Origin of the sequence: Streptomyces lasiicapitis (assembly GCF_014646335.1) — a bacterium.
GTDB lineage: Bacteria > Actinomycetota > Actinomycetes > Streptomycetales > Streptomycetaceae > Streptomyces > Streptomyces lasiicapitis.
The window spans coordinates 308979-423274 of record NZ_BMNG01000008.1 but is presented as its reverse complement, the minus strand read 5'-3'; the positions used below and the strand labels follow the sequence as shown (position 1 = coordinate 423274).

The window sequence follows — 114296 nt, the reverse complement described above, 5'->3', positions numbered from 1 at the left end:
GAGCACACGGCGACGGCCGACGGCCGGCACATGTGCGAGGTGTACACGACCGAGCACGCGGCGCGGGCGGCGATGGCGCGGCGGGCGCGGGCCTATCCCGCGACCAGGGCCCGCTGACCACGGCTGTTCGGCGGTCGTTCGCCGATTCGCGGCTCCCGGCGGCTGCTACCGGGGACGGCCCCGGCCGAATTGCCGTACCAGACCGGCGAACGCGGCGCGCTCGTCCGGCGTCAGCTCGACGGACTCCGCGCGTGGCGGCCCGGACTGGACCGGCAGCGAGCGGAGCAACGGGCCGCTCGGCGCGGCGAGTTCGGCCGCGCGGCGGCGCTGCACCCGCAGGAACGTGACGGCCCAGACGGCGGTCACCCCGGCGAGCAGGGCCACGCCTGTCTGCTGAACGATCGAAGCACCCTGGAACATGCGGTCAGTAGACAACAGCGACCAGATCTACAACAGAGGTGTTAATGGGCCTTTGGTCCTGAAGTGACGCATCTCGCACTTTCTCAGTCGCCTCGGGCCCCGTCCCGCTCCCCGGTGAGGAAACCCGCCATCCGGACACAGATGTCGGGCAGTTCGGGTGCCTCGCGTGCCCAGTCCTCCGTGTCGACGCCCGCGAGGACGCAGCTGGCCCACAGGGTGGCGAGCAGCCGGGCGGCGAGGTCGGTGCGCGCGGCACCGGCGCCGGGGGCGTGGCCGCGGATCACCTCGGTGGCGTGCTCGATCAGGTCCGGTTCGAGGATCCAGCGGATGCCCGTGCCGGTCTCGATGAGGAAGCCGGAGTAGACCGCGAGGAAGACGCCCGCCGTGTCGGTGTCCTGCTCCAGACCTGCCCGCGCCTGCTCGGTGAGCCGGCCGACCATGTCGAGCAGGCTGCTGAGGTGACTCTGCTGAAGGTGGCTCACGATGGCCCCCGCAGGTGCTGCTCGTGCCCGGGTTCGGAAACCGCGTACGTATCAGCAGTATGCCCACGGGGTCGGGGTCCGGGAACGGGTGAAGGGCACGCCTGTGCGGGCGGGCCCTTCACACCCCGGGCAAGGGTGGCCTTTTACGCGGCCACCGGCACCCGGGCCTCGTCCGCCGCCCCGGCGGCCAGGCCGCCGTCCCCGGCCGGTCCCGTCGTCTTCCGCGCGCCCTTGAGCAGCACGACCGCGGCCGTCGACACGCAGACACCGGCGGCGATCGCGACCAGGTACAGCAGCGGCTGCCCGATCAGCGGCACCACGAAGACGCCGCCGTGCGGAGCGCGCAGGGTGCAGCCGAACGCCATCGACAGGGCGCCGGTGACCGCGCCGCCCGCCATCGACGCGGGGATGACGCGCAGCGGGTCGGCGGCCGCGAACGGAATCGCGCCCTCCGTGATGAACGAGGCGCCCAGGAACCAGGCCGCCTTGCCGTTCTCGCGCTCGGTCTTGGTGAAGAGCCGTCCTCGTACGGTGGTGGCGAGAGCCATGGCCAGGGGCGGGACCATGCCCGCCGCCATCACCGCGGCCATGACCTTCAGCGAGCCGTCCGTGGGGTGGGTGAGTCCGCCGACGGCGAAGGCGTACGCGACCTTGTTGAGCGGGCCGCCGAGGTCGAAGCACATCATCAGGCCGAGGACGACGCCGAGGATGACCGCGTTGGCGCCGGTCAGGCCCTCCAGCCAGTCGGTCAGCGCGCTCTGCAGCGAGGCGATGGGCTTGCCGACGACGAGGAACATCAGGAAGCCGACGACCGCCGCGGAGATCAGTGGGATCACCACCACCGGCATGATGCCGCGCAGTACGGGCGGGATGCGGACCCGTTGGATCCCGAGGACCACCGCGCCCGCGAGCAGGCCCGCGGCGAGGCCGCCGAGGAAGCCCGCGTCGATGGTGACGGCCACGGAGCCGCCGACGAAGCCGGGGACCAGGCCGGGGCGGTCGGCCATGCCGTACGCGATGTAGCCCGCGAGGACCGGGACCAGGAAGGCGAAGGCGAGGCCGCCGATCTGGAAGAGGAGCGCCGCCCAGCTGGTGTGGTCGGTCCAGATGAAGTGCTCCGCCACGGACGGGGCCTTGTCGATCTTCCAGCCGCCGATGGCGAAGCCGAGCGCGATGAGGAGGCCGCCGGCCGCCACGAAGGGGACCATGTAGCTGACGCCCGACATCAGCCACTTGCGCAGCTTGGTGCCGTAACTGTCGCCGCTGTCCCCCGCGTTGTCGACCGGGGTCGGGCTCGCCGGGGCCGTGACCTCGCCGCGGGCCGCCTTCTCCCTTGCCTCCGCGAGGAGTTCCGCCGGGCGGTTGATGGCCGCTTTCACGCCTACGTCGACGGTGGGCTTGCCCGCGAAGCGGGGCTTGTCCCTCACGGGGACGTCGTGGGCGAACACGACCGCGTCGGCGGCTTCGATGGTCTCTGCGGTGAGGCGGGTGAAGCCCGCGGAGCCCTGGGTTTCCACCGTCAGCTCTACGCCCTCGGCGCGGGCCGCGTTTTCGAGGGACTCGGCTGCCATGTAGGTGTGGGCGATGCCCGTGGGGCAGGAGGTGACGGCCACTATCCGGAAGGGCGGGGCCGGGGCCGCCTTGTCCGCGTGGGAGTCGGGCTCAGCGGAACTGCTGTCCACTGAGGCAGGCGTCGGCGGGTCCTCGCCGCGGATCAGGGCCGCTGCCGACTCCGCGTCGGGGGCGGCCCGAAGTGCGTCCGTGAACTCCGCGTTCATCAACTGGCGGGCCAGGGACGACAGGATCGTCAGGTGGGCGTCGTCCGCACCCGCGGGGGCCGCGATGAGGAAGATCAGGTCGGCCGGGCCGTCAGGGGCGCCGAAGTCGATGCCGGTGGCGGAGCGGCCGAAGGCCAAGGTCGGTTCCGTCACATGGGCACTGCGGCAGTGCGGAATACCGATGCCGCCGTCCAGGCCCGTCGGCATCTGCGCCTCGCGGGCCGCCACGTCGGCGAGGAAGCCGTCGAGGTCGGTCACGCGGCCGAGGGTCACCATGCGGGTGGCGAGCGCGCGGGCCGCGGCTTCCTTGGTGTCGGCGGACCGGTCGAGTTCGAGGTCGACCAGGTCCGCGGTGATCATTTCGCTGCTCATCGCGGGCTCCTTCGCACGCGTATCCCTCGGGGGGCGGGGATGAGGGCGGGGGACGGGGGTTGTAAAAGCGCTGGGTCAGGGGGCGGGTTCCGTCAGGGCGCGGTCCAGGGGGACTTCGGACGTGACCGTGACGGTGTCCGGGGAGAGGTCGGACGGGGTGGGCATGGCGCTGCCGGGGAGCTGGACCGCGGCGGCGCCGTGCGCCACGGCCGAGGCGAGGGCGGCGCGGCCGGTGCCGCCCGCGATCAGGAAGCCGGCCAGGGAGCTGTCGCCCGCGCCGACGTTGCTGCGTACGACGTCCACGCGGGCGTAACCGAAGTACGTACCGGAGTCGTCGACGAGGAGTTGGCCGTCCGCGCCGAGGCTGGCGAGGACGGCGCGGGCGCCCAGCTCCCGCAGTTCCTCGGCGGCCTTGACGGCGTCGCCGACGGTGGCGAGGGGGCGGCCGACGGCTCCGGCGAGCTCCTCTGCGTTGGGCTTGACGACGTCGGGGCGCTCGGCGAGGGCGGCGAGCAGGGCCGGGCCCGAGGTGTCGAGGGCGATCCGGGCGCCGGCGGCGTGGCAGCGGGCGACGAGGTCGGCGTACCAGGAGGGGGCGAGGCCGCGCGGCAGGCTGCCGCAGCAGGCGATCCAGTCGGCGCCCGGCGAGTTCTCCCCGACGGTGGTGAGCAGCGACTCCCGCTCCTCGGGGGTCAGTTCGGGACCCGGCGCGTTGATCTTCGTGAGGGTGCCGTCCGGTTCCGCGACGGAGATGTTCGAGCGGGTCTGGCCGGTCACGCCGACGGGGGCGACCTCGATGCCCTGCTCGTCGAGGAGCTGGGCGACGAGGGCGCCGGGGGCGCCGCCGAGCGGGAGGACGGCGAGGGTGCGGACGCCCGCGGCGGCGACCGCGCGGGAGACGTTCACGCCCTTGCCGCCGGGGTCCATGCGGTCGCCGGTGGCGCGGATGACCTCGCCGCGGTCGAGGGCGGGGACCTCGTAGGTGCGGTCGAGGGAGGGGTTGGGGGTGACGGTGAGGATCATGCGTGCGGTGCCTTCTGCTGCTGCGTTGCGGGCGGTGCCTTCTGCGGCTTCGGGGGCGACCGCTGCCTCGGCGGCGGCTGCTGCGTGGGCTGCTTCCTCGTACGTGGTCATGCGCGTACGACCTCCGGGCCCGCCTTCTCGATGGCGGCGGCGTCGGCCGGGCTCAGGCCGGTGTCCGTGATGAGCAGGTCCACGTCGGCGAGGTCGCCGAAGCGGGCGAAGTGCTCCTGGCCGTGCTTGGCGGAGTCGGCGAGCAGGACGACGCGGCGGGCGGCGGCGACGGCGGCGCGCTTGACGGCGGCTTCCGCCAGGTCCGGGGTGGTCAGGCCGTGCGCGGCGGAGAAGCCGTTGGCGGCGAGGAAGAGGACGTCGGCGCGGATCTCGCCGTAGGCACGCAGGGACCAGGCGTCGACGGCGGCCCGCGTGCGGTGTCTTACGCGGCCGCCGACCAAGTGGAGCTGGATGCCGGGGTGGTCGGCGAGGCGGGCCGCGGTGGGGAGGCTGTGGGTGACGGCCGTCAGCTCGGCGCCCAGCGGCAGTGCGGCGGCGAGGCGGGCCACGGTGGAGCCCGCGTCGAGGATGACGGTGCCATCGGCGGGGAGTTCGGCGAGGGCGGCGCGGGCGATGCGGTCCTTCTCGTCCGCGGCCGTGGTCTCGCGTTCCGCGAGGTCGGGCTCGAAGTCCAGGCTGCCGGCCGGGATGGCGCCGCCGTGCACCCGGCGCAGCAGGCCCGCGCGGTCCAGGGCCTTCAGGTCGCGGCGGATGGTCTCCGCGGTGACCTGGAACTCGGCGGCGAGGGAGAGGACGTCGACGCGGCCTCCCTCGCGGGCGAGACGCAGGATCTCCTGCTGGCGCTCTGGACCGTACATGGCTGGGGGCCTCCTGCTTCTTGCCCGATTGTGTGGGTTCCCTGGGAGCGTACGTCCGTATCCCCGTGAAGTAAACACACTCGGGCATCAGGCAGACATGTTCGGGCTTTGGTCCCTGTGCGGGTGGGCTTTGGTCCCCTGGACATGGGAAACCCCACCCACCCCCGGCCAGCCCCTCGGTTCGGGGTGGGCGGGTGGGTGGGTGGGGTGATCTGCCGCAGAACGGCGGAGGCTCAGGGAGTCAGCGCCGGCTCCCGGGACTTCACCGCGTCCTCGGTCGCGGCGCCCGCCTCCTCGCCGGAGTCCTCCGCGCCCTCGATGTGCTGCTTCGGCCGCTTCGGCAGCGTAAGCATCAGCAGGAAGATGGCGACGAGGACCGCCACGACCCACCACAGGGCGTGCTGGAAGCCGTTGATGAACTCGGCCGGGATGCGGTCCGGGGTCACCTTCTCGTCGATGACGCCGTAGAAGACGACGGACACCAGGCCGAGGCCGAACGCGTTGCCCATCTGCTGGACGGTGTTGAGGAGGCCGGACGCCGAACCGGCGTGCTCACGCGGCACCTCGGAGAGGATCGCGTCCGTCAGGGGCGCCACGATCAGGCCCATGCCGAGGCCCATGACGACCAGCGGAAGCGCCATCTGCCAGGACGCGATGCCGGTGCCGTACCGGTCGGCCTCCCAGATGTAGACGAGGACACCCGCGGCCATGGTCAGCGCACCGGCCTGAAGGACCTTGCGGCCGAAGCGGGGCACGAGCACCTGCACGGAGAGACCGGCCGCGGCGGACACCGCGATGGAGAACGGCACGCCCGTCACACCGGCGCGCAGCGCGCTCCAGCCGAGGCCGATCTGCATGTACATCGTCCAGACCAGGAAGAAGATGCCGAGCGAGACACCGAAGACAGTCTGCACGGCGATGCCGCCGGCGAAGCTCTTCACCTTGAACAGCGACAGCTCGATGAGCGGCGAGCCGTCCTTCTTGGCCTTGTGCTTCTCGTACGCCACGAGGGCGCCGAAGACGACGAGCGCGCCCGCCATCATCACGTACCCCCACACCGGCCAGTCCAGCTCACGCCCGCGCGTCAGCGGGTAGAGCAGCATCAGCGCGCCCGCCGTGACCAGGACGACGCCGACCATGTCCAGCTTGAGCGCCTTCGGCGCCTTGGACTCCTCGATGAACTTGCGGCCGAGGATCAGGCCCGCGATGCCGACCGGCAGGTTGATGAGGAAGATCGGGCGCCATTCGAGGCCGAAGAGGTTCCACTCCGTCAGGAGCGCGCCGAGCAGCGGCCCGGAGACCGCGCCGAGGCCGACGACCATGCCGAACAGGCCGAAGACCTTGCCGCGCTCGTGCGCCGGGAAGGTCGCGTGCACGATCGAGAGGACCTGCGGCACCATCAGCGCGGCCATCGCGCCCTGCAGGATGCGGGACGCCACCAGCATGTCCGGGTTGGCGGCGAAGCCGCAGAGCGCGGACGCGATGGTGAAGCCGGTGATGCCGACGAGGAAGATCTTCTTGCGGCCGTATATGTCGCCGAGCCGCCCGCCGGTGATCAGGCCCGCGCCGAGCGCGAGCGCGTACCCCGCGGTGATCCACTGGATGTGGCTGAACGAGGCTCCCTCGTCCCGCTGGATGGACGGGATCGCGATGTTCACGATCGTCACGTCGACCAGGTCCATGAAGGCGGCCGTCATGACGATCGCGAGGGCGAACCAGCGGCGCCGGTCCGTCGGGGACCCCGCTTTCGTGGGCTGGTGCCCCGGTGACGTGGAGGTGCTGCTGGGAGAAGTCATGCCGTAAGGCTAGGAGCCATATAGGTCAGGTTGCGTCCTAGATGTACGGGATCCTGGGTTCAGGTTCGGCAATGGTTCGGGACCACGGCGTACGGGAGGCCCCTCATGAGTACGGACACACCGGCACGGCTGCTCCAGCTCCTTTCCCTGTTGCAGACCCCGCGCGAGTGGCCGGGCGGTGAGCTCGCCGACCGGCTGAGCGTCAGCCGGCGCACGGTGCGGCGGGACGTCGACCGGCTGCGGGAGCTGGGGTATCCGGTGCAGGCGACGCAGGGCGCGAGCGGGGGCTACCGCCTGGTCGCGGGGAAGGCGATGCCGCCGCTCGTCCTCGACGACGAGGAGGCGGTGGCCATCGCGGTGGGGCTGCGGGCCGGGGCCGGGCACGCCGTGGACGGCGTCGAGGAGGCGTCGGTGCGAGCCCTTGCCAAGCTGGAGCAGGTGCTGCCGTCGCGGCTTCGGCACCGGGTGTCCGCGCTCGGCGCCGCGACGATGTCGCTCGCCACCGGGGACGGTGTGCGGATCGCGCCGGAGACGCTGACGGTGATGGCGTCGGCGACGGCCGCGCACGAGCAGTTGCGGTTCGCGTACGAGGCGAAGGACGGGACCCCGTCGCGGCGCCTGACGGAGCCGCACCGCCTGGTGTCCACGGGGCGGCGCTGGTACCTGGTCGCGTACGACCTGGAGCGGCAGGACTGGCGCACGTTCCGCGTGGACCGGGTGTCGGACCCGTTCGCCACGGGGGTCCGGTTCACCGAGCGCATGCTGCCGGGCGGCAGCGCGGACGCCTATGTGCGGCGCAGTGTCCTCGCCCGGCGCCAGGAGTCCTCGGCGTACGAGGTCGACGTGGAGTTCCACGCCCCCCTGGACAAGGTCGGCGGACGGCTGCCCGCGTCACTGGGCGAACTGGCCGCCATCGCCCCCACCCACTGCCGCCTGCGCGGCACGGTGACCGAGCCGGTGGAGTGGGTGGCGGCCCGCCTCATCTGGGTCGAATGCGATTTCGTCGTGCACGGCCCGGGGGAACTACGCGACCGAGTACGAGAGTTGGGCCGCCGCCTCAGCGCAGCTGCAGGCAACTGACCCAGCTGGCGCAGCCACCATTCCAGCCCGTCCGGCGTTTGAGGACGAGGCGCGAAGCGCCAATATCAGGAACCGACACGACAGCGAACGGAAGGCCAAAACCCGGGGCCCAGGGGGGACGAAGCCCCCCTGCCAGCCCGGCCGGCCTCAGGCCGCCGCATCGAAACCGGTGTCCCTCGCCAGCTTCTTCAGCTCAAGCAGCGCGTGCTTCTCGATCTGCCGGATCCGCTCACGCGTCAGCCCGTGTTCCTTGCCGACCTCCGTCAGCGTCCGCTCCCGGCCGTCCACGATGCCGTACCGCATCTTGATGATGGAGGCCGTGCGCTGGTCGAGGCGGCCGATGAGGTCGTCCAGCTCCTCGCTGCGCAGCAGGGTGAGGACGGACTGCTCCGGCGATACGGCCGAGGTGTCCTCCAGGAGGTCACCGAACTGGGTGTCGCCGTCGTCGTCCACCGACATGTTCAGGGAGACGGGGTCGCGGGCCCAGTCCAGCACGTCCGTCACGCGCTCCGGCGTGGAGGCCAGCTCGGCGGCGATCTCCGCGGGCTCCGGCTCGCGGCCGTGCTCGCGGTTGAACTCGCGCTGCACGCGGCGGATCCGGCCGAGCTCCTCGACCAGGTGCACGGGCAGGCGGATGGTGCGCGACTGGTCGGCTATGGAGCGGGTGATGGCCTGGCGGATCCACCAGGTCGCGTACGTGGAGAACTTGAAGCCCTTGGCGTAGTCGAACTTCTCGACCGCGCGGACCAGGCCCGCGTTGCCCTCCTGGATCAGGTCGAGCAGGGGCAGGCCGGCGCGCGGATAGCGGCGGGCCACCGCCACGACCAGGCGCAGGTTCGAGCGGATGAAGACGTCCTTCGCGCGCTCGCCGTCGGCGACGAGGGCTTCGAGCTCCTCACGCGAGGCGGCCTTGGACTTCGGCTTCGCCTTCGACTCGGACTTGGCCTTGGACTTCGACTTGGAGGATTCTTCGGACGCGGCGGACGCCTCGCGCTCCACCACGCCGTCCAATATCTGCCGGGCATAGACGCCCGCCTCGATGATCTGGGAGAGCTCGACCTCCTTGGCGGCGTCGAGCAGGGGGGTGCGTGCGATCTCGTCCAGGTACATCCCGACCAGGTCGCGGTCGGCGATTTCGCCGCCTACGGCGCGAACACTGCGTGCCGCTTTGGTCTCGCCGGTGTCGGCGGACTTACGACGGGCGACGGCACGGGTTGCCATGCGTGCTCCCTTGCGTGGTTGTCACTGGTCGGTCCGGCGTGGACCTTCTGTGGTGGACGGCACACCTTCCCAGGTGCTCTGCATCCGATGGAAACAACGACTGGAATCCGGACAGAATTCCCAAGCCGCGCGCCCGTTTTCGTGATCATGCAGTACCCTGTGCCGCCACAGAGCGCGGGCCGATGTCGTCGGAACGTACAGAGGTGCAGGTCAGGCCGGGACCCGAGGCCGATCTCGGGCCTCTCGCCGACATCCACAACCACTACGTACGTGAGACCGCCGTCACATGCGGCACAGCTCTTTCTTGCCGGGGTCCCGCCGGGAGGGCGACGCCGTTGGCTGCTCTCCCACCCAGAAGACGGTCCGCGTCGCCCGATGGTTGCCCAGCGGGACAAATCCGGCATTCTTGGGTACGCGACGTACGAGATGCCGCTCGGACAGGGCCTCGGGCCAGGGGACTAGGGCCACAGACCGTTACGGCCGCCCACACCCCCCACCTACCGTGCCGCCATGAACGACACCAGCGGCATCCTCGACGAAGCGCTTCAGCGGCTGCACGCCTCGGGGCCCGAGCGGCTCGGGCGGCTCACCAACCACGGACCGATGACCGTCGAGGCCCTGGTGCACGGCGGCCAGGCGCGCTCCGTGCACCGCTGGCTCGACTACTACCGCGCCAAGCTGGAGGACATGCCGGGACGCGTCGCACCGGTCACGGACGACGACTGGCGCGCGGCCCTCGGCGATCCGCGGCGCGCGGCGGACTGGATCGCCCACTTCGAGCAGCAGCTCGCCGAGCGGCCCTGGCGCGACGTGCTCGCCGCGTGGTGGCCGGTGCTCCTGCCCGGCATCGCGGGCGGCTCCACGCACCCCGTGATCCGCGTCGGCCACGCCGTCCGCACCCTCCTCGGCCCCGGCGGTGACACCGCGCCCCGCGTCGCCGAGCTCGCCCACGGCCTCGGCTACTGGGCCGCCCGCCACACCCCGCTGCCCGCCCGCACCCCGCTCGCCCTGCCCCCGTCGGCCGACGCCGCCGCCGCGCTCGACGCGGTGCGGCACATCCCGGTGCAGGACGGCGGCTTCCCGGACCGCCTCGCCCAGCTCACCTCGGTCCCTGTCTGGCCGCCGAACGGGGACCGCACGGTCACCGACCCCGACACCGCCCGCACCCTCCTCACCGACCTCGTCACCGCCGCCGTCCACCGCTACGCCACCCACGGCCACGGCGAGCCGATCATGCTCGTGCACGCCGCGACCGCCCCCAACGCGGTCCTGCGCATCCTGCCCGCGCTCCCCCGCGAGCTGTGGCCCGCCTCCCTGGAGGCGTCCTGGGCGGCGAGCGCGGCGGTCACCGCGGCGTACGCTCCCGCGGCCCCGGCGGCGTACGAAGGAACGTACAGAAAGGCGGACGAGGAAGCGGCGGGCAGCAGCTTCGACGAGGTCTTCGCGCGGGCCGCCGCGCACGGCGACGATCACACGGTGAAGTTCGCCGACACCGCCCTCGACGTGGGCGACCGTGCGGCGCGGACCGCGGCGCTGCGCGGTGTGGAGCTCAACCCGCCCGCGCTCTGAGGGAGTTCGCGCGCCCCCGGGGCGGCCGGACCGGGGGACACAGGAAGGCCTCGTACAGTGGAATACGTGGAATACATGGACACGGCATCCACCGCGACGGCGGACGGCGAGGGATCGAGGTCGCCGCGCTGGCTCGACGACGAGGAGCAGCGCACCTGGCTGGCGTACGTGCACGCCTCCACGCTCCTTGAGGACTTCCTCGACCGGCAGCTCCAGCGGGACGCGGGCATGCCGCACGTCTACTACGGCCTGCTCGTGCAGCTGTCCGCGGCGCCCCGCCGCCGGCTGCGGATGACCGAGCTGGCGAAGAGCTCGAAGATCACCCGGTCCCGGCTCTCGCACGCGGTCGCGCGCCTGGAGAAGAGCGGCTGGGTGCGGCGCGAGGACTGCGCGACGGACAAGCGCGGGCAGTTCGCGATCCTCACGGACGAGGGCTTCGAGGTGCTGCGGCAGACCGCCCCCGGGCATGTGCACGCGGTGCGGCAGGCGCTCTTCGACCGGCTGAGCCCGGAACAGCAGAAGTCCCTCGGCGAGATCATGAGGATCGTCGCCGAGGGACTTCAGCCGAAGGAGGCGGGGGCGGACCTGCCCTGGCTCCGTTAGGAGCCGTCAGGCTCCCTCAGGGGCTGGGCGAGCAGGTCCGCCCTCTGTTCGTACGTGGCGTCAGTGCGCCACGACGGGGATCTTGATCTCGTCCTCGGCACCGTCGCCCGACGCCACCGGAGTGCCGCTGTCGGCACCGGTGTTGATCAGGACGGCGGCGATCGCCGAGGCCACCACCAGGATGCCGACCGCCCACCAGATGGCGGCCGTGTAGCCCTCCACCATCGACTGGGCCGCGAGCAGCTTCTGCGCCGCCGGGGTGGTGGCGGAGGCCGCGTGGTCGGTGATGTACGCGGTGGTCGCGGAGGCCGCGATGGTGTTCAGCAGGGCCGTGCCGATGGCGCCGCCGACCTGCTGCGAGGTGTTGACCATCGCGGAGGCGACACCGGCGTCACGCGGCTCGACACCGTGGGTGGCGAGCGACATGGCGGGCATGAACGCCGTACCCATGCCGAGGCCCAGCATCAGCTGCGCGGGCAGGATCAGACCGGCGTACGAGGTGTCGACCTCCAGCTGCGTCAGGAGCAGCATGCCGACGGCGGCGAGCAGGAAGCCCGGAGCCATCAGCAGGCGCGGCGCGACGCGGGTCATCAGGCGGGTGCCGATCTGCGTCGAACCCACGATCATGCCGACGATCATCGGCAGGAACGCGAAGCCGGTCTTCACCGGCGAGAAGCCCTTGACGATCTGCAGGTAGTACGTGAGGAACAGGAACAGGCCGAACATCGCGATGATCGCGAGGCCGAGCGAGAGGTAGACGCCACCGCGGTTGCGCTCGGTCAGGACGCGCAGCGGGAGCAGCGGAGCCTTGACCTTGGCCTCGGTGATGATGAACGCGGCGAGCAGCACGACGGACGCGACGAACATCGTCACGGTGACGGCGTCGGACCAGCCGTCGGACTCGGCGCGGGTGAAGCCGTAGACGAGCGCGACCAGACCGAGGGTGGACAGGATCACGCCGGGGATGTCGAGCGAGGAGCGGTTGCGGCCCTCGGCGGGCTCGCGGATCACGAAGTACGCACCGGCGGCGGCGACGATCGCGAACGGGATGTTCACGAAGAACGTCCAGCGCCAGTTCAGGTACTCGGTGAGGAAGCCGCCGAGGATCAGGCCGACGGCGCCACCGCCACCGGCGATCGCACCGTAGATGCCGAACGCCTTGGCGCGCTCCTTGGCCTCGGTGAACATCACCGCGAGCAGGGAGAGGGCGGCGGGCGCGAGCAGCGCGCCGAACACACCCTGGAGCGCGCGGGCGCCGAGCATCATGGCCTCGTTGGCGGCGGCACCGCCGAGCGCGGACGCCGCGGCGAAGCCGATGAGGCCGGTCACGAAGGTGCGCTTACGGCCCCACAGGTCGGAGATGCGGCCGCCGAACAGGAGCAGACCGCCGAAGGCGAGCGCGTAGGCCGTGATGACCCACTGCTTGTTGCCCTCGGATATCCCGAGGTCCTCCTGGGCGGACGGGAGCGCGATGTTCACGATGGTCGCGTCGAGCACCACCATGAGCTGCGCGATGGCGATGAAGGCCAGGGCCTTCCAGCGGTTTGGGTCCTTCGTGTCCGGCGCGAGTGAAGTGACGGGTGACTGAGACATGGGTGGGTCCACCTAGGAAGACAAAGAGGTGAGTACGGGGTAAACAAGACACCTGATGGGCGTGCGTACGCATGGGCCCCTGGTCGCGAGGTCGGGTCCTACTTTTGACCCAGGCCCTCCTCGCTGTAGTCGCTGTTTCGCGGTTGCCGCGGCCGCCGCTCGTCGATGTCGCGGCGCAGCTCTTCCAACGTCGCGGCGTGGCCCGGGAGTTCGGAGCGCGCCGGGGTCATCAGGCCGTCCAGGAACAGCTGCAGATGACGGTGGACGAACTGATCGAAGTCCACCAGGCAGCCGGCTCCGGGCAGTGGCCTGGTCAGCTGGGAGAGAGCGACCATCAGATCTCCGACGGCGATGTCGGTACGCAGCTGTCCGGCGGCTCGGACGCGCGCCATCAGCCCTTCGACGGCGTCTTCGAGCCGGATCCGGCCTGCGTGCAGATCGGGGTGGTCGGGGTCGACGGCCTCGGAAAGGATGGGACACAGGGCGCCGATGCGCTCGTCCACCGCGGTGTGGACGAAGCCCCGCAGCGCCTCGAAGGCGGCACCCGGGTCGGCCTCGGCGGTCGCGATCGCCGTCTCGGCCAGGGCCGAGACGCGGTCGGTGACCGACAGGACGACGTGGTGCACCAACTCCCCGCGGTCGGGGAAGTGGCGGTAGACCGTGGCGTTGCCGACGCCGGCGCGGCGCGCGATCTCGTCCAGCGGGGCCTCGGGGCCCTGCTCGACGAACATCTCGCGGGCGGCCGTGACGATCCGCTCCCGGTTGCGCAGAGCGTCCGCCCGCGGGCGGGTCGTACGGCGCTGCGCGACGGTGGCGGTTTCCACGGTGAACACTCCTCGAAGCGGTCAAAGGCCTCAGAGTCGCAGGGTCCGCGGTGGCGGGTCCAACGAATTTCCCCGCCGGGGCGGCGGGAGCTGAGGTGCGCGATCCGGGGAGTGGATCCCCGTTTCGCGCGGACACCGGTCCAAACGGGGAAACGATCCCCGTTTATTTCCGTACGTTGATGTGACCTGCATCACATGTCGCTCTGGTGGCTGTCACGGCCCCCCGCCAGACTCCGGAGCCCTCCTCGAAGTGCGCTCGACCCGCCCTCGACGCCGCCCCCTGAGCCGCCCCCGAAGCCGCCTCCCGCCTGCGCGGATCCCCGATCGGTCGCGCTCAGCGAGCGCCCGCGCACCCTCCGGCAGAGGGTGATCGAACAGGGTGCAGCCAGGACCGGCGGCTGCCGTGGAGTGGAGGGCCCACGCATGCGCATATCTCGCCCCTGGGCGCACCGCGGAGAGCCGGACCGGGCGGAGCCCGTGGTGCCGCGCACGCCCCGCCCCGCGTCCGGGCCCACGCCCCACTCCCCGTCCGGGCCCACGCCCCACCCCCCGACCCGGCCCACGCCCCGCCCCCCATCTCGGCGCATGTCGCGGCGCACCGCCGCCCTCGCCTCGCTCACCGCTCTCGCGCTCGGCGCCGCCGCCTCCGCGAGCACCGGGCGCCTGATGGACGAGACCCCCTCGGCGGCGGGACCCACCGCGCAGGCCCGGTCGGCCGCGCTCGGCCAGTGCATGATCGGTGGCGGCCTGGGCGTGCAGATGTCGGAGGGCATCCCCACCGGCCCCGGCTACGCCCGCTCCACCGGCACGGTCCGCGCCCTGAACCTGATGGTCGACTTCTCCGACGCGCCGGGCGACGGCCGCGCCCTCGACCGGCTCGGGGAGTTCTTCCCGCAGACCACGGACTGGTTCCGCACCAGTTCGTACGGCCGTGTCGACTACCGTCCCGAGGCGCCCGTCCAGGACTGGCTGCGGATGCCGAAGCCGTTCAAGAAGTACGGGATAGAGCGCGGCGCGCCCTTCGACCCCGGCTACCGGGAGCTGGTCGACGACATCGTGGCGACCGCCGACCCGAACGTGGACTTCGCGGCGTACGACCTCGTGAACATCCTCATCACCCCCAACGCGGGCCCGTCCGCCCTGGACACCGTCCTGTCGGTGACGTTCGCGGGCAACCACGAGGCGCCGGTCGCCGACGGGGTGCCGATCTCCAACGCGTCGTTCGTCTACAGCCGCCAGGACGACGGCTCGGGCAGCTACGACCAGACCGGCTACCGCGTGCTCCCGCACGAGAACGGCCATGTCTTCGGCCTGCCCGACCTGTACACGCAGGACGGCGGGGGCGCGGTCGGCCACTGGGACATCATGAGCGAGGACTGGGGCGCCAACAACGACCTGCTGGCCTGGCACAAGTGGAAGCTGGGCTGGCTCGACGACAGCCAGGTCGACTGCGCGTCGGCCTCCGGCACATCGGAACACCTGCTCACCCCGCTGGCCCGAACCGGCGGCACGAAACTCGCCTTCATCCCCCTCACGAAGAAGACCGGCTACGCAGTGGAGGTACGCACCCGAGCCGGCAACGACGAGGTCGTCTGCCGCCCCGGCGTCCTCATCTACCGCGTGGACGCGGACGTCGACACCGGCCACGGCCCCATCACGGTCTCCGACTCCACCCGAGACAGCGGCGGCTGCACCCGCAGCCCGAACGTCCACGCCGAACTGTCCGACGCCCCCTACACCCCCGGCGAAACCTTCCGGGACCGGGACAGGGGCGTACGCGTGACGGTCGCGGGCGCGGACCTGGACGGAAATTACCGGGTGCACATCACCCGCACGAAGGGCTGAAACTCGCCTGTCTGGCCAATTCACTAGTTTACGCAAGGGAATTGGCGATAGAACGTTAGCCTGAGGCACGGACATGTGCCCTGCCGCTCAGCGATGCGCGGGCGAACGGGTAAGCGAGGGCGCGAGCAGCCAACGGGGGTAGCCATGAGCTCTGAGAACTCCACGGACCAGCGCATGCAACTGGCCCAGACGGATCCGGCGTGGGGCGGTGCCGGGGAGGTGTCACTGGCGAGTTCGGCGACGGACAAGAAGCGGGCCGTCCGGTTCATGGAGAACCGGCTACTGCCGGACACGAAAGCCGCCGGACGCATGGCCGAGGGCGGCGGTCAGGTGCACGCGCCGCTGGCCGGTCCGGGCTCCCCGCAGGGAAGCATGGGAAAGCCCGACACGGGACTCAGTGGCGACCTGTCGAGCTGGGCCACGTACAAGGGACTCGCCGACGCAATGGCGGTGTGGCAGGGCCAGACTTCGGCACTGCTCGGCCGTCTGCACACGGAGATGAACGGCCTGCGCGGCGCGAAGGACGCCCTGCACTCCCCGGACGCCGGCATCGGGTCGCAGGTCGCGGGCATTGGCGTGCTGCGGCGCCCGAACAGCGCGTTCGACGGCATGTGACGTCCCAGGGGGAGTGGACCGTGGCACTGACGTATCAGGACGTGATGACCGCTGATCTTTCGCCGCTGTCGGACGTGTCCGACGCCTGGCGGAAGATGGGCGACCGATTCGGCGAACTCAAGGACGACTACGAGAAGCTGGTGCCGCGGGCGCTGGCCAACGGCAAGTGGGAGGGAGAGGCCTTCCGCGCACACCAGAAAACGGCCACGGCAACCGGGTTCGAGTACGCGGCGGCCAGACAGGAAGCGTTGGCCCTCGCCAGCCTGCTCAAGCAGGCGCACACCAAGCTGACCGGGATGCAGAAGTCCCTGCGGGACCTGGTCGGCGACGCCGAGGCGAAGGACTTCAAGGTCGACAGCTCGGGCAAGGCCACCTACGCCGGCCTCGACAAGCCCTCCGCGGACGGCAGCACCGACAACGATCCCGACTACGCGGCCGCGATGGCCAAGGCCCGTAGCGTGGCGCAGGAGTGGACAGAGCGGATCGCCAACGCGGTACGGGCCGTGGACGACGCCGACCAGAGTGTGCGCCAGGCCCTCACGCGCGCGGCGGGCAGCGCCCCCGCGAAGCGCGGCGGCGCCGTCGGCTTCAACCCATACGCCGACGGGGACTTGGACAAGCCCTGCCTCGCCCCCTCGGGCGACACCTCGTCGGACGGCACGTCGTGGCGGGCCGACGGCAATGTCGAGCTCACAGGCCCCGGCATCGACTACTCCCTCAGCGGGCCGGGATACGGCAGGCAGGGCATGGTCAAGCTGGCGGCCGACGGATTCCACCTGACCGCGGACGGGAAGATCACCGACGGCCACCGGACGTTCTCCGACATCGCCGACGTCTATGGCGGCGTAAGGATCACCGGGGGCGTCGACATGACCGATACCGGCGTCAGCGTCAACGGCGAAGCATCTGCGGGGGTACGGGGCATGGCCGAAGGGCGGGCTGAGGCAGGGAACTTCGGCATCTACGGCCGGGGCACCGGGTTCGCCGGGGGCGAGGCCTCAGGCGAGGCGAAGCTGGACGCCACGGAAGGGTTCATAGTCGGGGGAAAGTTGTTCGCCGGGGCGAAATACGGTGTCGCCGGGGGTGCCGACGTCGGCGGCATCGGCGTGGGCCTCACGTACGAGGACTGGAAGGGGGTCGGCGCGGAGGGAACGCTGATCACCAGAGGCGAGGACGGCAAGTACCAGTTTGGCGCCAAGGGCGGCCTCGGCCTCGGGCCCGCCGGAATCGGCCTGGGCCTGGAGTTCACGGTGGAGCCGGGCAAGGTGGTGGACACCGCCAAGGACGCGGTCGGCGTACTCGGCGACGGCGCTGGCAAGGTCAGGGACATCGCGGGCGGGGTCACGGACGGGCTACGCGGTCTGCGGCCCTGAGCCCGGTCCGATACGGCAGACCCGGACGCACAAGGCAGACCCACGCCTACGGAAGCGAGAACACCATGCCCAGCCCGATGCCCGTGCCCCTTGAGCTCCGGCTCCCGGAGGGCTGGCACGCGGCGTCTCCGGAACGGGTGGGCGTTCCGGATGCCGCCTTCGTCGCGGTCCACGCGCAGCCGGACGAGGGTTTCACCGCCAACGTGACCGTCGACAGCGCCTACCGGCCGGACGCGGCGACCCTGGCCGAGATCGGGGACGAGTCGGTGAGGAACCTGAGCGGGGTCGCCGAGTCGCTGAACCTCACCAGCCGCCACGAGATCGGCTCCGCCGCGGCCCCCGGCCTTACGCAGACACTGACCCTCACCACCGTCGTGCGGGGCGTGCTCCGCGAACTCGCGCAGTCCCAAGTGTGTCTGTCCCTCCTCGACGTCCACGACCCGGACCGCCGCATGGTGGTCCGGCTGATCCTGACCACCACCGCGGCCCAGCACGACGACCTCCTGGAGGACTTCCGGGACATCGTGGCCACGGTTCACCCTGCGAACTAGGTTGCTTTCATGGGTCTCTTCAGCCGCTTCGAACGCGTCACGCATCCGCCCGACGACTTGGCACCGCCCTGCACGCCGGAGGAGGTCATCGAGGCGCTGCTCGACCTCAATGGGCCCGACGCCCCCTGGACCGTGCGCGACGCAGACCCGGAGGAGGGGGCCGACCTGGTGGCGGACTGGCACTGCGCGGACCCTGCCTGGCGCAAGTACTTCCACTCGGCCACAGAGGATTCGGTCCTGCAAACGCGGCTGCGCCTGATGCCGGGCGAGCACCAAGTCCGCTCCCTCGACTACCAATGGCAGCTGCCGGCCACCTCGATGTCGCGCAGCATGTACACCTCGGGCAGAGGGCAGCTCCGCTGGGCGTCCGCCTCCTGGTCGATCGAACGCGGGCCGGACGGGAAGCGCCGCATCAAGAAGACGGTCGAGTACGACACCGCCGACCTGAAGAACCACCTGCGGGACACCGTGCTCGACATGGGGTGGTCCTGGAGGGCCCGCTTCTCGAAGCTGTGAGCAGGCCGCGCGCGCCGTGGTCGTCACGCCGTCGCAGCCCCCGGCACCGTCTCCCGTACCTGGCGCAGGAAGGCCGTGTTGCTCGGGGTCTTGCGGAGGCGGTCGAGGAGGGCCTCGTAGCCCTCGCGGCCGTCTCGTTGGGCCAGGGCGCGGCGCAGGCCGCGTAGCGCGGTCAATTCGGCTGCGGGGACGAGGAGTTCCTCGCGGCGGGTGCCGGACGGGGTGACGTCCACGGCCGGGAAGACGCGGCGGTCGGCGAGGGTGCGGTCGAGGCGGAGCTCCATGTTGCCCGTCGACTTGAGTTCCTCGAAGTAGTAGTCGTCGGCGCGGGAGCCGGTTTCCACGAGGACCGTCGCGAGCATGGTCAGGGAGCCGCCCTCCTCGGCCAGGCGGGCGGCGCCGAAGAGGCGCTTGGGGCCCTGCACGGAGGCCGCGTCCACGCCGCCGCTGAGGGTACGGCCGCTGGAGGACGCGGAGTTGTTGTACGCGCGGCACAGGCGGGTGAGGGAGTCGAAGAGCATGACGACGTCTCGGCCCTCCTCCACCAGTCGCTTGGCTCGTTCTACGGCGAGTTCCGCGAGTGCGACGTGCTCCTTGGGGGCTCGGTCGAAGGTGGAGGACAAGACCTCGCCTCGTACGGAGCGGCGCATCTCGGTGACCTCCTCGGGGCGTTCGTCGAGGAGGACCACCATGAGGTGGCACTCGGGGTGGTTCTCGGCGATCGCGGCGGCGAGTTGCTGGAGCAGCACGGTCTTGCCGGTGCGCGGCGGCGCGACGATCAGGCCGCGCTGGCCCTTGCCCACGGGGGCGACGAGGTCGACGACGCGCGTCGCCACGGAGCCGCCCGCCGTCTCCAGGCGCAGCCGCTCACGCGGGTGCAGCGGGGTCAGGCGGCCGAACTCGGCGCGGGAGCCGGGCTTTTGAGGTGCGTGGCCGTTGACGCGGGCGACCGTCGCGAGCACGCGGGGCTTGTCGCCGCAGGTGCCCTCGACGAAGTCGCCCGTGCGCAGGCCGTGTTGGCGGATCAGGGCGGCCGGGACGAGGAGGTCACCCGGTCCGGGCAGGCAGCCGGCGGCGCGGAGGTGTCCGTTGGGGCTGGAGTTGGAGGCAGAACGGCCACCGCCGGAGTTCGGGCGGGCGATGTCCAGGACGCCGCCGTGGAGGGTCCGGTCCACGCGGGGCCGGCCGCTCAAGGGCTGGATCTGGGGCTGAGTCTGGGTAAGGGTTTGGCTGGTCATGGTGGTGGGTCCTTTCGCGGACATGCGAATGAGAGGCCCGGCGAGGCGGAGAGTTCACGCCTCGCACGGCGGGCGGACCGGCGGGAAACAGAAACGCGGCGGGGTCCGGAACCGAAAACCGAGAACCGGTCACCGCGATCCGAGAGCCGACGGCCGCTGGCAAGCGCCAGTCGCTGGATGGGAACCCGAGGCGGGAAGCTCACACATGACGCGTACGAAATGAGACGCGTGGAAAACGAGAGGCCCGAAACGGGGAGGAGAAGCACGGGCGCCCAGAGGGGGCGTACTCACGTGCTGTTCGCACCGTAGCACACAGGCGGCGCGAACGGCGCAGTGCGCGGGGGATCTTGAGCCCCCGCACGCCTGGTGACGGTGCGTGCATGATCGCGTACGGTCGGTGTTCACGGGGGTCGTGACCGGCGGCTCCGGCAGGCAGGAGGAATGCCCATGCGTCGTTTCGCGCTGACACTCGGCTCCCTGGTCGCGGCGGGAATGCTGGCCCTCGCGGTCCCGGGCTCCGCCGTCGCGGCCCACGGGGTGCTCGTGATCAACGGCACGGCGTACGGAGAACCCAGGGGCTGCTACGAGTCGGACCGCTGGCCCCTGAGCGTCGGCAACCACACGGACTCGCGGGCGTACGTCTTCGACGGGCCCCACTGCAGCGGCTCGGTCATCGAGTACGTCATGCCAGGCACCCAGACGGTCTCCGAGTTCGGCAACAGCGTCTACATCGACTGACGCCCCCAGGCCGCCCCCCGCCCACAGCTGACCGCCCGCTCCGGCTGCGGCCCCCATGGGCAGCCGGACGGGGTGGGCGGGGGTGACGGGAGGGTCGCACGCGGTGGGACGGCGCCGCGTGCGACCCTGACCACCGGGGTCCGCCGCGGACCCCGGCGCACCCACGGACGCGGAGGCCGAACACCGATGACGGAGAGCCGAGTTGTCATAGTCACCGGCGGCGGCACGGGCATCGGCGCCGCCACCGCCCGCCAGTTGCGGGCCACCGGACACCGCGTCGTCGTCTCCGGCCGCCGCCCCGAGCCGCTGCGCAGGATCGCCGAGGAGACCGGCGCCCTCGCCCACCCCTCCGACGCCGCCGACCCGGCCGCCGTCGCCGAACTGGTCGAGGCGACCACACAGGCGTACGGCCGCATCGACGGGCTCGTCCTCAACGCGGGCGTCGGCCGCCCCGGCCCCGTCGGCGACCTCTCCCCCGAGGACTGGGCCACCGTCATGAACACGAACCTCACGGGCCCCTTCCTCCTCCTGCGCGCCGCGCTGCCGCACCTGCTCGAAGCGCGCGGCTCCGTCGTCGCGGTGGCGTCCGTCGCCGCACTGCGCAACGGCATCGGCAACGCGGCGTACGCCACCTCCAAGGCGGCTCTCCTCCAGCTCTGCCGCTCCCTCGCCGTGGACTACGGCGCGCGGGGGCTGCGGTCCAACATCGTGTGCCCGAGCTGGGTGCGTACGGAGATGGCGGACTGGCGGATGGGCAGGTTCGCCGACGCGGCCGGGCTCGGCGACGGCACGGAGGGCGTCGACGCGGCGTACGACGAGGTCACCCGGCTCACGCCGGCGGGCCGCCCCGGCCGCCCCGAGGAGGTCGCCGAGGCCATCGCCTGGCTGCTCTCCCCCGCGGCTTCGTACGTGAACGGCGCGAGCCTCACGGTCGACGGCGGGGTCACCGCGCTCGACCCCGGGACGGCCGCGTTCCAGTTCCACGTGGAACCGCGGGGCTGACACCCCGTCCGGCACTCGGGGCGCACGCATGCGGGACAAAGCGCCCCAAACCCCCCTTCACCGCAAGAGAGTCAACAAGTCAGGCCGACTGACCTGCCGTCACGGCCCCGCACCGCCGTACCGTTCTCCCATGCCCGAACTCCAGCGCCTGCGCCCCGACCACGCCCCGGCCCTGCTCGCCTTCGAGCAGGAGAACCGCGCCTACTTCGCCGCGTCGGTCCCGGATCGCGGTGACGCCTACTTCGACGGGTTCGAGGCGCGGCACGCGGCGCTCCTGGCCGAGCAGGAGACCGGCGCGTGCCACTTCCACGTGCTCGTGGGCGGCGACGGCGAGATCTTCGGCCGGGTCAACCTCGTGGACGTGGCGGACGGTTCGGCCGACCTCGGCTACCGCATCGCGCGCAAGGCCGCCCGGCAGGGCCTCGCCACGTCCGCCGTGGAGAAGGTGTGCCTGCTCGCGGCCTCGGAGTACGGCCTGACGTCCCTGCGCGCCTCGACGACCCAGGACAACCCCGGCTCGCAGGCCGTCCTCGCCCGCACCGGCTTCGTCCCCGCCGGCGACATCGAGCTGGACGGCCGCCCCGGGGTCGCGTACACCCGGGACCTGACCGCCCTGCGCGCCCGCGCGGGGGCGGTGTCCGGCCGACGGTACAGCGCGTAGGTACTCCAACTAGAACGAACGCTCTATCTAGAGGAAGTTGACGTTCTGGGCCAGCGCGAGCCGCCCCGAGTAGTTGACGGTGTTCGTCGCGGACCGCATGTACGCCCGCCACGCGTCGGACCCGGACTCGCGCCCGCCGCCCGTCTCCTTCTCGCCGCCGAACGCGCCGCCGATCTCGGCCCCCGACGTGCCGATGTTGACGTTGGCGATGCCGCAGTCGGAGCCCTCGGCGGACAGGAACAGCTCGGCCTCCGCCTGATCGCGGGTGAAGATGCTGGAGGAGAGCCCCTGCGGCACGTCGTTGTGCAGGGCGATCGCCTCCTCCAGCGTGTCGTACGTCAGCACGTACAGAATCGGCGCGAACGTCTCCTCGCGTACGACACCGGTCTGCGCGCCGACGCGTACGACGACCGGCTCGACGTACGCGGCATCCGGAGCGACGTCCGCGAGCCGCCGGCCGCCGCCCGCGAGCACCTTGCCGCCCTCGGCCTGGGCACGCGCGACCGCCTCCTGCATGCGGTCGAGCGCGGCGGAGGAGATCAGCGGGCCGACGAGCGTGGCCTCGTCGAAGGGGTCGCCGACGGGGAGTCGGGCGTACGCGGCGGTGAGCCGGGCCACGAGCGTGTCCGCGATGTCGCGGTGCGCGATGAGGCGGCGCAGCGTGGTGCACCGCTGGCCCGCGGTGCCCGCCGCGGCGAACACGATGCCGCGCACCGCGAGGTCCAGGTCGGCGGAGGGCGTGACGATCGCGGCGTTGTTGCCGCCGAGTTCGAGCAGGCTCCGCCCGAACCGCGCGGCGACGCGCGGCCCCACCTCGCGCCCCATCCGCGTGGACCCGGTGGCGCTGACGAGCGCGACCCGCGGGTCGTCCACGAGCCGCTCCCCGACGGCGCGGTCCCCGATGAGCAGCCGGTGTACGCCGTCGGGGGCGCCGACGTCCTCGGCGGCCCGCTCCAACAGCCGCGCGCACGCGAGCGAGATCAGCGGCGTCAGCTCGGACGGCTTCCACACGACGGTGTCACCGCAGGCCAGCGCCACGGCGGTGTTCCAGGACCACACGGCACAGGGGAAGTTGAAGGCGGAGATGACGCCCACGACGCCCAGCGGATGCCAGGTCTCGGCGAGCCGGTGGCCGGGCCGTTCGGAGGCGATGGTGCGCCCGTACAACTGCCGCGAGAGCCCGACCGCGAAGTCGCAGATGTCGATCATCTCCTGGACCTCGCCGAGCGCCTCGGAGCGGATCTTGCCCGCTTCGATGGTGACGAGGTCGGCGAGGTCCTCCTGGTGCTCACGCAGCAACTCGCCGAGGCGACGCACGAGTTCGCCGCGCTGGGGCGCCGGGGTGGAGCGCCAGGCGAGGAAGGCCTGGTGGGCGGCGGCGAGGGCTTCTTCGGCGGCGGCCGGGGTGGTGGCGGCCACGGGGAAGAGGTTCTCGCCGGTGAGGGGGGTGCGGGCGTGGAGGACGTCGCCCGCGGGGTCGTCCAAGGTCACGCCGACGTGGTCGAGGGCGGCGCGGGCGCGGGTGCGGAGGTCTTCGGTGGTGGGGAGGGTGCGGGGCATGAGGGCTCCTGGGAGGGGGTCAGTCGGAGGGCGGGGATGTGGGGCCGGGCGGCAGGTCGAGGTGGAGCGCCCGCGCCACGTCCGCCAGGGAGCGGGACTGCTGCTCCTCGTACAGGGCGAAGGGGTCGAGTACGTCTCGCCCGACGGCGCCGGAGAGCCAGTCGCTGTCGTACGCAGCGGCGGCGCCCGAGCCTTCCTCGACGCTCTCCCGAGTACCCGAATCATCCAGGTTCGACTGGAAGATCCCAGCGGCGGACCGGGGAAGGAAGTCCTCGTACACGACGGGATCGGCGCGGACCCAGCCGTCGCGGAGGAGTCCGGGCAGGTCGGGGGGCGGGGTGCGGCCGTCGCGGGGCCGGTCGGCGACGGCGTGATACGTGAAGTGGGCGAGGCCCTGCTCGGCGAGGGCGTGTTCGGTGCGGGGGAAGCGGGTGGGCCAGAGGTCGCGAGCGATGTCGGCGCGGGCGGCCGCTGTGACGGAGGTGGCGGCGCGGGCGGCCTCGGCGGCGGTCGCGTCGACGCGCGAAAGAAGCTCGTCGTACCGCGCGCGCCCCCGCCGAGTGAGGGCGATCCCTCGCGCCTCGACCTCCCCGAACCGCACCCGCAGCGCGCCGGGCACCACGCTCCCGTCCGGCTGCCGCATGGGGCGCGGTTCGTCGAGGGCACGGAAGGAGGTCTGCCGGAGCAGCACGTCCGGGCCGTCCCAGCGCGGCGGCCCCTGGATGGCGTCGATCATCTCGATGCCGCGCCCGGTCATGCGCCGGTACAACTCGTCGATGTCGAGGACCCGGGGTGTGAGGTGATTGATGTGCGTGCTCCGTACGCCCCCGATGTCCGCGGCGACGGCGGAGACCCGCTCCAACGTCTCGTACCAGGCACGGTCGACCGGCTCCCCGGACAACTCGAAGACGCCGACGGCGAGTTGGAGGAATCGCTCGGCGTCACCGCCCCCGAGCCCCTGCTCGGCCTCGGCGCGGTCGGCGAGGGCGAGCAGCTCGGGCGGGAACAGCTCGCGGGCGCCCAGGAAGCCCTCAAGACGACCGCGCAGATCCTCGTCGAAGAAGCGGGGGTCGGCCGGGGTGAGCAGGGAGGTGAACACGCGGAAGGGATTGCGGGCCAGCTCATCGCCCGCCACGGGCCGGAACGCGGTGGACACCACGGGCACGGCGCTGGTGGCGGCCTCGCGCAGGTCGTAGAACCCGACGGGCCGCATCCCCAGGGCCCCGAAGACGCGGCCGACCTGCTGGAGTTCGGCGGGCGTGCCGACCCGGATGGCGCCGTGCCGCTCGGCGGTGACCCGCCCGATCGCCCCGAGCCGCTCGGCGTCGGCGCCGCGCTCGCGCAGCACGTCCTCGTTCACTTCGCGCGAGACCTCGACGAGGGTGGTGTACGCGGGGACCTCACGCCCGTACATGGCGGAGAGGCGGGCGGCGAAGGCGGCGCGGAGCTGCCACGTCTCCCTCCACTGCGCTGACCGATCACCCATCAACTGCCCTTCCTTCTCTACTGCTTGGCTGCTCACACAACATGGACCTCGGGGCGGCCGACTGCCCGGTCGCCGCCTGCGAACCGCTCGGCGCTGAGGGCGGCGACGTCGACGACGGGCTCCCGCCCCAGATACAGATCCCGTACGACTTCGCCCACGGCCGGGGCCTGAAGGAATCCGTGCCCCGAAAACCCGGTGGCGTAAAGGAAGTTGGGGACGGTCCCGCTCCTCCCGATCAGAGCATTCCGATCAGGCGTGACCTCGTACAGACCGGCCCACCCCCCGGCGATCTCCATCTCGGCGAGGTCGGGCGCGCGGCGCCGGACGACGTCCCGGAACAGCCCGAGCCAGCCCTCCGGCCCTCCGGTCCACGTCGTGTCGAACCCTTCCTCCTGCGCCGGGTCGGCGAGGCCGAAGAGCAGCCCGTCGTCGCTGTTGTGGAAGTAGGCGGTCGAGGAGAAGTCGATGGTGAACGGGATGCGGGGCGGCGCGGGCGGGCCGAGGGGCCGGGCGAGGGCGATCTGCCGCCGCAGGGGCCGCACGGGCAGGTGCACCCCGGCCGCGTCTCCGATGCCGGCCGACCAGGCTCCGGCGGCGCACACGAGGGTGGCGCAGCGGATGACGCCCCGGTCGGTGCGGACCGCGGTGACGTGTCCGCCGTCGAGGTCGACCCCGGTGACGGCGGTGTGCGTCAGGATCCGGACCCCGGCACGGGCGGCGGCGCGGGCGTAGCCCTGGATGACGAGGCCGGGCCGCGCGTGCCCGTCGTCCGGCGAGTGGACGGCGGCGACGAGTCCGTCGGTGCGTACGTACGGACACAACTCACGGGCCCGTGCCGGGCTGATGACGCGGCTGGGCACGCCGAGGGCGTTCTGCGTGGCGACGCTCTCGGTGAACGCGGCGACGTCGGCGGCGTCGCTGAGCAGGAACAGATACCCCACCCGCTCGAACCGGATGTCACCGCCGGGCCGCCGCCCGAAGTCCGCGAACGCGCGCAGGCTCCGCAGCCCCAGTTCGATGTTGACCGGATCGGAGAACTGCGCCCGCACGCCGCCGATCGGCTTGCCGGAACTCCCGCTCCCCAGCTCGCCCCGCTCGACGACGACGATGTTCCGTACGCCGGCTTCGGCGAGGTGGAAGGCGATGGAGAGGCCGATGACGCCACCGCCGACGACGACAACGTCCGCACCCGTACTTGTGGTCGTACCCGTACCTGTGGCCGAACGGCTCAAGATCCCGATCCCTCCCAGGCGAAGGAAGCGCTCCAGACGATCCAGGTGATTCAGGTGATTCAGGCGATCTACCGGTCATCGTCCAGCAGGGCGACCATTGACGTCCATGGACAGATCCTGCGCCTGACCGTTGAGGCCTGCTATATGGACGCGCCGTACGGGACGTACGCGGACCGCGAGGGGACCCCGTGAACTGGACCAGCTCTCAACTGCGCTCCCTGACCGAACTGGACCGCCGGGGAACGATCACGGCGGTGGCGGCCGCACTCGGCTACACGCCCGGCGGCGTCTCGCAACAGATCGCGGCGCTGGAGCGGGCCACCGGCAGGAAGCTGCTGCGCAGGGTGGGCCGCCGGGTGGAGCTGACGGAGGCGGGCCGAGCCCTCGCACGGCACGCGGACCGAATCCTGGCCGCCGAGGCAGAGGCCGTGGCGGCGGTGGAGCGTACGCGTACGGAGATCACCGGCGTGCTGCGGGTGGCCCTGTTCGCGACCGCGGCGGCGGAGATCCTGCCGCAGGCCCTGCGCGCGGCCCGCGAGGCGCACCCCGGTCTGGAGGTGCGGAGCAGGGACATGGAGGTGGACGACGTGTACGACGCGGTGGTGTCGGGGGCGGTGGATCTTGCCCTGGGCCTGGACTACCCGGACGTCCCGATCCCCCGGGATCCGGCGCTGCGGATCGTGCCCCTGCATACGGAGCGGTTTGCGTTGGCGGTGCCGCCGGGGACGTTCCCGGAGCACGGGTCGGCTCCGGCGGGGGCTCGGGCAGCCTCGGCCGGCCTGGCCCACCCGGCCCACCCGGCCGACCCGGCCGACCCGGCCGACCCCCGTAAAGGCCTCCCCACGAGCACCCCTCTCCCCCTCGACCTCCGCCGCACCGAACCCCACTCCTGGATCCTCCCGCCCGCCGACACCTACTACGGCCGGGCGGTCCGCACCGCCTGCCGCCGGGCGGGCGTGGAACCCTCCGTACGCCACGAGGTCACGGACACGGCGGCGACGCTGGCGCTGGTGGAGGCGGGGGTCGGCATCAGCACGGTGACCGACCTGATGCTGCGCCTTCGCCCGTCCCACGTGGACGTACTCCCGCTGCGCGAGCCCCTGGAACGCCACATCGTCATGATCTACCGCACCACCGCCGAGTCCCTCCCCACCCTGACCTCCCTGATCCCCCTCCTCCAGTCCCCACCGCTCCCCCGCCCACCCCAACCGAACATCACCCCCGCGCCCCCATCGGCTACCCTGTCCTGAGCCGTCCGCAAGGACGACTCGACGCCTCCGTAGCTCAGGGGATAGAGCACAGCTCTCCTAAAGCTGGTGTCGCAGGTTCGAATCCTGCCGGGGGCACGGACAGCATCTGTACGGGATGCGCTTGGGCAGGGGCCCGCGACCACGTTGGTCGCGGGCCCCTGCGCGTACCGGGAGCCGGTGGCGGAGGGTGACGTCGCCGCTCAGTCAGCCTTGAATGCACGTTGCATGACGAACGCGACGACCGTCCCGCCGTGTCGGCTCGGCCCGGCCCACCACTCGTCGGCGAGCTCGTCGACGAGGAGCAGCCCGCGCCCGTGGGCTTCGGTGGCCTCGGGCGTGCGCAGGCGGACGTGGGCGGGGCAGCCGGGGTTGTGCACCTCGACGCGTAGCGCTTCGCCCGCGCGGTACCAGTGGATGCGTACGCGCCAGGGCTCGTCGGCTTTGCCGTAGAGGATGGCGTTGGTGACCAGCTCCGAGACCATGAGTAAGCAGTCGTCGAGGGAGCAGGCGAGCTGGTGTGGGGCGGTGAACTTCCGGAACCAGCGGCGTGCGTGGCCCACCGACTCCGGGACAGGGTAGAGGACCATGCCGCCGAGCGGTTCGGGGGCGGGGTTGTCGCGGGAGGTGCCGTAGGTGCGCGTCATTGCGCTTCCCCTTCCGGTAAGTGGCCTTAGCCACTTACCGGATAGTGGCATTGGCCACTTCGAGCGGCAAGCGATCCAGCGGAAACTACGCCCATGACTCACCCCAACGGGTAACCCTGCTCGAACGCCCAGCGCCCTGGCGGATACACAGCTTCCGCGAACTCCAGCGGGTGGTCCTGGAGGTCGTACACGACGTGGTGAACGACCAGGACGGCGGCAGGCAGTTCAAGCCTCAGCTCGGCTGCCTCCTCCTCGCTGGCCAGGCGGGCGCAGACCCGGTCCTCGCCGTAGCTGCCACGACGGCCGGTGGCTTCCTCGACGTACATCACCGTGCCTTGGCGGATGCGCTCGGGTTCCAGGAGCTTGGGCGCACGACGACCCAGCTCGGCCGGGAACCAGGAGGTGGACACCTCGACCGGCTGCTCACCGGAGTTGGTCACTCTGCGCCGCTGGATCGCCCGGCGGTCCTTGCCCAGGTCAAGGGCTTCGGCCACGTGGTTCGGGGCGTCGGCGTATCCGGCGGACGCGATGACCGCGTACTCGCCCGGACCGTAGATCCGCCCCGTCTGCCGCGCCCGCCCGTACCGCTCGCGGGCGCGCCGGTGCACCTGCTGATCCCGTACGTACGTCCCCGAGCCCTGCCGCTTCTCCACCAGCCCCTGATGCCGCAACGCTTCCAGTGCGCGGGCCGACGTCGGCCGCGACACACTCCAGTCCGCGGCCAACTGCCTCTCCGATGGCACCTCTTCACCGGGTTGCAGATCGCCCCGCAGGATCTGATCGCGGATGTGCTGCGCGATCTGCAGGTACTTGGGCAGAGCTTCAGCGATCTCGGGCACACGGCATCCCCTCGTCAACTGGCTAATACCACAGGCCACTATAGGTGGGCACGAGCGTAAGGTCCCCCTACGCTGCTCCTGTGAAGCGACTCATCGTGGCGGCCGGAGGCGGCGGCGACGCCGTGGCGGCAGCGATGCTCCACGCCGCCCTGTACGCAGCCGACGACGAACCGGCCCTGATCCTCACCTACTCCTGGGACCGCCTGATCGTCGACCCGGTGCCGGGCCCCCGCTCACCGGCCGACTTCACGGGCCTGCACCAACTCACGCCGCACGTCTGGGCGGTCCCCGGCACCGCAACCCTGAAGCCCCCGCACGCGGCAACCCTCCCGCGCCTGGCCGCCGAACTCCCGCACACCTTCGCCCTCATCGACCCCTACGCCGGCGCGACAGGCATCACCCGCCAACTCGACGAACTCACCACCCACTTCACCCCGGAGACCATCGACCTCCTGGACGTCGGCGGCGACATCCTGGCCCACGGCAACGAACCCACCCTGCGCAGCCCCCTGGCCGACGCCCTCACCCTCGCCGCCTGCACCCGAGCCAAGGCAGCCGCCGACGTCCGCCTCCTGGTCGCAGGCCCAGGCCTCGACGGCGAACTCCCCGCAGATACCCTCCGCCCGCGCCTCGGCCCCCTGGTCACGACCTTCACGCCCGAGCACACCCAAGCCATCACCTCGGTCCTCAACTGGCACCCCTCCGAAGCAACAGCCCTCCTCGCGGCCACAGCCTTGGGTGCCCGAGGCCTCTGCGAGGTCCGCGACGCCGGACTCCCCGTCCCCCTCACCGATGAAGGCCCCACAGTCCACCAGGCCGACCTGACACCGGCGTTCGCAAGCAACCGCCTCGCCCAATCCATCGCCGACACGACCACGCTCGGCGAAGCAGAGGAACGCTGCCGCGCCGTCTCCGGCACCTCCGAGATCGACTACGAACGAGCCAAGGCACAACGACTGAGCCAGCAACAAACGGACCATGCCGACCCGCACGGCTTACTGGATCAGATCAAGGACTTCGAACAAGCTGCCGTCACACGAGGAACCACGTACACAACCGTCCGCCGGCTTACCGAGGCGCTAGGCCTCACCAGTGAGGCACTTCAGCACCTCACTCAATTCAACGCCGCGCGCGCCAGCCATCTCCCTGCATCTGTGTGGAAGCTTCACCACAGGTGAGTTGCAGGACACGCAGGCAGGGCCAACACGGGCCTGACCTGCGCAGAGCCCTTTAATAGGGGCTACCACCCTAGCGAGAAGGACGATAGGCACCCCGTCTGGAAGGCCGAAAAGTAGAACCAATCCTAGTGGGGCAGTGCCTCACACTGCGATCAGCACCGACTGAGCGACCCAACTTCCCAGCGCCCACCAAGGTGGCTCGCTCCGCTCACGCAGCCCGACCCTTGGCCGGGTCTGCGCTCTACGGGCTGCCCGACGTGCTGGAAGCTTACGGGGCCATGATCACTCACGCCAAAGCCGCTCCAGTCCAAATTCGTTCCGTCGACCGCAGTTTGTGAACACTCTGAGGACCATCTCGCCGAAACCCCTCCACTTCTACGGGGTGCGTTTCTCTGGATGGTGAACACACGACGCCAACCGCGCTAGAGCCTTCGCTTTCTTGTCTACCTGTTTCCGTCCCAGCCCCTCCCATCCCACGATGAGTGCATGAGCAGCATTTCGAAGATGCCCAGGGTCCGGAACATCTTGAGGCCACGCATCCGAGATTACGTCAAGGTCCTGATCGCGCACACTCTTCGACTCCAATTCCCAAATGGAATCATGAGAGTTCTCCGACACCTCAGCCAATCCCACTTCGCACTCATCGAGAATACGGCGCACGTAAACAGAAGTTCCGTCATCGTGCGGTTTGAACGCAGCACTGGAAGGACCGAGCTCCTCTTGAGTCACGCTGTCGTAACGCATCATGCAGGGCTGCTTAATGTTCACTCTCCGCCAGAGCAGATCTCCGCCGGGGATCTCCTGCTCCTCACTCATCCCCACCCCTGATGATGCAGAGCTCACCTAGCGGCAAACTCTCGTGACTTGTGCCGAGAAACGAGACAAGATCCTTCGGAAATCCAATAGCTGATCTCGTACGCTCGGGAAGCTGAATTCAACTTCTACCTCTTCCTCGCCGTCAGCTAGCGCACAACCCGATTGACCGTCCCCAGTGACCTCAATCTCGATAGAGCTGCCACCCACGTGCCACTCAGCTTGCAGGCCACCATCCGGCAGCGGAAAGAGTTGTGGCTGCAGACTGCTGCGATCCATCAAAGAAATAAGGATACGCAACATGGAGACAACTGCTTCGGGGGAAATCTGCTTCGCCCTGTAGCTGTCCCAGCCTGCCGGCAAAGCGAGCAGTTTATTTATCTTTTCAACCACTTCGCTCAGATCGGGAACTTCTGCGCCTTCGCCCTGGACAGCGACGGTGATTGGCGGTCCAACCTTCAGGCTCCCCCCACTGCGGCTCGTGAGGCTTTCATCCGGCAGACTGCTCGGCGATGATCCCCTCGTGGTAAGTCCCGTAACAACGGGGCTTAGCGCCTCGACTTCCATTACGGTCATGAGCGTTTCCCCCAGCGTTCATGAGCGGATTCCGTTGTAATTTCTGCGAAGCTTCTCACGAGGTGCCCATGCACCTCCTTTAGCGCGTCAACAGCGCTGTCAATTGAAGTACTGGAGGGTTTCCCCTGAGCTGTCATCGTAAGGAAAGTTCCCGGCGTACCGCTCGCAGCCACTCCCGGCTCAATAGAGACGCGCAGAAAGAATTCACTGCCACTACGGACCGAATCGATCGGGAAGTCAAAAACTATCTGAGAATTTGCAGGCCGACCTAGGTGATGAGTAGCGAAGTCAGGCCAGGTGTGAAAGATGTCTTGCAAGTCCCAGTGATCGACATCGTCAACACGCAAGACGTTGATATAGCTCAGCTCAACATGAAGAAATTCGAGCTTGGTTCGAAAACTACTCTCAGCGAATCTCGCCACCTCTGTTGCTCGCCTAGAGAGGGAGTTGAGAACGTACCCAAAGCGCGGGTATTTAATTCCGCCGCCGCGATCGCGCCAATTGACGATGAGGCGGTCAGGCTGAAGCTGAACTAGATCCCTTCCGTCCTCGCTAAGAAACCAGTATCGAGTCTCTCGGAGAGAAGGAAAGTCAACCCGAATCCTTGGGCCTGAATTATTTGGAGCAGCCTCGACAGACGGCAAGGTCGGCTGCTCTTCAATTACGGGGAGTTCCGACTTCCACATTTCGTAAAGCGGGGCAAGGCGAATTCCGTTTAGCTCAGGGGTCTTGCGAAATTTTACGCCACAAGCCACTTCCACCACCGGCGGCCAAGCGAAGTCCGGCAGTCCTGTCACTACAGCCTCCTTGGCATCCGCGCCAGCGACACGCTTGCCCTGCAGGCATACCTCGCTCCTGCACGGACACCCGCTTCCGTAGGAACGAGAATAAGAGCATGAGGCCTCACTGTCGACGGGAATATGTGACTTGAGTCACTCTTCATAGTGAAGCCGCCCCTTCCTCTCACCCCTGTGCACGCTTCATGCTGCCGTTTGGCCTGCTTCGTTAGTGATCAGCGCGGCAACCGGTGACCCCCGTGCTACACACTCCCTCGGCAACCTGGCCCACAGCCCGATGTCCGCCTACCTGCAACGTCGCCTCCGCGTTTCTGATCCAGGGCTCTAGCTCCTTGGCCCGTGGCATCCACAGCTGACATCAATGGTGGCGACGACAGCGGAGACAGGCCCCCTTGTCTGGTCAGCGCAACGCGGTGCGACGGTGCCAGCGCCTGCGCCAGCGCCAGATCGAAGTCCTAAAACGGTTGCACGCTCTGCTCCGCTCAAGGTGAGGGCAGGAAGCCGACTGAAAGGTCGAGGTGGAGGGGAGGGCCTGAAGCTGTCGAGGTCCAGCCTTCGCTCAGGGCCCGCTCGACGGCTTGGGCAACGTCGGATGGCAGAACCGGCTTCGCTTGCGTCCGATCCAGTTGCTCGAGTGTGGCTGGCTAGTCGTGACCACGAGCGTTGCCCCGGGGCGTCCGCATGCTCGACCGCGAACGTGCATGGTGTCCAGACCAGGCCCAGGAAGTAGGTCGGCCTGCCTCGCAGCCGCCAGCGGTAGGCCCGTGCCGTCGATGACGATGCGCCGTGCGCCCCTACGCCCCAGTGCCATGTCTCCCCCTCAGTGTGGAGAATGCTAACGACATTGGCTCTGTGGCCTGGAGGAAGTACACGTGCCACTCCCATGCCAGATCGTGCAGGGAACGAAGGGGAACGCTGGGTACCAGCTCGGCGAGCGGTCAGACACCGACAGCGCTGCCGTTCAGGTCAGCTGAGCAGCGAGACGTAGATCATCTCAGTTTCCCAGGCTGATGCCTCGCTGTGCGCCCACGCGCGTGGCGGGTAGGTCTCAGGTGAAGCACTGATCAGTTTCCAAACGCCTCAATCGTCGCCGACACGACCAACTCCCGCTCTCCAGCACGTACAGATCCAGTCCGTCCCGCCCCGGGGGCACGGACAGCATCTGTACGGCATGTACGGGGTGCGCTTGGGCGAGGGCCCGCGACCGGGTTGGTCGCGGGCCCTTGTGCGTGCCGGGAGCCGGTGGCGGAGGGGGACGCCGTCGCTCAGTGCCCCATCACTGCGACGGCTCTTCGTCTGCGCGCCGGGCCGCTTTCAGGGACGCCCACTGCGCCGCCGTCCACGCCTTGCGCAGGCGCATGCCTTCGAGGCAGTCCGCCCGGATGTGGCTTCCGGGGCAACGGCGCAGGTGCTCCGTGTAGGCCGCGTAGAGCTTCGTCGCTTGGGCGTCGAGGTCGGACGGGGCGTTCACGGGTCGATCGCCTTCAGGGGCTCGGCGGTCGCGAGGAGCGCGCGCAGATGCGCGACGTCGCATACGTTGCCGGGGTGCTGGGGCCGGACCACCCAGGCCGCGAGCATCGTGACGTCACCGATGCGGGGCACGCCGAGGTAGGTGTCCTTGCCGAGGTATTCCTCCGCGCCGTCCCACTGCGCGCCAGGGCGCACGAGCACGTAGTACGCGCCGTTGCTGTGGCGTGTGTCGCGGATGACGGGGCCGTCAAGCCACTCCGCGAGGGTCGCGGCCACCACGTCCGGGGCGGAGCTGCCGACCGCGGCGTGGACGCGTTCGGTCGGGACGCGGATCGCGTCGAAGCGGCGGCCGAGCGGGAGCAGGGCCACGCCGCGGAAGGCCCACTCGGCGTGAGCCTGTTCCGGCAGGGGATGCGTACGCGCGAGCCAAGTGGTGATCCGTCGCTGTTCCGCGGTTGTCGTCATTCGAATGCCTCCGCCGGAGGGTGAGGTCCGCCCCGCTTCGTGTGGTCCTGTCACGGACCGTACGGACGGGGAGCCGAGGCGCTCCAGAATGTTCTACGAGATTCTGCGGTGATTCACCCGAGGGCGCGCAGTGCGAGCGCGATCACGCTCCGGGCCTCGGCGCCGTAGACGGCGAGCTCGGCCATCTCGGCGAACGTCTCGGCGTACATCGTGACTTCGTGGTGTTGCGTCAGGGTCAGGTAGCCAGACACCAGCTCGACGGCGACCTGCGCCGAGTCGTAGATCCAGAAGCCCTCGACGGGCATGCGGGTCCGGTCGGCGGCCATGGGGACGATGCCGAGGCTGACGTGGGGCAGCGAGCCCACGGTGATCAGTTGCCCCAACTGGCCGGCCATGACCTCCCGTCCACCCATGCCGGATCGCAGTACGGACTCCTCGATGAGGAACGCGAAGGTGCGGCCGCCCTCGTGCAGGATCTGCTGACGCTCCATCCGCGAAGCGACCGCCGCGTCCACGTCGTCCACCGTGACGCGGCGGCGTTGCACGGCCCGCAGCACGGTTTCCGTGTAGGCGCGGCTCTGGATGAGACCGGGCACGAACCATGAGGAGTAGGCCCGGAAGCGGGTCGTGCGTTCGAAGAGCGGTCGTACGGACTCCTGGGCGCGGCGCAGACCGTCGCGCTCCATGCGTCGCCACTCGACGAACATGCCCTCGATGGCGCGGAGTTTCTGGACGAGTTCCGCGGCCTGGTCCTCGGCGTCGCAGGCCGTGCACCAGGCGCGGATGTCGTCGGCGGAGGGTGACGTGGTCGCGTTCTGGATGCGGGACACCTTGGACGGGTACCAGCCGAGCCGCCGGGCGAGCTGGCTTCCCTTCAGCCCGGCGTCCAGGCGGATCTCGCCGAGGCGGTCGGCGAGGTCCTTCCGGGCCCGCTCCGCGTTGGACGATGCGGATGGCGTCATGAACGTGTGCGGTCAGGCGGGCCGGTACTCGTCGTGCGGGACGGCGCGTTGCCAGATGGTCTCGACCGCGTCGGCGCAATGCTTGGCGAGGGCTGGATCGGAGACGTACTCGCGTCCGTCCTCGGCGAGTTGGCCATCCCCGGTGAAGTGGTGGAAGAGCACCGTCTCCTCGTCGAAGACCCACAGGTCGGTGCCGGGGACCAGGAGGTCTTTCGCCTGCCGACGGGGCAGCCAGCGGACCTGTTCGCCCGCGGCGATGTTGGTGAACGTCGTGTCGTACTCGTAACGGACGTAGTCGCTGAGCGGCTCCGACACGATGCGGACGCGTCGGACCACGACGCCCCGGGCAGTGGCCTGGCTGACGGCGTCGTGCCAGCCTCCCCACCACGAGGACCTGTCCGCCGGGTCGGGCCGCTGCCCGTCCTGCCAGGCCAGGAACGCGGGATCATCCAGCATGTAGCTGTCACGCAACTCAAGGTGCACGGCCGATCGTTGGGCTTGCGCCAGGGCACTACGCGCTGGTGGCTGCACTTGCTTCCTCTCCGCTGCGCTCAGGGCGGGGCATGTACTGCAGCATGACTGCGGGCAGCCTAATGATCGTCTCGTGATCCGGCACATCGGTGGAGTGGCCGGGAATGGAACCGATCTCCTGGCACGCGCGGACCTCTTCCTCCGTCGCCTTGTACGACTGGATCAGAAGGTCCCCCGACTCCTCGTCGAGCCAGATGGTGGGGGACTCGTCGGTCGGGGTGTTGGGGATGATGCCGAGAAACCGTAGGGCCATCGCGATCTCCTCTACCGAGCGGATTCCACGCTGTTGCACGCACCTTCGTTGCGGTAGGGCGACGCGTCAATGCCGCGTCACGTTGCGTAACGGCATTCGGTCACGCGTAGGGCGTCGCGAGGAGGCGGCGGCAGGGGCGACCATTACGGATGCCGGCCACGGAAGACTTCCGCCGTCACAGGTCGCCGAGCACTTCCTTGCGAGCTGCCTCCGCCTTGCGGTTGAGGGCGTTCGTCATGCGCACCGCGGTGAGGGTGGAGAGGATGCCGAGGACGAACAGCAGGACCTGGGTGATGACCCCGACGACGGCGCATGAGCTGCTGTCAGTCGGGATGTCCGCGACGTCTGGGAGTCCACCTACCCAGAACTGGCCCCGCACGACGAATGACCCCGCCAGAGGCGCGCAAGCACAGTAGGCGGCTCCCGACCCGGTGAAACACCAGCCCCCATCGGCCCGCCCACCAACATCCGCCCCCCTGGCCAGATCACTCCCTTGCCCGTAACCACCCCCACACATAGCGTCACAACCGCTACCCAACGGTTTCCGCACACCTATGTGGAGGCGAGTTTCGTCATGCCCGAAAAGTCTGAGTACGTCGAGCCCATCGAGCCCTCGGCCGCCGTCGCCGAGGCGAATCGGAAGGTTGCCGAGGCGACCGGCATCGCGGACGAGAAGGGGGGCAAGGACTTCGCCGATGCCAGTCGGTTCCTGATCGCGCCGCCCGACGTGCCCGTCGTCGTGTCCCGTCACGACCCGGAGAAGGTGGTCTGGGACTTCACCGCGTACGAGTTCCTCGCCCCGGAGACGCGTGCGGAGATGCCGTCCGTCAACGGGAGTCTTCACCGGCAGGGCGAACTCACCGCCATCGCCGGGCTGTTCCAGGTCACGTCCTGCCGCGAGTACCGCGTCTACCAGGTCCGCGGCTACGACCTGTCCAACATGACGATCGTCGAGTACGACCAGGGCCTGGTCATCATCGATCCGCTTGCCTGTTACGAGACCGCGCAGGCCGCGCTGAAGCTGTTCCGGGACAAGACCGAGCTCACCAAGGAGATGCGGCCCGTCACTGGGCTCGTCTACACCCACTGTCACGTCGACCACTTCGGCGGCGCCCGTGGCATCTTCCATGAGTTGGGTGACCCGGAGACGCCAGGCGTCCCCGTCGTCGCGCCGGACGGGTTCCTCGAGCACGCCATCAGCGAGAACGTCTACGCGGGGCCGGCCATGGCCCGCCGCGCCCAGTACATGTACGCGGCGCAGCTCGACAAGGGGCCGCAGGGGCAGGTCGGTTCGGGGCTCGGGATGACCGTCTCCACGGGCGAAGTGACCCTCATCCCGCCGAGCATCTACATCGGTGGCCCGGAGCACCAGCCGGTCGGGGAGGCGGACTGGCAGAGTTCGTACGTCATCCCTTGGCGGCCGGAGCTGTATCAACTCAAGCTGGGCGGCGTCCAGTTGGTCTTCCAGCTCACGCCCGGCACCGAGGCCCCGGCCGAGATGAACATCTACTTCCCCGACGCCAGAACGCTCTGCATCGCCGAGAACGCCACCCACACCATGCACAACATCCTCAGCCTGCGCGGCGCGCAGGTGCGGGACGCGCACTCCTGGTCCAAGTACCTCACCGAGGCGATCCAGACCTTCGGCAAGGACACCGACGTCCTCTTCGCCTCCCACCACTGGCCGAAGTGGAGCGAGGAGAGCGGAGAGAGGCAAGGCGAGCCCAGTAATCAGCGCATTCTTGAGTTCCTCGGCAAGCAGCGCGACATGTACGGCTACCTCAACGACCAGGCCCTGCGGATGATCAACGCCGGGTTCACCGGCAGCGAGATCGCCGAGCAGCTCCGGACCCTCCCCGCCGGGCTGAACGACCAGTGGTACGACCAGGGTTACTACGGCTCGATGAGCCACAACCTCAAGGCGGTCTACCAGCGGTACATGGGCTGGTACGACGGCAACCCGGCCCATCTGTGGCAGTTGCCGCCCACGAAGGCCGGCGCGGGCTACGTGGAGGCGATGGGCGGCGCCGAGGCGGTCGTCGACAGGGCGCAGCGGGCGTACGACACCGACACCTCGGACGGCTTCCGCTGGGCCGCCGAACTGCTCGACCGCGTCATCTTCGCGGCCGCCGCCGAAGGCGGAAGCCCGCTCCCCGAACCGCAGGTCACCCGGGCCAAGCAGCTCCAGGCCAAGGTCCTCACCCAGCTCGGCTACGGCAGCGAGAACGGCACCTGGCGCAACGCCTACCTCACCGGCGCCCAGGAGGTGGTGAACGGCCCGCAGCCGCTGATCACCAGCCAGTCCTCCGCCGACCTGATCCGCAGCACGACCCTGGAGCAGTACTTCTCCGCGCTCGCCCGCAGCGTGGACGGGCCGAAGGCCGCCGAGCAGCACACCGCCCCGATCGCGCTCGACTGGGTCTTCACCGACGCCGCCACCGGCGCCGAGACCGGCGAGAAGTGCACCACGACGCTCCGCAACGGCGTCCTCGTCTTCGTGCCGGGCGGCGACCGCTTCGTCACCACACCGCAGGCCACCATCAGGCTGAGCCGCCGGGCCCTCGACGGTCTGGCCGAGACCCCCGGGTACAAGAAGAACTTCAACCAGGCGGTACGCGACAAGAAGATCACCTTGGAGGGCGCGCACGCCCAGGAGGCGACGGACGCCGTCTTCGGGACGCTGACCCTTCCCGACCCGAAGTTCCCGATCGTCACGCCATAGCCCCAAAGCCAACCACCCGGCCTTGACCTCAAGTTTGGTTGAGGATGTTGGGTAGTTGATGGCGGCGGACACGTCGCCCCGGAGCGGAAAGAAGGGCGCGGTCATGACGAACGACATCCTGGTGGTCGGGGACATCTCGGCGGAGACCCGGGCGGCGGTCACGGGCGTGGTGAAGGACCTGGAGAAGGCCTTCAACGCCCACGACCCCCTCGCCCTGAGCGACCAGTTCGGCCAGGCGGCCTCCTGGACCAACGCCGTGGGCACGCGCCTGGACGGCCGCGAGGCCATCGCCGAGTTCAGCGGTCCCGCGATGAAGGGTTTCCTGCGGGATTCGTACGCTCGGTACGACGTCGTCAAGCTGCTTGAGATAACGCCGGAGGTGATCGGGGTGAACGTCCACCAGACACCCACGGACAGCTCCGGCGACCCCGTCGAGGGGCCTCACGGCCTGACGACCTACGTGATCGCGCGGCAGGGCGACGGGGGCGGCTGGAAGATCGTGGTCGGGCAGAACTCGGCTGTCACCGCGCCGGACGCCGGCTGATCGTCCGCCAGAGGGCCAGTGCGCCCAGGGCCAGGCCGGCGGCGATGGCCCACCACACCGTGGGGTTCTCCTCCACCCACATGCGCTGGCCCCTCGGCATGACGAGGGAGCCGACCAGGCGGCCGTTGCGGCCCGGGAACAGCCCCGCAAGGGCCAGGAACGCGATGGTGCCCACCGCTGTCGCGGCTGCGCAGCGTACCCACTGCCGTCGCCTCAGCGCGGCTGCCGCCAAGGCCCAGCCGCACAGGATGCCGGTGCCGCAGAACGCTCCGAACGCGAAGCCCACGCCGGGGCCGAGACCGGCCGCCCAGCGCCACAGGCGATCCCCCAGTACGGCCGAGGCCGCTCCGCCGAGGACTGCCAGCCACGCCAGCTTCACGACATGGCGTTCGGACAATTTGGCTATGACGGACATTCAGGAGAGGTTACGGCATGAGGCACGGGGGCCCCGGACCAGCCTTGCGGTCCGGGGCCCCTGCCTTCGACCCGGCCTGGTCAGCTCGGAGGCGGGGGCGGATCGGATCAGGTCACGTCAGTGGGACTTGCACTTGTTGTCGGAGGCCGGGTTCAGCAGGCCGAGCAGGTCGACCGTGTTGCCGCAGAGGTTCAGGCCGAGGTCGACGGGGATCTGGATCGTGTTTCCGCTCAGGACGCCGGGGGAGTTCGAGGCGTGGCCTTCGGCGTGGGCGCCGTTCGGCTCCGGGTTGGCTGCTGCGGTGCCCGCGGCGCCTAGGACGGCGGTCGCGGCGAGGGCGGCTGCGGCGAAGAACGCGCGCTTGCGCATGGGCTTACCTCCTGGTGAGGGGAAGCTGATGTGGGTCTTGCCCGGTCGAGCCTCAAGGCGGTGCCGACCGAGGGACACCTGGGTGGTCCGCGCGGGGGAAGGGAGCCGCCCGATCAGGGGAACGGCCCTCAGGACCGTACGTGCGAACGACTGTGCGTTTGCGTGACATAAGGTGCTTGAAGGGGTCAGAGGGGCTCAGGGGAATCAGAAGGGCAGTCGTGGGGATTTCTGGTTGGGGTCGGGGCGTTGCCATGGGGGTGGGCGCTGTGATGGTCGTTGGCTCGACGGCCGCTGCCCCCGCTTCCGCGTCCACCGTGGTTCGTCAGGAGTCCATTCCTGTTCGGGGGAACGGGAATTGGGGTGTGGCGGACGCCGAGGCGTTCTGGACCGCCGCACGCATGGAGTCGGCGACGCCTCCGCCGCCCGCCAAGGCGGAGCAGCATGCCAAGGCGGACCAGCCTGCCAAGGCGGACCGGCCAGTGAGCGGTACGGGAGGCATGCGCAGGGCCTCGGCCCCGGCGAACCCCCCGGCCCCAGCGACGTATGCCGCCGTCGCCACCGCCACGGCCACCTCCGCCCCCACCGCCACGTACTACAAAGGCGCCAAGACCATCGGCGTCCTCTACTTCGTGGGCAGGGACCTCGCCGCCCACAGCTGCACGGCCAGTGTCGTGCACAGCCCCAAGGGCAATCTGATCCTCACGGCCGCGCACTGCGGCAACGGCAACAAGTACGCCTTCGTGCCGCAGTACCGCTCCGACAAGTCCGCCGCGAAGCAGCCGTACGGCATCTGGGCCGTCGACCGGGTCTTCAAGGACCCCCGGCACACCGCGCAGGGCCCGGGGTCCGACCTGGACTTCGCCTTCGCGAGCCTCAAGGCCGACCAGCGCGGGCGCCAGATCGAGCAGGTCACCGGCGCCAACAGGCTTGCGCGGACGCCCAGTTACAAGGTCCCGGTCACCGTCGTCGGCTATCCGAAGGCGACGTACGACCCCAAGGACCGCGCGATCAAGTGCAAGGCGAAGACGACACGCCTCACCGGCTACAAGCAACTGCGCATGGCGTGCGGCGGGTTCTACGGCGGCACGTCCGGCAGTCCGTGGCTGATGAACTTCGACGAGCGGACGGGGACCGGCGATGTGGTCGGGAACGTCGGCGGGTGGGGCGGTGGCGGGGCCAGCGCCGACGTCTCGTACGCGCCGTACTACGACGACGAGGTGTTCAAGCTCCACCAGGACGCGGTCGACGGCGTCGCGACGGTGACGCGGCCCCCGCTGCCGTACTCCCCGGGCGCGGGCGAGACCTGGCAGCACGCCAGGCACATGGCCTCCGGCGACTACACCGGTGACGGCAAGGCCGACCTGATCGTGGTGTGGAAGGACGGCGAGGTCACGCTCTACACCGGCGACGGCAAGGGCGGGTTCCGCGGGGAGCGACGGCTCAGGGCCGCCGGCGGGACGTGGAAGCACGCCACGGCCGTCACCGGCGGCGACTTCACCGGGAGCACCAAGCTGTCCGACCTGGTGGTGCGGTGGTCCGACGGGGAGGTCACCCTCTACCCGGACGTGAGCGCCGCAGGGTTCGGCCGGGAGATCAAGCTCGCGCGCGCCAACTCCGTCTGGAAGCACGCCAGTCAGATCACGTCCGGGCGCTTCAGCGGCAACAAGCGCGCCGACGATCTGGTGGTGCGGTGGAGCGACGGGGAGGTCACCCTCCACCGGGACCTGGGCAGCCAGAAGCTGAAGAAGGAGTCCCGGCTGCACAAGCCCAACGCCACCTGGAAGCGGGCCACGCTGCTCGGCGGCGGCGCCTTCACCGGCGGCGCCAACTGGGACCTCGTCGTCCGCCGCGACGACGGCGAACTCACCCTCCACCAGGACGTCAGCACCCGCGGCACCGGCAAGAAGACGCGGCTGCGCGCGCCCGAAGCCCGCTGGAAGAACGTGCGGGCGGCGAGCGTCGGCAGCCACACCGCCAACGGCCGCCCGGATGATCTGCTCGTGCGGCGCGCCGACGGTTCGGTCGCTCTGTACGCGGACACGGGGGCGAAGCTCGGGGCCGAGCGGGGTCTGGTTCCGCCCAAGGCGCGTTAGCGCCGGCGCTAACGCCCGCCCGGATCCCCCGACTTCGTACGATCCGTACGACCAGTACGCCCCGCACGCCCCGTACGCAACGCCCCCACCGTCTTCAACAGCCGGTCCGCCGGTTCCCGCAGCCGCGGATGGGCGAGGACCGTGTTCCGCAGGCCGCGCACCGGTCTGCGCCACAGGCGGTGTGCCGTAGCCACCGGGTGCGGGCGGGTCGCGAACCCCTCGCCCACGCGCAGCTCGCGGGTCTTCAGCCAGTCCTTGTACTCCTTCTCGCCACGCCCCAGGTCCAGGACGCGCAGGCCTTCGCGGCCTGCCGCCTCGGTCATCCTCAGGTGCATGAGCAGGCCGGGCGAGTAGTAGTGCAGCTCGGGGTCGTACGCGGTGAACCAGGCCGCGAAGACGGTGCGGGAGCGTGGCCCGAAGTGTGCGGCGACGGGGCGGTCACCGGCGTACACCACGGACATGACGCCGGTGAAGTGCTCCTCGCGGACCTGGAACAGATGCTCCGTCAGATTCACTATCCAGGGGCGTGCGAAGCGGTCCATGCGGGCCGTCCTGCGGTACTGGGCGGACTTCCAGCGCATGAGCCGGCGCAGCACCTCGGGGTCGCGCTCGTCGAAGACGAAGCGCAGCTCGCCGAGGTCGCGGGCGAGGCGGCGCTCCTTCTTGAGGGTCGTCTTGGCGAGGCCGGGGTATGCCCCGCGCAGCCATTCCGCGTAGCCGTCGCCTCCGCCGGTGGTGGTGCCGGTGCCGTCCTTGAGGTCTATGACCGGTGACGCGAACGTTCCCGTGACGTATCCGGCGAAGGGCTTCTGCTCCTCCACCAGGTGGTCGAACTCGAAGACGGACAGGCCGCAGGCGCGCAGCAGCGCGTGGGTGTCCCAGGTGACTCCGGGGCGGTGCACGAGTGCCTGGCAGTCGGAGAGGCCGAGGCCGATGGCCCGGCCGACGCCGAAGACGTCGCGTTCGTAGGGGAGGAAGCCGACGGGCTTCCCCTGTTCGTGCAGGACGGCCACGCGGGCCCCGCCCCGGCAGGTGCCGACACCGGCGGCGAACTCCGGTGCCAGAAAAGGATTCGCGTAGTCCGGTGACTCTTCCATGGTGCGGTGCCAGGCCCGAACGAGCGGCGCGCTCAGCTCCTCGGCCCTGTGGTTCGTTATGTCCACCTCTGGCCAACCCCCCTGTCGGCACGGGCGGCTGAGACGCCACCCGGCCAGGCTCAAACGTGACGAAAGCCCGCGCACGCTGTCAAGGGCCGGGGGCGGCTCCAGGCCTACGTACGGCCGCCGCGTTCAACATCGACGTACAGCCGCCGCGTTCAACACCGACGTACGGCCACCGCGCTCAACGCCCGCGCACCGCCACCGCGTTCAGCAACGCCGCCCCCCGCTCCGCGTCGTCCACCGACACCGCGAAGTCCTTCCCCCTGGCCCGGATCACCAGGCATTCGCCCGCGCGCAGCATGACCGTGGTGCCGAGGCCGCTGAGGCGGTAGCCCCAGCCGCCGACCTGGGCGGGGGTGCGGTGTTCGGCGTGGGCGGACTCCAAGTCGGCGGGGCGCCAGCGGCGGGCGGGCCAGCCGAGCGGGCCGAAGGACACGCGCAGGCCCTGGTCCGTCACGAGGACTTGCACGGACGCGCAGCCGAAGGTCAGGACGGAGACGAGGGCGAACGGGACGATCAGGGGCCAGAGCGGAGCCTCCACGACCCCGCCCACCGTCAGGACCAGGGCGATCAGCGCGGTCGCTCCGGTGACCGCGGCGAGGGTGTACAGCCAGGGGTTCGACGCGCTCGCCAGCCATACGACGCGCTGGTCCGGCGGGAGTTCCATGGGCGGGGTACCGGAGGGCCGCGCGCCGGGCGGGACGCGGCGGCGCGTCACCAGCGCCGCGGCCACGCCCACCGCCGCCCCCGCGGCCAGCGTGCCCACGACCCAGGGCGTCACCGACTCGGCGTCCTGCCAGCGGTCGTGGTCGAGGTTGGCCCGCACGATCGCCGCCTGCGCGCCCACCAGCGTGACGCCCATCGACAGCAGGACCGTGCCGCCCCACGCCGTGGCGGAGCCCGCCCGCCCGTGCGCGACCGCGACGACGGCGGAGGCGACGGCCCAGATCAGCGCCGGGAACACGGCCGCAGCCCACAGCGGCATCGAGCCGTCGGGGCGCCCCGACGTGCCGGTCCAGTGCGTCGCGACCCGGTCCGGAAGACGCCCCGCCGTCAGCAGCGGCAGCGCGAGCAGCAGCGCCAGGACCCCGGCCACCCAGCCGTACGCGGCCCAACGCGCCACGCCCGCCCCCCTCTTCCCCGCCACATTGCCTGTCACGGCACCACCCTGATCATTTCCATGAGGTCCGACTTCGCGTAGCCGAGGCGCGCCGCCTCCGCGACAAGCTCCCGCACCCGGTCCACCAGGATGGATCGCCGCGCCGCGCCCTGCGCGACCGTCACGCCCCGCCCGCGCCGGAATTCGAGCAGCCCCTCGTCCCGCAGCGAACGCAGCCCTCGCAGCACGGTGTTGGCGTTCACCCCGAGCGCCTGGGACAACTCGCGCGCGGGAGGCAGGCGGTCGCCCGCGGCGCACTCGCCCTCGGCGATGGCCCGGCGGATCGCGGCCGCCACCTGCTCGTGCAGGGGGCGGCTGTCGGCGATGTCCAGTGTCAGCAGCATGGTGCTAGTGACGTTAGCACCACAGGCTCGATTCGTCCCTTCGATTCGTACCTCCGATTCGCACCCCGCGACTGTTACGTGCCGCTGACAGCTACCCGCCCAACCCCCGTCCCCCGCCCCTCGTCTCCCCGATCATGGGGACACATGCGCAGCGCGACGGCGCGCAGAAGACCACGGACCGGCGGCGGCGCCTGCGGCGGCTGGGTGACGTCCCGCGCCGTGGGCGGCGGGGTGCGCGGAAGCTCGTCGGTTCCGCGCGGCGTGGGCGGCGGGGTGTGCGGAGGATCGTCGGCTCGGCGCGCCGGGGGCGGCCGGGCGGGCGGAGGTTCGTCGACTACCCCCGCAGCGGGCGCAAGGGCGTGCGCAGGTGGCTGCCTTCGTGGCGGCAGTGGCTCAGCGCGTGCCTGCTGGGGGGCGGGGGGCTCGCGGGGCTCTTCACGTACGTGTACGTCACCGTGGACATCCCCGACGAGAACGACGCCGCCAGCCGTGAGGCCAACGTCTACTACTGGTCCGACGGCACGCAGATGGTCAGCATCGGGGACGTGAACCGGCAGATCGTCGAGCTGAAGGACGTACCGAAGTCCGTGCGGAACGCCGTCATCGCGGCGGAGAACGCGACCTTCTACAGCGACTCCGGAGTCTCGCCCCAGGGCCTCGGCCGTGCCCTGGTGAACATGGTGAAGGGGCAGGAGACACAAGGGGGTTCCACCATCACGCAGCAGTACGTGAAGAACACCTACCTGTCGCAGGACCAGACCGTCACGCGCAAGGTCAAGGAGTTCGTGATCTCGCTGAAGGTGGACCAGCGCAAGACCAAGGACGAGATCCTCCAGGGGTATCTGAACAGCAGCTGGTTCGGGCGGGGGGCCTACGGGGTGGAGGCCGCCGCCCACGCCTACTACGGGATTCCGGCGCGGGAGCTGAACGCGAGCCAGGGGGCGCTCCTTGCCGCCCTGCTGAAGGGCGCGGAGATGTACGACCCCTCCACCAGCGCCGCCAACCACCGCCGCGCGAAGGCGCGCTGGGCCTGGATCCTGGACCGGCAGGTCGCCGTCGGACGGATGAGCGCGAAGGAGCGGGCGCGGTACAAGGAGTTCCCCGAGCCGCTCAAGGAGTCCCGGTCGACCAGCCTGAGCGGGCACTACGGCCAGACCGGCTACCTCGTCGACGTCGCCACCAAGTACGTGCGCCAGCGCACCGGCCTCACCGACAAGGACCTCGCCCTCGGCGGCTACGAGATCCACACCACCTTCGACAAGCGCCGGGTCCTCCAGCTCGCCCGGTCCGTCAAGGGCGTACTGTCGCGCGATCTCGACCCCAAGAGGCGCGCGCAGGACAAGGGCGTGCAGGTCGGCGCGGCCTCCGTGCGCACCCGGGACGGCGCCGTGCTCGCCCTCTACGGCGGCGCCGACGCCACCCGCCACTTCAGCAACAACGCCGACACCACCGGCGTCCCGGCGGGCTCCACGTTCAAGCCGTTCGTGCTTGCCTCCGCCCTCCAGGACGGCATGCGCCCCGACGAGAAGGGACCTGGCGGGATGACGCCCGTCGAGGCGCTGGTCGAGGGCGGCAACGCCACGTACCAGAAGCTCGGCGCCGAGGTCGGGCAGCGGCGGGTGCGGGACGTCGCCGTGGGCGCGGGGATGCTGGAGCAGAGCATGGCGCGCACCGACAAGTCGTTTCCCCTCGGCACGTCCACGCCGAGCGCCGTCCGGCTCGCGAGCGCGTACGGCACCTTCGCGCGCGACGGCCTCCAGCACGACCCGTACTCGGTGACGTCCGTGACCAAGGACGGCGAGCCCGTCGAGGGCCTGGAGCCGGCCCGCACCCGGCGGGCCCTGGACGCGCGCGTCGCCCACCAGGTCGACGCCGCGCTGCGGGACGTCGCCGTGGACACCGTGGGCCGGGTCGTGTCGAAGACCGGGCGGCCCGTCGCGGCCGGGCGCACGTCCGACCAGGACCGGTTCCGGGCCTCGTGGTTCATCGGGTACACGCCCGAGGTGTCGACCTCCGTCACCCTCTTCCGCATGCGCCCGCGCGACCCGCTGCTTCAGCCGCTGTCCGGCGTCGGCGGGAGCAAGTCCCGGCACGGCAACGCGCTCACCGAGCGGATCTGGCGGGACGCGCTGAGCGGCGTTGACCTTGCCCCTGGGGGAAAGTCCAAGGTCGGCTCACCGAAGGCAGCCGCCCTCGGTGACCGGTGACACTCCGGTCCCGGAGGATGACCCCGTGGACGCACCCGGCAGAGACCCAGAACCTCGCAAGGACCCAGAACTCCTCAGCATCGGCGCCTTCGCCGCCCGCACCAGGCTCTCCGCGAAGGCGCTGCGCCTGTACGACCGGCAGGGCCTGCTGCCCCCGGCGTACGTGGACGACGCGACCGGCTACCGCTACTACCGGCCCGAACAGGTCGAGCGGGCCCGCACCGTCGTGCTGCTTCGCCGGCTCGACATGCCGCTCGCGGACATCGCGGCGGTCGTCGGGCTCGACGGCGAGGGCGCGGCGCGCGCCGTCGGGGAGCACTGGGCCCGGGTCGAGGAGCGGTTCGCCGCCCAGCGCACCCTCGTGGACTACCTCCGGGGCCGCATGTCCGGAAGGAGCCCCACTTTGTACGGCACGTTCGAGATCCGCACCACCGACGTCCCCGAGGCGTTCGTCCTCGTCGAGCGCAGGCACGTGTTCACCGACGAGCTGCCCGCCTGGATCGACGCCTCGCTCGCCCGCCTGGAGCGGGCCGCCATGGAGTCCTGCGGCGGGGTCGCGGCCGCGCCGTTCGTGATCTACCACGCCGAGGTCACCGAGGACAGCGACGGGCCCGCCGAGGTGTGCGTGCCCGTCGCGGACCCGGCGGCCGCGCGCGCCTGGGCCGCGGAGCAGGGGCGCAAGTGGGACGTGCGGGCACGGGTGGAACCGGCCCACCGGCTCGCGTACACCCGCATCACCAAGGCGCAGGTCGTCTACCCGCAGATCATCGGCGCGTACGACGCCGTGGAGGCGTGGCTGGAGCGCGAGGGGCTCACCTCCACGGGGCCCTGCCGCGAGGTGTACTTCGCGGAGTGGGACGCGGCGGGGCCCGGGGACCAGGTCTGCGACGTGGCATACCCGGTGGGCTGACGCTTCATCAAATCCCTGGGTTCTCTTCGCGCCGCCCAGGCGTCAACGCCCCCTCCCCCACCTATTCTGAGGAGACATGGAGGGGGACGGGGGCGGAAGAAGCTCCAACTCGGCTGGGCAGGACCCGAGTTGGGAGGCCGACCCGCGCGCGGAGGGGGCCGCCTCCGAGTCCTCCCTGCCGCCGCTCTTCGTCGCGGGACCGCCCCAGCGCGCCGCCCGCGTCGAGCTGCCGCCGGAGAGCCCCGACCCGACCGTCCTGCCCGAGATCACGCTCCTGGACCGGGCGGTGTCGCGCGGCGACGACCCGGACGCGCTCGCCGGCCTGCCGCTGCCGCCGGACCGGCTGCTCGCCCGGCAGTACCGGGTGGTGCGGCCGCTCGGGTACGGCGGGATGGGCGAGGTGTATCTCGCGCTCGACACGAAGGTCGGGGGCCGGGAGGTCGCGATCAAGATCCTGCGCCCGGAGAACGCGCCGCAGCACGCGGCGAACGGCGGCCGTGAGGACGGCGCCCCGCACCCCGCGCCCGGCTCCCCCGAACACTCCCTCTCCCCCGAACACCCCCTCGCGCGCGAGCGCCAGGAGCTCGTCGAGCTCAACCACGACGACATCATCCGGGTCTTCAACTACGGGCACCATCCGGACGTCGGTGACTTCCTCGTCCTGCAGTACGTCGACGGGCCCACCCTCGAAGAGGTGCGCGCCCGCGCCGAACTGCACCCGGAGGAGTTCGGCGACTCCCGCTTCTACGAGTTCGTGCTCGCGTACGGGGTGCGGTTCCTGGCCGGGCTCGGCTATCTGCACGCGCCCGAACGCGGCAAGGTGTACGGCGACTTGAAGCCGTCCAACGTCATGCACGACGGGTCCACGACGAAGTTCATCGACGTGGGCAGCGTGCGGCGGGCGGGCGCGCCCGGCCTCACCTCCGCGGACTACCGCGCGCCGACGGTCGGTCCGCGCGGCGAGTCCACCGGCGCCGACGACCTGTTCAGCCTCGGCGAGACGCTGCGCCACCTGTGCGGCCTCGACGACCTCGACCAGTTCGCCGACCTCTCCCTGCTGACCTGCCTGGACGCGCCCAGCGCCGAGTCCCCCCTGTCCCGCGCGACCCGCCGCATGACGGTCCCGCAGCCCCCCGAAGCACTCGGCCTCGGCCTCTTCTCCCTCGCCCGCACCCTCCGCCGGGCCACCCGCCCCGACCGCTCCGACCGCTTCGCCACGGCCCGCGAAATGGACGAACAACTACGCGGCGTCTTCCGTGAGTTGCGCTCCCTCCGCCTGCGCACGGAGACCTTCGAGCCGTCCCCGCTGTTCCTCCAGTCCGCGTACGCGTTGGACGGGGGGCTCGGGACGCCGCCGCCGTTGTCGCGGTGGGCGTTGGGGGCCCCAGAACACACCGCACACACGGCACACACGGCGGATGGTGCGGCGGGCCGGGACGGCGCGGTCCCGTACACCGCTCCCGAACCCGCCGACGCAGCCCAGCAGTTGCCCGTCCCCCGGCCCGATCCCGACGACGCCCACCACATCGAGCTGAGCCGGCTCGGGGACGACGACCCGGCCGCGCTGCTCCAGCACACCGCGGAGTGGCGCGCCTCGCCCGAGGTGCATCTGCTGCGCTGCCGCCTGACGCTGCGCACCGCGCTGCGGCCCGGCGCGCAGGTGCCGCCGCGCCTCGACGCCGCCGCCGTCGCGCTGGTCCGCGCCGAGGAGGCCATCGGGCCCGGGGCCGCCCCGTACGACTGGCGGCTCGCCTGGCACCGCGGCCTGCTCGCGCTCGCCGCCGCCGATGTGCGGCGCGCCCGCGTCCACTTCGACCGGGTGTACGCCGCCATCCCCGGCGAGTACGCGCCCAAGCTGGCCCTCGGCCACTGCGCCGAGCGGCTCGGGCGGTGGCGGGAGGCGCTCACGTTCTACGAGGCGGTGCGGGTGCGCAACCCCTCGCTCGGCGGCGCGGCGTTCGGGGCGGCGCGGGCCCGGCTCACCCTCGGCGGGCCGCGGGCCCTCGGGTACGCCGTCGAGGCCCTTGACGCGGTGGCCCAGCACTCCCGGCACCGCACCGCCGCGCGGGTCGCCGCGGTGCGGGTGTGCGTGGACCACGCGCGCGGCGCGGACGACCTCACGGAGGTGGTCCGGCGGCTCGGGCGGCTCTTCTACGCGCACGGGCTCACCGACGAGCAGGCGCGGCTGCGGATGCGGGCCGAGGTGTGGGAGGCGGCGCGGGCCCTGCTCGCCTCGGGCGCGGTGTCCGCCGCCCGCCTCCGCGAGGTCGCCCACGGCGCGGACGTACGCCTCCGCTTCCCCCTCACCGAACGCCAGTTACGCGTAGGCCTCTCCCGCTTCTGCCTGGGCCTCGCCCAACAAGCCACCCGCGACCCCACCGCAGCCGACACCCACCTCGCCGAACTCCTCCTGGACCGCGCTTACGCGACGCGCCCGTTCGGGTTGAGACATCAGAGGGGGGAGGAGCGGTGAGCGGAGGGAGGCCGACGCTGCGCCGGGCGTGGCAGTGGCTGTGGGCCACCGAGTCCAAGCGCACCCGCAACCACGCCTACCTCCGCGACCGGCTCCTCGCGCTTCCCCTCCTCACCGCCCTCACCTTCGCCCCCTTCGCCTGGGCCCACGCCACCCTCCGGGACGACGCCGAGTACCTCCGCACCCAGGCCGCCCCCGCCCTCGTGGACCTCGCCGACGCCCGCGTGTCCCTCCAGATCGCCGACCGCGAAGCGGGCGACAGCCTCCGCGCGGGCCGCGCCGTAGAACTCAGCGGGCTCAGCGAGCGCTACCGCACCCGCACCACCCGGGCCACCCAGCGCCTGAACCAGGTGGCCCGCAGCGGCGCCCTGTCCGCGCCCGAGCGGCAGGACCTCGACGTCGTCGCGGGCCTCCTCGCCGACTACGGCACCTGGACCGCCTGGGCCCAGGCCAACGCCGCCGACCGCGCCCTGCGCGAGGCCGCCCTGGCGTACGCCCGCAGCATCCTGTGCTCCGCGCGGGAACCGGCAAGCGCGAACCGGCCGGACGGCCACCTCGCCTGCCGCCCCGCCACCGGCTCCACCGCCACCGCGGTCGTCGACCGCGTCACCGCCCTCGAACGCGCCCTCCAGGAGCGCCTTTCCGACCGCGCGGAGCCGGGAGCGGGCGTGCTCGTCGCGTTCGGCGTCTCCGGGGTCGCCTTCCTGCTGCTCGTACGCGGCCTCTGGCGCACCCAGCTCTTCCTGCACCACCGTTTCCGGCTGTACGTCAGCCTCCCGCTGCTCGCCGCCGCCCTGCCACTGCTCGCGCTGCCGCTCCTCGCCGTCGACGCCGTACTCGTACAGAGCGCGCAGCGCGACGCCGAGTCGACGGCCCGCGCGCTGTCCGGCGAGACGTCCCCGGGGATCGAGAGCGCCGCGGAGGCCGATCCGTTCGGCACGCCGGACCGGTACGTGATCGCCGCCCTGGAGGACTCCGTCGACGGCGAACTGGCCGAGGGCCGCCTCGCCTTCCTCGACGGCGCCGCCGCCTGGGTGGTCCCCGCGGGCCTCCTGAGCGCCGCGCTCACCGGCGCGACCCTGCACTCCTACCGGCGCGAGTACGTCCGCCTCACCCGCCCGGGAGCCGCCCCATGACCCGACAGCGACCCCGGCGGCGGCGCACCGCCCTCGCCTGCTGCCTGCTCCTCCTCGCCGCCCTCGCCGGCGGCGGCTGCGCCGACCGGAGCCGCGAGACCCTGGTCGTCCTCGGCCCGTGGACCGGCGCGGAGGGCACCGCGTTCGAGGCGATGCTGAAGCGGCTCGAAGACGCTTCCCCAAGCTCTCAACTTCGTTCGAGCAGGGGAGGCCCCACTGGCGTGACGTACACGTACAAAGGCACCCGCTCGCTCCGCGAGACCCTGGTCGCGCAGCTCGAAGCCGGCGACCCGCCGGACGTCGCCGTCCTCAACAGCCTGGGAGAACTGACCGAGTACGCCCGCGACAACCGGCTCGAACCGCTGGACACCCCCGGCCACCCGCCCTGGGCACCCCGCGTCGACGTGAACGGCAGCAGCCGCACCTACTGGGTGCCCCTGAAGGTCGACCTGAAGAGCCTGGTGTGGAGCAAGGAGGGCGGCGAGCGTGACCGTGCCCGGCCCCGGTGGTGTGTGGGGATGGCCTCGCAGGCCACCTCGGGCTGGCCCGGGACGGACTGGATCGAAGATCTGCTGCTGCACCGGTCGGGTCCGGAGGCGTACGCGCGGTGGGCGACGGGGCGGCTGAGCTGGCGGAGTCCCGAGGTGCGCGGAGCCTGGACGGCGTGGGCGCAGCTGCTCGGCGAGCGCTCGAAGAAGTCGGTCGACCTCTCGCTCACCACGTCGTACGAAGGCACCTCCGACCCGAAGGCGGCCCGCCCGGCCCCGAGGGGGCTCCTCAACTCGCCGGAACTCGATTGCACCCATGAACACCAGAGCGCCTTCATTCGCTACTTGTATGCGAATGCGAAGGGTGAAGAGGGTGGAGGGAAGGGGTCCGGCGGGGGCGTGCGGGTCGATCCTTCCGCGCGGTTCCTGCCCGGTCCCGCCGCCCATGACGGCGCGTACGAGGTCGCGGGCGACATGGCGGCCGTGTTCAGCGGCAGCCCGGCCGCGCGCGAACTGGTCGAGCGCCTGTCGGGCGGCGAGGCGCGGCGGCTCTGGCACGAGGAGGCGGAGCCCGAGCTGCGGCCCTTCTTCCCGGGCGCGGGCGATCCGCAGCCCACCGACCCCGGCGGGGGCAAGGCCGCCGCACTGCTCACCGGCAAGGCCGAGACACTCTGCTTCGACGCCTCGGACGCGATGCCGCCCGCGCTGCGCGACGCCTTCCACCGCGCGGTGCTCCGCTACTTCCGCGACCCCTCGGGCGACCGCCTCGACACGCTCCTCGGCCAGCTCGACACCGTGCGCGCCGAGACCGGTCTCCAAGGGCGCGGCACCACGGGCCACAACAGCCTCCCACCCGAGGCCCTGTGCGCACCTCCCACGGACGGGTGACGCGGGCTGACGTGCCCAGGCTGCGAATACGGCCATTCAGCCGCATACTGGTCATGGCCTTGCCCTTGGGGTCGCTGTCTGCCAACCATTCCGCAGCGGTTAGCGTCTACTCCGAAGGAGTTGTCCCCCAGCCAGCCGAACGGACCGCCGACCGTGGCCTCTGCCGAACTGTCCACCCCGTCACTCAGCCGAGCCGACCGGGGCAGTGGCATGCCCGAACCGTGGCACGTGCGTTACCGCATGCCGCTGCTGATCACCGCCGGTGTGCTGCCGCTGTACCTGCTGTGGTGGACGGTGTTCGCGACGGGCGGCGGCGACCTCGCCGCCCAGGAGGCCTGGGCGGGCTTCGCCCGGCGCTACCCGGGCTCGGCGTACAGCCTCTTCTGGTACGGCGGCCTGCACACCGCCAACTACAGCGTCATCTCCCCGTATCTGATGGCCGCGTTCGGCGTGCGGACCGTGGCGGCGGCCTCCGGCATCGCCGCCACCTGGATGGGCGTCGCGATCATCATGCGCAGCGGCATCCGCAAACCGCTGTGGCCCTCGATCATCGTCGGCTTCTCGATGTGGTGCCAGGTCGTGTGCGGCCGGGCGACGTTCATGCTGGGCGTCGCGTTCGGCGTCGGCGCGGTCCTGGCGGTCACCGGTACCGCCAACCGGCGCCGGGTCGCGGCCGCCACGCTCTGCGCGGCCCTTGCGACCATGGGCAGCCCGGTCGCCGGTCTCTTCCTCGTCGTGGTGGGCGGCGCCTATCTGCTCCTTCGCGAGTGGGGCAAGGGGCTCGCCCTGGTCCTGCCGCCGTTCGTCGTCGTCGGCCTGACGACGTGGCTGTTCCCCTTCGAGGGCGAGCAGCCGATGGCCTTCATAAGGATCTTCCCGCCGGTGCTGCTGTGCGGGGTCGTGATCCTTGCGGCGCCGCGCTCCTGGAAGCTGCTGAAGGTGGGCGCCGCGGTGTACGCGGTGGGCGTGGTGCTTACCTGGCTGATCCCCACCCCGATCGGTACGAATGTCGAGCGCTTCGCCGAGATCGCGGCCCCGCCGATACTGCTCGCCGCCGTCCTGAACCGGAAGTTCCCCGCCCTGCGGCTGCTGCGGCCGAGCGGCAAGCCGCGCCACTTCTGGCATCGGACGGTGCTGATCTGCGCCGTCGCCCTCTCCCTCATCTGGGTGTCCATCAAGACGACCTCCGACATAGTGGCGTACACCAAGGTGCCCACCTGGGCCGTCGAGACCGACGGCGTCGTCAAGGCACTCAACCGCCTGGGCGCCGAGCGCACCCGCGTCGAGGTGGTCCCGGCCCGCGACCACCGCGAGGCCGCCGTCCTGTCGCCGTACATCAACATGGCGCGCGGCTGGAACCGGCAGGCCGACGTGGAGCGCGGCCGCCTGTTCTACGAGGGCCGGCCGGTCTCCGAGGTCAAGGAGGGCATCTTCTCGTCGTCCTCGTACCGCGCCTGGCTGAACCACTGGGCGGTCGGCTTCGTCGTGCTCTACAAGGGCGACGGCCGCCCCGACGGCGCCGCCGAGCGCGAGCACGACCTGGTGACCAGCGAGCCCAGCTACCTGGACCAGGTCTGGCACGACGACAACTGGCGCATCTACCGCGTCAAGGACGCCGTCCCCCTCGTCGACAAGCCCGGCTCCGTGGTCACCGCCGACGGCGCCCACCTGACCGTCCGCATGCCGAAGCCCGGCTCGGTCATCGTCCGCGTCGCCTACTCGCCGTGGCTGTGGGCGGAGGGCGGCTGCCTCTACAAGGAGGGCGACTTCACGCGCCTGACGGTGGAGAAGCCGGGGGATGTGCGGATCGCGTCCAACTACGGGGGCCCATCGGGGCCGCAGCCGAAGTGCGAGCCGGCGCCCGACAAGGACTAGCGGCTTACTTCGCACGAAGAAGGCTTGGCGTACGAAGAAGGGGTGGGGCGAACCGTTCGGTTCGCCCCACCCCTTCTTCGTTCTCTTGCTGTTCCTGCCGCTCTAGCCGACGCGCGTCAGCTTCGCTCCGAAGCCCGGCTCCGAGAGGTCCTTCTGGAGGGCCACCGGCACCTTGATGGCGCCGCTCGTGGTGCCGTCGCCGACGGTGAGGCGGCCGACGACCGTGCCCGCCTTGGCGGAGTGCGGCGGGGTCTTGCCGCCGTTGTCCAGCTCCACCTTCGAGGTAAGGCCTGACCAGCCGACGGCGGTGACGTCCTTGGTGGCGACGACCGGCGTCGTACCGCCCAGGCCGTCGTCGACCTCGCCGACGACCTGGCCCTTCTTCACCACGGTCTTCGCCTTGAGGGTGTCCTGCCCGGCCGCGATGAGGTCCTTGGTGACGTTGGTGACCTTGTCGATGTTGGCCACGCCGTCCGTACCGAACTGGGCGAGGGCCGCGCCGATGATCATGTGGGTCTTGCCGCCGGCCTTCTTCTCCGCGGCGAAGAGGATGTTGCCGCCGGCGGCCGTGGTGGTGCCGGTCTTGATGCCGATGGCGACGGTCGGGACGAGGCCGAAGAAGTTCTTCTGCTTGTCGCCGTTGAGGTCCTTGTAGTTGGGCTGGCCCGCGATCTCCTTGAAGATCGGGTTCTCCATGGCGACGCGGCCGAGCTTCACCAGGTCCTCGGCGGTCGACACGGTCGTCTTGTCGAGGCCGCTCGGGTCCGTGTAGTGGGTGTTCTTCATGCCGAGTTCCTTGGCGGTCTTGTTCATCTTGGCGACGAACTTCTCCTCGGAACCCTTGCTGTCCCAGCGGGCGAGCAGCCGGGCCACGTTGTTGGCGGACGGCAGCATCACGGCCTGCAGTGCCTCGTACTGGGTCAGCTCCTGGCCCTCGGTCACCTTGACCACGGACTCGTTGGCGGGCTTGCCCTTCTCGTAGTGCCGCTGCGCCTGGGCGTCGACGGGGATCTTCTCGCCGTTCTCACCCTTCTTGATCGGGTGGTCGCGCAGGATCAGGTACGTCGTCATCACCTTGGCGATGCTGGCGATCGGTACGGGCTTCTGCTCGCCGGAGGTGCCGAAGGTACCGATGCCGTCGACGTCCATGGCCGCCTGGCCCTTGGCCGGCCAGGGGATGGACGGCTTTCCGCCCTCGAAGGAGTACGACGACGCGCTCGTCAGCGTCAGCTTCGGCTCGGGCAGCGGACGCACGGCCTGTGCGACTGCGAACACAATAATCAGGAGCGCGACGAGGGGCGTCCAGACCTTGACCCGCCGCACGATGGTGCGGGTCGGGGTCTCCGGGGGCGGCGGCGTGTTGGTCAGCTCGGCGAGCAGGTCCAGCGGGGGGCGGGGCGGCAGCGGTTGCTGACGCGTGTGCTGGTCCTGCTGCGGCCCCGGCGCGGGCGTCTGTGCGGGGGTGGTCTGCGGGGGTACGGGGCCGGAGGCGGCCTTGGCGTCGGCGCCCGCTGCGGCTCCGGCCCCGGCTGCGGCTCCGGCCGACCCGGGCTTGGCTTCGGTCCCGGCGGCTCCCGTCCCGGCCGCCCACCCGGGTGTGGCTCTCGGGGTGGTGCCCGGCTTGGCGGCCGGGTCCGTCGCGGGCTTCGGGTCGGGCTTGGCGCGGGGCTCGTCGAGCGGCTTCAGCGCGACGAACTTGCTGGTCCGCTCGGACTCGGACTCCGGCTTGGGCTCGGCCTTGGGCTTGGATCCGGCCTTGGATCCGGCCTTGGACTCAGCCTTGGACTCAGCCTTGGACTCAGCCTTCCGCTCGGGCTCGGCCTTCTTCCCGGCTTCGGCCCCGGCCGCGTCGTCCTTGGGCTCGGGCACATCGCCGAGCTTGAGCATGGTGGTCGGCTGGTCCACCCCCGCCGAGGCGGGCCGGAGCGCCTTGAAGACAGCGGTGGCCTGGTCGACGGGCTTGCCCTCGGCGGCACCCTTCAGCGCGTCCTTCGCCACGTCCTTGCCGGACTCGGCGGCACCCTTCGCAGCGTCGCCGCTGGACTCGGGCTCGTCCTTCGACGTGCCCTCACCCGGCTCCGCGGAGCCGTCCGCGTCGTCGCCGGGACGTACCGACTTGAACACGGCGGTGGCCTGGTCGACCGGGCGACTGTCGGATTCGGGCTCCGCCTCGCCCGCGGTTCCCGGCTCGTCGTCGGCCTCAGCAGTGGGCTTCGCGTCGGCTTCGGCCGGCCGGACGGTCTTGAACACGGCCGTGGCCCGGTCGACCCGCGGGTCACGCGGCGCGGACTCGGCATCGGCATCGGCATCGGCATCGGCATCGGCATCGGCATCGGCATCGTCCGCGTCCGCCTTCGCGGAGGGCCGCGCAGCCGTGAACACGGCAGTCGCCATGTCGACCGCGGAACCCGCCGCCCCGGCGCCGTCGGAGTCGGAGTCGGAGTCGGAGTCGTCGGAGTCGGAGTCGGAGTCGGCGGCGTCGGCACCGTCGTCCTCGGCAGCGTCCCCGCCGTCGGCGGAAGCCGCGGCGTCATCGTCCGCCCCGGCACCCGACGCGGCACCGGCGTCAGCCACCTGACCTGCGCTTATGCCGCCTTCAGCGGCGCCGTCAGCAGCCTCCGCCGAGCCCTCGCCCGAAGCCTCCTCTGAAGCACCGGAACCCTCGCCCGCAACCCCGGCGGAGCCGTCCGCGGAGCCGGCCTCGCCCGAGGAGGAACCTTCCCCCTCGGCCTCCGGCGAGGACGCAGAGGACTCATCAGCCCCCGCGACCCACGCGGCAACCGCGGCGCGCAGCCGCGCGTCTCCACCGTTGGCGCCCGGCGTGGAGCCGGCCGAGGAGCCGGACGAAGCGTCGGCCCCACCGTCCGAGGCGCCCCCGCCAGAAACCGTCTTCGACCTGTCGGGGAACTCGCCCGCCACCGATGCCTCCTCGTGCTCGCCACGCCGTTACGTCCGGCCATTACGTACGCCGAAGCGCCGCACCGCCGCAATCACCCGCCCGGACCCGCTGTCCGAAGGTGTCCGAACCATGTACCAGTGTCCTGTGTGAGGGCTTAACCCCCGTGGTAGACGAGAACGACATACCTACTGGTTCCCGTACGTACCGCCCACGCGCTCTCGACAGACCAATGTGAGAGGGGTCACCCTGTCATTCATCCACGCGGGGAGGCATGGATGGGCAGGAGCCGCAGAACAATTCCGGAGGAGCTTCTGCTGCTCGCTTTGGACCCGGCCACGGGTACCACAGCGCAGCCGCAGTCGCTCGACCTCGGTCTGGCCGGAGCACAGCTAGTGGAGCTGGCGCTGGCCGGACGGATAGCCCCTGACGGGGATCGTATCGCCGTGGTGATGCCACGGCCGACCGGAGATCCGACTCTGGACTCCGCACTGGAACTGCTGCGCAGGCGCGGCAGCCCGGTCCGGGCGGTCCACTGGATCGGCGGGCCCCGACTGGGGCTGCGCCAGATCTACCTCTCGCATCTGGAGCGGTGCGGCATGGTGCATGCCGTGGCGGGCCAGATGTGCGGAGTACTGCCGACGACTCGCTACCAAGCGACGGAGACGGCGATCAGCCGGGACATCAGGGCCCGGCTGGATTCAGCGATCCGCACCGGCGTACCGCCGGACCCGCGGACCGCGGCGCTCGCCGCGCTGGCCCACGCGGTCGGACTCGGCAAGCACCTGTATCCGGGCAACGAGGGCCGCTCGTCCCGTTCCCGGCTGCGGGATCTGATCAGGCACGACCCGATGGGCGGCCTCGTGGCGCACGCCGTGATGGACGTCCAGAACGGTGTGGCGGCGCAGCCGCGTCGCAGCCCCGCGACTACCGCGGGACAGAGCGGGCGGCAGCCCGCGCAGGCGGCGAGGACCGCACCGGACCCCGGCAGGGTTCCGATGCAGCCGCACCGGGGTGCGGGAGCCATGGCCCGCGCCGTGGCCCACTGATATCCGGGCCACAGCAGAGAACCCCAGCACCACCGGCACCACCGGGAAAGCCAGCAACCCAAAGCACCGCCAGCACCACCAAGCTCAGGCACCACTCGCGTCACACGCACCGCGTGACGCACCCCGCGTCACACGCACCGCGTGACGCACCCGCACCGCCAGGTGCACCCAGCGCCGCACCGCAGTCCCCCAGACCCGGTTCGGGAGCCGCTGGACCGCGCGGGCAGGGCGCCGGTCCGTCCAGGACGGACGGACCGGCGCCCTGGCCCGTGCGGCCGCAACCGCCTCACGCTGCACGCCCGTTGAGGAACCGCACTCGGCGCGAGCCGCGCCGGCACCCCCACACACCGCTGTTCTGCTGTTTCCCAGCGGCGAGTTGGCCCGTGGTGGCACTCTGCATGGCAGCAGACACGCAAAGTAGAGGCATAGTGCCGGAGGTGCACGTCCCGTGGCGTCCAACGTCAATCCCACCGTCAGGCGACGCCGGCTCGGCCAGGAGCTGCGCCGGCTGCGTGAGCTCAAGGGCATGACGGCCGAGGAGGTGGCGGAGCGCCTGCTCGTCTCGCAGTCGAAGATCAGCCGCCTCGAGAACGGCCGCCGTTCGATCAGTCAGCGTGACGTCCGCGACCTCTGCGGGGTGTACGAGGTGGAGGACCACCGCATCGTCGACTCGCTGATGCAGATGGCCAAGGACTCCCGCCAGTAGGGCTGGTGGCACTCCTTCGGCGACATCCCGTACAGCGTGTACATCGGCCTGGAGACGGACGCCGCCTCCTTGCGGGTGTACGACCCGCAGGTCGTCCCCGGCCTGCTCCAGACCAGGCCGTACGCGGAGGCACTGATCACCGGCGCGCTCCCGGAGACCACCCCGACCGACATCGAGAAACGGGTGCAGGTCAGGATGCGCCGCCAGGAGCGCATCGCGGCGCCGGAGAATCCGCTGCGGCTGTGGACCGTTCTGGACGAATCCGCGCTGCGCCGCGTCGTCGGCACCCGCGCGCTGATGCGCGAACAACTGGAATACCTGGTGGAACAGTCCCAATTGCCGCATGTCACGGTGCAGGTGATCCCGTTCGACATGGGCGCGCATCCGGGGCTCAACGGTCAGTACGCGATTCTGGAGTTCCCGGACGCGTCGGATTCCAGCGTGGTCTACATCGAGGGTGTCACCAGCGACCTGTATCTGGAAAAGGCGAATGACGTCCAGCAGTACAGCGTCATGTACGAGCATTTGCGGGCACAGGCGCTGAACGTGGAGCAGTCCCGGCAGTTGATCGCGGACCTCGCCAAGGAGTACGCCCGCTGAAGGCGCCGCACCGTACACCTTTGGCGCATCGCAGCGGAAGACCCCTCTGGAATATGCCATCCGGTTGAGTGAACGAGCCATCCGCCGATCGATGTTGGCGAGTAGCGTCATTCACGCCAACAGCAAGAACGTTGGCGTATACCGCTCAACAGCGGTAACAGCAATTCACCAACTGGGCAAAACGGAGCGAACATGGCTATCCAGCAGGGCGCGTCGCACGCATGGACCAAGTCTTCCTACTCCACTGGGAACGGCGCGTGCGTCGAGGTCAAGTCCCCCGTCACGCACGCGATTTCCGTGCGCGACTCGAAGATCACTGACGGTCCGGTCATCGCCTTCCCGGCGGAGTCGTGGAATGTCTTCGTGACCGAGGTCCGCGAGGGAGATCACCACCGCGGGTGATACGTGCCACTACCGACTCAACCGCCTGAGAAAAACCGCATAAGCACCATCGCATGAGCCCTCTCGACTGGTCCGCCGTCCTGGCCGAGGGGGCTCGGCCATTGCCCGGCGGAGCTGGTCGGCGTACGCCTGGCGGAGCTGATCGGCGTGCGCCTAGCGGAGCTGGTCGACGTACCGGTCCGTGCCCGGCACCGTCGGGATGAACGGCGCGAGCAACTCCACCCGTCCGAGCCCCGATTCGGCCACTCCCGCCTCGCCGGCGGCGAACAGCCCCTCCCAGCACTCCCGCGGATCGCACTCCAGGAACCACAGCAGCGTCAGCCGCGTGTCGACGCCCTCGACCTGCTTCACGTACGTCATCCGGTCCCCCGGCAGCGGCGTCGGCCGGAAGATCACCGCCATCGCTGCGGGCGAACCGGCGAGCGCGCGCGGCAGCCGCCGCGCCACCAGCCACTCCAGCAACTCGGCGCGCTGCCGCGGACCTTCGGCGTCGACGACTTCGAGGACGAGCCCTTGATACGGGTGGTCGAGCGCGTGGAAGTCGCGCGGCCCGGCCGCACCGTCCCGGTACACGGTGGCCTCGTGGTCCTGGAAGGCGGTGAAGACATGGGTGCGGGCCTGGTGGACGCGGCCGTCGCGGTTGAGGCGCTTGTTGATGCCGACGGTCCACTTCATGTGCTCGTCGTAGCGGCCCTCGGTGATCCAGTACGTCGACAGGTAGCAGCCCGCGGTCACCGGCTCGGCGACCGCCGACTTCTCCGGGCGGCGCAGGAGTTGGAGGTCGCGGGTCGCCACCCAGCGCCGCCCCGCGTACATCCAGGGCATCGCCATGGCGCCCGCGTAGTAGTGGTCGTCCTCGTACCAGCGGTTGTAGGCGAACTCCTGGCCGGGGTGCGGCTCGACCATGGTGATCAGCGCATGGCCGGGGCGCACCCCGTAGGGACCGGCGGCGGCCAGCTCGCCGTACACCTCGGCGCGGGTGTCCTCAGTCACTGGTCTCCCCTTCCTTCCTCCGTTGGACGCCCATACTCTGACGCTCCGTCAGGCAAACTGCCAGAGTCCGGAGGTTCCCCATGTCACTGCTCGACGGCAGGACCGTGATCGTCTCGGGGGTCGGCGCGGGGCTCGGCCATGAGGTCGCCGCCGCCGTGGTGCGCGACGGCGGCAACGCCGTGCTCGGCGCGCGCACCGAGGCGAACCTCGCCAAGTCGGCCACCGAGCTCGACCCCGAGGGCAAGCGCGTCGCGTACCGCGCCACGGACATCACCGACGAGGGCCAGTGCGACGCGCTGGCCGCGCTCGCCGTCGAGCGGTTCGGGCGGATCGACGCACTGGTCCAGGTCGCCGCCTGGGACAGCTACTTCGGCGGCCTTCAGGACGCGGACTTCGTCGCCTGGGACGGCGTCCTGGACGTGAACCTGCTCGGCTCGCTGCGGATGACCCGGGCCTGCCTGCCGCACCTCAAGGAGCGCGGCGGCTCGGTCGTCCTGATCGGTACGCAGTCGTCGGTGGCCGCGCCCTCGCAGGTGCGGCAGGCGGCGTACGCGGCGTCCAAGGGCGCGCTGGTCTCGGCGATGTACTCCCTCGCGCGCGAGCTCGGCCCGCACCGGATCCGCGTGAACACCGTCCAGCCGGGCTGGATGTGGGGGCCTCCGGTCGAGGCGTACGTGAAGTTCACCGCGCACACCGAGGGCGTACCGGAGGACGAGGTGAAGCGGCGGCTCACGGACCGGATGGCGCTGCCGGAACTGGCGACGGACGGAGATGTCGCGGACGCGTGCGTGTTCCTGGCGTCGGACCGGGCGCGGGCGATCACCGGCCAGTCGTTGTTGGTGAACGCGGGCGAGGTGATGCGCTAGGGACCACCCCCGGACGGGGGTCCGGCGTGACCCCCTTCGGGGGCTTTCGTCGCCCCTCTTCAGTCACGTACGTGAACCAAGGTCGTCAACTCGAACGATTTTACTTCCTCTTGACTGTGCGGGCGGTTGTCCGCGCCTTGCCGCCGAACCGACGATGAGCGGGCACTTCGCGGCCGTTCAGGTGTCTCACAGGTGAAGTGGGCGCCGTTTCAGCGGAGTTGACCGAGTTCACAAGGCGGACCCCTGGGAGGGGCAATGAACGGTCTCGACTGGGCCGTGCTCATCGCGTATTTCGGCGTGATGGTCGCGATCGGCGTGTGGTCCCACAAACGCGTCGACAACGTCAGCGACTTCTTCACGGCCGGCGGGAAGATGCCCTGGTGGCTCTCCGGAATCTCGCACCACATGTCCGGATACAGCGCGGTGATGTTCACGGGTTACGCCGGTATCGCCTACACCTACGGTGTCACGTCGTTCATCACCTGGTCGTTCCCCATCGCGCTCGGCATCGCCATCGGCGCCCAGTTGTTCGCGCCCCGCATCAACCGGCTGCGCTCACGCCTGCACGTCGCGTCGCCCCTCGAATATCTCAAGAACCGCTACAACCTGAAGACCCAGCAGGCCCTCGCCTGGTCCGGCATGCTCCTGAAGATCGTGGACGTAGGCGCGAAGTGGGCCGCGATCGCGACCCTCCTCTCCGTCTTCACCGGCGTCTCCCTCAACCAGGGCATCCTCATCACCGGCGTGATCACCGCGATCTACTGCACGATCGGCGGCCTGTGGGCGGACGCCCTCACGGAGCTCGGGCAGTTCATCATCCAACTCCTCGCCGGTGTCGCGATGTTCGTGGCGGTGGTGGCGAAGCTCGGTGAGTACGGCGGGTTCTTCGGGGTGTGGGACCGCCCCGAACTGGACGGGCACGCCAAGCCGCTCGTCGGTCCGTACGGAACCGTCTTCCTCCTCGCCTTCCTCTTCATCAAGCTCTTCGAATACAACGGCGGCATGCTCAACCAGGCGCAGCGCTACATGGCCACCGCCAACGCGCGCGAGGCCACCCGGTCCGCGCGCCTCTCCGCCATCCTGTGGCTGGTGTGGCCGCTGGTCCTGTTCTTCCCCATGTGGATGTCGCCGCTGCTGGTCGACGCGAAGAAGCCGGACGGTTCGGACTCGTACGCCCTCATGACCGAACAACTCCTCCCACACGGCCTGTTGGGCCTGGTCATCGTCGGCTTCTTCTCCCACACCATGGCCATGTGCTCCTCCGACGCCAACGCGATCGCGGCCGTGTTCACGCGGGACGTGGCGCCGGTCCTCTCCAAGAAGGCGCGGGCGTGGAATGACCACGCCGGACTCATCGCCGCCCGCCTCACCACCGTGATCTTCCTCGGCCTCTCCATGGCGGTGGCCACGCAGGTCAACTCCCCCGCCTTCAAGGACATCATCACCGTCGTCATCAAGTGGGTCGCCGGCCTGATGGGCCCGATCGCCATCCCGATGATGCTGGGCCTCCTCCGCCAGTTCCGCCGCTGCGGGCCGACGGCCGCGCTCACCAGTTGGAGCATGGGTCTGCTTGCCTTCTGGCTGGTCAACTACCCCATCCACTGGAACGTCGACGGCGGCGTGCCCCTCCAGTACCAGGTCTCCATCCCCCTCGCCGTGTCCCTGATCCTCTACATCGTGATCGGCTACATCAAGCCGGAGGACACCCCGGAGCGGGACGCGCTCATCGAGCGCATCAACACGGACGACGACTCGTCCGCGGCAGCAATCCCCACCCAACCGGAACCCACCGAACCCAAAACGGTCGCCTGACGCCGCCCTGGGCCTGCACCCCTGAACCCCCGCCGCTCCGCGGCGGGGGTTCTCCCACGCACCCGTGGTGGACTGCACCCCATGCAGACCGCGAGACGCGTGCTACTCGTTGCGTACGACAACGCCCAGATCCTCGACATCGCCTGCCCCAGCGGCGCCCTGGACATAGCCAACCGCCACGGAGCAAGCCCCCCGTACCGCATAGAACTGGGCACAGTGGGCCGCCGCCCGGCCACCACCACGGCAGGCATAGCCCTGGCGGCCGGCCAGCGCCTGGACACGGTGAAGGGCCCCCTGGACACTCTCCTCGTGGTCGGCGGCGCGGGCTACGAGGACGCGGCAGCCGACCCCCACCTGGTCGCCCACGTACGCCGCCTTGCGGCACAGAGCCGCCGCATAGCCTCCGTCTGCACAGGCGCCTACGTCCTGGCCGCCGCGGGCCTGCTTGACCACCGCCGCGCCACCACCCACTGGGGCTACGCGGCCCAACTGGCGGCCCGCCACCCCACAGTGGCGGTGGACGTGGCCCCCCTCTACGTACGCGACGGCAACGTCTACACCTCCGCGGGCGTAACCAGCGCCCTGGACCTCACCCTCTCCCTCATCGAGGACGACCACGGCCCCACCCTGGCCCGCGCGGTGGCCCGCGAACTGGTCTCGTATCTGCACCGCCCGGCCGACCAGGCCCAGATCAGCATGTTCCTGGCCGCGCCCCCGCCGGGCGACCGCCTGGTCCGCGACCTGGTGGGCCACATCGCGGCGCACCTCGCCGAGGACCTGTCCCCCGCCGCCCTCGCGGCCCGCGCGGGCGTGAGCACCCGCCACCTCACCCGCCTGTTCTCGGCGCACCTGGGCACGACGCCGGCCCGCGCGGTCCGGGCGGCCCGCACGGAAGCGGCCGCCCACTTGGTGCGCTCCAGCGAACTGTCCCTCGCCGCCATCGCCCGCCGCTGCGGCTTCGGCTCCGCCCAGACGCTGCGCCAGGCGTTCGTGGACCACTTCGGCATGCCCGGGGACAGGATCCGCAGGATGCCGGACATGCCCCGCCCACGAACGCCCCTCCCTCGGGAGACTCCCGTGGCATGACGCACCCGACACACGCGCAGTCGCCGCGCCCCACGACCCGCCGCACCGTCCTGCGCGGCACCGCCGCCACCGCCGCGCTCGCCACCGCGGGCCTCGCCGCGACCGGCCCCGCGCACGCCACCGACGTACACCCGAAGACCGACAGCGGCAACAGCAGCAGCGGCAGCGACGGCCCCCGCATCGGCATCCTCCTGTACGACGGCTACAGCCTCCTCGACCCCACGGGCCCCGCCGAAGTCCTCTCCCGCGTCCCCGGCGCGAGCGTCACGATGCTCGCCGAGCGGCGCGGCCCCATACGCACCGACACGGGTGACGTGGCCGTCCTGGCCGACCGCTCCCTCGACGAGGCGGGCCGCCTGGACGTACTCCTCGTACCGGGCGCGGGCAACCGCGGCCTGATCGCCGCCATGCAGAACCGGCCCCTCCTCGACTGGATCCGCGAGACGAACCGCCGCACCCGCTTCACCACGTCCGTGTGCACGGGTTCGCTGATCCTGGCGGCGGCCGGGCTCCTGGACGGCCGCCGCGCGACGACGTACTGGGCGTCGGCCCCGTACATGGAGAAGACCTTCGACGTCACTTATGTCCCTGAACGCTATGTGAAGTCGGGGAAGTTCATCACGTCGGCGGGCGTCTCGGCCGGTCTGGACATGTCCCTGTACCTGGCCGCGCGGCTCACCGACGACGACACGGCGAAGGCGATCCAGCTGGCCGTCGAGTACGACCCGAGGCCGCCGTTCGACGCGGGGAACGCGCAGGAGGCGAGCGACGATCTGAAGGCACGGGCGCTGAAGATCCTGGAGGACTCACAGGTGTGAGAGCAGCGGTACGCCGACGTGGCTCAGGCCCGCGGATACCGCGCCAGCCACCCCGGCGCCGCCCCCGCGGGGCTGTGCAGCGCGGGCCCCTGCGTCATCTCCATGGCGAAGTCGTCGGCGAGTTCGAGGATGGTGGCGCGGCCCTCCAGTTCGGTCAGCCAGCCGGGAGGCAGCGCGGTCTCGCCGTGCAGGGCGCCGAGGAGGGCACCGCACAGCGCGCCGGAGGCCGCCGAGGCGCCGCTGTGGTTGACGGCGAGGCGCAGCCCGTGGCGGATGTCCTCGCCGACGAGGGCGCAGTACACGGCGGCGCCGAGCGCGCCCACCGCCCCGCCCTCGCCGATCAGCTCCTCGACGCGGGTGGCCGTGGGCATGCCCTGCCGGACGGCGCCGAGGGCGTGCCGCAGCGCGTCGGTGACGGGCTGGTGGCCTGGCCGGGCGGCGAGCAGCGCGAGGGTGCGCTGGATGGCGCCGTCGAGGGACTCACCGCGGGCGAGGCCGTGTACGAGGATGGTGTGCGCCCCGGCCGCGAGGAACGCCGTCGGATGCCCGTGCGTCTGCACGGCGCACTCCACGGCGAGCTGCAGCACGAGCTGCGGCTCCCAGCCGACGAGCAGCCCGAAGGGCGCGGACCGGGTCGCGGCGTCCGGCCCCTGTTCGCCGGGGTTCTTCGGTACGTCGAGGGTGCCCATGCGGTCGTCGGCGAGCCCGGTGAGGCAGGCGCGGGAGGGGTCGCGGCGCGAGTACAGCCACTCCTCCCGGGCCAGCCACCCGTCTTCCTTGCGGCGCTCGTCGGGCCCCCAGTCGCGCTGGGTCGCCGCCCACCGCCGGTAGGCGCGGTGCAGGTCGGTGGGCGGGTGCCAGGCCCCGGTGTCGCGCCGCACCTGCGCCCGTATCAGCCCGTCGACGCTGAACAGCATCAGCTGGGTCGCGCAGGTCACGGCACCGCGCCTGCCGTGCGCGCCGACGAGTTCGGTGAGGCCCTCGGTGCCGTGCGCCTCGCGGATCGCGCCGAGCCCGAGCCCGTCGACGGGCGCTCCCAGCGCGTCGCCGACGGCGGCCCCGAGCAGCGTGCCGCGCACCCGGCTGCGGAAGTCCTGCTGCTCGGTGCGGCCCCACACACCGGTGGCTGCTGCAGTGCTCACCGAACCCCCTTTCCCGTGCCCTGGCGTCCGACTCCGCAGCACTGTAATCGAACGGGAACGGTGGGTTCAGGGCCCAAGTGGTTTGTACGGAGGTGCCCTTTCTCTGTCTCCCGGAGGGGGTTGTCGCTAACGCCCGGACGGGGTCGGCCGGTGTTCGACGTACTCGATGACGGTGCCGTCGGGGTGGCGGGCGGTGAAGCCCGTGCCCGTGGGAACCCGGTGCGGCGGGACGAGGATCTCGGTGCCTTCCTCCGCGGTCAGCCTGGTCAGGTAGGCCTCGGCGGAGTCGACGAGCAGCGTGCCGTCGGTCGCCCGGAACGGTTCCAGGACCTCCTCCGCGGCCTCCACGAGCAGGAAGCTGCCGACGACGGCCAGGGTGAGTTCCCTGGCCGGATACGTGAAGTACATGTCCCGCTCGGTCCCGAGCAGCCGCTCGTAGAAGGCCGTGACGGAGTCCAGGGTGCCGGGCGGGGTGTAGACGCGGATGAGGGGGCGGGGCTCGGTCAGGTGGGACGAGTCGTTGTGGCGTCGGATGACGACGGGTTCGGTTGTGGTGTCGATGTCGGTCATGAGTGCAGCCTCGCGGCGGGAATGGGGCCCGACCAGGCGGGTGTTCATGGGGTGAGTGGAGGTCACAGGATGACGGCAGCACCCCACGTGGGACAGGACTCGCCCCGCCGCGAGCTCGGCGGCTTCCTCCGCGCCCACCGCGCGCTCCTCGCCCCCGCCGACGTGGGCCTCCCCGCCACCCCCCGCCGCCGCACCGCAGGCCTCCGCCGCGAGGAGGTCGCCGCGCTCTCGGGCGTCTCCGTGGCCTGGTACACGTGGCTGGAGCAGGGCCGCGTGGATACGTCACGCCAGGTCCTGGACGCGGTGGCGCGCACCCTGCGCATGGACGAGGCGGCCCACGCCCACGCCCTGACCCTCGCGGGCTTCACCCCGGCCCACAGCCCGACGCGTACGCCCACGCACCCCACCCACCCCCTGCAACCCATGCTGGACGCCTGGCCCACGAGCCCCGCCCTGCTCCTCACCTCCGCCTTCGACATCCTCGCCTGGAACAAGGCGTACGCGACCCTCTGGCCGGACCCCGCCGACGTACCCCCCGACCGCCGCAACCTGCTCCTGCTCCTCACCACCGACCCCGGCCACCAGTCCACCCTCCCCACCTGGCAGCCCCTGACCCTCGCCCTCTACCGCCACTTCCGCACCCGCGCGGACCGCGAGCCCCCAACGTCCCGCAGCGCCCGCGTGACGGAACTCCTGCGGGACGAATGCCCGGACCTGGCGGCCTGGTGGGGCTGTCGATCGGTGGGCGACTTCACCTCGCACGACATCGAACTCACCACACCCGCAGGCGAGTTGGCTCCGTACGAGGCAACACTGCTGCTCACGTCGGAGCCCCGCGACGGCTGCATCCTGGTCCAGACGCCCGCCCGCTCTCGCCTTCACCCGTCACCGCGGCCGTCCTCCCTCTAACATCTCGCTGAGCGAGAGAAATGCAGGGACGCGAGTCGGGGGGCTTGTGATGCACGAGGCGTTCTTCGAGGCGTACGAGGGGCTGCTCGACCTGTGGGGTGGCGGGGTCGAGCGCGTCGACGTCCCCACTCCGTACGGCACCACTCGCGTCAACTGCGTCGGCCCGCAGGACGCGCCGCCGCTGCTCCTGCTGCCCGGCGGCGGGGACACCTCGGCCGGCTGGTTCCTCAACGCGCCCACGTGGGCCCGTACGCATCGCGTGCTGGCCGCCGACCTCGTCGGCGACGCGGGGCGCAGCCTCCCGGACCGGGGGCGCGTCGGCAGCGTCGCCGGGCTCAACGAGTGGCTCGACACGCTCCTCGACGGCCTCGGCATCGAACGGACCGCCCTCGCCGGGTACTCGTACGGCGCCTGGATCGCGCTCCACTACGCCCTGTCCTCGGACCGGGTCAGTCGCCTCGCCCTGATCGAGCCCACCAACTGCTTCGCCGGATACCGGCCGGAATATCTGCTCCGAGCCCTGCCGATGCTGGTCGCACCGACCCCGGCACGCGTCCGCTCGTTCCTGCGCTGGGAGACCGGCGACGCCTACCTCCATCCGGCGTGGCTGCGCCTTCAGGAAGCGGCGACCGGCTTCATGAAGGCCCGCCCGGTCACGGGCCCGCGCCCGACACCGGCCGCCCTGCGCGCCCTCCGGACACCCGTACTGATCCTGCTCGCCGCCAACAGCCGCCCCCACGACGCCCGCCGGGTCGCGGAGACCGCCGCGGCGCTGCTCCCCCACGTCGAGACCACGATCCTGTCCGGCAGCAGCCACCACGGACTCCTGCACCGGGAGGCGCCTGAACTCAACGAGGCGATAGGCAAGTTCATCTGACGCCCGATTCGGACTCGGACCGGCTGACGCCTCAGCGGGCCGTCTTCGACCACTTCTCGTCCGCCGCCCCGTTGCAGGTCCACTGGATCAGCTGGGATCCCTTGGTCGCCGCGGAGCCGAGGCCGAGGCACTTGCCGGAGTAGACGTTGCGCAGTTCGTGCGTGCCCGGGTCGTGCCACCACTTCTGGTCGACCGCGCCGTTGCACGTGTACTGCACCATGCCCGCCCCGTTGGCGAGGCTGGACGCGGGACCCATGCACTTGCCCGAGTAGGCGTTCTGCAGGGTGTAGGCACGCTTGCCGTCGGAGTCGGTGGTCTCGTCGAACACCCACCGCTCGTCCTGGGCGTTGGTGCAGCCCCACTGGATCACCTTCGAGCCGTTGGTGATCTTGTTGCCCGCACCGGCGCAGAGGGCGCTGTAGTCGTTGCTGAGGTAGACGGCGCCGTCGGCCCGCCTGGGCAGGAGGGAGAAGACGACGCGGTGGCCGGTCTGTTCGTTGCTGCCCCACAGGCGGCCCGAGCTGGGCGAGTAGGACAGGTTCTGGGTCAGGGCCGGTGCGCGGGTCAGCACTGACGCCCGGCCGCCCGGCTTGGCCTGGTAGACGCACGAGTAGCTGAGTGTGTCGCCGGGGCGGGCATCTTCCATGTAGCCCACGGGACACTCGCCGGACAGGTAGTAGTAGCTGCCGTCGGTGGCCACGCCCTGGAGCTGGCGGACGGGGGCGACGTACGCGGAGGTCGCGGTGACGGGCGACGTCCCGCCTTCGCCGATGGAGGCGAGCGGCCAGGAGATCACCCGCGCCGGGCGCGTGTCGATGGGCTTCGGCGGCTTGAGGTAACGCAGTTCGTCGGAGTTGCTGCGGTACTCCCCGGACACCAGGCTTCCGGTGCTGCGGTCCACGCTCAGGGAGCTGAGGCAGGCGATGAGCCCGTCACAGGCCCGCAGTGCCTTCCTGCCGGGGTGCGCCTGCTCCCAGGCGGCTTCCTGGGCCTTGGTCTGGTACCCGTAGCGGGCGACCATGGGCAGCGCCCACTGGTGATGACCGGCCGACGAGACGCCACCCTTGATGCCGACGTCCCCGGAGACCGAGTTCATCTTCCAGAGGTGGTTCAGGTCGTAGATCTGCAGCTCGCCGCCGTTGGCGACGAACAGCCGGTTCCCGTACCACGCCATGCCGTCGGCGTGGACGTTGTCGACCGCCTTGAAGTTGGGCTTGTCCCGGCTGCCCTGGGGCCGGACGAGCAGCACATGCCCGTAACTCCAGTCCTTGCCGGTCGACTCGAGGATGGAGACGCGGGCCTTCTGGTCGCGGACGGTGGACCCGTTGCCGTCGTCGCCGCTGCCGTAGTACCAGGACTGCATGTAGAGGTGGTGGCCGTCCGCCGTGCCGCCCGCGTACGCGTCGTGCGAGGCCGTCATGCCCTGCGGATGCCAGCCTCCGGCCTTGTTGTACGCGCTGGTGTCGTCGTCCGTCTTGTCCCAGCAGAAGCCGTTGTACTTGAAGGTGCCGTTGAGGCCGGTCGAGTGGCAGAGCTTCCGGCCGGTGTGCTGTCGCGACTGGGCGACGCTCAGCGGCGACGCCTTCGCCACGGCCTTCGTCGCCTCCGCACCCTCGATCACCGAACGGGCCGTCTGGTCCCCGAGCTGTCCCGGGTCGACGCCCGGTATCTCGCGCGGATAGAGAACGAACTTGGACGAGTCCACCTTGTCGAAGGTGCCGTCCTCGGGGCCGCCCGCGGCGACGGCCTGCTGCGTGCCCGTCATGACGGCCGCGAGGGATGCCAGGGCGACGAGCGTCGCCGCGAACCGGCCCCTGCGGCGTGTGCGTATGCCAGAGTTGTTTGAGCCGCTTGGGGTACTTGAGTTGCTTGATTCCACGGGGCGAAACGGTAGTCCAGGGGTCTGTCACTCGGGCAGGGCGTACTTCGCCTGGACGGCGTCCCGGGCAGCGATCACCGCCGCCAAGCGGGGTGCCAGCCGGGCGCAGTCGGCGCCCCGCGCGTGGAGCAACTCGCCCAGGCAGTCCGCCAGATCGGCCCATTCGTCCCACTCCATGGTGGGCTCACCCGCGGCGAGGGCGTCCGCGAGGCGCGCGTCAAGCGCTGGAAAGTCGGCGGTGCCTGCGGCGATCACGATGGAGACGTCGTCGCGCCACGGGAGGTCCGGGTCAAAGGCCTGCATCAGTCGTACGGTCCGCTGCCACAGTGGACGGGCTGCCGCCATGCCCTCGGATCCACTCACCACCAGGGCAAGGTCGAACGCACCCCAGTGCTCCCCCTTTTCGCCCACCGCCAGTGCCACCCTGCGCGCCAGGCCCCACTGCCGGGCCATGCGGTAGGCCTTGCACAGCTCCTCGGAGTAATCCTCGACAGGTTCGGCGGCCAGCTCTGCCAGTGCTCGCACCGGATCGCCGAGCCAAAGGTGAACCTCGGCGGTCCTGCGGCGTGCCCAGGCCGCGTCATCGCCGATCTCGGCATAGCGCGCCAAGTCGGCGAGTGCGGGGCCGAGGCGGCCGGTGGCCAGACACACGGAGGCCCGAAGCTGGTTCGCCCAGGCGCCCTCTGGGGCGGCCTCGATGGCCCGGCTCAGGTCCGCGAATGCCTCGTTGTAGCACCCGAGTTCACGGAATGCGGCACCTCGCAGACAGCGCGGCCATTCGTAGGCAGGGTTCAGCTCAAGTGCCCGGTCCGCATCGGCGCGTGCCGCCTCGTACCGGCCCAGGAGATACAGCACGCTGCACCGGTGGGTCAGCGCAAAGACATGGTCCGGGTCCAGGGCGATGGCCCGGTCCAAGTCCACCAGGGACTCCTCGAGCCGGCCGAGGTCATGCAGTGCGGCCCCACGGGCTGCGTACGCCATCGTGTAGTCATCGGCGAGCGCAATCGCCCGATCGTAGTGGGCAAGCGAGTTCTCTTCGCGGCCTGCCGTGTGCAGAACATTGCCCCGGTGCCAGAACAGCAACGCCGCGCCCGCGGCCATCTCGACAGCACGGCCCAGGTCCGCGTCGGCCGACGCATGGTCCCCGCGATCGACATGTACAACTGCCCTGTTCACCAACGCCCACAGGTTGTCCGCGTCGAGTCTCAGCGCACGGTCCAGGGCGGCGAGAGCCTGGGCATGCTGATCCAACCCGAGTCGAGCGGCTCCCAGATCCGTCCACCGGGCCGCGCGCGTCGGATTGAGTTCGGCCGCACACGTCAAGTCGCGCACTGCCTCGTCATAGGCGCCCCTGAAGCGGTGGAGGCTGCCACGTATGCGCAGAACGAATTCGTCGTCGGGCGCGAGTTCGTCGGCACGGTTCAGGTCGACGAGCGCGGCGTCGTCCTCGTCGATCAGATACCGCGTGCAGCCTCTGCCGGCGAGCGCCCGTACCAGGTGGGAGTCGAGCGCGAGCGCCGCGTCGTAATCGGCGAGCGCTAGCGCGTGCTCATCGCTGTCCCGCAGGTAGCGGCCTCGGATCGACAGCGCCAGGGCCCGACCGGGCACATCGAACCCGGCACGGTCGAGCAGCTCCCCCAGGGCCGCGACGATCCCGCCGTCCTCCAACGCATCCGCGAGGCGGCGCCCCCACGCTCCCACATCCCGCGCGTCCGCGTCCCGGCCCGCATCCACCAGAACGTCCGCCCACCGCCGGGCAAGGGCCTCGCCCTCGTTGCACGCCTCAATGGCGTCCCGCAGAACCACGGGCAGCGCAGCCCCGGGCTGCGCGCACAGCAGGTGATAGGACTCCGTGAGCCGCAGCTCCCGCCACGCCTGGTCGGCCCACACCTCCAATTCGGCCCGGCCACCCTCGGCTTCCGCCCGTCGCCGTCCGAACGTCTCCGCCAGTCGCGCGTGAGCCTCCGCCCACCCCTGGGGCGACCGGTACCGCTGCAACCGCAGCATCGGTCCCCGCACCACGTCGTGGTACTGCACCCGATCCTCACGGTCGCCGACGAACGGCAGCCCCCGCAACCAGACGTAGAGCACGGCCACTTCCTCATCGCCGCACACTCCGGCGACCGCCGCCCGGAACACATCCGCGTCCAGCCTGCGCGGCAACGCACACACCAGCGCGACAGCCCGCCGCACGGGATCCTGCTCCCACTTCAGGAACCGTTCCACCGCCGTGGCACACGGATCGCCGACGTCGTCCACTTCACCCGGCCGGTTCTCGGCGAGAGTCGAAACAAGCACCGGCAGGCCGCTGGACAGCCGCAGCACCTCCTCGACGACGGGCTCGGCGACGACCCCCTTCCCGGAGAGGAGCCCTCGTGCCTCCGCCTCCGTGAACACCCCCAGGGGCACGTCCGTCATGAAGTCCTCGTAGCCGTCCCACCGCGCGGTGTCGAAAGGCTGCCACCCGGCCGTCACGACCACGATGTTCGCGGGCAGCCGCCCGTGCCGGTCGGTGGTCATCACGTCGCGGAGCCAGCCGTCGAGGAAGGGGCCGGTCCGTTCGTACGTGTCGAAGAAGAGAACGATCCACGGCACCGCGGCCGCAGCCTCGGCCAGCTCCCTGAGCAGCACCGGCGTCAGCACGCGCTCGGGCGAGATCACGAGCTGTACGTCGTCGTGATTGCGGAAGCGGGCGCCGAGGCCGGCGCGCAGGCGGTCGGTGCCGTGCGCGATCGGGGCCGGGTCGATCGCGCCCGCGAGCGCGCCGACTCCGGGGACCAGCCCGAGCCCGGCAAGTCCCGCGCGGGCGGCCGCCATGCTCCCGGCCGACGGGGGCGGCGGCCCGGCGCCGGCTTCCGGCTCCGGGCCGAGTGTCGCGGCCAGGGCTGCCGATTCCGCCTCGTGGCGCCGTTCGCGATGCGCGGCCAGCAGCCGGTCGAGTTCCTTGAACCGCCGTCCCTCGCGGGCGAACTCGGTGACGACCGCCGCCATGGCCTCCGGCACGCTGCCGACGGACTCGTCGACATACGCCGTCAACGCGCCGTGCTCGCGGGCTACTTGCTCCATCTCCCGCACGAGCGAGGTCTTGCCGACACCGGCGTTGCCGTGGATGTGGAAAAGGAAGCGGTGCCGCTCGTCAGCGGGCGGCACGTCGAAGTTCGCCCGGAATGCGGCGAGTTCACCGCGCCGTCCCACGAATCCGGACCGCCTGCGCCGCCGTATCAGCTCTTGCATGGATGGCTGGTCCGCCGCGCCTGCCGCCATTCGCGCCACCCCCCGACTCCGCTCCACAGGCTACGCGGCGGCGTCCTGGCCCAGGCGCGGAACCACTCGGCAGTCGCGACATCGTCCCGGACGTGGCGCCCGAAAGGCCCGTTCGCAGCCGTCGCAGGTCTGGAGCGGGTCGGGGCGGCCATCGGCCCGAAGTGGGGTCGTGGGCAGGGGTGGTGGCAGGTGTTCCGTGAGCCGGTGGGCGAGGAAGGCCGCCGGGTGGCGGATGGGGGCCTGAGGCAGGCCGGATGTCAAGGCCTGGCGTACGGCGGCTGGGGGGACGCCGCGTTCCAGCCAGCGGGAGACGTCCGGTGCGAGACGGCGTACATCGTGTTGGGTCAGGAGTAGGCGGGCGTCGTGGGCGCGGAGGCCAGCCAGCAGGTCGACCGCGATCGGGTCGCCCGGCGGGGGTTCCGGGGGTTTCGGAGCGACCGGCTTCGGGCTCATCGGCTTCGCGACCGGACGGGCGGCTAGCTGGGGCTTGTTGTACGAGACCGTGCGGGTCACGATCCTGCCCGAGGGGAGCCGTTCCTTGACCCGGGCCAGGTAGCCGTGCGCCTCCAACTCCCGTAACGCGGCGGCGATCCGCATCTCGCCCTCCGGGAAGCGCAGGGCCAGCGACTTGATGCCGATCGGCGATCCGGCGGGCAGCGACTGGATGTGGGTGGCCAGGCCGATCGCCATCAGGGACAGCTCGGAGTGCTGCGCGAGGTGGTTTCCGACCACGGTGAAACGGTCGTGGTGGCGTTCGGTGACGTGGTCGACGCCAGGGCCGGAACGGCCGGACCGGGCACGCGTGGGCGCGCTAGGCTGAAGCGAAGTCATCGGGAAGCGTCTTTCTTCCTCGGTGATCAGGCCCTCGCACTGGGATGCCAGTCCCGGCGAGGGCCGATTCATGTCTGGGGCACATGTCTGCGGTTGTTGGCGCTGACGCTGCACCACCATCTCCCTTCCACGCCAGCCGAGTTCGCGATGTTCACTCTCGCGAGTGAGCGCGAGGTTGGGCGGGGTTGGGTAGGTCCTTTCTTCCGGTTCTTACTTCTTTGGCGTCGGGCCCGACCGGGTCGCGGTTCGCCAGGTCCCGGTACATGGGAGGTGGCACATGGAGGACGAGGAAGCGGCGGCCGTGCTCAAGGCGGTGGGCCGCCAGATCAAGGTGTGGCGGGAGGCCGCGGGGATGCGGCGCCCGGAGTTCGGCGCGGCTATCGGGTACGGCGAGGACATGGTGGCCTCGGTGGAGCGGGGGCGGAGGATCCCCAAGCCCGAGTTCCTGGACAACGCCGATGAGGTGTTGGGGGCGGGCGGGAAGATCTCGTCGATGAAGCGGGATGTGGAGGAGGCGCGGTACCCGAAGAATGTTCGGGACTTGGCGAAGCTGGAGGCCGAGTCGACGGAACTCGGGGGCTACGCCAGCCTTCACATCCACGGTCTCCTACAGACCCCTGACTACGCGCAGGCTCTGTACGCGATGCGACGCCCTTCGTACACCGAGGACGAGATCGAGCGTCACGTCGCCGCACGCATCGCGCGAAAGGCCGTCCTCGAGCGCGTGCCCCGACCGCTGGTCACTTTCGTCCAGGAAGAGGTGACCCTGCGACGACCGGTCGGGGGCAAACTGGTGTTGCGCCAACAGCTCGAACACCTGCTTGAAATCAGCAAGTTGAGGCACGTCGAGATCCAGGTGATGCCCACGGAGCAAGAAGACCACGCAGCCATGATGGGCTCCTTCCGGGTGCTGAAACTCCGGGACGGCAAGACGCTGGGACACACAGAGGGCCAGCTCCACAGCCGCCTGATCACTGACCCTCGGGAAGTCCAAGTCCTGGAAATGCGCTATGGAATGATCCGGGCGCAGGCTCTCACGCCACGGGAGTCCCTCGCCTTCATCGAGAAAGTACTGGGAGAGACATGACCCCCAACACGTCCACCAGGAACACTTCCACGCTGGAGTGGTTCAAGAGCAGCTACAGCGGCAACGACGGCCCCGATTGCGTCGAAGTCGCCATAGCCCCCACCACCGTCCACATACGCGACTCCAAGAACAAGCACGGCGCCCGCCTCGCCGTCGCGGACGCCGCGTGGACCAAGTTCGTGGCGTTCACCGCGACCCGCTAAAGGCCCCCGGCCAGAATCCGTTCCCGCTGCTCGCGGGCCCACCCGTACCCGGGGTCGAGCTCCAGCGCCCGCTCCAGGTCGGCCAGGGCCCGGTCCCGGTCGCCGAGGGCCTCGTGGGCCAGGGCGCGGCTGCCCAGGGCCCAGGCATAGCCGGGGTCAAGGGCGAGCGCCCGGCCGTACGCGGCGATCGCTTCCTCGTGGCGGCCCGCGAAGCGGAGGACATCACCCCGCTCGCCCAGGATCCCGCTGCCGCCCGGCGCGAGCCGCTCCGCTTGGTCGAGGTCGGCGAGGGCGCCCTCCTTGTCGCCGAGGATGGAGCGGATGTGGGCGCGGCGCATGAGGGCCCAGGTGTAGTCGGGCCACAGGGCGATGGCGTGGTCGAAGTCGGCCAGGGCTTCCGAGGGGCGGCCCAGGACGAACTTGACCTGGGCGCGGCTGCCCAGGGTCAACGGCTCGCGCGGGGCGAGGTCGTGGGCCCGGTCCAGCTCGGCGAGGGCGTCCTCGTGGCGGCCCATCCTCCGGTACGTCTCGCCCCGCTCGTGCGCCACCCACTCCGCGCCCGGCGCCAGCTCCGCGCACCGGTCGATGTGGGCCAGCGCCGTCTCGTGGTCGCCCTCCTCGGCCCGCGCCCGCAGGGTGATCGCCAGGCCGTGGTGGCCCCACGGGTCGGCGGGGTCGAGGTCGACGGCCCGCGCGTGGTCGTCCAGGGCCTCCGCGAACATCCCGGCCCCGAAGTGGCACCAGCCGCGGGCGTTGTACGCGGCGACACGGCCCGCGTCGTCGAGGCCGCCGCGTGCCAGGATCAGGTCCAGTACGCGTACGGAGCCGAGGTGTTCGTCCGCCAGTGCCGCCAGGCAGTCCTCGCCCCAGCGCCGCAGCCACTCCTCCCCCGCGTCCTCGCCCGCGTCCGCGAGGACCCGGGCCCAGTCGCGGGCCACCGCGGTGTACCGCGTCTGCGCGTGGCACGCTTCGACGCCCTCCCGCAGCGCCCCGGCGAACGCGTCGCCGGGCCGCGCGCACAGGTCGTGGTAGAGCTCCTCCACCCGCAGCGCCCGCCACGCGGGCCGGGCCCACGGGCGGCCCACCTCGCCCCGGTCGCCCTCCTCCCGCGCCCGCCGCCGGGCCGCGAACGCGCCGGCGAGGCGGACGTGGGCGGAACTCCACGCCCGGGGTGCCGAGTTGAGGCGCAGGCGCAGCATGGGGGCGCGGACCACGTCGTGGTAGCGGGCGCCGCCGTCGGGGCGGTCGGCGACGAAGGGGAGGGTGCGGAGCCAGGCGTACACCTCCGGGGCCGGGAATCCGGCGGACCCGGCCTCGCCCACCGCGGCCGCCACCACCTCCTCGTCGAGCCGCCGCGGCAACGCGCAGTCCAGCGCCGCCGTGCGCCGCCCCGGATCCGGCTCCCACCGCAGGAACCGCTCCACGGCCCCGGCGCTCGGGTCGCTCACCTCGTCCGGACCCTGCGGCCCCGACTCCGCCAGCGTGGAGACGAGGACGGGCAGCCGCCCGGAGAGCCGCAGGACCTCCGCCACGACGGGCTCGTCCGTCACGCCCTTGGCGGCGAGCAGACCGCGCGCCTCGTCCTCGGTGAAGGGGGACAGCGGGACGTCGCACGCGAAGTCACCTGTGTCGTCCCAGAGTTGGGGGTCGAGCGGTCGCTGGCCCGAGAGCACCACGACCGTGTTCGCGGGCAGCTCCCCGTACCGGTCCGTCGTCATCACGTCCCGCAGCCAGCCGTCCAGGAACGGCGCCGTCCGCTCGTACGTGTCGAAGAACAGGACGAGCCACGGGGCCGCGTCCGCCGCCGACGTGAGATCGTCGGTGAGGGCGGGCGTGAGGGCGCGTTCCGCTTCCAGGAGGGGTCCGGCGAGGTCCTCGCCGGTGCCGCGTGGACGACGGGACCCGAAACGCTCCCGCAGCCCGTCGGCGCCGCGCGCGAGCTGTTCGGGGTCCACGGCACCGGCCGCGAAGGGGCCCACCACGGGGACCATGCCGATGCCGACGACTCCGGCGCGGGCCACGAGGCGACTGCCCGCGGACGGCGCACCGGGCGCGCCGGTCGTCCCGGGCGCCCCAGCCGCACCGGCCGCACCAGTCGCGCCGGGATCGACGGCCGCCCCCGCCCCCGCCTCCCGCACCCGCTGCCGGTACCCGGCCAACGCCCGCTCAAGCCCCTTCAACCGCCGCTCCTGCCGGGCGAATTGCGCGGCCACCTCGGCGAGCACCAGCGGCAACGTGTCCGCCGCGTCGTCGACGTACGCGACAAGAGCACCCCGGTCCCGGGCCACCTGCCGCAACTCGTGGACCAGCGACGTCTTGCCCACCCCTGCCGGACCGTGCACGCAGAACAGGAAGCGGTGCCGCTCGTCCTCCGGCGGCTCGTCGAAGTTCTCGCGGAACACCCGGAGTTCTTCCTGCCGCCCCACGAACCCGGCCCGCCGGCGCCGCCGTATCAACTCCTGCATCGACGGCCGCCCCGCACCCGCCCCGCGCGATGCCCACGCCATGCCCACTCCCTCACGCCACAGGTCTCCTCAGCCGCACCAGTCTGACCCCCGGGACGTACAACCGTCGCCCCTCCTCACAGGTCTCCCCTGCGACATCCACCCACGTCACAGGAGGAACAGTGCGCCGCACCCTCATCGCCGCCGCCGCGGCGGCCGCCCTCGCCGCGCCGCTCGTGCTCGCCGCGTCCGGCACCGCGTCCGCCGCGTCCCCCGCGCCCAAGGCCCCGAAGGCGCCCCGCACGCCGGTCACCGACTTCAACAAGGACGGCTACGCCGACCTCGTGATCGGGGCGCCGTACGGCACGGTCGGCGGGAAGGAGAGTGCCGGGTACGTCGCCGTCGTGTACGGGTCCAAGAGCGGGCCCGATCACGCGCATCCGCGGGTCATCGACCGCGGTACGCCGGGGGTGCCCGGTGACGTCGCGGAGTACGACAGCTTCGGGCGGGAGCTCGCCGTCGACGACTTCGACGGGGACGGGTACAGCGATCTCGCCGTCGGGGGCTTCACGGGCAAGGCCTATGTGTTGTGGGGGTCCGGTGACGGGCTGACGGGCGCGACCGCCGAACTGCCGGGGTCCCGCGGGGACCTGGCGTCCGGGGACTTCAACGGCGACGGGCACCGCGACCTGGTGACGGGGGCGTATCCGGCGAATGAGGATGAGATAGGCGGGATGACCGTCTCGTACGGGCCGTTCACGCGGGGTGGGGAGCCCGCGAAGAGAGACGTCGTGACGATCGGGGCCTACCGCGGGCCCAGCCAGTTCGTCGCCGGGGACATGAACGGCGACGGCGTCGACGACCTCGTCACCAGCCACAACTTCGAGGACAAGGCGTACGCCAGCAAGTTCTGGAAGGGCACCAGGAGTGGGATCAGTCGTACGTCCACGGGGCTCAAGTCGTCCGACGGCGGCGTCGTCGCGGACGTGGACGGTGACGGGTACGGCGACTTCGTGACCCGCGACAACGGCGGCAGCAACGACGACAACTCGTACGAGGCGGGCACCGTGCGCGTCGACTACGGCAGCGCCGCCGGGCCCGCCGCCACCCGCACCAAGAAGATCACCCAGGACAGTCCGGGCGTCCCCGGCGTCGGTGAGACGGGCGGGCAGGGCCCCGTCGAGGACACCAGCGGGGACCAGTTCGGCGCCGACCTCAGCGCGGGCGACGTCAACGGCGACGGTCTCGCGGACATCGCCGTCGGCGTGCCCGGCGAGGACGTCAAGGCGGGCGGCAAGGACGTCGAGGACGCGGGGAGTGTTGTTGTGCTCAAGGGTGCCAAGGGCGGCCTGGGCGGGACGGGTGCGCAGGCGTTCACTCAGTCCACGGCGGGCGTGCCCGGTGCCTCCGAGAAGGGCGACGTGTTCGGCGCCCGCGTCCTGCTGTCCGACGTCAACGGCGACAAGAAGGCCGACCTGACCGTCGCGGCGGTCGGGGAGGACGCGACGTACGCGGACTCGGGGGCGGTGTGGGTGTTCCGGGGCGCCGGGTCCGGGGTGACGACGGCCGGGATTGCTTCCTTCGGTCCGGGGGTGCTGGGCGCGCCGGAGAAGGGGGCGCGGTTCGGGACGGAGCTGGGCCGCTGAGGCGGGGCGGTACGCGGCGGTGCGCGGCGGTTCACGTGAGCCATCGCGCTACCGCCCGTGCGAGCCGTCGCGCTCGCGGGCCCGGGCCGGGCTAGCCCCAGGCCCGCTCGCACAGCACCAGCCGGTAGCCGTCCGGGTCCGCGACCGTCACGCCGTACTCGTCCCAGTACGGGTTGTGCGCGGGGACCCGGGTGCCGCCCGCCGCGGTCAGGCGGTCGACCTGTGCTTCGTCCACCGGCTTGCCGAGGTAGACCACGAACAGGTCGTCCACGGTCGGGGTCGGGTCCAGCGGGCGCTCGGGGTCGTGCGTGAGCTCGAAGTGCCAGGCGCCGCCGGGGAGTCCGACCATCACCAGGTCGTGCTCCCCGGAGACGCGTTCGGTGGTGCGCCACAGGACTTCTAGGCCGAGGCCGTCCACGTAGAAGCGTTCGGCGGCGGCGAGGTCGCGCGAGGGGCGGGCCACGCGGACGTGGGTGGTGGAGTCGATCACTTCGCGGCCTCGGCCTTCGCGGCGTCGCCCGTCGCGGCTTCCGACTTCGCCGCCTCCAGCGCGGCGCGCCACACCGGGCTGTCCACGTAGTGGTTGTCGAAGCGCTCGCCCGACTCGGCGATCTCCTTCGGGTCGGCCTCGCCGCGCAGCACCCGGCCGAGCAGCCGCAGGTAGTCGAACCGGTCCATGCCCGGCGTGAAGACGAAGAGGACGTCCGCCTCGCAGCCCGGCGCCGCGGCGAAGGCGTGCGGGGTGTGCGGCGGCACCGCCAGGAAGTCGCCCGCGTTCAGGACGGTGACCTCCTCGCCCACGAGGACCTGGAGCGAGCCGCTGATGACGAAGAACAGCTCCGTCGCCTTGGTGTGGAAGTGGGACGGCGCCCCCACCGCGCCCGTGGCGAAGGTCGACCGGTAGCTCGTGAAGCCCGCGGCGCCGGACGACTCGCCGAGCAGGGTCATCACGCTGCTCGGGTCGGCGCAGGTCTCGGCCTCCGCGCCGCGGGTCAGGACGGCCTGGAGGGGGGTGGTGGTCTGGGAGTTCGTGTTCGCGTCGTTGTTCATGATCATGACTCTACGGTCCGGAGTGACCTGCTGGACAGTTCTTTTCGGCAGCAGAAATGTGGGTCAATTTTCCAGGTCTTGGCGCCCGCCCCCACGTCCGTGCAACCGTCCCCGCCCCTCACAGGTCTCCCCAAGTGCCCCACCCCAGTCACAGCAGGAGGATCAGTGCGACGCTCCCTCAAGGCAGCCCTCGCCGCCGTCGCGGCCACCGCGCTCGCGGCGCCGTTGGCGACAGCCGGCACCGCGACCGCCGCACCCCACGCCCCCAGCGCCCCCACCCCGCCCCGAACCCCCGCCGCCGACTTCAACCACGACGGCTACACCGACCTCGTCGCCGCATCCCCGGGCGGCACCGTCGCCGGGAAGGAGGCCGGGTACGTCTCGGTGGTGTACGGCTCGGCGTCCGGCCCGGACAAGGCGCACGCGCAGACGATCAGCAGGGAGACCGCCGGGGTGCCGGGCGAGCCAGCGGAGTACGGGAACTTCGGGCAGTTCACGTCGGCCGCCGACCTCGACGGCGACGGGTACACGGACCTCGTCGTCGTCTCGTACAACGGCGACAAGCCGCTCGTGCTGTGGGGCGCGAAGGACGGCCTGTCCGGCACCCGCCACGCGGAGCTGGCCGACATCCCGGGCCGCGCCACCACCGGGGACTTCAACGGCGACGGCCACCAGGACCTCGTGTCGGACCGGTTCCCGACGAGCGACGACCCGAACGAGGACCTGGCGGGCATGACGGTGTCGTACGGCCCGTTCACCCGGGCGGGCAAGCCCGCGAGCGAGGACGCCATCGAGACGGGCCGGACCTTCGGGCCCGGCGACCTGATCGCGGGCGACATGACGGGCGACGGCGTCGACGACCTCGTCACCAGCCACGGCTTCGAGGAGATGGCGTACGCGAGCCGGTTCTGGAAGGGCGGCAAGGACGGCCTCGCGCACACCTCCAAGTCCCTCAAGTCCACGCTGGGCGGCGTCATCGCGGACTTCGACGGCGACGGCTACGGCGACCTCGCCGCGCGCGACAACGGCACGAACAACGACGACAACGAATCCGACAAGGGCACCGTCCGCATCGAGTACGGCAGCGCGTCAGGACCCTCCGGGCGGATCACGAAGATCACCCAGGACACGGCGGGCGTCCCCGGAGTCGGCGAGACGGGCGACCAGTTCGGCGCGGTCGTCAGCGCGGGCGACGTGAACGGCGACGGCTACGCGGACTTGGCCGCCGGCATCCCCGGCGAGGCCATCGGCAGCGTCAAGGGCGCGGGCAGCGTGGTGCTCCTCAAGGGCGCCCCGAAGGCGTCGGGCGGCCTCACCGGCAAGGGCGCGCAGGCGTTCACGCAGTCCACGGCCGGGGTCCCGGGCGCCTCGGAGACCCAGGACCGCTTCGGCTCCCAGGTCCTCCTCGGCGACACCAACGGCGACAAGAGGGCCGACCTGACGGTGTCGGCGCCGCAGGAGGACGGGACGTACAAGGACTCCGGCGCGGCCTGGATCCTGCGCGGCGCCAAGACCGGCCTGACCACCACGGCCATCACGTCCTTCGGCCCGGCGGCCGTCAACGCCCCCGAACGCAAGGAAGCCCGCTTCGGCAACCACCTCGGCGACCGCTGACAACACCACCCACCCGCGAAGCCGCTTAGTCGACCAGCGGCAGCAGCTCCGGCAGGTGGCCGTCCGAAGCGGCGGCCGCCTGCTGCCGTTCCTCCGGCACCTCGCCGTACAGCGTCGTGCGCGGCTTCGACGGGCGGCCCGCCGCGTCGGCGATCGCGACGAGGTCCTTCACCGAGCGGTACGAGCCGTAACTGGAGCCCGCCATGCGGGAGATGGTCTCCTCCATCAGGGTGCCGCCGAGGTCGTTCGCGCCGGAGCGCAGCATCTCGGCGGCGCCCTCCGTGCCGAGCTTCACCCAGCTCGTCTGGATGTTGGGGATGTGGGGGTGCAGGAGGAGGCGGGCCATGGCCGTCACCGCGCGGTTGTCGCGAGTGGTGGGGCCGGGGCGGGCGATCCCGGCCAGGTAGACCGGGGCGTTGGTGTGGATGAAGGGCAGCGTCACGAACTCCGTGAAGCCCTCGACGCCCTTCTCCAGGTTGGCCTGCTGCATCCCGGCCAGGGTGCGGAAGTGGCCGAGCCAGTGGCGGGGCTGGTCCACGTGCCCGTACATCATCGTCGAAGACGACCTGAGCCCCAGCTCGTGCGCGGTGGAAACGACCTCGATCCAGGTCGCCGTGGGCAGTTTGCCCTTGGTGAGGATCCAGCGCACCTCGTCGTCGAGGATCTCGGCGGCCGTGCCGGGGATGGAGTCGAGGCCGGACTCCTTGGCCCGCGTGAGCCACTCCCGTATCGAAAGCCCGGTGCGCGTCGTGCCGTTGACGACCTCCATCGGCGAGAAGGCGTGCACGTGCATGCCGGGCACGCGCTCCTTCACGGCGCGCGCGATGTCGAAGTACGCCGTGCCGGGCAGGTCCGGGTGGATGCCGCCCTGCATGCACACCTCGACGGCGCCCACGTCCCAGGCCTGCGCGGCGCGGTCGGCGACCTGGTCCAGGGAGAGCGTGTAGGCGTCGGCGTCCGTGCGGCGCTGCGCGAAGGCGCAGAAACGGCAGCCCGTGTAGCAGACGTTGGTGAAGTTGATGTTGCGCGTGACGATGTACGTGACGTCGTCGCCGACCACGGACTTGCGGACGTCGTCCGCGACCGAGCAGAGGGCGTCGAGGGCGGGCCCGTCGGCGTGCAGCAGGGCGAGGGCCTCGTCGTCGGTGAGCTTCGTCGGGTCGTCGGCGGCCGTCGCCAGCGCCGCGCGCACGTCGCCGTCGATGCGCGAGGGCACCATCCCGGGCGCGGCCTGCTCCCGGAGCGCCTCCCAGTCCCCGTACACCTCGTCGAAGTCGTCGCGCCGGTCGGAGGTGCGGCCCGTCGTGTCGATGGTGTGGTGCAGGTCGGTGCGGCCGGAGGAGGCCACGTACCCTTCGTCGGGCTCCTGCCAGGGCAGGCCGCGGACGGGGGCGTCGGGGTCGGCGAGGCCCGTCTCCGGGTCGGCGAGGGCCCGCACGTGCGGCAGGAGCCGCGGGTCGAGCCACGGCTCGCCGCGCCGTACGAACTCCGGGTACACGCAGAGCCGTTCCCGCAGCTCGAAGCCCTCCGCCTCGGAGTGCGCGGCCAGCTCCTCGATCTGCGGCCAGGGCCGCTCGGGGTTCACGTGGTCGATGGTGAGGGGCGAGACGCCGCCCCAGTCGTCGATCCCGGCGCGGATGAGCCGCCCGTACTCCCCGGCGACGAGGTTGGGCGGAGCCTGGATGCAGCCCGAAGGGCCCATGATGTGCCGCGCCACGGCCACCGTCGCCACCAGGTCGTCGAGGTCGGCGTCCGGCATGCCGCGCATCGCCGTGTCCGGCTTGGCGCGGAAGTTCTGGATGATCAGCTCCTGGACGCCGTGGTAGGACCGGGCCACGCGCCGCAGCGCGAACAGCGAGTCCGCCCGCTCCTCGTACGTCTCCCCGATGCCGATGAGCAGCCCGCTGGTGAACGGCACGGACGAGCGGCCCGCGTCCTCAAGGACCCGCAGCCGCACGGCGGGCTCCTTGTCGGGCGAGCCGTAGTGCGGCCCGCCCGGCTCGCTCCACAGCCGCGTCGCCGTGGTCTCCAGCATCATCCCCATGCTGGGCGCGACGGGCTTGAGCCGCTGGAAGTCGGTCCAGGACATGACGCCGGGGTTGAGGTGCGGCAGCAGACCCGTCTCTTCGAGGATCCGGATCGATATGGCCCGTACGTACGCGATCGTGTCGTCGTACCCCTCCGCCTCCAGCCACTCGCGCGCCTCGGGCCAGCGGTCCTCCGGCTTGTCGCCGAGGGTGATCAGCGCTTCCTTGCAGCCCAGTTCGGCGCCGCGCCGCGCGATGTCCAGGACCTCGTCGGGCGACATGAACATCCCGTGCCCGGCCCGGCGCAGCTTGCCCGGCACGGTCACGAACGTGCAGTAGTGGCACTTGTCCCGGCACAGCCGGGTGAGCGGGATGAACACGCTCTTCGAGTACGTGATGACGTCCGCGCGCCCCTCCGCCTCAAGGCCCGCGTCCCGCACCCGCCCCGCCGAGACGACCAGGTCCTCCAGGTCGTCCCCGCGCGCCTGCAGCAGCACCGCGGCCTCCGCGACATCCAGCGCGACGCCGTCCCTGGCCCGTTTCAGGGCGCGGCGCATGGCGTTGGCGGTGGGACGTCCGGCCTCGGCGGGCTGTGCGCTGTTGGTCATCCCCCGAGCATACGAGCGAGGACATGTGACACCTACAGGCACTTGTGCCCCGGGGGTCGGCCCGTACGGTTTCCGGCCGCGGTGCCGTAGGGGTGGCCATGGCGGGCCGTACAGGTGTCGTCGGCGGACCCTCGTGGCCGACCCGCGCGTTCCCGGACGGAAACCTGCCGATTCCCTTCCCTTACAGGGGAGTTCACGGCTCAATACCAAGGTTGCGGTGAGCACCGCCGTCACGCTGTCACCGTCGGGCACCTTCGCCCACGACCTCTGGGGAGTCACAGCATGTGTGAGGACGAAAGCCACCTGAACAGACGCGCGCTGCTCGTGACGGGGGCGGCGACCGCCCTTACGTTGGGCAGCGTGAGCTTCGCGAGCAGCGCGGGCGCCGCCGAGGAGCGGCGCACCGGGAAAGAGACGAAGACGGTCAAGGGCACGCTGCCCACCGGATCGCCGGACTTCGTGTACCTGCCGGTCGAGATCCCGCGCGGGGTCCAGCAGATCCACGTCTCGTACACCTATGAGAAGCCGCCCGTCCCGGCCGGGACCGTCGGCAACGCCCTCGACATCGGGATCTTCGACGAGCGCGGCACGGCGCTCGGCGGCAAGGGGTTCCGCGGCTGGTCGGGCGGCGCGCGCACGGAGTTCTTCATCCGGGCGGACGACGCGACGCCCGGGTACATCCCGGGTCCCGTGCGCGCCGGGACGTGGAACATCGCGCTCGGCCCCTACACGGTGGCCCCGGAAGGCCTGCCGTACGAGGTGACCATCACCCTCACCTACGGGGCGCCGGGGACCACGCCGAAGCCCAAGTACCCGCCGGAGCGGGCGAAGGGGCGGGGCCGGGCCTGGTACCGGGGCGACTGCCACCTGCACACCTGGTACTCCGACGGCCGCCGCACCCCCGCCGAGATCGGCGCCCTCGCCCGCGCCGCAGGCCTGGACTTCATCAACACCTCCGAGCACAACACCCAATCGGCGCACGCCCACTGGTCCGAGGTAGCCGGTGACGACCTCCTCGTACTCCTGGGTGAAGAGGTCACCACCCGCAACGGCCACGTCCTCGCCATCGGCACCGAGCCCGGCACGTTCGTCGACTGGCGCTACCGCGCCCGCGACAACCGCTTCGGCCACTACGCCCGACACATCCACCGCGCCGGCGGCCTTGTCGTGCCCGCGCACCCGCACGCCACGTGTGTCGGCTGCAACTGGAAGTTCGGCTTCGGCGAGGCGGACGCGGTCGAGGTGTGGAACGGCGCGTTCTCGCCCGAGGACGAGGTGGCGATCTCCGAGTGGGACAACGCGCTCGTCGCCGCCGCGCGCGGGGGCCGGCGCTGGACGCCCGCCATGGGCAACAGCGACGCCCACCGCGACCCCGACCCCGTCGGCCGCCCCCAGACCGTCGTCCTCGCCGACGACCTGACCCGCGAGGCCATCCAGGACGGCATCCGCGCGGGCCGCTCCTACCTCACCGAGTCCAAGGCCATCGAGCTCACCTTCGGCGCGAGCGGCGGCAAGGGCCGCCACGCGGGCATCGGCGAACGCCTCCGCGTCGACTCCGACGACCCGGTGACGGTCCGCCTCGACGTCAAGGGCGTCCCCGGCTGCACGATCCGCTTCATCACCGACCAGGGCGTGCTGTTCACCAGCCCGGTGATCCCGGAGTCGGGGACGGGGTCGGCCCAGTGGCGTACGACGGCTTCGTACGCGGCGTACGTACGGGCCGAGGTGCGGCAGCCTGCGGTGACCCCGCCCCTCCCCGGCCCCATGAAGGCCCTCACGAACCCGATTTTCCTGGGGCGTTGAGGACGTCTGCGGCGGGCTCGGCGGTACGCGAGGCGCGTACCGTACGGGCCGCCCGTGACCGGGGCAGCGTGAGCGTGACGAGCAGGCCCGCCACCATGCCCGCCGCCGTGAGGAGCACCACGAGGAACTCGCCGTCGGCGGTCGCGGTGCGCAGGGCGGCGCCCGTCCTGCCCTCCGTGCCGATGTCGGCGATCACCGTGAACACGGCGAGGCCGATGGCGTTGCCGATGTTGAGGGCCGTGGACGCGATGCCGTTGGCGACACCCTGCTCGTGCGCGGGCGTGCCCGTGGCTGAGGCGATCCACATGGCGGTCCACACGATGCCCTGCCCCACGCCGGAGACCACGAGCCCCGGCACGAGCAGCCCGTAGCCCGCGTCGGCGTCGAAGCCGAGCGCGAGCACGGCGGTGCCGACGACGCCGGTCGCGAAGCCGGTCAGGAGTGTGGCGCGGGTACCGACGCGCGTGGCCATGCGCTCGCCGAGCTGGGTGCCGGCGGCGATGGCGACGGACGGCAGCAGGAAGGCGAGGCCGGTCCGCAGTGCGGAGTACCCGTGCACGCTCTGCATCAGCACCGTCAGGAAGTACGGCAGCACGCCGAAGGTCGCCATGTAGACGAACGTGACGGTCATGCCGACGGTGAGGCTGCGGTTGCGGAAAAGACGGAACGGCATCAGCGGGTCGGCGCTGCGGGCCTCGATCACCGCGAAGGCGGCGAGGAGCACGGCGGCGGCCGCGAAGGCCCCCACCACCAGCGGGTCGCCCCAGCCCAGTTCCGGCCCTTCGACGAGCCCGAAGACCAACAGGGTCGACCCGGCGGTGACGCTCAGCGCCCCCGGCAGGTCGAAGCGGCGGCGCTCGCCGCGTGCCGGGTCGCGCGGGACGACGTACAGCGCGGCGAGGGCGACGAGCCCGGCGAGCGGCACGTTCACGTAGAACACGGCGGGCCAGCCGAAGCGTTCGGTGAGCACACCGCCGAGCAGCGCGCCGAGGGTGAGCCCGCTGGCGCCCGCACCGCCCCACACGGCGAGGGCGCGATTGCGCTTCGGCCCCTCCTCGAAGAGGTTGTTGATGAGGGAGAGCGTCGCGGGCAGCAGCAGCGCGCCCCCGATCCCTTGTACGGCGCGGGCGGTGATGATGACGCCCGCGCTGTTCGCAAGCCCGCCCGCGAGCGACGAGGCGGCGTACAGGGCGAGGGCGAGCACGAACATCCGCCGCCGCCCGAGCAGATCGGCCGCCCGCCCGCCGAGCAGCAGGAACCCGCCCGCGAAGACGACGTAGGCGCTGACCACCAACTGCTGGGTCTGTCCCGGGAAGCCGAGGTCGGCGCCGATTTCCGGGAGGGCGACGAAGACGATGTTGAGGTCGAGCGAGTAGACGGTCTGCGCGAGGGCGAGCAGGACGAGAGTCCAGCCCAGGCGGCGCTTGTCAGACACGGAAGCATCCCTTCGGTACGACAGTACGCGTTTCTACATACGATTGACTGTACGCATCCTTACGTACAATCAAGCGGGGCGGCAAGCGATAGTTCGAATGTCTACGTACGGAGGTACGGTGTCGGGTATGAGCTACCGCCACCCCGAGCGGGACCAGATCCGGGTCGACGGCGTCCTGAGCGCCCTCGGCAACCCGCTGCGGCTGTCCGTCGTCCGGCTCCTCGACGGCGGCGGCGACCACAACTGCACGAGCGTCCTCAACACCCTCGGCGTGACGGCGAAGTCGACCATGACGCACCACTGGCGCGTGCTGCGCGAGAGCGGGGTCATCCGGCAGCGCCCGTCCGGCCGCGAGAACCTGCTCACGCTGCGGCGGGAGGATCTGGACGCGCGCTATCCGGGGTTGCTGGACGCCATCCTGGCCGGGGCCCGGGCGGACGAGTCCTGACGGAAGCCGGGGCGGGCACGGCGGCGGGCGGCTAGGCTCGGGAGCATGACCCGCCGACATTGACCTTCACCGGGCACCGGAAGCCACCGCCGCCTCGCGGCGACGCTGTACGCGTACTCGCTCCTGGACGACTGCGTACTCCTCTACCCCGTGTACGCGCTGCTGTTCAGCGACGCGGGCCTGTCAGTCGCGCAGATCTCATCCCTCTTCGTCCTCTGGTCGCTGACCGGCATCGTCCTGGAGGTCCCCTCCGGCGCCCTGGCCGACGCGGTCTCGCGCCGCCTCCTGCTGTGGACGGGCCCCCTGCTCACCGCCGCGGGCTTCGCCCTCTGGACCGTCGCGCCCTCGTACTGGACGTTCGCCATCGGTTTCGTGCTGTGGGGCGCGAAGGGCGCGTTCGGCTCCGGCGCGCTGGAGGCCCTCGTGTACGAGGAGCTGGCCCACCTGGGAGCCGCCGACCGCTACGCCCACGTCATGGGCCGGGCGCGGGCGGCCGCCCTGGTGGGCGTGATGACGGCGACGGCACTCGCGGGCCCGGTGCTCGGGGCGGGCGGGTACGGGGTGATGGGGGCGGCGAGTGTGGGGGCGTGCGTGCTGACGGCGGTGGTGGCGGGGCGGTTCCCGGAACACCGGGACCGGGAAACGAAGGCCGCCACCGACGCAGTCCCCACCCCCGCCTCCGAAGATTCCTCCCCCGGCTGGGCGGCATCCCTCCGAGCAGGCCTGTCCGAGGCCCGCAGCAACCGGACCGTACGCGAGGCCCTACTGCTAGTACCAGCCGTAACCGCCGTATGGGGAGCCCTGGACGAATACACCCCGCTCCTGGTCCGGGAGGCCGGCGCGACGGACACGGTGGTGCCGTGGTGGCTGCTGCTGATCTGGGTGGGAGCGACGGCGGGAAGCCTGCTGGCGGGTTCGCTACGGGGCCTCGGCACGGCGGGCTTCGCGGCCCTCCTGGCCTGCGCGGGCGCGGCACTGGCCGCAGGCGCGGCACTCCCGGCAGCCGGTCTCCCCCTCCCCGCAGGCGTCGCCCTCGTAGCCCTGGCCTTCTGCGCCTTCCAACTGACCACCGTCCTGGCCGACACCCGCCTCCAGAACAGCATCACGGGCCCGAGCCGAGCAACGGTCACATCCCTGGCAGGCGCGGCAACGGAACTGACGACGGTGACGGTGTACGGAACGTACGGCCTACTGGCATCAACAACCACACACGGCACGACGTTCGCGGTGTTCGCGGCGCCGTATCTGCTGACGGCGCTGATGCTGGCATGCAAACGCCCGGGGCCAGGTGAAGACACCTAGCCCCGGGCCGAGTCCCGCACAGACTGACGTCAGTCGTCGTAATCCGCGAAAAGCTCTTCAGCGGACTTCACCGTGTAGGACAGGTCGACCCAGGCAGCCAAGGTCTCCAGGTCAGCACAGTCCACGATCCGCTTCCGCACGGCCTCGGGCACCTCGATGCCCCGATGCTTCAGAGTGCGCAACACGGATTCCGCGCGCTCCTCGGCACGCCCCTCCGTATGCCCCTCCGCCCGCAGCCGCTGAGACGTCTCCGACCGGAAAAAGGAAAGCTCGACGGTCACCAGTTCCCTCCAAGTCTTGAGAGCCGGGCTGTTGGCCAGGCCCTGTTCAGTGAGTTCGGAGAAGATCTCCGCATTCTCCCTGTCGATGGTCTTCAAGGCCGCTGCCAACGCCTTCAGTATGGCATCGGCGTTCGCGTCCTTACTATGCGTAATCGCGGAAAGGGTCGCGAGCGGGATGTCCTGGGCAGCGGCCCGCACGTCCGTGATGACAGGCACGTTGTGCGGGCCGAGGACCAGTGGGCGGAGCGTGAGCATGGGCCAGTGTGCGGGGCCGACGCTGTAGGGGGCGGCGGCCCAGACCGCCGTCGACTTGTCCTGACAGGTGACGAGCAGGACGGTCGGGAGTTGGTATTTCGCGTGCAGGTAGGACGTGTAATACGCCCAGCTCGCGGGTTTGGCGCGGTCCCTTCTTCCCTGCGCCTCCACCGCCAGCAGAAAACTGCCCTCGTTCTCGGTGTCGAACCGGAGCAGCGTGTCCACCCTGCGCTCCAGCGGCGTCGTCTCGGTCAAGTCGGTGGGCATGATGGACACCGCTGTCGGTTCCGGGAACGGCAGGTCGAGCGCCCGGAACGCCCGGCCGAAGACGCCGGGTTCCTTCTGGAAGATGCGGTGCATCGCTTCGTGGGATGAACTCGCCATGTGCGGAACGCTAGGGCGAGTGTGGCAACTGCCCCTGGAATATGGCGTTGCGTCACTCGTTCGAGCGGTGTGGGACGACCTGGAGTCCGAAGTCGTACGAGCCGAGTGCGCCCGCGATGCCCATGAAGAGGAGCGCGAAGTGTTCCTGGCCGCGGGCGGTTTCGATGGGGCCGAGGTCCATGTGGGCGGACTCGGGCCAGCCGAGGTCGGTGAGGAGGGTGGCGGTCGTCTTCTTGGCCCGGGGGTCGTTGCCCGAGAGGAAGACGGTGGACGGGCCCGTCAGGTCGCCGGGGGCCGTCATGACGATGGCGTCCATCGTGGAGAAGGTTTTGACCACTCGGGTGTCGGGGAACGCCGTCTGGATCTCCTCGCCCAGGGAGATCGTGGGGTGTGACAGGGCCATCCCGTGCGGCTCCTCGGTGAAGCCGACGGCTATGTCGACCAGCACCTTTCCGCGCAGCGCGGCCTCCACCGTGCGCAGGAGCGCCACGGAATCCGTCCCCGGCGTGACGTTCACGATCACCTCGGCCCGCTCGGCCGCCTCGGCGACCGTCACCACCGGCACGCCCACCTCCGCCGCCAGTTCCGCCTTCGCCGCGGGGTCCCGCGAACCGAGGACCACCTCATGGCCCGCCGCCGCCCAGCCCTTGGCCAGCGCACGCCCGACATTTCCGGTTCCGATCAGTGCAAGTTTCATGGTCGGGACGGTAGTTGGGGGCCGGAGGGGGTCGTATCCGTCCTGAGGACCGGGTCGGGACCAGTCCGGTCCTAGGCCGAACGGCCGGGCCTAGGACCAACGCCCGAGCGGGGCGCTACCCCGCCCACACCACCGCCTGCGTCTCGCTGTACGCCCCCAACGCGTACGACCCGCAGTCCCTCCCCACCCCGCTCTGCTTGAACCCGCCGAACGGGGCCTCCATGTTGCGGCCGATGGTGTTCACGCCGACCCCGCCCGCCCGCAGCCGCCGGGCCACCCGGAACGCGCGCGCCACGTCGGCCGACCAGACATAGCTGAGCAGGCCGTAGTCGCTGTCGTTGGCCAGGGCCACCGCCTCCTCCTCGGCCGCCTCGCCCTCGCCGTCGAAGGGGACGACGACCACGACGGGGCCGAAGATCTCCTCCCGGACCACCCGCATCCCGGGCGTGCAGTCCGCCAGGAGGGTGGGGGTGAAGTAGAAGCCTCGGGGCGGCCGGGGAGACATGGGGTCACCGCCCGCCACCAGCCGCGCCCCCTCCTTCCGGCCCAACTCCACGTACGACTCCACCCGTTCGCGATGCGCCGCGGAGATCAGCGGGCCCACCACCGTGTCCCGGCCCCTCGGGTCCCCGACCTTCAGGTAGGAGGCGTAGCGCGTCAGCTTCTCCAACAGCGGCTCGTACAGCCGCCGTTGGACGATGACGCGCGTCGGCGCCGTACAGATCTGGCCGCTGTAGAACGAGAACGTCGTGCCGATGCCCGCCACCGCCGCGTCGAGGTCGGCGTCGTCGAAGACGATTGCCGCGCCCTTGCCGCCCAGCTCCATGAGCTGGCGTTTCATGCCGCGGCCGCAGACCTCGCCGATGCGCTGTCCGACGGGTGTGGAGCCGGTGAAGCTCACCATGTCGACGTCGGGCGAGTCGACGGACGCCTCGCCCACCTCGGGGGACGCGCCGGAGACGACGTTCACCACGCCGGGCGGCGCGCCGGCTTCGGCGAGGGCCGCGGCCATGCGGTACACGGACAGCGGGTCCTGCGGGGCCGGTTTCACGACGACCGTGTTGCCCATCGCCAGGGCGGGGGCGATCTTGCCGGAGGGGTTCGCCCAGGGGTTGTTGTAGGAGGTGATGCAGGTGACGACGCCGACGGGTTGGCGGACGGCCAAGGCGCCGAGCACGCCCGCCTTGCCCATCGGGCCCGCCTCGTTGACCTGCGGCGGGAGTCCCGTCTCCACCGGCTCAAGGGCCCCCCGCGCGTACCGCCGGAAGCGCGCCACCGCCACCGCGACCTGCATCCCGCGCGCGGTCCCGGTGGTCGCCCCGGTCTCGGCACGCGCCAACTCCGCGTGCGCGGCGAAGTCCCGCTGGACGATGTCGGCGGCGCGGTCGAGGACGGCGGCCCGCTCCTGCGGCGACGTACGCGACCACGTCCCGAAAGCGGCCCGCGCCGCCGACGCCGCCTGCCACACCTGCGCCCGGCTCGCCTCGGGAGCCAGGCCCACGACCTCCTCGGTCGCCGGGTCGATCACCTCGTAGTGCCCGCCGTCGGGCTCCACCCACACCCCGTCGACGAACAGCCGCTGCGGCCCGCCCGCGGGCCCGGCGGGAGCGAAGCCCTCCACCTCGACGTCGCTCACCTGGTGCTCACCGTCCTGGTGTCACGGCCCGACCGCAGCACGGTCCCGGGCACCGCCCCGCTCACCACGTCGTCGCGGATCACCTCGACGCCGTTGACCCACACGGCGTTCACACCGATCGCCTTGGAGTCCAGGCGCGGGCTGTCGCCGGGCAGATCGTGTACGAGGGTGGCCTTGCCCGCGTCGATCCGCTCGGGGTCGAAGAGGACGAGGTCCGCGTGGAAGCCCTCGGCGATCCGGCCCCGCTCACGCAGGCCGAAGAGCCGCGCCGGGTCGTCGGTGAGCATCTTCACCGCCTGCTCAAGGCCCATCAGCTTGCGGCCGCGCAGACAGTCCCCGAGGAACCGTGTCGTGTACGGGGCGCCGCACATGCGGTCCAGGTGCGCGCCCGCGTCCGAGCCGCCGAGCATGACGTCCTCGTGGCTCCAGGTCTCGGCGCGCAGCGCCCAGGAGTCCGGGTCGTTGTCGGTCGGCATGGGCCAAAGGACCGTACGCATACCGTCGTTGGCGCAGATCTCGACGATGCACGCGAACGCCTCCTGACCGCGCTCGGCGGCGATGTCCCGCACCACCCGGCCGGTCAGCCCCTCGTTCTCGGCGGAGTACGTGTCTCCGATGACGTACCGCCCGAAGTGCGTGAGGCGCCGGAACACCCCGGCTTCCTTGCTGCCCGCGCGCCGCAGCATCTCCCCCCGCACATCCGGGTCGCGGAGCTTCGCGATGCGCTCCGGAATGGGAAGCCCGAGGATCTCGCCCCACCCGGGAATCAGATTCAGGGCACAGAACGTGCCGAGGGACATGTTCATCGGGGTCAGGATCGGCATCGTCAGGGCGACGACGCGCCCGCCCGCCTTCCGCGCCCGCTCGCTCGCGACGAGCTGGCGGGGCACGCGTTCGGGCACGGCGGCGTCGATCGTCAGGACGTTCCAGTTCAGCGGGCGCCCCGCGGCCGCGCTCATGTCCACGAACAGCTCGATCTCGGCGTCGCTGAACTGATCCAGACAGCCCGCGACGATCGCCTCCAACTGCGTGCCCTCGTGCTCGGCGACCGCTCGCGACAGCGCGAGCAGTTCGGCGGGCCCCGCGTGCCGGGACGCCACCGGCTTGCCGTCGCCGTCGGAGTGCGTGGACGACTGCGTGGTGGAGAGCCCCCAGGCGCCGGCGTCCATAGCCTCATGGAACAGCGCGAGCATCCGCTCCAACTGCTCGCCCGACGGCTGCCCGCCGACCGCGTCCGCCCCCATCACGTACCGCCGCAGCGCGCAATGCCCCACCATGAAGCCCGCGTTGACCGCGATCCGCCCCTCCAGCGCGTCCAGATACTCCCCGAAGGAGTGCCACGACCAGGGCGCGCCCTCCTCCAACGCCACCAGGGACATGCCCTCGACCTTGGACATCATCCGGCGCGTGTAGTCGGCGTCCTCGGGCTGCTCCGGATTCAGCGGCGCCAGCGTGAACCCGCAGTTCCCACCCGCGACGGTGGTCACGCCGTGGTTCAGGGAGGGCGTGGCGTACGGATCCCAGAACAACTGCGCGTCGTAGTGCGTATGCGGGTCGACGAACCCGGGGGCAAGGATCAGCCCATGGGCCTCTTCCTGAGTACGGGCCTCCTCCGTGACGCCGACCGCGACGACGGCCACCCGTCCGTCCCGGATGCCCACGTCGGCGACCCTGGCGGCGGCCCCCGTCCCGTCGACGACGGTCACACCCTTGATGAGGTGGTCGAGCATGACGAGCTACCCCTTCCCATAGGGCTTTTGAGCTCACCGACGTCCGGGGCGAGCACTTTCGGCCCGTCCGGCGTTTGAGGACGAGCGCGCAGCGCGATCGGCGGTCACCCGGTGGCGGCCTGCCGCATACGCGTGGTGCGATGCACCGGATCGGTGTCGATCTTCGGGATGACGTGCTCCCCGATCAGCCGAATAGTGGTCAACGTGTCCTCGGGCGAAATCCCGATGGGCAACCCGAACGACAACTGATCCGCCCCAGCCTGCTCCCACCGCTTGCACTGCCGAGTGACCTCATCCGGATCCCCACAGATCATCAACTCCTCGGCAATGAGCAGCTCGATGATCTCCTCGGTGTAATCCGGCAACACCTCGGGCCACTCAGGAATCCCCTCAGGCCGAGGAAACGTGTCGTGGTACCGAAACACCAGCGACTGCAGGTAATTGAGCCCGCCGTTCACGGCGATCCGAACGGCTTCCTCATGCGTCTCCGCACAAATGGCCGTGGACGTCACCATCACGTTGTCGTTCACGAAGTCCCCGACGGGCTCGGCGTCCCGGATCGCCGTCTTGTACTGCTCAAGCACCCACTCCATGTCGGAGACCTTCTGCACGCTGAACCCAAGGACACCGAGCCCCTTCTTCGCGGCCATGGCGTACGAGGACGGCGACCCGGCGGCGTACCACATGGCGGGGTGCGAGGCGCCGTACGGCTTCGGGAAGACCTTGCGCGGCGGCAACTGCCAGTGCTTGCCCTGGAACCCCTCGTACTCCTCCTGGAGCCACATCTTGGGGAATTCCGCGATGGTCTCTTCCCAGATCTCCTTGGTGTGGTTCATGTCGGTGATGCCCGGCAAAAAGCCGAGGATCTCGTGCGATCCGGCGCCGCGCCCGCTGCCGAACTCGAAGCGGCCCTCCGAGAGATGGTCGAGCATCGCGACCTTCTCGGCGACCTTGACCGGGTGGTTGACCTGGGCCAGGGGATTGAAGATCCCCGACCCCAGATGAATGCGTTCCGTCGCGTGGGCGAGGTAGCCGAGGAATACGTCGCTGGCGGAGAGGTGCGAGTACTCCTCCAGGAAGTGGTGCTCGGACGCCCAGGCGTACTTGAAGCCCGACTTGTCCGCCTGGATGACGTACTCGGTCTCCTCCATCAGCGCCTTGTGCTCGGCGAGCGGGTCGGTCTCGGCCCGCTTGCCCACGTATCCCTGTACAAAGAGCCCGAATTCCAAGGCGGTTCACCGTCCTCGTCAGTTTCTGACGTACCGTCAGATCTACTGAGCCGACTGTTCCATCGCACGCCAGGACCGTCAATAGCTGATACAGCGTCAGATGGCGCGTCAGAGCACGCTCACGCCCGCCAGCCAGCCGCCGTCGACCACGAAGGGCTGCCCGGTGATGTACGCCGAGTCCACCTCGGCGGTGAGGAACAGCGCGAGCCGCGCCACCTCCTCCGCCCTGCCCACGCGGCCGAGCGGCACGAGCTTGCGGTACAGCGCGTCGAGCCCCCGGGAGGCCTTCTCCACGTCCGCCTCGGGGTCGAGCTGCGCGGGGTTGCTCATGGCGGTGTCGATGGCGCCGGGGCAGATCGCGTTGACGCGGATGTGCTTCTTCGCCAGTTCGAGGGCGGCGACGCGGGTGAGGCCGATGATGGCGTGTTTGGTCGCGCTGTACGCGCCGATGTACGCCATGCCCGTCATCCCCGCGTACGAGGCGGTGTTCACGATCGAGCCGCCGCCGGCCGCCGCGATCTCGGGCGCGGTCGTCTTGATGCCGAGGAAGACGCCGACCTGGTTGACCCGCACGATCTGCTCGAACTCTTCGAGGGGCGTGTTCACCAGCTCGTTGAAGCGCAGGATGCCCGCGTTGTTGACCAGGCCGTCCACCGTGCCGAAGGCGTCCTTGGTGGCCGCGACGGCCGCCGCCCAGTCCGCCTCCCGCCCGACATCGAGGTGGACATAGCGCGCGCTGTCCTCCCCCAACTCCTTCGCCAGCGCCTCCCCTTGTTCGTCGAGTACGTCGCCGACGACGACCCGCGCGCCCTCCTCGACGAAGAGCCGCGCCTCCTGCTCGCCCTGCCCGCGCGCGCCACCGGTGACGATGACGACGCGCCCGTCCAGCTTGCCCATTGCCGGCCTCCTGGTTCGGTTCAGTAGAACGAACGCTCTATTTAATGTGCGGAGCTACGTCCGCGCCGAACGCCGCCATCTGGTCGGTGAGTTCCCTCCGGCTGCGGCTGCGGAAGCGCACCTGGATCTGGTGCACGCCCATCTCCGCGTACGCGCGCAGCGACTCCGCGAGGGCGGCGGGCTTCCCGCTGAGCGTGCGCCGCCCGACGGGCCAGGTGGGCTCGCCCACGTACAGCGGCTCGGTGATGGCGCCGATGGTGAGCGGCGCGTCGATGCCCGCTTCCGCGCGCAGCCGCCTGAGCCTGGCGATCTGGTCGGGGAGCCGGTCGCGCGGGTCGCCCTGGGGCAGCCAGCCGTCGCCGCGCACGGCGGCCCGGCGGACGGCCGCGGGCGAGGAGCCGCCGACCCAGATCGGCACCCGCCGCTGTGCGGGCCGCGGCCGCTGCCCGAGCCCTTCGAAGGAGAAGAACTCACCCTCGTACTCAGGAAACTCATCGGGCCCGAGCGCGGCCCGCAGCGCGTCCACGGTGTCGTCGAGCACGCGCCCCCGGCGCGCGAAGTCGGCGCCGAGCGCCTCGAACTCCTCCGCCACGTGCCCGGCGCCGACACCGAGGATGAGCCGTCCGCCGCTGAGGTGGTCGAGCGTCGCGTACTGCTTGGCGCTCAGCAGGGGGTGGCGCAGGCCGACGATCGCGACGTGACTCATGAGCCGGACGTGCTCGGTGACACCGGCGAGGTACGAGAGGGTGGCGACGGGGTCGTACCAGACGGTCCCCATGGCGTCCGCGAGCCGCCGGGGAATCGCCACGTGATCACAACTGGCGAGGTAGGCGAACCCCGCCCGGTCGGCAACGCGGGCGATCTCGACCAGATCCTCGGGCCCGGCCCCGGCCTCCCAGCCCTCGGCGAAGAGCGCGCTCTGCGACTGCACGGGGAGCTGCATCCCATACGCGAGCCGCCCCCACCCGAATTCCTCCGCCATGCCCTCCCCGCCCCTCATCGGGCCCCGGGCCCGGCCCAGAGGCCGTCCTTCGTCAGGCCCAACAGATCGATCGCGTTGCCGCGGACTATCCGCTCCACGACGTCCGGCGCCAGGTGACCCATCTGTTCCTCGCCGACCTGGCGGGATTTCGGCCAGGTGGAGTCGGAGTGCGGGTAGTCGGTCTCGTAGAGGACGTTGCCGACGCCGATGGCGTCGAGGTTGCGCAGGCCGAAGGCGTCGTCGAAGAAGCAGCCGAAGACGTGGTCGGCGAAGAGCTCGGACGGCGGGCGGTGCACCTTGTCGGCGACGCCGCCCCAGCCGCGGTTCTCCTCCCACACGACGTCCGCGCGCTCCAGGATGTAGGGGATCCAGCCGATCTGCCCCTCGGCGTACATGACCTTGAGGTTCGGGAAGCGCTCGAACTTGCCGCTCATCAGCCAGTCGACCATCGAGAAGCAGCAGTTGGCGAAGGTGACGGTGGAGCCGACCGCGGGCGGCGCGTCGGCGGAGGTGGACGGCATCTTGCTGGAGGAGCCGATGTGCATGGCCACGACCGTGCCGGTCTCGTCGCAGGCGGCGAGGAAGGGGTCCCAGTCGTCGGAGTGGATCGACGGGAGTCCGAGATAGGGCGGTATTTCCGAAAAGGCGACGGCCCGCACCCCGCGCGCCGCGTTGCGCCGGACCTCCGCGGCGGCCAGTTCCGGGTCCCAGAGGGGGATGAGGGGTAGCGGTATCAGCCGACCTTGTGCGGCGGGGCCGCACCACTCGTCCACCATCCAGTCGTTGTACGCCCGTACGCAGAGAAGACCCAGGTCGCGGTCCGGCGCCTCGGTGAAGGTCTGGCCGCAGAAGCGCGGGAAGGTGGGGAAGCACAGGGCGGACTGGACGTGGTTGACGTCCATGTCGGCAAGCCGGTCCGGGACGCTGAAGGAGCCGCGCCGCATCTGCTCGTACGTGATCACTTCGAGCTTGATCTCGTCGCGGGCGTAGCCGACGGCGGTGTCGAGGCGGGTCAGCGGGCGGTGCAGATCCTCGTACACCCACCAGTCCCCTATGGGTCCATCATCCCCTTTCTCCCCCATGATCGGGGCGAACTTCCCTCCCAAAAAGGTCATTTCCTTGAGCGGTGCGCGGACGATGCGCGGGCCCCGGTCGCGGTACTCCGCGGGGAGCCGGTCCTGCCAGACCTGCGGGGGCTCCACCGTGTGGTCGTCCACCGAGATGATCCTCGGGAACGGCGGCGCGTCGGGGGCGGCGTCCTGAGTGCTCTCCCTGGTCTCCATACGGCTCACGGTAGCGCGTATCTGACGATCCGTCAGTTGTCCGGATCCGGTCACTGGTGCGGGAACCCTGTGAGAGCCGTCTCCCACGGCTGACGCATCCGCTCCGGACAAGGCAAACTGTGCTCCGCAGCAAGTCTCACGGGCAGGGCAGGCCCGCGGGCGGGCACAAACCAGGCACAGCCGGGCACAGTTGGGCGTATTTGAACAGACTTCAGCAACTGCGTGCGGCAGGGCAGCAGGGGGAGCGATGGACGGACTACCGCGAGTGCCGGACCAGCGGCGTTCGACGGCGGAAAGCGACCCTGGGACAGCGGCGCGACGGGGCGAACCCGTGGCCGCCGGCCGGAAGGACCGGCCTTCGGGGGCGGACGGGCAGGGTGCCCGTTCGGGGGCCGCGGACGGGCACGGGGCCCTGCCGGGACCGGCGGACGGACACGGCGCCGCGCAGGACGCGGATGCCGCGCGGCCCGCTGCCCGCTTCAGCGTGCTCGGACCCGTACGCGCCTGGCTCGACGAGGAACAACTGCCCACCGGTTCCCCGCAGCAGCGCGCCCTGCTCGCCGCCCTCCTGCTGCGCGACGGCCGCACCGCCACCGCCTCCGAGCTGATCGACGCCATCTGGGGCGAGGAGTCGCCGTCGCAGGCCCTGGCCGCGATCCGTACGTACGCTTCCCGGCTGCGCAAGGTGCTCCCGCCCGGTGCCCTGGTGAGCGAGTCCGGCGGCTATGCCGTGCGGGCCGCCGAGGGCGCGCTCGACCTGACCGAGGCCGAGAAGCTGTGGCACACGGCCGAGCGGGCCCGCGGGCTCGGCGACCTGTGCCAGGCCCGTTCGCTGGTCAACAAGGCACTGTCGCTCTGGGACGGCGAGCCCCTCGCCAACGTTCCCGGCCCTTACGCGGACGCGCAGCGCACCCGTCTCGAAGAATGGCGGCTCCAGCTCCTCGAGTCCCGCCTTGACATGGACCTGGAACAGGGCTGCCACGCGGAGTCGGTGTCCGAGCTGACGGCCCTGACGGCCGCGCACCCTCTCCGCGAGCGCCTCCGCGAGCTCCTCATGCTCGCCCTCTACCGCTCCGGGCGGCAGGCCGAGGCCCTCGCTGTGTACGCCGACACGCGCCGGCTCCTCGCCGACGAGCTGGGCGTCGACCCGCGCCCCGGCCTCCAGGAACTCCAGCAGCGCATCCTCCAGGCCGACCCGGCCCTCGCCGAGCCGTCGGCACCCGCCGCCGAGCCGTCCGCCGGAGTCGTACGCCCCGCGCAACTTCCGGCCACCGTCCAGGACTTCACCGGCCGCGTCTCGTTCGTCAAGGAACTCAGCGACATCCTCTCCACCGCCGAGGGCCGCGTCATGGCGGTCTCCGCGCTCGCGGGCATCGGCGGCGTGGGCAAGACGACGCTCGCGGTGCATGTCGCGCACGCGGCGCGCACGCACTTCCCTGACGGGCAGTTGTACGTGGACCTCCAAGGCGCCGGCCCGCGCGCGGCGGAGCCGGAAACGGTCCTGGGCGCCTTCCTGCGCGCCCTCGGCACCGCGGACTCCGCGATCCCCGACTCCCTGGAGGAGCGGGCCGCCCTCTACCGCTCCGTCCTCGACGGCCGCCGCGTCCTGGTCCTCCTGGACAACGCCCGCGACGCCGCGCAGGTGCGGCCGTTGCTGCCCGGGATGGAGGGGTGCGCCGCGCTTGTCACCAGCCGCATGCGGATGGTGGACCTGGCGGGCGCGCACCTGGTCGACCTGGACGTGATGTCACCGGACGAGGCGCTGTCGCTCTTCACAAAGATCGTCGGCGAAGAACGGGTGGCGTCCGAGCGCGAGGCAGCCCTCGACGTCGTCGCGGCCTGCGGCTTCCTCCCCTTGGCCATCCGCATCGCGGCGTCCCGCCTGGCGGCCCGCCGCACCTGGACCGTCTCGACCCTCGCCGCCAAGCTCGCCGACGAGCGGCGCCGCCTCGACGAACTCCAGGCCGGCGACCTCGCGGTCGAGGCCACCTTCGAACTCGGCTACGGCCAGCTCGAGCCGGTCCAGGCCCGCGCCTTCCGCCTCCTCGGCCTGGCGGACGGCCCCGACATCTCGCTCGCCGCGGCGGCCGCGGTCCTGGACCTCCCCCTGGAGGACACCGAGGACCTCCTGGAGTCGCTGGTGGACACGTCCCTGCTGGAATCCGCTGCGCCGGGGCGGTACCGGTACCACGATCTGGTGCGGTTGTACGCGCGTGCGTGCGCGGAACGGGACGAGCTGCCGCCGAGCGAGCGGGAGGCCGCGCTTTCGCGGTTGCTGGACTTTTATCTGGCTTCGGCGGCTCGGGTTTATGCGATTGAGCGTCCTGGGGACAGGACGGTTGACCATCTGGCGGCCACCCGGCACGCGGGGCTGGACTTCAGCGACGACGCCAAGGCGCTGGACTGGTTGCACTCCGAGGCCGCCTGCATCCTGGCCTGCGTGCAGCAGTCGTTGGGCAAGAACACCCTGCGTCGCGCCGTGGACCTGCTCCTGGCGTCCAAGGATCTGGCGGAGTCCGGGGCGAGTTCACTCCGGTACGAGGCGGCGACCTGCGCGGCACGTGACGCGGCGGGCGCCGCGCGGGACGCGTACGGCGAGGGTCGTGCCCGTGTCAGCCTGGCCCAAGTGCTCAGCAAGGTCGGGCGCTTCGAAGAGGCTGCCGAGGAACTGTCGCGTGCCGCGGAGCTGGCGGCCGAGTCCGGGGACCCCTGGACGGGTGGGAACGCACCGAACGAGCACGGGATAGTCGCGTACTGCCTGAACCGCTACGACGCAGCGGAGGCCTTCTTCCGCACGGCGGTCGAGGCATTCCGTGCCGACGGCAACGGCGGCGGCGAGGCGAGCGCCCTCTGCAATCTCTCCCGGGCCCTCCTCGCGATGGGCCGCGTCAGCCAGGCCATCGACCTGGCGCGTCAGGGCGCGGCAGTCTACGACGACCTCGGCCTCACCTTCCGGCTCGCCAACGCCAGGTATGCGCTCGGGATCGCGCTCAGCCACGCCGGCCAGCACACGGACGCGCTCGCCCAACTCACCGGGGCGCTCAAGATATTCGTGGAGAATCGCCAGCGGCTGTGGGAGGGCAATGCCCACTACCGCATCGCCGAGGTCCACTTCTCGGCCCGGCGCCTGTCTCAGGCAGCCCAGCACGCGGAGCAGGCCCTCGCCACCGGTTGCGTCGGCGGTGACTGGATGCGTGCCAACGTGCTGATCCTGCTGGGGCGGTCGCTGGACAGCCTCGGGCAACTCGACCGCGCGCGGGCGTGCTGGCGCGAAGCCCTCGCCATTCACGAGCGGGCAGGGGCTCCGGAGGCCGTCGTCGTACGAGCGCTCCTCCACCCCGTCGCGGTCGCCTGACCCAGGCATCCAAGGCGTTCATCGAACGTTTATGGGCAGCTGTCACTCTCTACTTATCGATCCGTCGCGTCGGGGGGCAGACGGGTCGCGTGGGCCCCACAGCTATGGTGAGCGGCCCTGGACCGCCCGCTCGGCGACCCTCGGGGGAGTTGCCGAGCGGGCGGTCTAGTCCCGGAGCCCCGCAGACGTACAGGAGTTTTAGATCATGAGCGAGCCCAAGAAGAAGAAGGTCCTCAAGCCCATGGGTGACGGCCACGTCCCGGCGCCGCCGCAGGACGGCCCCATCACGCCTCAGGGCGACGGCCACGTCCCGGCCCCGCCGAAGGACGGCATCACCACGAAGGGTGACGGCCACGTCCCGGCCCCGCCGACCAAGGACGCCTGACACTTCCTTCCCGACGGGGGGATCGGCCGCGGCGGCGCGGAGGGGGAGCCGCCGCGGCCGAGGCGTGTCCGGCGCAGGGTAGTCCAACTAACATAAGTTTAGCTCGAATTGTTCGAACATGAGCTGTTATGTGCAGCTAGAGTTGATAGTTGAAAGTCTGCCCCCTCCAAGGAGTTGGAATGACTCGAACCAGAAAAATCCTTGTCACGCTGGCTGTGATGGCCGCCGCCTCAGCGGGAGCCACGGCACCCGCACTCGCCGACGGCCACGCCCCGGCCCCCGCCGGGGACGGACACACTCCGTCGTCACCGGCCGGGGACGGCCAGGTGCCGGTCGGCCCGCTGGGCGACGGCCACGCACCGGCACCTCCCGTTGACGGCCAGATGCCGACAGCACCGCAGCACTGAGGCCCCGGGGCCGAGCCGCCGCTCGGCCCCGGTTCACTGTCCCCGGGCCCTCTGAAAGAGTCGGCGCATGCCAAGAACCGAACCGCGGCGCCGCACCCCGCGCGTCATATCCGTCACCGCCACCGCCCTCCTCGGCGCCGTACTCCTGACCGCCTGCGGCACGGAGCAGCGCGACGACACGGCCCCGCCCCGGGACGCCGAGGTGGCAGCCGGTACGCCGAGTGCGCCGGACGGCACAAGCACCCCGTCCAGCGGCAACTCCCCCTACGTAGACCCCGGCCCCGGCGACCGCGCACCCCACAACGAGGAGAACAACGCCTACCGCCGCCCCGGCGAGATGTCCGCCACCAGCGAGAAGGCCGCCGACGTGCAGGCAAAGCGCGTGCAGGCAGTCCTCAAGCGGCTCTGGACGAAGGGGACTTGGGATCCGGACTCCGTGCGGGCCACCTTGCGCAGGGAGTTGGGGGCGGAAACCGGCGCCAAGGGGAAGAAGCTCACCGTGCAGGGGATGAACGCGCACTCGGAGGGAGACGGGAGCGTCACCCCGGAGGGGGCCATGGTGGGGCTTCGGGTGCGGGACGACGCCTGCGTCACCGCGTACATTCAAGAGTCCAGTTACGGGGCGCAGTCGAACGGCCCGTTCATGGAGACGGGCTGCATCGAGCCACCCACCGGCCACTGAGCCCACCGGGCGGCGAGCCCAAAGCAACGGAGAAGGGCAACTCGGCCCCAAATCCGGTGGACCCAACCCACCCCGCTGCCCGATAGTGCGGCCATGACCACTCTCGTGCGCCACGTGACCTTCGACTGTTCCGACGCCTACGCCCTCGCGACCTTCTGGGCCAAGATCCTGGAGGGCGCCGTGTCCGACGAGGACGCCCCGGGCGACCCGGAGGCCCTGGTGCACACGTCCGAGGGCCCCGACGTGCTCTTCATCAACGTCCCGGAGAAGAAGAGCGTGAAGAACCGCGTGCACTTCGACCTGCAGCCGCAGGAGCGCACGCGCGACGAGGAGGTCGAGCGGGTGACCGCGCTCGGCGCGACCCTCGTGGGCGACCACCGGCTGCCCGACGGCCGCGGCTGGGTGACCCTGGCCGACCCCGAGGGCAACGAATTCTGCGTGGAGCGCAGCGCGGCCGAGCGCGCGGCGACGGGCTGAGCATCCGGGTGCCGGATGCCCTCAGAACTCGATCAAGCCGCGCAGATCGATGTCGACCGGGAAGGGCACCGCCGTGGTCAGCTTGCCGGTGTGAGTGGGCTGTTCGGGGCTGGGGGCGTAGACACCCGCCTCGTGGTGGCGCCAGAACTCGTGCACGACCGGGACATTGTCCTCGCCGCGCTCGACGCGCCAGTAGTAGTCGATGCCCGCCTCCGCGTACATACCCGGCTTGAGGAAACGGTCGTCCTTGCGTGAGCCGGGCGAGACGATCTCGATGGCAAGAACGGCCTTCGCGACGGGAATGCAATCCAGCGTCAGCGCGTCGAGGCCGGTCTTGTCGAAGACGATCACATCGGGCTTGGGGACGTTGCGCTCGTCGAACATGACCCATTGCTCACTCATGACGGCATACGGTGCCCGCCTGGCCAGGGCCAGACTCATGTACAACCGGTCCCGAACCAGCTGATGCCATACCTTCGCCGCCCCACGTACCACGATCTTCCCATCCACGAGATCCCAGTCGAACGGGACGTCCAGCTCCTGAACCTGGTCCCATGTCCAGCCGTCCTCCGGCGGGTACATCCAGTTCTCGGAGTCGGCCGACACCTGCTGGTCGCCGTGTTCGCCGTGTGCCTCTGCGGCCATGACTGCTCCCATGAGGAGATCGTGCAAGAGGGGATGCTGCGTCCTACCTGTATGACGGTATCGCCACTCGTACGAGTGCGCGGGCAACATTCCTCTCGTACGAGTGTACGAGCGACGCCCTCGCGGCGACATCAGCAGCGACGGCTGTCCGCACCCCGGGCCCCGAGGTGCCGCAGCTCCCCCTTCACCACCTTCCCGCTGGCGTTCCGGGGGAGTTCCGGCACGAACTCGACCTCCCGCGGCACCTTGTAGTTGGCCATCTCCCGCCGTGCCCACGCGATCAGGTCGTCCGCGGTGAGGGCGGAGGACGCCGAGCGCCGTACGACGTACGCCTTGCCGACCTCGCCGAGGCGGGCGTCGGGGACGCCGATGACGGCGACGTCGGCCACCTGGGGGTGCAGGCCGAGGAGTTGCTCGATCTCGGCGGGGTAGGCGTTGAAGCCGCCGACGATGAACATGTCCTTGATGCGGTCGGTGATGCGGAGGTTGCCGGTCTCGTCCAGGACGCCTACGTCGCCTGTGTGCAGCCAGCCGTCGGGGGTGAGGACCTTCGCGGTCTCGTGGGGGTCCTCGAAGTAGCCGCTCATGGTGTTGTGGCCGCGGACCAGGACCTCCCCCGGGCTGCCCGGGGGCAAGGGGTCACCGGCGGCCGAGACCACGCGGACCTCCGTGTCGGGGATCGCGCGGCCCGACGTGGCCGCGATGACCTCCGCCGGATCACCCCTGCGGCACATCGTGACGATGCCGCCGGCCTCGGAGAGGCCGTACGCGGTGAGCACGGTGGCAATCCTCAACTCGGTGCGGAGGCGTTCTACGAGGCGCAGGGGGACCACCGCCGCGCCGGTCACGACCAGGCGCAGCGCCGAGAGGTCGTGGGCGTCCCGGGCCGGGTGGTCCAGGAGTGACTGGTGCAGGGTGGGCGGTCCCGGCAGGACCGAGATGCGTTCGGCGGCGATGTTGGCGAGGGCCGTGTCCACGTTGAAGACCGGCTGGGGGATCATCGTGGCGCCCCGCATCAGGCAGGCGATGATGCCGGCCTTGTAGCCGAAGGTGTGGAAGAAGGGGTTCACGATCAGATAGCGGTCGCCCTCGCGCAGCCCGGCGAGCTCGCTCCAGATCGCGTAGCAGCGCAGGGTCTGGGCGTGCGTGATGACGGCGCCCTTGGGGCGGCCCGTGGTGCCGGACGTGAAGTTGATGTCGGAGGGCCAGTCCCCGGAGATGGCCGCCGCCCGCGTCCGTACGGCATCGGCCGTGACGGTGTCGCCGCTCGCCAGGAAGTCCTTCCAGGTGCGGAAGTCCTCGGGGGCGTCGTCGGCGAGGACGACCACCTCCTCCAGGTGGGGCAACCCGGGCAACGGCCCGGCTCCGGGGCCGTCGGCCGCCGCGCGCCGCAGCGACGCCACGTACGAAGTCCCCAGAAACGTACCGGTGATGAACAGCAGCTTCGCCCGTGAGCGCGTGAGGACGTACGCGGCCTCGGCGCCCTTGAAGCGGGTGTTGAGCGGCACGAGGACCGCGCCCGCGCCGACGGCGCCGAGGGCGGAGACGATCCAGTCGAGGGTGTTGGGGGCCCAGACGGCGACGCGGTCGCCGGGGGCGACGCCGCTCGCCATGCAGGCTGCGGTGGCCCGTTCGATCCGGTCGCCGAGTTCGCGGTACGTCACGCGGGTGCGGCCCTCGACGACCGCCTCCCGGTCCGCGTACCGCTCGGCCGCCGCCCGGACCAGTCCCGGCACGCTGCCCCACTCCAGGTCGCCGCGCATCGCTCCCCCTTTGCCGAGCCGCCGTCCACTGACCGGCCGCCACTGCCCCACTACCTGACTATCCGTCAGATTAGCGGTAGCCTGACGCGCTGTCAGCAGCGAGGGCTCGCCACGACGCGACGCGGAGGTGCACGCCATGGCTCCTACCCACATGGCTTCGTCACTCAAGGACGCCACAGCGATAGCGGGGATCGGACAGACCTCCTTCGCCAAGCAACTGCCCGAGAGCGAGAAGACGTTGGCGTGCCGGGCGATCGTCGCTGCGCTCGACGACGCGGGCATCGCGGCGTCCGAGGTGGACGCGTTCGCCTCGTACACGATGGAGGAGACCGACGAGGTCGAGGTGGCCAAGGCGATCGGCGCCGGGGACGTCACCTTCTTCAGCAAGGTCGGGTACGGGGGCGGTGGTTCGTGCGCCACGCTCGCGCACCTGGCCGCCGCGATCGCCACCGGGCAGGCGAGCGTGGGCGTGGCCTGGCGCTCGCGCAAGCGCGGCAGCGGGCCGCGGCCTTGGCGGAACACCGCCGTCCAACTCCCCACGCCCGCCCAGTGGACGCGCCCCTTCGGCCTGCTCCGGCCCGCCGACGAGATCGCGTTGCTGACGCGCCGCTACATGCACGAGTACGGCGCCACCCGCGACCACCTCTTCAACGTCGCCCTCGCCTGCCGCAACCGCGCCAACCAGAATCCCGCCGCGATGATGTACGAACGCCCGCTGACCCGGGACATGTATATGACCTCGCGCTGGATCAGCGAGCCGCTCTGCCTCTTCGACAACTGCCTTGAGACGGACGGGGCATTGGCGTGTGTGCTCGTCTCGGCCGAGCGGGCGCGCGACTGCCGGCAGCGTCCCGTGTACGTCCACTCCGTCGCGCAGGGGCTGCCCGCGCAGCACCACGGCATGGTCAACTACTGGAACGACGACCCGCTGTCGGGCCCCGCCTGGACGGCCGCCCGCCACCTCTGGAAGCAGGCCGACTTCGGCCCCCAGGACGTCGACGTCGCCCAGATCTACGACGCCTTCACCCCTCTCATCCCCCTCTCCCTGGAGGGCTACGGCTTCTGCGGCCGCGGCGAGGGCGGGGCGTTCACGGAGGGCGGCGCACTGGAGATCGGCGGCCGCCTCCCCCTCAACACGGCGGGCGGCGGCCTCAGCGAGGCGTACGTCCACGGCTTCAACCTCATCACCGAGGGCGTGAAGCAACTGCGGGGCACGAGCACGGCACAGGTGCCGGACGCGGCGACGTGTTTGGTGACGGCGGGAGAAGGGGTGCCTACGTCCGCGGTACTGCTACGTGCCCCCTAAGGGGCGCGGGGAACTGCGCGACCAGCCACCAACCGACCCGCAGACGGAAGAGGCGAGCAACATGGCAGACGCGAAACCGGCCCCCCTACTCACCCCAGTCGCGGACGACGACGGCACCCCGTTCTGGGAATACGCCGCCCGAGGCGAACTCCGCATACAGGCATGCGCAAAGCCCGCCTGCGGCGAGCTCCGGTGGCCGCCACGGCCGTGCTGCCCGCACTGCCAGTCCTTCGACACCGAGTGGCGCAAGATGACCGGCAAGGCCCGCATCTGGTCGTACGTCGTGCCCCACCCCCCGCTCCTCCCGGCGTACGCCGAGTTCGCCCCGTACAACGCCGTACTCGTCGAACTCACCGACGCCCCCCGCATCCGCCTGGCCGGAAACCTGGTCACGGCGGCGGGCGCACCGCCGAACTCCGTGCCGCCGGAGCGGCTCCGCATCGGGGCGCGCGTGCAGGCGGTGTTCGCGGAGTGGGGTGGCGTCGTGGTCCCGCAGTGGGTCCTGGAGCGGTCGTGACGGCGGCGAAGCCGGCGGAGGCCGGGCTGCGGGCGGAGCGGGACGCGGCGACCGGCGTGGCCGTGGTGACCCTTGACCGCCCGGAGCGGCACAACGCCGTGACACTGGCCATGGCGGCCGAACTGGCCGCCACGTGGCGGGAGTTCAGGTACGACGACTCGGTGCGGGCGGTCGTGGTGACCGGCGCGGGCGAGCGCGCGTTCTGCACGGGCATCGACCGCGACACCGACGTGCCGCAGCCGTCGTCGCCGTACACGATCGACGATCCGCTCCTCACCCTCGGGCCCAAGGCCAACGATCTGTGGAAGCCGGTGATCGCCGCCGTCAACGGGATGGCGTGCGGCGGTGCCTTCTATCTGATCGGCGAGGCCGAGTTCGTGATCGCGGCGGAGCACGCCACGTTCTTCGATCCGCATACGACGTACGGGATGGTCAGCGCGTACGAGGCCATCTCGATGGCGCAGCGGATGCCGTTCGGGGAGGTCGCGCGGATGTCCCTGATGGGGACGGCCGAACGGGTTTCCGCTCGGCGGGCGTACGAGATCGGGCTCGTGTCGGAGGTGGTGGCGTCCGGGGAGGGGGTCCTTGCCGCGGCGGTTCGGGCCGCCTCGACCATCGCTTCCTTCCCCACGGAGGCCGTGCAGGGCACGGTGCGGGCCGTTTGGTCGGCCAAGGAGGTCGCCCGGGGGCAGGCGATGGGCCATGCGGCGCACCTGATCGCGCTGGGCAACGCGAGCCCGGCCGAGCAGGCGGAACTGTTCGCTTCGCGCGGGCGGGGTGGGGGTTACCGGACGCGGTAAGCCTCCGCGGACCGGGTGGTGCTGCCTCACATGGCGACCGTCACGCGTACGGCGTAGCGTCGAGGCGACGGCCGCCGTACTGAGCCCCTTCCGTGCCGGCACGACGGCCGTCACGCACGGCGGCGGCGCCGGCTACCGGGACGTAGCCGTCCCCCGCTCCGCGTCCAGCGCGTACACGCAGCGGTCCTTGCTGCAGGCGTAGACGATGCCGTCGCGGACGACCGGGGCGCCGGTGATCTCGCCGCCGGTGGCCAGCTTCCAGCGGAGGCGGCCGTCGTCGGCCTTGAGGGTGTAGAGGAGGTGGTCGGTGGCGCCGAAGTGGATGCGGCGGTCGGCCACGACGGGGGAGCCGACGACTTCGCCGCCGGCCTGGAAGCGCCATTTCGGGGTGCCGGTGACGGCGTCGAGGGTGTAGAGCCCCTTGCCGCTGCCCACGTGGACGTGGCCGTCGGCGACGAGGACGGGGTCGACGGAGGACCGGGCCTCGGTGGCGATGCGCCAGCGGTCGCGGCCGTCGGTGGCGTCGAGGGCGTACACGGTGCCGAGGTAGTCGGCGAGGTACACGCCGCCGCCGGTGACGGCGGGGCCGGGGGCGAAGGTGGGCGGGGAGAGGAACGCGGCGGGCGCCTCGAAGTGCCAGCGGACGTGGCCCGCGGCCACGTCTACGGCGAGGACACGGGTGCCTGCGGCGATGTACACGTATCCGTCGGGCGCCTGCGTGACGCGGACGGGCACGCCGCCGCAGGACGCGGCGTCGCCGACGGGGTAGGACCAGCGCTCTATGCCGGTGCGGGCCTCGACGGCGCGCAGCCGGGCGTCCTTCCAGACGTACACGGTGCCGTCGACGATGACGGGCGCGGCCTCGGGCGTCTCGAACTCGGTCTGGGCGTTCGTGATCTCCCAGAGCTTCTCGCCGTTGGCGGCCTCCCAGCCCTGGACGCCGCCGCCGCGCGTGGCGGTGACGACGGTGCCCCGGTCCGCTTGGAGGGAGTACACCCAGGCGTCGGTCTGGATGCGCCAGAGGTCGGAGCCGTCGGTGCCGTCGAGGGCGTACAGCGTGGGCCCGTCGGAGGCGTGGATGCGGCCGTCGGCGACGGCCATGGACCAGGCGACGTCGCGGGTCTTGAAGCTGCGCCGGCCGGTGCTCACGTCCAGGGCGTGCACCTCGAAGGACGTCACGTAGACCAGGTTCCCTGCGACGGCGGGGGTGCCCCACACGTCGTTGGACATCCGGAACCGCCAGGGCCGCCAGGACCCGGGGGCTCCGGGAGCTCCGGGAGTCCCCGAACCGGAGGCACCGGCAGCGCCACCGGCACCACCCGTCACACCCGGGTCGACCCCGTTGGCCCCGCCCCCGGCGCGCCCCCCGCCCGGCGCGGGCGCCGGAGCAGAACGCGACCACGACCCGGCGAGCCCGGGATCGGCCGGCGGCGCCGCGGCCCGCGCCTCGGCGACCCGCGGTCCGGGCCCGATCGGCACCTGCGCGCCCGCGAGCTGCACGGGCCCGGCGTCGGGCGCCCCGTGGACGGGCGGCAGAGGAGCCTGGAACGGCTGGGACACCCCGGCGGACGACGGCAGCTGGGAGGGCAGTCCGTGGGACGGGGCGGCGTGGGAAGGGGCCCCGTGGGCCGGGCCGGCGTGCGAGGGCACGGCGGGCGCCTGGCGCGGTGGGGGCGGTACGTGGGAGACGGGCGCGGCGGCGGCCCCGGCGGCGGAGTTCCCGCGGGCGCCCCGGCCCCCGGACCCGCCGGACCCGGCGGCGACGCGCGCGGGCGGCCGTCCGCCCCTGCGGGCCTCGATGAGCGCGACGGCCCGCTCGGGCAGCCACGCGGACGCGGTGCCGCTGTCGTCGCCGTTGCCCTCGGAGGCGAAGAGGTGGGGGGCGAGCTGGGCCTGGAGGTCGTTGGGCGTGGGCCTGCGCGTGGCCTCCATCTGCATGCAGGACTCGATGAGGGGGCGCAGCTCGTCGGGCAGGCCCTCCAGGTCGGGGCCCTCGCGAAGGAGCATGAAGACGGTCTCGACGGGGTTGGCGCCGTGGAAGGGGGCGTGTCCGGTGGCGGCGAAGACGAGGGTGGAGCCGAGGGAGAAGACGTCGCTTGCGCCGGTGACGCTGCGGGAGTCCTTGGCCTGCTCGGGCGACATGTACGCGGGCGTGCCGACGGCGACGTTGGTCATGGTCAGGCGGGTGTTGGAGACGCCGGAGGCGATGCCGAAGTCGATGACGCGCGGCCCGTCCTCGACGACGAGCACGTTGGACGGCTTCAGGTCGCGGTGGACGAGCCCGGCGCCGTGGATGGACTCAAGGGCCTCGGCGACGCCCGCGGCCAGCCACCGCACGGCCTGCGTGGGCAGCGGCCCGTGCTCGTTCACTATTTCTTCGAGGGAGGGGGCGGGGACGTACGCCGTGGCGAGCCAGGGCACGGCGGCGCGCGGGTCCGCGTCGACCACGGCGGCCGTGTAGAAGCCGGAGACGGCACGTGCCGCCTCGACCTCGCGGGTGAAGCGGACGCGGAAGAGCTGGTCCTCGGCGAGCTCGGTCCGCACCGTCTTGATCGCCACGCGCCGCCCGGAGGCGGAGCGCGCGAGATAGACGAGTCCCATGCCGCCGGCGCCGAGCCGTCCAAGGACCTCGAACGGGCCGATCCGCCGCGGATCGTGCTGCGTAAGCTGGTCCACCACTTGCCTGCCACCTCCCCGTACGCGGCCACCGCTTGGAGCAGCCCCGTGCAGCGTCTCACCACCGAGCCGCTACGGCGGCACGCACCCTGATTCTTCCTGGCTCGGCCCACGGTTGCGAACCCGGGGCAACATCGGGCCGTTTCGGGACAAAGGTGACGTACGGGTACATCAATAGGGCCATCGGGCCCTCGCGTCACGCCTGGTCCGGCTCCTGGAGGACGGCGAAAGCGGCTCCTTGGTTGTCCACGAGCACGGAGATGCGTCCGTACGGCGTGTCCACCGGCTCGTCGCGCACGCGGCCGCCGAGCCTGCGGGCCGTCGCGACGGCGGCGTCGCAGTCGGTGACGACGAAGTAGTTGAGGAAGTGCGGGGGCATCTCGACGGGGAAGTCGTCGCCCATGAGGGCGCGGCCGCCGATCGCGGACTCGGGCCCGGTCGTCGCCCCGGCGGGCGACCAGATGCGGAAGTCCTCCTCCAGGTCGCCGACGTCCTGTCCGCCGTAGCCGAAGACGCCCTCGTAGAAGGGGTCGA

98 protein-coding genes, 1 tRNA gene and 3 pseudogenes (2 of these 102 cut by a window edge) are annotated in these 114296 nt (G+C 71.1%); 49 read left to right on the top strand and 53 right to left on the bottom strand.

The genetic code is table 11. From position 1 onward, the window contains the following. On the top strand, nucleotides 1-117 hold the end of the coding sequence (locus tag IEY91_RS20365) for a DUF6227 family protein (protein ID WP_189175080.1). The gene continues 657 nt to the left of window position 1, outside the view; the window shows 117 of its 774 coding nt (coding positions 658-774); its start codon lies off the left edge, out of view; the stop codon is at nucleotides 115-117. A gap of 48 nt (nucleotides 118-165) precedes the next feature. Here IEY91_RS20365 and IEY91_RS20360 read toward each other — a convergent pair whose 3' ends face one another. The 6 genes from IEY91_RS20360 to IEY91_RS20335 form a co-directional block, all read right to left on the bottom strand. Further along, nucleotides 166-420, bottom strand: a complete 255-nt coding sequence (locus tag IEY91_RS20360; protein WP_164323990.1) for a hypothetical protein — start codon at nucleotides 418-420, stop codon at nucleotides 166-168. 83 nt (nucleotides 421-503) lie between these two features. Then, nucleotides 504-902: a hypothetical protein gene (locus IEY91_RS20355; RefSeq protein ID WP_164323988.1), complete on the bottom strand. Its 399-nt coding sequence runs from the start codon at nucleotides 900-902 to the stop codon at nucleotides 504-506. A 143-nt stretch (nucleotides 903-1045) separates the two neighbouring features. After that, nucleotides 1046-3052 carry a PTS fructose transporter subunit IIABC gene (locus tag IEY91_RS20350; RefSeq protein WP_189175079.1) on the bottom strand — a complete coding sequence of 669 codons (2007 nt, stop codon included), beginning with the start codon at nucleotides 3050-3052 and terminating at the stop codon, nucleotides 1046-1048. Nucleotides 3053-3127: 75 nt separating this feature from the next. Then, nucleotides 3128-4075 carry a 1-phosphofructokinase gene (gene pfkB / locus IEY91_RS20345; RefSeq protein ID WP_189175130.1) on the bottom strand — a complete coding sequence of 316 codons (948 nt, stop codon included), beginning with the start codon at nucleotides 4073-4075 and terminating at the stop codon, nucleotides 3128-3130. Nucleotides 4076-4182: 107 nt separating this feature from the next. Further along, nucleotides 4183-4944 carry a DeoR/GlpR family DNA-binding transcription regulator gene (locus tag IEY91_RS20340; protein WP_164323983.1) on the bottom strand — a complete coding sequence of 254 codons (762 nt, stop codon included), beginning with the start codon at nucleotides 4942-4944 and terminating at the stop codon, nucleotides 4183-4185. Between the two features lie 233 nt (nucleotides 4945-5177). After that, nucleotides 5178-6740, bottom strand: coding sequence for an MFS transporter (locus tag IEY91_RS20335; protein ID WP_189175078.1), 1563 nt, complete (start codon nucleotides 6738-6740; stop codon nucleotides 5178-5180). Nucleotides 6741-6845: 105 nt separating this feature from the next. Between IEY91_RS20335 and IEY91_RS20330 the strand changes: the two genes are divergently transcribed. Then, a complete protein-coding gene (locus IEY91_RS20330) occupies nucleotides 6846-7820 on the top strand; it encodes a helix-turn-helix transcriptional regulator (RefSeq protein WP_189175077.1) in 975 nt (324 codons plus the stop codon). 147 nt (nucleotides 7821-7967) lie between these two features. On the opposite strand, the gene IEY91_RS20325 is transcribed toward IEY91_RS20330, so the two are convergent. After that, complete coding sequence (locus IEY91_RS20325; protein ID WP_164323979.1) at nucleotides 7968-9041, bottom strand: sigma-70 family RNA polymerase sigma factor; 1074 nt, start codon at nucleotides 9039-9041, stop codon at nucleotides 7968-7970. Between the two features lie 182 nt (nucleotides 9042-9223). On the opposite strand from IEY91_RS20325, the pseudogene IEY91_RS41880 reads away from it, so the two are divergent. From IEY91_RS41880 to IEY91_RS20315, 3 genes and pseudogenes are all read left to right on the top strand, one after another. After that, a pseudogene (locus IEY91_RS41880) lies at nucleotides 9224-9461 on the top strand (GNAT family N-acetyltransferase); the annotation flags it as partial. A 90-nt stretch (nucleotides 9462-9551) separates the two neighbouring features. After that, nucleotides 9552-10610 (top strand): questin oxidase family protein, encoded by a 1059-nt coding sequence (locus tag IEY91_RS20320; protein WP_189175076.1) that lies wholly within the window; start codon nucleotides 9552-9554, stop codon nucleotides 10608-10610. Between the two features lie 75 nt (nucleotides 10611-10685). Then, on the top strand, nucleotides 10686-11213 hold the full coding sequence (locus IEY91_RS20315; RefSeq protein WP_164328452.1) for a MarR family winged helix-turn-helix transcriptional regulator: 528 nt from the start codon (nucleotides 10686-10688) through the stop codon (nucleotides 11211-11213). Nucleotides 11214-11273: 60 nt separating this feature from the next. On the opposite strand, the gene IEY91_RS20310 is transcribed toward IEY91_RS20315, so the two are convergent. Both IEY91_RS20310 and IEY91_RS20305 read right to left on the bottom strand, forming a co-directional pair. Then, nucleotides 11274-12806, bottom strand: a complete 1533-nt coding sequence (locus IEY91_RS20310) for an MFS transporter (protein WP_164323975.1) — start codon at nucleotides 12804-12806, stop codon at nucleotides 11274-11276. Between the two features lie 98 nt (nucleotides 12807-12904). Beyond that, nucleotides 12905-13630, bottom strand: coding sequence for a TetR/AcrR family transcriptional regulator (locus IEY91_RS20305; RefSeq protein ID WP_164323973.1), 726 nt, complete (start codon nucleotides 13628-13630; stop codon nucleotides 12905-12907). Nucleotides 13631-14215: 585 nt separating this feature from the next. Between IEY91_RS20305 and IEY91_RS20300 the strand changes: the two genes are divergently transcribed. The 5 genes from IEY91_RS20300 to IEY91_RS20280 all read left to right on the top strand — a co-directional run bounded on the left by IEY91_RS20300 (nucleotide 14216) and on the right by IEY91_RS20280 (nucleotide 18530). Then, the gene (locus IEY91_RS20300) at nucleotides 14216-15475 is read left to right on the top strand and encodes a M6 family metalloprotease domain-containing protein (RefSeq protein ID WP_189175075.1); all 1260 of its coding nucleotides are present in this window, start codon (nucleotides 14216-14218) and stop codon (nucleotides 15473-15475) included. 144 nt (nucleotides 15476-15619) lie between these two features. Continuing rightward, nucleotides 15620-16090, top strand: a complete 471-nt coding sequence (locus IEY91_RS20295) for a hypothetical protein (protein ID WP_229697103.1) — start codon at nucleotides 15620-15622, stop codon at nucleotides 16088-16090. 20 nt (nucleotides 16091-16110) lie between these two features. Continuing rightward, entirely contained in the window at nucleotides 16111-17463 is a 1353-nt protein-coding gene (locus IEY91_RS20290; RefSeq protein WP_189175074.1) for a hypothetical protein, read from the top strand. A 65-nt stretch (nucleotides 17464-17528) separates the two neighbouring features. Continuing rightward, nucleotides 17529-18014 (top strand): hypothetical protein, encoded by a 486-nt coding sequence (locus IEY91_RS20285; protein ID WP_189175073.1) that lies wholly within the window; start codon nucleotides 17529-17531, stop codon nucleotides 18012-18014. Nucleotides 18015-18023: 9 nt separating this feature from the next. Beyond that, on the top strand, nucleotides 18024-18530 hold the full coding sequence (locus IEY91_RS20280) for a hypothetical protein (protein ID WP_189175072.1): 507 nt from the start codon (nucleotides 18024-18026) through the stop codon (nucleotides 18528-18530). A gap of 23 nt (nucleotides 18531-18553) precedes the next feature. On the opposite strand, the gene rho is transcribed toward IEY91_RS20280, so the two are convergent. After that, complete coding sequence (rho, locus tag IEY91_RS20275; RefSeq protein ID WP_189175071.1) at nucleotides 18554-19768, bottom strand: transcription termination factor Rho; 1215 nt, start codon at nucleotides 19766-19768, stop codon at nucleotides 18554-18556. A gap of 447 nt (nucleotides 19769-20215) precedes the next feature. Between rho and IEY91_RS20270 the strand changes: the two genes are divergently transcribed. The 3 genes from IEY91_RS20270 (at nucleotide 20216) to IEY91_RS20260 (ending at nucleotide 22169) form a co-directional block, all read left to right on the top strand. Then, nucleotides 20216-20506 carry a hypothetical protein gene (locus IEY91_RS20270; RefSeq protein ID WP_189175070.1) on the top strand — a complete coding sequence of 97 codons (291 nt, stop codon included), beginning with the start codon at nucleotides 20216-20218 and terminating at the stop codon, nucleotides 20504-20506. A 186-nt stretch (nucleotides 20507-20692) separates the two neighbouring features. Next, nucleotides 20693-21508: an SDR family NAD(P)-dependent oxidoreductase gene (locus IEY91_RS20265; RefSeq protein ID WP_189175069.1), complete on the top strand. Its 816-nt coding sequence runs from the start codon at nucleotides 20693-20695 to the stop codon at nucleotides 21506-21508. A 130-nt stretch (nucleotides 21509-21638) separates the two neighbouring features. Beyond that, on the top strand, nucleotides 21639-22169 hold the full coding sequence (locus IEY91_RS20260) for a GNAT family N-acetyltransferase (protein ID WP_189175068.1): 531 nt from the start codon (nucleotides 21639-21641) through the stop codon (nucleotides 22167-22169). Between the two features lie 27 nt (nucleotides 22170-22196). Here the strand turns inward: IEY91_RS20260 and amaB are convergent, their stop codons facing one another. Genes amaB through IEY91_RS20245 form a run of 3 tightly spaced genes read right to left on the bottom strand, consistent with a single transcriptional unit; the run spans nucleotide 22197 to nucleotide 26447 of the window. Next, entirely contained in the window at nucleotides 22197-23729 is a 1533-nt protein-coding gene (gene amaB / locus IEY91_RS20255; protein WP_164323959.1) for an L-piperidine-6-carboxylate dehydrogenase, read from the bottom strand. 19 nt (nucleotides 23730-23748) lie between these two features. Continuing rightward, complete coding sequence (hglS, locus tag IEY91_RS20250; RefSeq protein WP_189175067.1) at nucleotides 23749-25215, bottom strand: 2-oxoadipate dioxygenase/decarboxylase; 1467 nt, start codon at nucleotides 25213-25215, stop codon at nucleotides 23749-23751. A 32-nt stretch (nucleotides 25216-25247) separates the two neighbouring features. Continuing rightward, nucleotides 25248-26447 (bottom strand): NAD(P)/FAD-dependent oxidoreductase, encoded by a 1200-nt coding sequence (locus IEY91_RS20245; protein ID WP_189175066.1) that lies wholly within the window; start codon nucleotides 26445-26447, stop codon nucleotides 25248-25250. Between the two features lie 188 nt (nucleotides 26448-26635). On the opposite strand from IEY91_RS20245, the gene IEY91_RS20240 reads away from it, so the two are divergent. Together IEY91_RS20240 and IEY91_RS20235 are read left to right on the top strand one after the other, a co-directional pair. Beyond that, nucleotides 26636-27697: a LysR family transcriptional regulator gene (locus tag IEY91_RS20240; RefSeq protein ID WP_189175065.1), complete on the top strand. Its 1062-nt coding sequence runs from the start codon at nucleotides 26636-26638 to the stop codon at nucleotides 27695-27697. A gap of 23 nt (nucleotides 27698-27720) precedes the next feature. Further along, a tRNA-Arg gene (locus IEY91_RS20235) sits at nucleotides 27721-27793 on the top strand. A gap of 104 nt (nucleotides 27794-27897) precedes the next feature. Here IEY91_RS20235 and IEY91_RS20230 read toward each other — a convergent pair. Together IEY91_RS20230 and IEY91_RS20225 are read right to left on the bottom strand one after the other, a co-directional pair. After that, nucleotides 27898-28341, bottom strand: coding sequence for an ATP-binding protein (locus tag IEY91_RS20230; protein ID WP_229697102.1), 444 nt, complete (start codon nucleotides 28339-28341; stop codon nucleotides 27898-27900). A gap of 98 nt (nucleotides 28342-28439) precedes the next feature. Beyond that, nucleotides 28440-29180 carry a GntR family transcriptional regulator gene (locus IEY91_RS20225; protein WP_189175064.1) on the bottom strand — a complete coding sequence of 247 codons (741 nt, stop codon included), beginning with the start codon at nucleotides 29178-29180 and terminating at the stop codon, nucleotides 28440-28442. A gap of 80 nt (nucleotides 29181-29260) precedes the next feature. Here IEY91_RS20225 and IEY91_RS20220 point away from each other — a divergent pair, with 80 nt between their 5' ends. After that, complete coding sequence (locus tag IEY91_RS20220; protein WP_189175063.1) at nucleotides 29261-30358, top strand: DUF1152 domain-containing protein; 1098 nt, start codon at nucleotides 29261-29263, stop codon at nucleotides 30356-30358. Nucleotides 30359-30733: 375 nt separating this feature from the next. Here IEY91_RS20220 and IEY91_RS20215 read toward each other — a convergent pair whose 3' ends face one another. From IEY91_RS20215 to IEY91_RS20175, 9 genes are all read right to left on the bottom strand, one after another. Further along, nucleotides 30734-31174, bottom strand: a complete 441-nt coding sequence (locus IEY91_RS20215) for a hypothetical protein (protein WP_189175062.1) — start codon at nucleotides 31172-31174, stop codon at nucleotides 30734-30736. 27 nt (nucleotides 31175-31201) lie between these two features. Next, complete coding sequence (locus IEY91_RS20210; RefSeq protein WP_189175061.1) at nucleotides 31202-31747, bottom strand: hypothetical protein; 546 nt, start codon at nucleotides 31745-31747, stop codon at nucleotides 31202-31204. Then, nucleotides 31744-32544 (bottom strand): TIGR04255 family protein, encoded by an 801-nt coding sequence (locus tag IEY91_RS20205; RefSeq protein ID WP_189175060.1) that lies wholly within the window; start codon nucleotides 32542-32544, stop codon nucleotides 31744-31746. The genes IEY91_RS20210 and IEY91_RS20205 overlap by 4 nt, the downstream gene beginning before the upstream one ends. 1276 nt (nucleotides 32545-33820) lie before the next feature. Beyond that, on the bottom strand, nucleotides 33821-34015 hold the full coding sequence (locus IEY91_RS20200) for a hypothetical protein (RefSeq protein ID WP_189175059.1): 195 nt from the start codon (nucleotides 34013-34015) through the stop codon (nucleotides 33821-33823). Continuing rightward, a complete protein-coding gene (locus IEY91_RS20195) occupies nucleotides 34012-34479 on the bottom strand; it encodes a hypothetical protein (RefSeq protein ID WP_189175058.1) in 468 nt (155 codons plus the stop codon). Before IEY91_RS20195 ends, IEY91_RS20200 begins: the two co-directional genes overlap by 4 nt. 113 nt (nucleotides 34480-34592) lie before the next feature. Further along, the gene (locus IEY91_RS20190; RefSeq protein ID WP_189175057.1) at nucleotides 34593-35441 is read right to left on the bottom strand and encodes a helix-turn-helix domain-containing protein; all 849 of its coding nucleotides are present in this window, start codon (nucleotides 35439-35441) and stop codon (nucleotides 34593-34595) included. Nucleotides 35442-35453: 12 nt separating this feature from the next. Then, nucleotides 35454-35972 (bottom strand): DUF6879 family protein, encoded by a 519-nt coding sequence (locus tag IEY91_RS20185; RefSeq protein ID WP_373287983.1) that lies wholly within the window; start codon nucleotides 35970-35972, stop codon nucleotides 35454-35456. Continuing rightward, nucleotides 35953-36225: a hypothetical protein gene (locus IEY91_RS20180; protein WP_189175055.1), complete on the bottom strand. Its 273-nt coding sequence runs from the start codon at nucleotides 36223-36225 to the stop codon at nucleotides 35953-35955. The genes IEY91_RS20185 and IEY91_RS20180 overlap by 20 nt, the downstream gene beginning before the upstream one ends. 175 nt (nucleotides 36226-36400) lie before the next feature. After that, complete coding sequence (locus IEY91_RS20175) at nucleotides 36401-36604, bottom strand: hypothetical protein (RefSeq protein WP_189175054.1); 204 nt, start codon at nucleotides 36602-36604, stop codon at nucleotides 36401-36403. A 195-nt stretch (nucleotides 36605-36799) separates the two neighbouring features. Between IEY91_RS20175 and IEY91_RS20170 the strand changes: the two genes are divergently transcribed. Next, nucleotides 36800-38947: an alkyl/aryl-sulfatase gene (locus IEY91_RS20170; RefSeq protein ID WP_189175053.1), complete on the top strand. Its 2148-nt coding sequence runs from the start codon at nucleotides 36800-36802 to the stop codon at nucleotides 38945-38947. A 103-nt stretch (nucleotides 38948-39050) separates the two neighbouring features. Further along, the gene (locus IEY91_RS20165) at nucleotides 39051-39491 is read left to right on the top strand and encodes an SgcJ/EcaC family oxidoreductase (RefSeq protein ID WP_189175052.1); all 441 of its coding nucleotides are present in this window, start codon (nucleotides 39051-39053) and stop codon (nucleotides 39489-39491) included. On the opposite strand, the gene IEY91_RS20160 is transcribed toward IEY91_RS20165, so the two are convergent. Together IEY91_RS20160 and IEY91_RS20155 are read right to left on the bottom strand one after the other, a co-directional pair. Further along, on the bottom strand, nucleotides 39469-39906 hold the full coding sequence (locus tag IEY91_RS20160; protein ID WP_189175051.1) for a hypothetical protein: 438 nt from the start codon (nucleotides 39904-39906) through the stop codon (nucleotides 39469-39471). The genes IEY91_RS20165 and IEY91_RS20160 overlap by 23 nt on opposite strands. Nucleotides 39907-40023: 117 nt before the next feature. Continuing rightward, nucleotides 40024-40275 (bottom strand): chaplin, encoded by a 252-nt coding sequence (locus IEY91_RS20155; protein WP_189175050.1) that lies wholly within the window; start codon nucleotides 40273-40275, stop codon nucleotides 40024-40026. Between the two features lie 362 nt (nucleotides 40276-40637). On the opposite strand from IEY91_RS20155, the gene IEY91_RS20150 reads away from it, so the two are divergent. Then, nucleotides 40638-42368, top strand: a complete 1731-nt coding sequence (locus tag IEY91_RS20150) for a trypsin-like serine peptidase (RefSeq protein ID WP_229697101.1) — start codon at nucleotides 40638-40640, stop codon at nucleotides 42366-42368. An 8-nt stretch (nucleotides 42369-42376) separates the two neighbouring features. Here the strand turns inward: IEY91_RS20150 and IEY91_RS20145 are convergent, their stop codons facing one another. From IEY91_RS20145 to IEY91_RS20135, 3 genes are all read right to left on the bottom strand, one after another. Continuing rightward, nucleotides 42377-43531, bottom strand: a complete 1155-nt coding sequence (locus tag IEY91_RS20145; protein WP_189175048.1) for a GNAT family N-acetyltransferase — start codon at nucleotides 43529-43531, stop codon at nucleotides 42377-42379. A 178-nt stretch (nucleotides 43532-43709) separates the two neighbouring features. After that, a complete protein-coding gene (locus tag IEY91_RS20140; RefSeq protein ID WP_229697100.1) occupies nucleotides 43710-44651 on the bottom strand; it encodes a DUF1648 domain-containing protein in 942 nt (313 codons plus the stop codon). Between the two features lie 32 nt (nucleotides 44652-44683). After that, a complete protein-coding gene (locus tag IEY91_RS20135) occupies nucleotides 44684-45031 on the bottom strand; it encodes a GntR family transcriptional regulator (RefSeq protein WP_189175047.1) in 348 nt (115 codons plus the stop codon). Between the two features lie 134 nt (nucleotides 45032-45165). Between IEY91_RS20135 and IEY91_RS20130 the strand changes: the two genes are divergently transcribed. The 6 genes from IEY91_RS20130 (at nucleotide 45166) to IEY91_RS20105 (ending at nucleotide 55008) form a co-directional block, all read left to right on the top strand. Next, nucleotides 45166-47238, top strand: a complete 2073-nt coding sequence (locus IEY91_RS20130; protein ID WP_229697099.1) for a transglycosylase domain-containing protein — start codon at nucleotides 45166-45168, stop codon at nucleotides 47236-47238. A 25-nt stretch (nucleotides 47239-47263) separates the two neighbouring features. Continuing rightward, entirely contained in the window at nucleotides 47264-48148 is an 885-nt protein-coding gene (locus IEY91_RS20125) for a MerR family transcriptional regulator (RefSeq protein ID WP_164323922.1), read from the top strand. Between the two features lie 76 nt (nucleotides 48149-48224). Continuing rightward, entirely contained in the window at nucleotides 48225-50621 is a 2397-nt protein-coding gene (locus IEY91_RS20120; RefSeq protein ID WP_229697098.1) for a serine/threonine protein kinase, read from the top strand. Beyond that, the gene (locus tag IEY91_RS20115; protein ID WP_189175046.1) at nucleotides 50618-51757 is read left to right on the top strand and encodes a GlnX family signal transduction membrane protein; all 1140 of its coding nucleotides are present in this window, start codon (nucleotides 50618-50620) and stop codon (nucleotides 51755-51757) included. The genes IEY91_RS20120 and IEY91_RS20115 overlap by 4 nt, the downstream gene beginning before the upstream one ends. Then, on the top strand, nucleotides 51754-53133 hold the full coding sequence (locus IEY91_RS20110) for a type 2 periplasmic-binding domain-containing protein (protein WP_189175045.1): 1380 nt from the start codon (nucleotides 51754-51756) through the stop codon (nucleotides 53131-53133). Before IEY91_RS20115 ends, IEY91_RS20110 begins: the two co-directional genes overlap by 4 nt. Nucleotides 53134-53343: 210 nt before the next feature. Further along, nucleotides 53344-55008 (top strand): DUF8823 domain-containing protein, encoded by a 1665-nt coding sequence (locus IEY91_RS20105; protein WP_189175044.1) that lies wholly within the window; start codon nucleotides 53344-53346, stop codon nucleotides 55006-55008. Nucleotides 55009-55110: 102 nt separating this feature from the next. Here the strand turns inward: IEY91_RS20105 and IEY91_RS42355 are convergent, their stop codons facing one another. Next, complete coding sequence (locus IEY91_RS42355) at nucleotides 55111-57582, bottom strand: D-alanyl-D-alanine carboxypeptidase (protein WP_268240891.1); 2472 nt, start codon at nucleotides 57580-57582, stop codon at nucleotides 55111-55113. Between the two features lie 600 nt (nucleotides 57583-58182). Here IEY91_RS42355 and IEY91_RS20095 point away from each other — a divergent pair. The 3 genes and pseudogenes from IEY91_RS20095 to IEY91_RS20085 all read left to right on the top strand — a co-directional run bounded on the left by IEY91_RS20095 (nucleotide 58183) and on the right by IEY91_RS20085 (nucleotide 60661). Next, nucleotides 58183-58953 carry a GOLPH3/VPS74 family protein gene (locus tag IEY91_RS20095; RefSeq protein WP_189175043.1) on the top strand — a complete coding sequence of 257 codons (771 nt, stop codon included), beginning with the start codon at nucleotides 58183-58185 and terminating at the stop codon, nucleotides 58951-58953. A gap of 448 nt (nucleotides 58954-59401) precedes the next feature. Beyond that, a pseudogene (locus IEY91_RS20090) lies at nucleotides 59402-60259 on the top strand (helix-turn-helix domain-containing protein). A gap of 192 nt (nucleotides 60260-60451) precedes the next feature. Then, nucleotides 60452-60661, top strand: coding sequence for a DUF397 domain-containing protein (locus tag IEY91_RS20085; protein WP_164323910.1), 210 nt, complete (start codon nucleotides 60452-60454; stop codon nucleotides 60659-60661). A gap of 153 nt (nucleotides 60662-60814) precedes the next feature. On the opposite strand, the gene IEY91_RS20080 is transcribed toward IEY91_RS20085, so the two are convergent. Continuing rightward, nucleotides 60815-61654: a hypothetical protein gene (locus tag IEY91_RS20080; RefSeq protein WP_189175042.1), complete on the bottom strand. Its 840-nt coding sequence runs from the start codon at nucleotides 61652-61654 to the stop codon at nucleotides 60815-60817. An 80-nt stretch (nucleotides 61655-61734) separates the two neighbouring features. Here IEY91_RS20080 and IEY91_RS20075 point away from each other — a divergent pair, with 80 nt between their 5' ends. The 4 genes from IEY91_RS20075 (at nucleotide 61735) to IEY91_RS20060 (ending at nucleotide 66236) form a co-directional block, all read left to right on the top strand. Continuing rightward, nucleotides 61735-62520, top strand: a complete 786-nt coding sequence (locus IEY91_RS20075; RefSeq protein WP_164323906.1) for an SDR family oxidoreductase — start codon at nucleotides 61735-61737, stop codon at nucleotides 62518-62520. A 255-nt stretch (nucleotides 62521-62775) separates the two neighbouring features. Further along, nucleotides 62776-64332, top strand: a complete 1557-nt coding sequence (locus IEY91_RS20070) for a sodium:solute symporter family protein (protein WP_189175041.1) — start codon at nucleotides 62776-62778, stop codon at nucleotides 64330-64332. A gap of 99 nt (nucleotides 64333-64431) precedes the next feature. Beyond that, nucleotides 64432-65418, top strand: a complete 987-nt coding sequence (locus tag IEY91_RS20065; RefSeq protein WP_189175123.1) for a GlxA family transcriptional regulator — start codon at nucleotides 64432-64434, stop codon at nucleotides 65416-65418. Continuing rightward, complete coding sequence (locus IEY91_RS20060; RefSeq protein WP_164323900.1) at nucleotides 65415-66236, top strand: DJ-1/PfpI family protein; 822 nt, start codon at nucleotides 65415-65417, stop codon at nucleotides 66234-66236. The genes IEY91_RS20065 and IEY91_RS20060 overlap by 4 nt, the downstream gene beginning before the upstream one ends. A gap of 23 nt (nucleotides 66237-66259) precedes the next feature. On the opposite strand, the gene IEY91_RS20055 is transcribed toward IEY91_RS20060, so the two are convergent. After that, complete coding sequence (locus tag IEY91_RS20055) at nucleotides 66260-67378, bottom strand: ADP-ribosylglycohydrolase family protein (RefSeq protein WP_229697096.1); 1119 nt, start codon at nucleotides 67376-67378, stop codon at nucleotides 66260-66262. Between the two features lie 126 nt (nucleotides 67379-67504). Then, nucleotides 67505-67948, bottom strand: a complete 444-nt coding sequence (locus IEY91_RS20050) for a VOC family protein (RefSeq protein ID WP_189175040.1) — start codon at nucleotides 67946-67948, stop codon at nucleotides 67505-67507. A gap of 69 nt (nucleotides 67949-68017) precedes the next feature. Here IEY91_RS20050 and IEY91_RS20045 point away from each other — a divergent pair, with 69 nt between their 5' ends. Together IEY91_RS20045 and IEY91_RS20040 are read left to right on the top strand one after the other, a co-directional pair. Beyond that, nucleotides 68018-68857 (top strand): helix-turn-helix domain-containing protein, encoded by an 840-nt coding sequence (locus tag IEY91_RS20045; RefSeq protein WP_189175039.1) that lies wholly within the window; start codon nucleotides 68018-68020, stop codon nucleotides 68855-68857. Between the two features lie 49 nt (nucleotides 68858-68906). Continuing rightward, nucleotides 68907-69734 (top strand): alpha/beta fold hydrolase, encoded by an 828-nt coding sequence (locus IEY91_RS20040; protein WP_189175038.1) that lies wholly within the window; start codon nucleotides 68907-68909, stop codon nucleotides 69732-69734. A 31-nt stretch (nucleotides 69735-69765) separates the two neighbouring features. On the opposite strand, the gene IEY91_RS20035 is transcribed toward IEY91_RS20040, so the two are convergent. From IEY91_RS20035 to IEY91_RS20025, 3 genes are all read right to left on the bottom strand, one after another. Next, nucleotides 69766-71499: an RICIN domain-containing protein gene (locus IEY91_RS20035; protein WP_189175037.1), complete on the bottom strand. Its 1734-nt coding sequence runs from the start codon at nucleotides 71497-71499 to the stop codon at nucleotides 69766-69768. 141 nt (nucleotides 71500-71640) lie between these two features. Then, complete coding sequence (locus tag IEY91_RS20030; protein ID WP_229697095.1) at nucleotides 71641-74877, bottom strand: ATP-binding protein; 3237 nt, start codon at nucleotides 74875-74877, stop codon at nucleotides 71641-71643. Between the two features lie 30 nt (nucleotides 74878-74907). Then, entirely contained in the window at nucleotides 74908-75708 is an 801-nt protein-coding gene (locus IEY91_RS20025) for a helix-turn-helix domain-containing protein (protein ID WP_189175036.1), read from the bottom strand. Nucleotides 75709-75985: 277 nt separating this feature from the next. On the opposite strand from IEY91_RS20025, the gene IEY91_RS20020 reads away from it, so the two are divergent. Then, the gene (locus tag IEY91_RS20020) at nucleotides 75986-76795 is read left to right on the top strand and encodes a helix-turn-helix domain-containing protein (protein WP_164323890.1); all 810 of its coding nucleotides are present in this window, start codon (nucleotides 75986-75988) and stop codon (nucleotides 76793-76795) included. Next, nucleotides 76792-76998: a DUF397 domain-containing protein gene (locus IEY91_RS20015; protein ID WP_189175035.1), complete on the top strand. Its 207-nt coding sequence runs from the start codon at nucleotides 76792-76794 to the stop codon at nucleotides 76996-76998. The genes IEY91_RS20020 and IEY91_RS20015 overlap by 4 nt, the downstream gene beginning before the upstream one ends. On the opposite strand, the gene IEY91_RS20010 is transcribed toward IEY91_RS20015, so the two are convergent. Then, a complete protein-coding gene (locus IEY91_RS20010) occupies nucleotides 76995-79505 on the bottom strand; it encodes a tetratricopeptide repeat protein (protein WP_229697094.1) in 2511 nt (836 codons plus the stop codon). The genes IEY91_RS20015 and IEY91_RS20010 overlap by 4 nt on opposite strands. 119 nt (nucleotides 79506-79624) lie before the next feature. Between IEY91_RS20010 and IEY91_RS20005 the strand changes: the two genes are divergently transcribed. Further along, nucleotides 79625-81088 (top strand): FG-GAP-like repeat-containing protein, encoded by a 1464-nt coding sequence (locus IEY91_RS20005; RefSeq protein ID WP_189175034.1) that lies wholly within the window; start codon nucleotides 79625-79627, stop codon nucleotides 81086-81088. Nucleotides 81089-81179: 91 nt separating this feature from the next. Here the strand turns inward: IEY91_RS20005 and IEY91_RS20000 are convergent, their stop codons facing one another. Beyond that, on the bottom strand, nucleotides 81180-81578 hold the full coding sequence (locus tag IEY91_RS20000) for a VOC family protein (protein ID WP_164323884.1): 399 nt from the start codon (nucleotides 81576-81578) through the stop codon (nucleotides 81180-81182). Further along, a complete protein-coding gene (locus tag IEY91_RS19995) occupies nucleotides 81575-82144 on the bottom strand; it encodes a cupin domain-containing protein (protein WP_189175033.1) in 570 nt (189 codons plus the stop codon). The genes IEY91_RS20000 and IEY91_RS19995 overlap by 4 nt, the downstream gene beginning before the upstream one ends. A 159-nt stretch (nucleotides 82145-82303) precedes the next feature. Here IEY91_RS19995 and IEY91_RS19990 point away from each other — a divergent pair, with 159 nt between their 5' ends. Continuing rightward, nucleotides 82304-83752 (top strand): FG-GAP and VCBS repeat-containing protein, encoded by a 1449-nt coding sequence (locus IEY91_RS19990; RefSeq protein ID WP_189175032.1) that lies wholly within the window; start codon nucleotides 82304-82306, stop codon nucleotides 83750-83752. A 25-nt stretch (nucleotides 83753-83777) separates the two neighbouring features. Here IEY91_RS19990 and IEY91_RS19985 read toward each other — a convergent pair whose 3' ends face one another. Further along, nucleotides 83778-86387 (bottom strand): bifunctional FO biosynthesis protein CofGH, encoded by a 2610-nt coding sequence (locus tag IEY91_RS19985; protein WP_189175031.1) that lies wholly within the window; start codon nucleotides 86385-86387, stop codon nucleotides 83778-83780. Between the two features lie 282 nt (nucleotides 86388-86669). On the opposite strand from IEY91_RS19985, the gene IEY91_RS19980 reads away from it, so the two are divergent. Then, nucleotides 86670-88190 (top strand): CehA/McbA family metallohydrolase, encoded by a 1521-nt coding sequence (locus IEY91_RS19980; protein ID WP_189175030.1) that lies wholly within the window; start codon nucleotides 86670-86672, stop codon nucleotides 88188-88190. Here the strand turns inward: IEY91_RS19980 and IEY91_RS19975 are convergent. Next, entirely contained in the window at nucleotides 88162-89625 is a 1464-nt protein-coding gene (locus IEY91_RS19975; RefSeq protein ID WP_164323876.1) for an MFS transporter, read from the bottom strand. The two genes, IEY91_RS19980 and IEY91_RS19975, sit on opposite strands and share 29 nt — an antisense overlap. A 127-nt stretch (nucleotides 89626-89752) precedes the next feature. On the opposite strand from IEY91_RS19975, the gene IEY91_RS19970 reads away from it, so the two are divergent. Then, a complete protein-coding gene (locus tag IEY91_RS19970; protein WP_164323874.1) occupies nucleotides 89753-90073 on the top strand; it encodes an ArsR/SmtB family transcription factor in 321 nt (106 codons plus the stop codon). 105 nt (nucleotides 90074-90178) lie between these two features. Then, nucleotides 90179-91375: an MFS transporter gene (locus IEY91_RS19965; protein WP_189175120.1), complete on the top strand. Its 1197-nt coding sequence runs from the start codon at nucleotides 90179-90181 to the stop codon at nucleotides 91373-91375. Nucleotides 91376-91404: 29 nt separating this feature from the next. Here the strand turns inward: IEY91_RS19965 and IEY91_RS19960 are convergent, their stop codons facing one another. From IEY91_RS19960 to IEY91_RS19925, 8 genes and pseudogenes are all read right to left on the bottom strand, one after another. Continuing rightward, nucleotides 91405-92295, bottom strand: coding sequence for a hypothetical protein (locus IEY91_RS19960; protein WP_189175029.1), 891 nt, complete (start codon nucleotides 92293-92295; stop codon nucleotides 91405-91407). A gap of 52 nt (nucleotides 92296-92347) precedes the next feature. Next, a pseudogene (locus IEY91_RS19955) lies at nucleotides 92348-92995 on the bottom strand (NADPH-dependent F420 reductase); the annotation flags it as partial. Nucleotides 92996-93107: 112 nt separating this feature from the next. Beyond that, nucleotides 93108-94628 carry an aldehyde dehydrogenase family protein gene (locus IEY91_RS19950; RefSeq protein ID WP_229697093.1) on the bottom strand — a complete coding sequence of 507 codons (1521 nt, stop codon included), beginning with the start codon at nucleotides 94626-94628 and terminating at the stop codon, nucleotides 93108-93110. Next, a complete protein-coding gene (locus tag IEY91_RS19945) occupies nucleotides 94625-96358 on the bottom strand; it encodes an N-acyl-D-amino-acid deacylase family protein (RefSeq protein WP_189175027.1) in 1734 nt (577 codons plus the stop codon). Before IEY91_RS19945 ends, IEY91_RS19950 begins: the two co-directional genes overlap by 4 nt. Before the next feature lie 104 nt (nucleotides 96359-96462). Continuing rightward, the gene (locus IEY91_RS19940; RefSeq protein ID WP_189175026.1) at nucleotides 96463-97587 is read right to left on the bottom strand and encodes an LLM class flavin-dependent oxidoreductase; all 1125 of its coding nucleotides are present in this window, start codon (nucleotides 97585-97587) and stop codon (nucleotides 96463-96465) included. 108 nt (nucleotides 97588-97695) lie between these two features. Continuing rightward, a complete protein-coding gene (locus IEY91_RS19935) occupies nucleotides 97696-98484 on the bottom strand; it encodes an SDR family NAD(P)-dependent oxidoreductase (protein WP_164323866.1) in 789 nt (262 codons plus the stop codon). Nucleotides 98485-98521: 37 nt separating this feature from the next. Then, nucleotides 98522-99466: an LLM class F420-dependent oxidoreductase gene (locus IEY91_RS19930; protein ID WP_189175025.1), complete on the bottom strand. Its 945-nt coding sequence runs from the start codon at nucleotides 99464-99466 to the stop codon at nucleotides 98522-98524. 14 nt (nucleotides 99467-99480) lie between these two features. Further along, on the bottom strand, nucleotides 99481-100749 hold the full coding sequence (locus IEY91_RS19925) for an amidohydrolase family protein (RefSeq protein ID WP_164323862.1): 1269 nt from the start codon (nucleotides 100747-100749) through the stop codon (nucleotides 99481-99483). Between the two features lie 247 nt (nucleotides 100750-100996). Here IEY91_RS19925 and afsR point away from each other — a divergent pair, with 247 nt between their 5' ends. The 5 genes from afsR to IEY91_RS19900 all read left to right on the top strand — a co-directional run bounded on the left by afsR (nucleotide 100997) and on the right by IEY91_RS19900 (nucleotide 106055). Further along, nucleotides 100997-104104, top strand: coding sequence for an SARP-family global regulator AfsR (gene afsR / locus IEY91_RS19920; RefSeq protein ID WP_229697092.1), 3108 nt, complete (start codon nucleotides 100997-100999; stop codon nucleotides 104102-104104). A gap of 205 nt (nucleotides 104105-104309) precedes the next feature. Further along, nucleotides 104310-104489, top strand: a complete 180-nt coding sequence (locus IEY91_RS19915) for a sigma-like protein (RefSeq protein ID WP_189175024.1) — start codon at nucleotides 104310-104312, stop codon at nucleotides 104487-104489. Between the two features lie 179 nt (nucleotides 104490-104668). Then, nucleotides 104669-104896, top strand: coding sequence for a hypothetical protein (locus IEY91_RS19910; RefSeq protein WP_189175023.1), 228 nt, complete (start codon nucleotides 104669-104671; stop codon nucleotides 104894-104896). A 67-nt stretch (nucleotides 104897-104963) separates the two neighbouring features. Further along, the gene (locus IEY91_RS19905; protein WP_164323858.1) at nucleotides 104964-105578 is read left to right on the top strand and encodes a hypothetical protein; all 615 of its coding nucleotides are present in this window, start codon (nucleotides 104964-104966) and stop codon (nucleotides 105576-105578) included. A gap of 93 nt (nucleotides 105579-105671) precedes the next feature. Next, nucleotides 105672-106055, top strand: coding sequence for a VOC family protein (locus IEY91_RS19900; RefSeq protein WP_189175022.1), 384 nt, complete (start codon nucleotides 105672-105674; stop codon nucleotides 106053-106055). A 21-nt stretch (nucleotides 106056-106076) separates the two neighbouring features. Here the strand turns inward: IEY91_RS19900 and IEY91_RS19895 are convergent, their stop codons facing one another. Further along, nucleotides 106077-106700, bottom strand: a complete 624-nt coding sequence (locus tag IEY91_RS19895; RefSeq protein WP_164323854.1) for a Uma2 family endonuclease — start codon at nucleotides 106698-106700, stop codon at nucleotides 106077-106079. 131 nt (nucleotides 106701-106831) lie between these two features. Next, on the bottom strand, nucleotides 106832-108463 hold the full coding sequence (locus tag IEY91_RS19890; RefSeq protein ID WP_164323852.1) for a FadD3 family acyl-CoA ligase: 1632 nt from the start codon (nucleotides 108461-108463) through the stop codon (nucleotides 106832-106834). Between the two features lie 151 nt (nucleotides 108464-108614). Here IEY91_RS19890 and IEY91_RS19885 point away from each other — a divergent pair, with 151 nt between their 5' ends. The 3 genes from IEY91_RS19885 (at nucleotide 108615) to IEY91_RS19875 (ending at nucleotide 111086) form a co-directional block, all read left to right on the top strand. Further along, a complete protein-coding gene (locus tag IEY91_RS19885; protein ID WP_189175117.1) occupies nucleotides 108615-109769 on the top strand; it encodes a lipid-transfer protein in 1155 nt (384 codons plus the stop codon). Nucleotides 109770-109830: 61 nt separating this feature from the next. Further along, a complete protein-coding gene (locus tag IEY91_RS19880) occupies nucleotides 109831-110286 on the top strand; it encodes a Zn-ribbon domain-containing OB-fold protein (protein WP_189175021.1) in 456 nt (151 codons plus the stop codon). Next, nucleotides 110283-111086, top strand: a complete 804-nt coding sequence (locus IEY91_RS19875) for an enoyl-CoA hydratase/isomerase family protein (RefSeq protein ID WP_229697091.1) — start codon at nucleotides 110283-110285, stop codon at nucleotides 111084-111086. The genes IEY91_RS19880 and IEY91_RS19875 overlap by 4 nt, the downstream gene beginning before the upstream one ends. Before the next feature lie 132 nt (nucleotides 111087-111218). Here the strand turns inward: IEY91_RS19875 and afsK are convergent, their stop codons facing one another. Both afsK and kbpA read right to left on the bottom strand, forming a co-directional pair. Then, on the bottom strand, nucleotides 111219-113765 hold the full coding sequence (gene afsK, locus IEY91_RS19870; protein WP_189175020.1) for a protein serine/threonine kinase AfsK: 2547 nt from the start codon (nucleotides 113763-113765) through the stop codon (nucleotides 111219-111221). A gap of 193 nt (nucleotides 113766-113958) precedes the next feature. After that, on the bottom strand, nucleotides 113959-114296 hold the end of the coding sequence (gene kbpA / locus IEY91_RS19865) for an AfsK-binding protein KbpA (protein ID WP_189175019.1). It continues 445 nt past the right edge of the window; 338 of the gene's 783 nt are visible here — the last part of the coding sequence; its start codon lies beyond the right edge, outside the window — the gene reads right to left on this strand; it ends in the stop codon at nucleotides 113959-113961.

Excerpts from the sequence above, each read along its gene's own strand:
- IEY91_RS20360 (WP_164323990.1), bottom strand. The coding sequence starts at position 420 with ATGTTCCAGGGTGCTTCGATCGTTCAGCAGACAGGCGTGGCCCTGCTC.
- IEY91_RS20350 (WP_189175079.1), bottom strand. The coding sequence starts at position 3,052 with ATGAGCAGCGAAATGATCACCGCGGACCTGGTCGACCTCGAACTCGAC.
- pfkB (WP_189175130.1), bottom strand. The coding sequence starts at position 4,075 with ATGATCCTCACCGTCACCCCCAACCCCTCCCTCGACCGCACCTACGAG.
- IEY91_RS20340 (WP_164323983.1), bottom strand. The coding sequence starts at position 4,944 with ATGTACGGTCCAGAGCGCCAGCAGGAGATCCTGCGTCTCGCCCGCGAG.
- IEY91_RS20335 (WP_189175078.1), bottom strand. The coding sequence starts at position 6,740 with ATGACTTCTCCCAGCAGCACCTCCACGTCACCGGGGCACCAGCCCACG.
- IEY91_RS20330 (WP_189175077.1), top strand. The coding sequence starts at position 6,846 with ATGAGTACGGACACACCGGCACGGCTGCTCCAGCTCCTTTCCCTGTTG.
- IEY91_RS20325 (WP_164323979.1), bottom strand. The coding sequence starts at position 9,041 with ATGGCAACCCGTGCCGTCGCCCGTCGTAAGTCCGCCGACACCGGCGAG.
- IEY91_RS20320 (WP_189175076.1), top strand. The coding sequence starts at position 9,552 with ATGAACGACACCAGCGGCATCCTCGACGAAGCGCTTCAGCGGCTGCAC.
- IEY91_RS20315 (WP_164328452.1), top strand. The coding sequence starts at position 10,686 with ATGGACACGGCATCCACCGCGACGGCGGACGGCGAGGGATCGAGGTCG.
- IEY91_RS20310 (WP_164323975.1), bottom strand. The coding sequence starts at position 12,806 with ATGTCTCAGTCACCCGTCACTTCACTCGCGCCGGACACGAAGGACCCA.
- IEY91_RS20300 (WP_189175075.1), top strand. The coding sequence starts at position 14,216 with ATGTCGCGGCGCACCGCCGCCCTCGCCTCGCTCACCGCTCTCGCGCTC.
- IEY91_RS20295 (WP_229697103.1), top strand. The coding sequence starts at position 15,620 with ATGAGCTCTGAGAACTCCACGGACCAGCGCATGCAACTGGCCCAGACG.
- IEY91_RS20285 (WP_189175073.1), top strand. The coding sequence starts at position 17,529 with ATGCCCAGCCCGATGCCCGTGCCCCTTGAGCTCCGGCTCCCGGAGGGC.
- IEY91_RS20280 (WP_189175072.1), top strand. The coding sequence starts at position 18,024 with ATGGGTCTCTTCAGCCGCTTCGAACGCGTCACGCATCCGCCCGACGAC.
- rho (WP_189175071.1), bottom strand. The coding sequence starts at position 19,768 with ATGACCAGCCAAACCCTTACCCAGACTCAGCCCCAGATCCAGCCCTTG.
- IEY91_RS20270 (WP_189175070.1), top strand. The coding sequence starts at position 20,216 with ATGCGTCGTTTCGCGCTGACACTCGGCTCCCTGGTCGCGGCGGGAATG.
- IEY91_RS20265 (WP_189175069.1), top strand. The coding sequence starts at position 20,693 with ATGACGGAGAGCCGAGTTGTCATAGTCACCGGCGGCGGCACGGGCATC.
- IEY91_RS20260 (WP_189175068.1), top strand. The coding sequence starts at position 21,639 with ATGCCCGAACTCCAGCGCCTGCGCCCCGACCACGCCCCGGCCCTGCTC.
- amaB (WP_164323959.1), bottom strand. The coding sequence starts at position 23,729 with ATGCCCCGCACCCTCCCCACCACCGAAGACCTCCGCACCCGCGCCCGC.
- hglS (WP_189175067.1), bottom strand. The coding sequence starts at position 25,215 with ATGGGTGATCGGTCAGCGCAGTGGAGGGAGACGTGGCAGCTCCGCGCC.
- IEY91_RS20230 (WP_229697102.1), bottom strand. The coding sequence starts at position 28,341 with ATGACGCGCACCTACGGCACCTCCCGCGACAACCCCGCCCCCGAACCG.
- IEY91_RS20215 (WP_189175062.1), bottom strand. The coding sequence starts at position 31,174 with ATGAGTGAGGAGCAGGAGATCCCCGGCGGAGATCTGCTCTGGCGGAGA.
- IEY91_RS20210 (WP_189175061.1), bottom strand. The coding sequence starts at position 31,747 with ATGACCGTAATGGAAGTCGAGGCGCTAAGCCCCGTTGTTACGGGACTT.
- IEY91_RS20195 (WP_189175058.1), bottom strand. The coding sequence starts at position 34,479 with ATGACGACAACCGCGGAACAGCGACGGATCACCACTTGGCTCGCGCGT.
- IEY91_RS20190 (WP_189175057.1), bottom strand. The coding sequence starts at position 35,441 with ATGACGCCATCCGCATCGTCCAACGCGGAGCGGGCCCGGAAGGACCTC.
- IEY91_RS20180 (WP_189175055.1), bottom strand. The coding sequence starts at position 36,225 with ATGGCCCTACGGTTTCTCGGCATCATCCCCAACACCCCGACCGACGAG.
- IEY91_RS20170 (WP_189175053.1), top strand. The coding sequence starts at position 36,800 with ATGCCCGAAAAGTCTGAGTACGTCGAGCCCATCGAGCCCTCGGCCGCC.
- IEY91_RS20165 (WP_189175052.1), top strand. The coding sequence starts at position 39,051 with ATGACGAACGACATCCTGGTGGTCGGGGACATCTCGGCGGAGACCCGG.
- IEY91_RS20160 (WP_189175051.1), bottom strand. The coding sequence starts at position 39,906 with ATGTCCGTCATAGCCAAATTGTCCGAACGCCATGTCGTGAAGCTGGCG.
- IEY91_RS20155 (WP_189175050.1), bottom strand. The coding sequence starts at position 40,275 with ATGCGCAAGCGCGCGTTCTTCGCCGCAGCCGCCCTCGCCGCGACCGCC.
- IEY91_RS20135 (WP_189175047.1), bottom strand. The coding sequence starts at position 45,031 with ATGCTGCTGACACTGGACATCGCCGACAGCCGCCCCCTGCACGAGCAG.
- IEY91_RS20130 (WP_229697099.1), top strand. The coding sequence starts at position 45,166 with ATGGGGACACATGCGCAGCGCGACGGCGCGCAGAAGACCACGGACCGG.
- IEY91_RS20120 (WP_229697098.1), top strand. The coding sequence starts at position 48,225 with ATGGAGGGGGACGGGGGCGGAAGAAGCTCCAACTCGGCTGGGCAGGAC.
- IEY91_RS20110 (WP_189175045.1), top strand. The coding sequence starts at position 51,754 with ATGACCCGACAGCGACCCCGGCGGCGGCGCACCGCCCTCGCCTGCTGC.
- IEY91_RS20105 (WP_189175044.1), top strand. The coding sequence starts at position 53,344 with ATGCCCGAACCGTGGCACGTGCGTTACCGCATGCCGCTGCTGATCACC.
- IEY91_RS20095 (WP_189175043.1), top strand. The coding sequence starts at position 58,183 with ATGGGCAGGAGCCGCAGAACAATTCCGGAGGAGCTTCTGCTGCTCGCT.
- IEY91_RS20085 (WP_164323910.1), top strand. The coding sequence starts at position 60,452 with ATGGCTATCCAGCAGGGCGCGTCGCACGCATGGACCAAGTCTTCCTAC.
- IEY91_RS20075 (WP_164323906.1), top strand. The coding sequence starts at position 61,735 with ATGTCACTGCTCGACGGCAGGACCGTGATCGTCTCGGGGGTCGGCGCG.
- IEY91_RS20070 (WP_189175041.1), top strand. The coding sequence starts at position 62,776 with ATGAACGGTCTCGACTGGGCCGTGCTCATCGCGTATTTCGGCGTGATG.
- IEY91_RS20060 (WP_164323900.1), top strand. The coding sequence starts at position 65,415 with ATGACGCACCCGACACACGCGCAGTCGCCGCGCCCCACGACCCGCCGC.
- IEY91_RS20050 (WP_189175040.1), bottom strand. The coding sequence starts at position 67,948 with ATGACCGACATCGACACCACAACCGAACCCGTCGTCATCCGACGCCAC.
- IEY91_RS20045 (WP_189175039.1), top strand. The coding sequence starts at position 68,018 with ATGACGGCAGCACCCCACGTGGGACAGGACTCGCCCCGCCGCGAGCTC.
- IEY91_RS20040 (WP_189175038.1), top strand. The coding sequence starts at position 68,907 with ATGCACGAGGCGTTCTTCGAGGCGTACGAGGGGCTGCTCGACCTGTGG.
- IEY91_RS20035 (WP_189175037.1), bottom strand. The coding sequence starts at position 71,499 with ATGACGGGCACGCAGCAGGCCGTCGCCGCGGGCGGCCCCGAGGACGGC.
- IEY91_RS20030 (WP_229697095.1), bottom strand. The coding sequence starts at position 74,877 with ATGGCGGCAGGCGCGGCGGACCAGCCATCCATGCAAGAGCTGATACGG.
- IEY91_RS20025 (WP_189175036.1), bottom strand. The coding sequence starts at position 75,708 with ATGACTTCGCTTCAGCCTAGCGCGCCCACGCGTGCCCGGTCCGGCCGT.
- IEY91_RS20020 (WP_164323890.1), top strand. The coding sequence starts at position 75,986 with ATGGAGGACGAGGAAGCGGCGGCCGTGCTCAAGGCGGTGGGCCGCCAG.
- IEY91_RS20015 (WP_189175035.1), top strand. The coding sequence starts at position 76,792 with ATGACCCCCAACACGTCCACCAGGAACACTTCCACGCTGGAGTGGTTC.
- IEY91_RS20010 (WP_229697094.1), bottom strand. The coding sequence starts at position 79,505 with ATGGCGTGGGCATCGCGCGGGGCGGGTGCGGGGCGGCCGTCGATGCAG.
- IEY91_RS19995 (WP_189175033.1), bottom strand. The coding sequence starts at position 82,144 with ATGATCATGAACAACGACGCGAACACGAACTCCCAGACCACCACCCCC.
- IEY91_RS19985 (WP_189175031.1), bottom strand. The coding sequence starts at position 86,387 with ATGACCAACAGCGCACAGCCCGCCGAGGCCGGACGTCCCACCGCCAAC.
- IEY91_RS19980 (WP_189175030.1), top strand. The coding sequence starts at position 86,670 with ATGTGTGAGGACGAAAGCCACCTGAACAGACGCGCGCTGCTCGTGACG.
- IEY91_RS19970 (WP_164323874.1), top strand. The coding sequence starts at position 89,753 with ATGAGCTACCGCCACCCCGAGCGGGACCAGATCCGGGTCGACGGCGTC.
- IEY91_RS19960 (WP_189175029.1), bottom strand. The coding sequence starts at position 92,295 with ATGGCGAGTTCATCCCACGAAGCGATGCACCGCATCTTCCAGAAGGAA.
- IEY91_RS19945 (WP_189175027.1), bottom strand. The coding sequence starts at position 96,358 with ATGCTCGACCACCTCATCAAGGGTGTGACCGTCGTCGACGGGACGGGG.
- IEY91_RS19935 (WP_164323866.1), bottom strand. The coding sequence starts at position 98,484 with ATGGGCAAGCTGGACGGGCGCGTCGTCATCGTCACCGGTGGCGCGCGC.
- IEY91_RS19930 (WP_189175025.1), bottom strand. The coding sequence starts at position 99,466 with ATGGCGGAGGAATTCGGGTGGGGGCGGCTCGCGTATGGGATGCAGCTC.
- IEY91_RS19925 (WP_164323862.1), bottom strand. The coding sequence starts at position 100,749 with ATGGAGACCAGGGAGAGCACTCAGGACGCCGCCCCCGACGCGCCGCCG.
- afsR (WP_229697092.1), top strand. The coding sequence starts at position 100,997 with ATGGACGGACTACCGCGAGTGCCGGACCAGCGGCGTTCGACGGCGGAA.
- IEY91_RS19915 (WP_189175024.1), top strand. The coding sequence starts at position 104,310 with ATGAGCGAGCCCAAGAAGAAGAAGGTCCTCAAGCCCATGGGTGACGGC.
- IEY91_RS19910 (WP_189175023.1), top strand. The coding sequence starts at position 104,669 with ATGACTCGAACCAGAAAAATCCTTGTCACGCTGGCTGTGATGGCCGCC.
- IEY91_RS19905 (WP_164323858.1), top strand. The coding sequence starts at position 104,964 with ATGCCAAGAACCGAACCGCGGCGCCGCACCCCGCGCGTCATATCCGTC.
- IEY91_RS19900 (WP_189175022.1), top strand. The coding sequence starts at position 105,672 with ATGACCACTCTCGTGCGCCACGTGACCTTCGACTGTTCCGACGCCTAC.
- IEY91_RS19895 (WP_164323854.1), bottom strand. The coding sequence starts at position 106,700 with ATGGCCGCAGAGGCACACGGCGAACACGGCGACCAGCAGGTGTCGGCC.
- IEY91_RS19890 (WP_164323852.1), bottom strand. The coding sequence starts at position 108,463 with ATGCGCGGCGACCTGGAGTGGGGCAGCGTGCCGGGACTGGTCCGGGCG.
- IEY91_RS19885 (WP_189175117.1), top strand. The coding sequence starts at position 108,615 with ATGGCTTCGTCACTCAAGGACGCCACAGCGATAGCGGGGATCGGACAG.
- IEY91_RS19880 (WP_189175021.1), top strand. The coding sequence starts at position 109,831 with ATGGCAGACGCGAAACCGGCCCCCCTACTCACCCCAGTCGCGGACGAC.